General features: G+C 34.1%; 97 protein-coding genes, 2 tRNA genes and 6 pseudogenes (1 of these 105 only partly in view). 71 read left to right on the forward strand and 34 right to left on the reverse strand.

The window, feature by feature from the left end:
• On the reverse strand, window positions 1–160 hold the 5' end (the start) of the coding sequence (locus QO182_RS07990) for a DNA-3-methyladenine glycosylase I (RefSeq protein ID WP_371560884.1). The gene continues 401 nt to the left of window position 1, outside the view; only the first 160 of its 561 coding nucleotides appear in the window; it begins with the start codon at window positions 158–160; the stop codon falls past the left edge of the window.
• A 341-nt stretch (window positions 161–501) separates the two neighbouring features.
• On the opposite strand from QO182_RS07990, the gene QO182_RS07995 reads away from it, so the two are divergent.
• The 9 genes from QO182_RS07995 to QO182_RS08035 all read left to right on the forward strand — a co-directional run bounded on the left by QO182_RS07995 (window position 502) and on the right by QO182_RS08035 (window position 10,198).
• Window positions 502–834 carry a hypothetical protein gene (locus tag QO182_RS07995; RefSeq protein WP_371560886.1) on the forward strand — a complete coding sequence of 111 codons (333 nt, stop codon included), beginning with the start codon at window positions 502–504 and terminating at the stop codon, window positions 832–834.
• Window positions 835–851: 17 nt separating this feature from the next.
• Window positions 852–1,196 (forward strand): hypothetical protein, encoded by a 345-nt coding sequence (locus tag QO182_RS08000; RefSeq protein WP_371560888.1) that lies wholly within the window; start codon window positions 852–854, stop codon window positions 1,194–1,196.
• Between the two features lie 66 nt (window positions 1,197–1,262).
• Window positions 1,263–2,018 (forward strand): GLPGLI family protein, encoded by a 756-nt coding sequence (locus QO182_RS08005; RefSeq protein WP_371560890.1) that lies wholly within the window; start codon window positions 1,263–1,265, stop codon window positions 2,016–2,018.
• Window positions 2,019–2,153: 135 nt separating this feature from the next.
• Window positions 2,154–2,909 carry a GLPGLI family protein gene (locus QO182_RS08010; protein ID WP_371560891.1) on the forward strand — a complete coding sequence of 252 codons (756 nt, stop codon included), beginning with the start codon at window positions 2,154–2,156 and terminating at the stop codon, window positions 2,907–2,909.
• Window positions 2,902–5,559 carry a TonB-dependent receptor gene (locus QO182_RS08015; protein ID WP_371560893.1) on the forward strand — a complete coding sequence of 886 codons (2,658 nt, stop codon included), beginning with the start codon at window positions 2,902–2,904 and terminating at the stop codon, window positions 5,557–5,559. Before QO182_RS08010 ends, QO182_RS08015 begins: the two co-directional genes overlap by 8 nt.
• Window positions 5,560–5,835: 276 nt before the next feature.
• Window positions 5,836–6,120 carry a hypothetical protein gene (locus QO182_RS08020; protein ID WP_371560895.1) on the forward strand — a complete coding sequence of 95 codons (285 nt, stop codon included), beginning with the start codon at window positions 5,836–5,838 and terminating at the stop codon, window positions 6,118–6,120.
• Window positions 6,121–6,176: 56 nt separating this feature from the next.
• The gene (locus QO182_RS08025) at window positions 6,177–6,947 is read left to right on the forward strand and encodes a GLPGLI family protein (protein ID WP_371560897.1); all 771 of its coding nucleotides are present in this window, start codon (window positions 6,177–6,179) and stop codon (window positions 6,945–6,947) included.
• A gap of 1 nt (window position 6,948) precedes the next feature.
• The gene (locus tag QO182_RS08030) at window positions 6,949–7,608 is read left to right on the forward strand and encodes a GLPGLI family protein (RefSeq protein WP_371560899.1); all 660 of its coding nucleotides are present in this window, start codon (window positions 6,949–6,951) and stop codon (window positions 7,606–7,608) included.
• Between the two features lie 85 nt (window positions 7,609–7,693).
• A complete protein-coding gene (locus QO182_RS08035; protein ID WP_371560901.1) occupies window positions 7,694–10,198 on the forward strand; it encodes a carboxypeptidase-like regulatory domain-containing protein in 2,505 nt (834 codons plus the stop codon).
• A 121-nt stretch (window positions 10,199–10,319) separates the two neighbouring features.
• On the opposite strand, the pseudogene QO182_RS08040 reads toward QO182_RS08035, so the two are convergent.
• From QO182_RS08040 to QO182_RS08050, 3 pseudogenes are all read right to left on the reverse strand, one after another.
• A pseudogene (locus QO182_RS08040) lies at window positions 10,320–10,742 on the reverse strand (elongation factor Ts); the annotation flags it as partial.
• A gap of 519 nt (window positions 10,743–11,261) precedes the next feature.
• Window positions 11,262–11,354, reverse strand: a pseudogene (locus QO182_RS08045) (elongation factor Ts); the annotation flags it as partial.
• A pseudogene (locus QO182_RS08050) lies at window positions 11,354–11,635 on the reverse strand (DNA-3-methyladenine glycosylase I); the annotation flags it as partial. The pseudogenes QO182_RS08050 and QO182_RS08045, both read right to left, overlap by 1 nt.
• A gap of 124 nt (window positions 11,636–11,759) precedes the next feature.
• On the opposite strand from QO182_RS08050, the gene QO182_RS08055 reads away from it, so the two are divergent.
• Window positions 11,760–13,883 carry a M3 family metallopeptidase gene (locus tag QO182_RS08055; protein WP_371560903.1) on the forward strand — a complete coding sequence of 708 codons (2,124 nt, stop codon included), beginning with the start codon at window positions 11,760–11,762 and terminating at the stop codon, window positions 13,881–13,883.
• Window positions 13,884–13,961: 78 nt separating this feature from the next.
• Here the strand turns inward: QO182_RS08055 and tsf are convergent, their stop codons facing one another.
• The 4 genes from tsf to rplM form a co-directional block, all read right to left on the reverse strand.
• On the reverse strand, window positions 13,962–14,786 hold the full coding sequence (tsf, locus tag QO182_RS08060; RefSeq protein ID WP_371542649.1) for a translation elongation factor Ts: 825 nt from the start codon (window positions 14,784–14,786) through the stop codon (window positions 13,962–13,964).
• A gap of 138 nt (window positions 14,787–14,924) precedes the next feature.
• Window positions 14,925–15,758 (reverse strand): 30S ribosomal protein S2, encoded by an 834-nt coding sequence (gene rpsB, locus QO182_RS08065; protein ID WP_371542647.1) that lies wholly within the window; start codon window positions 15,756–15,758, stop codon window positions 14,925–14,927.
• Window positions 15,759–15,929: 171 nt separating this feature from the next.
• Window positions 15,930–16,316 (reverse strand): 30S ribosomal protein S9, encoded by a 387-nt coding sequence (gene rpsI, locus QO182_RS08070; RefSeq protein WP_091083100.1) that lies wholly within the window; start codon window positions 16,314–16,316, stop codon window positions 15,930–15,932.
• Window positions 16,316–16,771, reverse strand: a complete 456-nt coding sequence (gene rplM / locus QO182_RS08075; protein ID WP_007137451.1) for a 50S ribosomal protein L13 — start codon at window positions 16,769–16,771, stop codon at window positions 16,316–16,318. The genes rpsI and rplM overlap by 1 nt, the downstream gene beginning before the upstream one ends.
• A gap of 346 nt (window positions 16,772–17,117) precedes the next feature.
• On the opposite strand from rplM, the gene QO182_RS08080 reads away from it, so the two are divergent.
• Window positions 17,118–18,143 carry a LacI family DNA-binding transcriptional regulator gene (locus QO182_RS08080; RefSeq protein ID WP_371542644.1) on the forward strand — a complete coding sequence of 342 codons (1,026 nt, stop codon included), beginning with the start codon at window positions 17,118–17,120 and terminating at the stop codon, window positions 18,141–18,143.
• A gap of 81 nt (window positions 18,144–18,224) precedes the next feature.
• Here QO182_RS08080 and polA read toward each other — a convergent pair whose 3' ends face one another.
• Window positions 18,225–21,065: a DNA polymerase I gene (gene polA, locus QO182_RS08085; protein ID WP_371560905.1), complete on the reverse strand. Its 2,841-nt coding sequence runs from the start codon at window positions 21,063–21,065 to the stop codon at window positions 18,225–18,227.
• Window positions 21,066–21,450: 385 nt separating this feature from the next.
• Here polA and QO182_RS08090 point away from each other — a divergent pair, with 385 nt between their 5' ends.
• Both QO182_RS08090 and QO182_RS08095 read left to right on the forward strand, forming a co-directional pair.
• Window positions 21,451–22,686, forward strand: a complete 1,236-nt coding sequence (locus tag QO182_RS08090; RefSeq protein WP_371542638.1) for a metallophosphoesterase — start codon at window positions 21,451–21,453, stop codon at window positions 22,684–22,686.
• Window positions 22,687–22,763: 77 nt separating this feature from the next.
• Window positions 22,764–23,060: a thioredoxin family protein gene (locus tag QO182_RS08095; RefSeq protein WP_339918973.1), complete on the forward strand. Its 297-nt coding sequence runs from the start codon at window positions 22,764–22,766 to the stop codon at window positions 23,058–23,060.
• 22 nt (window positions 23,061–23,082) lie between these two features.
• Here QO182_RS08095 and QO182_RS08100 read toward each other — a convergent pair whose 3' ends face one another.
• Window positions 23,083–23,730 carry a polysaccharide deacetylase family protein gene (locus tag QO182_RS08100; RefSeq protein WP_371560907.1) on the reverse strand — a complete coding sequence of 216 codons (648 nt, stop codon included), beginning with the start codon at window positions 23,728–23,730 and terminating at the stop codon, window positions 23,083–23,085.
• Between the two features lie 89 nt (window positions 23,731–23,819).
• A complete protein-coding gene (locus QO182_RS08105; protein ID WP_371560909.1) occupies window positions 23,820–27,131 on the reverse strand; it encodes a DUF2723 domain-containing protein in 3,312 nt (1,103 codons plus the stop codon).
• Window positions 27,132–27,367: 236 nt separating this feature from the next.
• On the opposite strand from QO182_RS08105, the gene QO182_RS08110 reads away from it, so the two are divergent.
• Window positions 27,368–27,438 (forward strand) — tRNA-Gln (locus tag QO182_RS08110).
• A gap of 118 nt (window positions 27,439–27,556) precedes the next feature.
• Here QO182_RS08110 and QO182_RS08115 read toward each other — a convergent pair.
• Window positions 27,557–28,381 (reverse strand): universal stress protein, encoded by an 825-nt coding sequence (locus tag QO182_RS08115; RefSeq protein ID WP_371560911.1) that lies wholly within the window; start codon window positions 28,379–28,381, stop codon window positions 27,557–27,559.
• Between the two features lie 175 nt (window positions 28,382–28,556).
• Between QO182_RS08115 and rimP the strand changes: the two genes are divergently transcribed.
• From rimP to QO182_RS08135, 4 genes are all read left to right on the forward strand, one after another.
• Window positions 28,557–29,021: a ribosome assembly cofactor RimP gene (gene rimP / locus QO182_RS08120; RefSeq protein WP_371535528.1), complete on the forward strand. Its 465-nt coding sequence runs from the start codon at window positions 28,557–28,559 to the stop codon at window positions 29,019–29,021.
• A 13-nt stretch (window positions 29,022–29,034) separates the two neighbouring features.
• On the forward strand, window positions 29,035–30,288 hold the full coding sequence (gene nusA, locus QO182_RS08125; RefSeq protein WP_371535531.1) for a transcription termination factor NusA: 1,254 nt from the start codon (window positions 29,035–29,037) through the stop codon (window positions 30,286–30,288).
• Window positions 30,289–30,397: 109 nt separating this feature from the next.
• Window positions 30,398–33,298 (forward strand): translation initiation factor IF-2, encoded by a 2,901-nt coding sequence (infB, locus tag QO182_RS08130; protein WP_371560913.1) that lies wholly within the window; start codon window positions 30,398–30,400, stop codon window positions 33,296–33,298.
• A 570-nt stretch (window positions 33,299–33,868) separates the two neighbouring features.
• Window positions 33,869–34,201 carry a hypothetical protein gene (locus tag QO182_RS08135; protein ID WP_371560915.1) on the forward strand — a complete coding sequence of 111 codons (333 nt, stop codon included), beginning with the start codon at window positions 33,869–33,871 and terminating at the stop codon, window positions 34,199–34,201.
• A 942-nt stretch (window positions 34,202–35,143) separates the two neighbouring features.
• On the opposite strand, the pseudogene QO182_RS08140 reads toward QO182_RS08135, so the two are convergent.
• The 5 genes and pseudogenes from QO182_RS08140 to QO182_RS08160 all read right to left on the reverse strand — a co-directional run.
• Window positions 35,144–35,365 (reverse strand): annotated as a pseudogene (locus tag QO182_RS08140) (transposase); the annotation flags it as partial.
• 62 nt (window positions 35,366–35,427) lie between these two features.
• Window positions 35,428–35,622 (reverse strand): annotated as a pseudogene (locus QO182_RS08145) (transposase); the annotation flags it as partial.
• Between the two features lie 98 nt (window positions 35,623–35,720).
• Window positions 35,721–36,119 (reverse strand): transposase, encoded by a 399-nt coding sequence (locus QO182_RS08150; RefSeq protein ID WP_371561001.1) that lies wholly within the window; start codon window positions 36,117–36,119, stop codon window positions 35,721–35,723.
• Window positions 36,112–36,714: a transposase gene (locus tag QO182_RS08155; protein ID WP_371560917.1), complete on the reverse strand. Its 603-nt coding sequence runs from the start codon at window positions 36,712–36,714 to the stop codon at window positions 36,112–36,114. The genes QO182_RS08150 and QO182_RS08155 overlap by 8 nt, the downstream gene beginning before the upstream one ends.
• 191 nt (window positions 36,715–36,905) lie before the next feature.
• Window positions 36,906–37,295 carry an SPOR domain-containing protein gene (locus QO182_RS08160; RefSeq protein WP_371560918.1) on the reverse strand — a complete coding sequence of 130 codons (390 nt, stop codon included), beginning with the start codon at window positions 37,293–37,295 and terminating at the stop codon, window positions 36,906–36,908.
• 217 nt (window positions 37,296–37,512) lie between these two features.
• On the opposite strand from QO182_RS08160, the gene QO182_RS08165 reads away from it, so the two are divergent.
• From QO182_RS08165 to QO182_RS08290, 26 genes are all read left to right on the forward strand, one after another.
• Window positions 37,513–38,853: a cytochrome c3 family protein gene (locus tag QO182_RS08165; RefSeq protein ID WP_371535546.1), complete on the forward strand. Its 1,341-nt coding sequence runs from the start codon at window positions 37,513–37,515 to the stop codon at window positions 38,851–38,853.
• Between the two features lie 32 nt (window positions 38,854–38,885).
• Complete coding sequence (locus QO182_RS08170) at window positions 38,886–41,936, forward strand: TAT-variant-translocated molybdopterin oxidoreductase (protein ID WP_371560920.1); 3,051 nt, start codon at window positions 38,886–38,888, stop codon at window positions 41,934–41,936.
• A 38-nt stretch (window positions 41,937–41,974) separates the two neighbouring features.
• Window positions 41,975–43,381: an NrfD/PsrC family molybdoenzyme membrane anchor subunit gene (gene nrfD, locus QO182_RS08175; protein WP_371560922.1), complete on the forward strand. Its 1,407-nt coding sequence runs from the start codon at window positions 41,975–41,977 to the stop codon at window positions 43,379–43,381.
• Window positions 43,371–43,895, forward strand: a complete 525-nt coding sequence (locus QO182_RS08180; protein WP_371560924.1) for a DUF3341 domain-containing protein — start codon at window positions 43,371–43,373, stop codon at window positions 43,893–43,895. The genes nrfD and QO182_RS08180 overlap by 11 nt, the downstream gene beginning before the upstream one ends.
• 7 nt (window positions 43,896–43,902) lie before the next feature.
• Window positions 43,903–44,448, forward strand: a complete 546-nt coding sequence (locus QO182_RS08185; RefSeq protein ID WP_371535557.1) for a cytochrome c — start codon at window positions 43,903–43,905, stop codon at window positions 44,446–44,448.
• A gap of 27 nt (window positions 44,449–44,475) precedes the next feature.
• Complete coding sequence (locus tag QO182_RS08190) at window positions 44,476–45,933, forward strand: quinol:cytochrome C oxidoreductase (protein ID WP_371535558.1); 1,458 nt, start codon at window positions 44,476–44,478, stop codon at window positions 45,931–45,933.
• A gap of 19 nt (window positions 45,934–45,952) precedes the next feature.
• Window positions 45,953–47,107, forward strand: a complete 1,155-nt coding sequence (locus QO182_RS08195) for a cytochrome c oxidase subunit II (RefSeq protein ID WP_371535560.1) — start codon at window positions 45,953–45,955, stop codon at window positions 47,105–47,107.
• A 28-nt stretch (window positions 47,108–47,135) separates the two neighbouring features.
• Window positions 47,136–48,920: a cbb3-type cytochrome c oxidase subunit I gene (locus QO182_RS08200; RefSeq protein WP_371560926.1), complete on the forward strand. Its 1,785-nt coding sequence runs from the start codon at window positions 47,136–47,138 to the stop codon at window positions 48,918–48,920.
• A gap of 145 nt (window positions 48,921–49,065) precedes the next feature.
• The gene (ruvB, locus tag QO182_RS08205; protein ID WP_371535565.1) at window positions 49,066–50,088 is read left to right on the forward strand and encodes a Holliday junction branch migration DNA helicase RuvB; all 1,023 of its coding nucleotides are present in this window, start codon (window positions 49,066–49,068) and stop codon (window positions 50,086–50,088) included.
• A gap of 46 nt (window positions 50,089–50,134) precedes the next feature.
• Window positions 50,135–51,043, forward strand: a complete 909-nt coding sequence (queG, locus tag QO182_RS08210; protein WP_371560928.1) for a tRNA epoxyqueuosine(34) reductase QueG — start codon at window positions 50,135–50,137, stop codon at window positions 51,041–51,043.
• A 215-nt stretch (window positions 51,044–51,258) separates the two neighbouring features.
• Window positions 51,259–51,693, forward strand: coding sequence for a CBS domain-containing protein (locus tag QO182_RS08215; protein WP_371535569.1), 435 nt, complete (start codon window positions 51,259–51,261; stop codon window positions 51,691–51,693).
• A 155-nt stretch (window positions 51,694–51,848) separates the two neighbouring features.
• Window positions 51,849–54,131 carry an NADP-dependent malic enzyme gene (locus QO182_RS08220; RefSeq protein ID WP_371560930.1) on the forward strand — a complete coding sequence of 761 codons (2,283 nt, stop codon included), beginning with the start codon at window positions 51,849–51,851 and terminating at the stop codon, window positions 54,129–54,131.
• Window positions 54,132–54,227: 96 nt separating this feature from the next.
• Window positions 54,228–54,809 carry a Holliday junction branch migration protein RuvA gene (ruvA, locus tag QO182_RS08225; protein WP_371535575.1) on the forward strand — a complete coding sequence of 194 codons (582 nt, stop codon included), beginning with the start codon at window positions 54,228–54,230 and terminating at the stop codon, window positions 54,807–54,809.
• Window positions 54,810–54,834: 25 nt separating this feature from the next.
• The gene (gene sprA / locus QO182_RS08230; protein ID WP_371560932.1) at window positions 54,835–61,992 is read left to right on the forward strand and encodes a cell surface protein SprA; all 7,158 of its coding nucleotides are present in this window, start codon (window positions 54,835–54,837) and stop codon (window positions 61,990–61,992) included.
• Window positions 61,993–62,081: 89 nt separating this feature from the next.
• Window positions 62,082–62,462 (forward strand): glycine cleavage system protein GcvH, encoded by a 381-nt coding sequence (gene gcvH / locus QO182_RS08235; RefSeq protein WP_371535581.1) that lies wholly within the window; start codon window positions 62,082–62,084, stop codon window positions 62,460–62,462.
• Window positions 62,455–62,838: a VanZ family protein gene (locus QO182_RS08240; RefSeq protein ID WP_371535584.1), complete on the forward strand. Its 384-nt coding sequence runs from the start codon at window positions 62,455–62,457 to the stop codon at window positions 62,836–62,838. The genes gcvH and QO182_RS08240 overlap by 8 nt, the downstream gene beginning before the upstream one ends.
• A 249-nt stretch (window positions 62,839–63,087) precedes the next feature.
• On the forward strand, window positions 63,088–63,831 hold the full coding sequence (gene deoC, locus QO182_RS08245; RefSeq protein WP_371560934.1) for a deoxyribose-phosphate aldolase: 744 nt from the start codon (window positions 63,088–63,090) through the stop codon (window positions 63,829–63,831).
• Window positions 63,832–63,850: 19 nt separating this feature from the next.
• On the forward strand, window positions 63,851–65,968 hold the full coding sequence (locus QO182_RS08250; RefSeq protein WP_371560936.1) for a gliding motility protein RemB: 2,118 nt from the start codon (window positions 63,851–63,853) through the stop codon (window positions 65,966–65,968).
• A gap of 173 nt (window positions 65,969–66,141) precedes the next feature.
• On the forward strand, window positions 66,142–67,044 hold the full coding sequence (cyoE, locus tag QO182_RS08255; protein ID WP_371561003.1) for a heme o synthase: 903 nt from the start codon (window positions 66,142–66,144) through the stop codon (window positions 67,042–67,044).
• A gap of 2 nt (window positions 67,045–67,046) precedes the next feature.
• A complete protein-coding gene (locus tag QO182_RS08260; RefSeq protein ID WP_371535591.1) occupies window positions 67,047–67,634 on the forward strand; it encodes a heme-copper oxidase subunit III in 588 nt (195 codons plus the stop codon).
• A gap of 42 nt (window positions 67,635–67,676) precedes the next feature.
• Window positions 67,677–68,705, forward strand: a complete 1,029-nt coding sequence (locus QO182_RS08265) for a cytochrome c oxidase subunit 3 (RefSeq protein WP_371560938.1) — start codon at window positions 67,677–67,679, stop codon at window positions 68,703–68,705.
• 18 nt (window positions 68,706–68,723) lie between these two features.
• Window positions 68,724–69,080 (forward strand): cytochrome C oxidase subunit IV family protein, encoded by a 357-nt coding sequence (locus QO182_RS08270; protein ID WP_371535595.1) that lies wholly within the window; start codon window positions 68,724–68,726, stop codon window positions 69,078–69,080.
• Window positions 69,081–69,169: 89 nt separating this feature from the next.
• Window positions 69,170–69,811, forward strand: a complete 642-nt coding sequence (locus tag QO182_RS08275) for a hypothetical protein (RefSeq protein WP_371560940.1) — start codon at window positions 69,170–69,172, stop codon at window positions 69,809–69,811.
• A gap of 10 nt (window positions 69,812–69,821) precedes the next feature.
• Window positions 69,822–70,508 carry an SCO family protein gene (locus tag QO182_RS08280; RefSeq protein WP_371560941.1) on the forward strand — a complete coding sequence of 229 codons (687 nt, stop codon included), beginning with the start codon at window positions 69,822–69,824 and terminating at the stop codon, window positions 70,506–70,508.
• Window positions 70,509–70,513: 5 nt separating this feature from the next.
• The gene (locus QO182_RS08285) at window positions 70,514–71,056 is read left to right on the forward strand and encodes a DUF420 domain-containing protein (RefSeq protein ID WP_371535602.1); all 543 of its coding nucleotides are present in this window, start codon (window positions 70,514–70,516) and stop codon (window positions 71,054–71,056) included.
• 34 nt (window positions 71,057–71,090) lie between these two features.
• Complete coding sequence (locus tag QO182_RS08290) at window positions 71,091–71,318, forward strand: hypothetical protein (protein WP_371535604.1); 228 nt, start codon at window positions 71,091–71,093, stop codon at window positions 71,316–71,318.
• A 12-nt stretch (window positions 71,319–71,330) separates the two neighbouring features.
• On the opposite strand, the gene QO182_RS08295 is transcribed toward QO182_RS08290, so the two are convergent.
• The gene (locus QO182_RS08295; protein ID WP_371560942.1) at window positions 71,331–72,740 is read right to left on the reverse strand and encodes a DUF4403 family protein; all 1,410 of its coding nucleotides are present in this window, start codon (window positions 72,738–72,740) and stop codon (window positions 71,331–71,333) included.
• A gap of 176 nt (window positions 72,741–72,916) precedes the next feature.
• Between QO182_RS08295 and QO182_RS08300 the strand changes: the two are divergent.
• From QO182_RS08300 to tsaB, 4 genes and pseudogenes are all read left to right on the forward strand, one after another.
• Window positions 72,917–73,072 (forward strand): annotated as a pseudogene (locus QO182_RS08300) (ATP-binding cassette domain-containing protein); the annotation flags it as partial.
• 218 nt (window positions 73,073–73,290) lie between these two features.
• Complete coding sequence (locus QO182_RS08305; RefSeq protein WP_371560944.1) at window positions 73,291–74,661, forward strand: TolC family protein; 1,371 nt, start codon at window positions 73,291–73,293, stop codon at window positions 74,659–74,661.
• A gap of 6 nt (window positions 74,662–74,667) precedes the next feature.
• Entirely contained in the window at window positions 74,668–75,966 is a 1,299-nt protein-coding gene (locus QO182_RS08310; RefSeq protein ID WP_371560946.1) for an efflux RND transporter periplasmic adaptor subunit, read from the forward strand.
• 58 nt (window positions 75,967–76,024) lie between these two features.
• Window positions 76,025–76,699, forward strand: coding sequence for a tRNA (adenosine(37)-N6)-threonylcarbamoyltransferase complex dimerization subunit type 1 TsaB (gene tsaB, locus QO182_RS08315; RefSeq protein WP_371535612.1), 675 nt, complete (start codon window positions 76,025–76,027; stop codon window positions 76,697–76,699).
• Window positions 76,700–76,702: 3 nt separating this feature from the next.
• Here the strand turns inward: tsaB and QO182_RS08320 are convergent, their stop codons facing one another.
• From QO182_RS08320 to QO182_RS08330, 3 genes are all read right to left on the reverse strand, one after another.
• Window positions 76,703–77,530 carry a mechanosensitive ion channel family protein gene (locus tag QO182_RS08320; RefSeq protein ID WP_371560948.1) on the reverse strand — a complete coding sequence of 276 codons (828 nt, stop codon included), beginning with the start codon at window positions 77,528–77,530 and terminating at the stop codon, window positions 76,703–76,705.
• Window positions 77,531–77,974: 444 nt separating this feature from the next.
• Window positions 77,975–78,175, reverse strand: a complete 201-nt coding sequence (locus QO182_RS08325) for a dodecin family protein (protein WP_371535616.1) — start codon at window positions 78,173–78,175, stop codon at window positions 77,975–77,977.
• A gap of 128 nt (window positions 78,176–78,303) precedes the next feature.
• Window positions 78,304–79,203: a NifU family protein gene (locus QO182_RS08330; protein ID WP_371535618.1), complete on the reverse strand. Its 900-nt coding sequence runs from the start codon at window positions 79,201–79,203 to the stop codon at window positions 78,304–78,306.
• Between the two features lie 159 nt (window positions 79,204–79,362).
• On the opposite strand from QO182_RS08330, the gene QO182_RS08335 reads away from it, so the two are divergent.
• Window positions 79,363–80,361 carry a type IX secretion system membrane protein PorP/SprF gene (locus QO182_RS08335; protein ID WP_371535620.1) on the forward strand — a complete coding sequence of 333 codons (999 nt, stop codon included), beginning with the start codon at window positions 79,363–79,365 and terminating at the stop codon, window positions 80,359–80,361.
• Window positions 80,362–80,373: 12 nt separating this feature from the next.
• The gene (locus QO182_RS08340) at window positions 80,374–80,889 is read left to right on the forward strand and encodes a gamma carbonic anhydrase family protein (protein ID WP_371535623.1); all 516 of its coding nucleotides are present in this window, start codon (window positions 80,374–80,376) and stop codon (window positions 80,887–80,889) included.
• A gap of 11 nt (window positions 80,890–80,900) precedes the next feature.
• On the opposite strand, the gene QO182_RS08345 is transcribed toward QO182_RS08340, so the two are convergent.
• From QO182_RS08345 to QO182_RS08365, 5 genes are all read right to left on the reverse strand, one after another.
• Window positions 80,901–81,617: a LytR/AlgR family response regulator transcription factor gene (locus QO182_RS08345; RefSeq protein ID WP_371560950.1), complete on the reverse strand. Its 717-nt coding sequence runs from the start codon at window positions 81,615–81,617 to the stop codon at window positions 80,901–80,903.
• A gap of 47 nt (window positions 81,618–81,664) precedes the next feature.
• On the reverse strand, window positions 81,665–82,471 hold the full coding sequence (locus QO182_RS08350; protein ID WP_371560952.1) for a sensor histidine kinase: 807 nt from the start codon (window positions 82,469–82,471) through the stop codon (window positions 81,665–81,667).
• A 278-nt stretch (window positions 82,472–82,749) separates the two neighbouring features.
• A complete protein-coding gene (locus tag QO182_RS08355) occupies window positions 82,750–83,109 on the reverse strand; it encodes a DUF4907 domain-containing protein (RefSeq protein ID WP_371535980.1) in 360 nt (119 codons plus the stop codon).
• Window positions 83,096–84,100 (reverse strand): Kelch repeat-containing protein, encoded by a 1,005-nt coding sequence (locus tag QO182_RS08360; RefSeq protein WP_371560953.1) that lies wholly within the window; start codon window positions 84,098–84,100, stop codon window positions 83,096–83,098. Before QO182_RS08360 ends, QO182_RS08355 begins: the two co-directional genes overlap by 14 nt.
• A 14-nt stretch (window positions 84,101–84,114) precedes the next feature.
• Window positions 84,115–84,963 carry a hypothetical protein gene (locus QO182_RS08365; RefSeq protein WP_371560955.1) on the reverse strand — a complete coding sequence of 283 codons (849 nt, stop codon included), beginning with the start codon at window positions 84,961–84,963 and terminating at the stop codon, window positions 84,115–84,117.
• 230 nt (window positions 84,964–85,193) lie between these two features.
• Here QO182_RS08365 and QO182_RS08370 point away from each other — a divergent pair, with 230 nt between their 5' ends.
• Both QO182_RS08370 and QO182_RS08375 read left to right on the forward strand, forming a co-directional pair.
• Window positions 85,194–86,516, forward strand: coding sequence for a DUF4270 family protein (locus QO182_RS08370; protein ID WP_371535634.1), 1,323 nt, complete (start codon window positions 85,194–85,196; stop codon window positions 86,514–86,516).
• Window positions 86,517–87,761, forward strand: coding sequence for an aromatic hydrocarbon degradation protein (locus QO182_RS08375; protein WP_371560957.1), 1,245 nt, complete (start codon window positions 86,517–86,519; stop codon window positions 87,759–87,761).
• Here the strand turns inward: QO182_RS08375 and murI are convergent, their stop codons facing one another.
• The 8 genes from murI to QO182_RS08415 form a co-directional block, all read right to left on the reverse strand.
• Complete coding sequence (gene murI / locus QO182_RS08380) at window positions 87,762–88,538, reverse strand: glutamate racemase (RefSeq protein ID WP_371560959.1); 777 nt, start codon at window positions 88,536–88,538, stop codon at window positions 87,762–87,764.
• 114 nt (window positions 88,539–88,652) lie between these two features.
• A complete protein-coding gene (locus tag QO182_RS08385; protein ID WP_371535641.1) occupies window positions 88,653–89,153 on the reverse strand; it encodes an OmpH family outer membrane protein in 501 nt (166 codons plus the stop codon).
• Window positions 89,154–89,179: 26 nt separating this feature from the next.
• On the reverse strand, window positions 89,180–90,193 hold the full coding sequence (locus QO182_RS08390; RefSeq protein ID WP_371560961.1) for an OmpH family outer membrane protein: 1,014 nt from the start codon (window positions 90,191–90,193) through the stop codon (window positions 89,180–89,182).
• Between the two features lie 39 nt (window positions 90,194–90,232).
• The gene (bamA, locus tag QO182_RS08395) at window positions 90,233–92,962 is read right to left on the reverse strand and encodes an outer membrane protein assembly factor BamA (RefSeq protein WP_371560962.1); all 2,730 of its coding nucleotides are present in this window, start codon (window positions 92,960–92,962) and stop codon (window positions 90,233–90,235) included.
• Window positions 92,895–93,635: an isoprenyl transferase gene (locus QO182_RS08400; protein ID WP_371535982.1), complete on the reverse strand. Its 741-nt coding sequence runs from the start codon at window positions 93,633–93,635 to the stop codon at window positions 92,895–92,897. The genes bamA and QO182_RS08400 overlap by 68 nt, the downstream gene beginning before the upstream one ends.
• 4 nt (window positions 93,636–93,639) lie before the next feature.
• The gene (locus tag QO182_RS08405) at window positions 93,640–94,323 is read right to left on the reverse strand and encodes a DUF6089 family protein (protein WP_371560964.1); all 684 of its coding nucleotides are present in this window, start codon (window positions 94,321–94,323) and stop codon (window positions 93,640–93,642) included.
• 170 nt (window positions 94,324–94,493) lie between these two features.
• Window positions 94,494–95,378 carry an NAD kinase gene (locus tag QO182_RS08410; protein ID WP_371535651.1) on the reverse strand — a complete coding sequence of 295 codons (885 nt, stop codon included), beginning with the start codon at window positions 95,376–95,378 and terminating at the stop codon, window positions 94,494–94,496.
• Between the two features lie 73 nt (window positions 95,379–95,451).
• The gene (locus QO182_RS08415) at window positions 95,452–96,108 is read right to left on the reverse strand and encodes a CBS domain-containing protein (protein ID WP_371535654.1); all 657 of its coding nucleotides are present in this window, start codon (window positions 96,106–96,108) and stop codon (window positions 95,452–95,454) included.
• A gap of 116 nt (window positions 96,109–96,224) precedes the next feature.
• Between QO182_RS08415 and QO182_RS08420 the strand changes: the two genes are divergently transcribed.
• The 19 genes from QO182_RS08420 to QO182_RS08510 all read left to right on the forward strand — a co-directional run bounded on the left by QO182_RS08420 (window position 96,225) and on the right by QO182_RS08510 (window position 115,337).
• Complete coding sequence (locus QO182_RS08420) at window positions 96,225–96,938, forward strand: pyridoxine 5'-phosphate synthase (protein WP_371535656.1); 714 nt, start codon at window positions 96,225–96,227, stop codon at window positions 96,936–96,938.
• A 147-nt stretch (window positions 96,939–97,085) separates the two neighbouring features.
• Window positions 97,086–97,850, forward strand: a complete 765-nt coding sequence (locus QO182_RS08425) for an alpha/beta fold hydrolase (RefSeq protein ID WP_371560966.1) — start codon at window positions 97,086–97,088, stop codon at window positions 97,848–97,850.
• 24 nt (window positions 97,851–97,874) lie between these two features.
• A complete protein-coding gene (locus tag QO182_RS08430) occupies window positions 97,875–98,219 on the forward strand; it encodes a phage holin family protein (protein ID WP_371560968.1) in 345 nt (114 codons plus the stop codon).
• 96 nt (window positions 98,220–98,315) lie between these two features.
• Entirely contained in the window at window positions 98,316–98,681 is a 366-nt protein-coding gene (locus tag QO182_RS08435) for a hypothetical protein (protein ID WP_371535672.1), read from the forward strand.
• 430 nt (window positions 98,682–99,111) lie between these two features.
• On the forward strand, window positions 99,112–99,801 hold the full coding sequence (locus QO182_RS08440) for a DUF3347 domain-containing protein (protein ID WP_371535674.1): 690 nt from the start codon (window positions 99,112–99,114) through the stop codon (window positions 99,799–99,801).
• Between the two features lie 50 nt (window positions 99,802–99,851).
• Window positions 99,852–101,132 carry an efflux RND transporter permease subunit gene (locus QO182_RS08445; protein ID WP_371560970.1) on the forward strand — a complete coding sequence of 427 codons (1,281 nt, stop codon included), beginning with the start codon at window positions 99,852–99,854 and terminating at the stop codon, window positions 101,130–101,132.
• Window positions 101,133–101,139: 7 nt separating this feature from the next.
• The gene (locus tag QO182_RS08450; RefSeq protein WP_371560972.1) at window positions 101,140–103,077 is read left to right on the forward strand and encodes an efflux RND transporter permease subunit; all 1,938 of its coding nucleotides are present in this window, start codon (window positions 101,140–101,142) and stop codon (window positions 103,075–103,077) included.
• Complete coding sequence (locus QO182_RS08455; RefSeq protein ID WP_371560973.1) at window positions 103,064–104,293, forward strand: TolC family protein; 1,230 nt, start codon at window positions 103,064–103,066, stop codon at window positions 104,291–104,293. Before QO182_RS08450 ends, QO182_RS08455 begins: the two co-directional genes overlap by 14 nt.
• A gap of 2 nt (window positions 104,294–104,295) precedes the next feature.
• Entirely contained in the window at window positions 104,296–105,543 is a 1,248-nt protein-coding gene (locus QO182_RS08460; RefSeq protein ID WP_371560975.1) for an efflux RND transporter periplasmic adaptor subunit, read from the forward strand.
• A 2-nt stretch (window positions 105,544–105,545) separates the two neighbouring features.
• Window positions 105,546–106,760 (forward strand): efflux RND transporter periplasmic adaptor subunit, encoded by a 1,215-nt coding sequence (locus QO182_RS08465; protein WP_371560977.1) that lies wholly within the window; start codon window positions 105,546–105,548, stop codon window positions 106,758–106,760.
• A 174-nt stretch (window positions 106,761–106,934) separates the two neighbouring features.
• Window positions 106,935–107,414 carry a DUF305 domain-containing protein gene (locus tag QO182_RS08470; RefSeq protein WP_371535688.1) on the forward strand — a complete coding sequence of 160 codons (480 nt, stop codon included), beginning with the start codon at window positions 106,935–106,937 and terminating at the stop codon, window positions 107,412–107,414.
• A 25-nt stretch (window positions 107,415–107,439) separates the two neighbouring features.
• Window positions 107,440–107,979, forward strand: a complete 540-nt coding sequence (locus tag QO182_RS08475; RefSeq protein ID WP_371561005.1) for a helix-turn-helix domain-containing protein — start codon at window positions 107,440–107,442, stop codon at window positions 107,977–107,979.
• An 86-nt stretch (window positions 107,980–108,065) separates the two neighbouring features.
• A complete protein-coding gene (locus tag QO182_RS08480; RefSeq protein WP_371560979.1) occupies window positions 108,066–110,600 on the forward strand; it encodes a heavy metal translocating P-type ATPase in 2,535 nt (844 codons plus the stop codon).
• A 53-nt stretch (window positions 110,601–110,653) separates the two neighbouring features.
• Window positions 110,654–111,127: a membrane or secreted protein gene (locus QO182_RS08485; protein ID WP_371560981.1), complete on the forward strand. Its 474-nt coding sequence runs from the start codon at window positions 110,654–110,656 to the stop codon at window positions 111,125–111,127.
• A 55-nt stretch (window positions 111,128–111,182) separates the two neighbouring features.
• Window positions 111,183–111,320 (forward strand): hypothetical protein, encoded by a 138-nt coding sequence (locus QO182_RS08490; protein WP_371560983.1) that lies wholly within the window; start codon window positions 111,183–111,185, stop codon window positions 111,318–111,320.
• A 23-nt stretch (window positions 111,321–111,343) separates the two neighbouring features.
• Window positions 111,344–111,730, forward strand: coding sequence for a DUF302 domain-containing protein (locus tag QO182_RS08495; protein WP_371535694.1), 387 nt, complete (start codon window positions 111,344–111,346; stop codon window positions 111,728–111,730).
• A gap of 71 nt (window positions 111,731–111,801) precedes the next feature.
• Entirely contained in the window at window positions 111,802–114,168 is a 2,367-nt protein-coding gene (locus tag QO182_RS08500) for a multicopper oxidase domain-containing protein (protein ID WP_371560985.1), read from the forward strand.
• Between the two features lie 285 nt (window positions 114,169–114,453).
• Window positions 114,454–114,933: a hypothetical protein gene (locus tag QO182_RS08505; protein ID WP_371535697.1), complete on the forward strand. Its 480-nt coding sequence runs from the start codon at window positions 114,454–114,456 to the stop codon at window positions 114,931–114,933.
• 332 nt (window positions 114,934–115,265) lie between these two features.
• Window positions 115,266–115,337: transfer RNA gene (locus QO182_RS08510), tRNA-Glu, on the forward strand.
• Window positions 115,338–115,343 lie beyond the last annotated feature (6 nt).

Here is a 115,343-nt window from a genome sequence, read left to right on the forward strand (position 1 = left end):
TCAAGATGGTAATCCAGCTGAGTCCAGCTTGAAAAGTCTCTAAAATAAGGAACTCAAACAAAGTGGCATCATCATAAACGGGGGTTCCCCATTCCTGGTCGTGGTATTCTTTATATAAGTCACTGGATAAACACCAGTTGCATCTAATTGGATCGTCCATTGTAAATTGTTTTGTATTTTCAAAGATAGTAGAACTCAAATTTATTCTTTTGTTTTTTTAAAATAACGAAGCTGACATTGATTTAGTGATGGTTTTTTTAGTGTAATTAACCTTTTGGGTGTGATCTTGTCATTTTTAAGTCGTAGAATTATAAGTCGTTATTTTTAAATGAGTTGTAGTCCCAGTGTTTTCGGTACTGTACGATTAATCTTGTCTTTTTTTTATAATTTGTACGATAAATATTAGGTTATATTGTTTTTTTTTTTTTTGATTTGTTCTCGGACGTCCAAAACCACTTACTGAAAAAATCAGTGAGTATTTAACCAAATTATTTTAATATTATGAAAAAATTATTTTTAAGTGCGGCTTTAGTAGTCGCTTTTTCTTTAACTTCGTTTGCAGGGGAGAATCTAGACTCAAAGAGAGAAGATGTTAAAATCAGTTGTAATTCTGAAGAATTTCAACAATTAACATCTAGTATTGCAACAAATTTCAAAAATGGTAGTTCGGTCACTTCTATTTTTTTTAAAAATGATTTTAAAGAATGTCATGTTACAATAAAAGGTACTATAAATGGAAAGCCTATAAATGTTGATATTACTTTTACAAGTGATTCGGGTAGTTGCATCAAAGATACGGTTAAGATTCTTGAAGAAGTAGCTGCTAGTAGATAATCTATAAAATTATGAAAATGAAAAAAATACTATTAGTTTTTATCCTGCTCTTTTCTACGTATTACTCATTTGGGGCAAATAAGATTAGAGAGACTGTTGTTGGTCAAAACGAATTTATTTCCAAAAACGATTTATGTAGTAATTTGGTTAGCGACGATTTAGCAACGTTTCTTTTAGACGTTAAGCTCTTAAAAATTTTAAATTTCACAGAGAATAGTAAATGTCTTTATGATTGTGAAGTTAAAGTTAAAGGTAATTTTGAAGGTACTAAAGTTGATGTTGTTGTTACCATTCACGATGTGTCTTGGGGTGGTTGTCAAACTTTAAAATTGGCTGTTAAAGTTGGTCTTGCTACTATGTAAATAAAGTGTATTTATTAGGGCCTCAACTGAAATGTTGAGGTCTTTTATCAATCAAATGAACAATCAATGAAAAGTAAAAATATTTTTACAGTTTTAACTTTTGTCTTTTTTTCTAGTTTTTGTTCCAGTCAAGAACAGGTTCAAGTGTTTGCAACCTATGATTTTAAGAATACAAATACAGGAAAAACGCAATTAGTTGAATTACGAGTTAATGAAAAAGCAGCATATTCGGAGTTTTTTGAGAGTAAAAAACTTGCGGATACCTTGTATGCCGATGAATTTGAAAATGTATTTTTCGAAAAAGAAAGCAAAGATAGTATAGGGCAACAATATTATTTGTCAAACAATGAAATAGTTTTTAGAGACCATATTTATACAAATAATGAATTTGTAGCAGTAGTGGTGACAGAGGATCTTCCAAAGATGGATTGGATATTAAAAAAAGGCACGATCCTAATGAATGGATTTACTTGCAATGTTGCAAGTTTAGATTTTAGAGGTAGAGTGTATAATGTTTGGTACACTAACGAAGTGCCAACAAAATTTGGACCTTGGAAATTTCACGGATTATCTGGTTTGATTGTTAAAATAGAGACGGAGGACAAAAGCGTTAAATTCCAACTCACAAGTATTATATTTGAACAAAATCAAAAACTTGGAATGCCTACGTTGGGAAAAAAAATTACATTTCAAGAATTTGTACAATATGAAGAAAAAATAACCTCTGATTTTGTAGAAAAATTAAAAACAAAATTGCCTAGAGGTACCACAATTAAGGTTAATGATACTGAATCGACGAATATTGAAAAAAATTATAAATAGATTTTAAAATTCTCAAGGGGTATTGATTATTATTAAGCAGTTTAGCTTTTTTTAAAACAATATTTAGATGAGTCATGACATGGAGAAATGGAATGGAACAGAGCAGTAATAATTAGTTTTTAAATATCCGAAATAATGAGAAATTCTATATCTCTTCTTTTTTTATTAGTGGTTACTATAGCTTCCTGTCAATCCACAAACAATTCTTTTGCGAGAATTGAATACAGTGTTTTTTACAACACCGAATTGCTTAATACCAAGAAAGGCATTTTAGAAATTAATCTAAAGGAGAACAATGCGGTTTTCTTTTTGACGGCAAGCACTTTAGAGTCAGGAAGTAGCGTGAAAGGTGATGTGATGACTATGATAGGTAAGAATGCGGAACGGTATATGAAAACAACTGTTGATAAAAAGCTTATTCAGTATACAGAGTTCATAAAAAATGAAACCTATTTAATTAACGATACCATTCCAGAACTGAAGTGGGAAATCAATTATGAGGAAACAAAGAATGTGGGAGATATTGTATGCAATAAAGCGGCACTGAAATTTAGAGGTCGAAATTTTATTGCTTGGTATGACATGAATACTCCATTGAATTTTGGTCCATGGAAATTCAATAATTTACCGGGACTAATTTTAGAAATATACGATGAGACAAAACGCTATAATTGGGCAGCAAGATCTGTTGTTTTTTCGAATAACCCGACTGTAGTAGTGCCAATTGATACTGCGGTTAAGCAAATTTCATATAAAAATTATATAGACTTAAAATACGATCAAAGTAGTTCGACCTTGTCAGCGCAAATGCCCAGAGGGGTAGAAACACAAGCTATTAATGTGGGGCGTACGGGAATAGAAACACAATTTGAATGGGAACAGCATGAGTAAAGTATTCATGCTTGTTTTACTTGTGCTTGTGTACAACATTGGCTTCTCGCAAAAGACTATTCAAGGGAAAGTTTCGTTTGGAGTCGTAGCAGAACATGGTCCTGCAACGATTGTTTTAAAACTAAATGGTGCTGTGGTGGCGTATGCTACAACAGATAGTAATGACAATTATCTACTCAAAACTGTTAGGACGGGTAGCTTTCAGCTGATTGTCAATTCTTTAAATTATAAAGTTCAAATTGTTGCCGTTGAGATTTTGCCTGAAACGAGCAAAGTCGAAAAAGATATACAGCTGGTTTATAGTGAAATTGAACTCAAAGAAGTAGTGATTGAAACAGTACGTCCTATTATTGTAGATGGCGACAAAATTATTTATGATGCAAAATCATTTGCCCAAGGTAACGAACAAGTGGTTGAAGATTTACTCAAGAAAATCCCAGGTTTGAATATCAGTACTGATGGTACAATTAAAGTAGGTAATCAAGAAGTTGAAAAAGTGATGATCGATGGCGACGACATGTTTGAAAAAGGGTATAAAATTCTAACTAAAAACATGCCGGTAAATCCTATTGATAAAATAGAACTACTGCAAAGGTATTCGAACAATAAACATTTGAAAGGGATTGAAAATAGCAATAAAGTAGCACTCAATCTAACGTTAAAAGAGGATTTTAAACGACAATGGTTTGGTAATATGAATCTAGGCTATGGTTTAGTTTCAGCAAATAGATATGAAGTTAGAACCAATCTGATGAACTTTGGGAAGAAGAATAAATATTATTTTTTGGCAAATCTCAATACTATTGGAGTTGATGCAACGGGTGATATTAATGAGCTTGTTAGACCATATCGATTTAATGAGCCCGGAAGTATAGGAGATGATCAATCAGCTATTGCTTTACTAGAATGGGGGTTGGACACACCTAATCTAAAACAAAAGAGGGTAAGTTTTAATAATGCCGAAATGGGGTCGCTGAATAGTATTTTTACCCTTTCAAACAAAGTAAAGCTAAAGGTTATAGGATTTTTAAACACAGATGAAAATGATTTTTTTCGAAATAGTTTTCAATCATTTGCTGTTGGGACTACTAGTTTTGAAAATAGTGAAGATTTTGTAGGTAGAAAAAAGCATAGTACGGGATTTGGAAAAGCGGATTTGATCTACGATATATCCGCAACTAAAACCTTAGAATATACCAGTAAAATTAATTCGACTACTGTTCAAAACACAAGTGATTTACTGTTTAATAATGATTTTATAAAGGAAAATTTAAACACCACCAATACGCTTTTTGATCAAAAAATGCTTTATACTAATAAGTTCAAAAAGAACAAAGTTTTGTTGTTTTCAGGACGTTATATTAGCGATGAAGCACCGCAAAACTACGCTGTAAATCAGTTTTTGTTTCAGGATTTATTTGCGGTAAACGCTGATAATACAAAACAATACAGCAAAAATAAAATGCAGTTTGTAGGTCTTGAAGCGCATTTATTGGACAAAAAAGAAAAAGGGAGTTTACTAGAGTTAAAAATTAAAGATCAATTGCGTATTGATGATTTGGAATCTAGATTTGAATTGTTAGACGGCTCAAACAGTATTAGTGCTCCACAAGGATACCAGAACAACATAGTTTATACTAGCAATGACCTGAGTTTTTCGGGCAAGTATAGTCTTAAATTAAATAAATTCACGCTGTTGCTGCAGTCAGATTTTCATCAATTGTTCAATCAGTTAAAAAATGATGCGGTAGTATCGAGTCAGCGTCCTTTTTATCTTGTTCCAAAGCTGGGCTTAGAATTGAAAATAAATAGTAAGAATAAAATAGTAAGTTCTTATTCGTACACCACGACAAATGCGGGTGTTTTAGATGTGTACTCAGGGTATTTGCAAACTGGTTTCCGCTCGTTTTCAAAGGGTTTAGAGGTCTTTAATCAATTGAATGCATCTAATGCTGTTTTGAATTATTCTTACGGAAATTGGGGCGACAAGTTTTTTTCGAATACTTTTCTACTGTATGCTAAGAACAATGACTTTTATAGTACTAATTCGTTCGTATCTCAAAATTTTTCCCAGTCTGAAAAAATAATTATTAAGGATAGAGCGTTTTTATCAATTTCGTCTAGTGTAGACCGATATTTTAAACCTATAAAATCCAACTTAAAAGTCAACTTAGGGGCAACCAAGACCAATTTTAAAAACAGCGTAAATAACTCTAATCTTCGCGAGGTTAATAACTTTAGTGCTGATTATGGTTTTGAATTACGCTCAGGATTCAAAGGTTTTTTTAATTACCATATTGGTTCAAAATGGAATTACAACCAAGTAAAAACTAGCACGGCTATTGCATTTACAGATAATATGAGCTTTTTTGATTTGTCGTTTATGTTTAGTGATACATTTAATGTACAACTACAATCAGAACGTTATTTTTTTGGAAACCTAAATAAAGACAGTAACAAATATTATTTTTTAGATCTAGAGGCGCGGTATGTCGTAAAAGAGAATAAGCTCACTTTCTTCCTTTCAGGGAATAATTTATTTAATACCCAAACGTTCAAAAACTATAGTGTTTCGGATATCAGTATTTCAAAGACGGAGTATCGATTAGTTCCTAGGTATGTATTGCTTAAAATGGAATATCGCTTTTAGAATTTGATCTTTATTGGTACTGTATGGAAGTCATTAGTAATGCTATCCTGATGCTATGTTTTACTCTTTTTTTTAAACTCGCATTTTGTAACTAATAGAAATTCATTGCTTTGTGAGTCCTTGTGCTTGTTGACTTGTACGATTAATAGTAACAATAAATTCATTTTTGTAGTAAAATAATTAGGTTTTATTGTTTTTTTTTTTTGCTTTGTTCTCGGACGTCCAAAACCACTTGTTAAATAGTTTAACAAGACAATAACCAAAATATTATTTATTATGAAAAAATTTTTATTGAGTGCGGCTTTAGTATTCGCTTTTTCTTTAACTTCGTTTGCAACGGAAAAAAACATATCTGAAACAGCTATAGATTTTGAGACATCTTCAAGTCTTTCCACATTAGCTGATTCAAATATAGTAGAAGGTCAAATTGTAGAAGGTTGTGAAACTAGTACTATTAGATGGGCAAGTGGAGAAAGTGATGGTCACGGAGGAATGGTTCTGAAATTTCATCATGCAACTTTAGTTACATGCGATGATGGTTTTGCAGCTATTGTAGATTAATATTGAAATTCATATATTAGGGAGTGGTTTACCACTCCTTATTAAAATATCTTACCATGAAACCATATTTATTATTTCTTTCTTTAATCATTCCTATTCTGTCTGTAGCCCAAAAGACAATCAAAGTCTCTTATGAGCAGAAGTTTATCTACAATGATAGTTTTTTTAATCAATTACCAGAGGACAGTAGGGAAGAGTTAAAAAGCTTTATGACCGCACCCACCTATTTTGAATTGACTAACAACGGAGATCTTTCTTTATACGAAAGTGTCAATACTAAAGAAAAAGTTATTGCCTCAAAAGAGAAAAGTACACCAACGGATCAAAATTTAGGTATGATATTGAAACCCTTTAAAGTCTGGTATTTAAAAGATTTTAAAAGGGAAATTAGTACTAATAGTACATCGGTTAGTGACAAAGAGTACTTTGTAGAAGCACCATTTGAAAAAGAGGAGTTACATTACGATAGTAAAACCAAAATTATCGATGGATATAATTGTTTATCGGCATATGCATTAAAATCAAATAAGGATACCATTCAGTACTGGTATACGCAGGATATAGCTGTAATAGACGGTCCAATAACACCAATTGATATACCTGGATTAGTGCTGAGCATAGAATCTAATAAAAAAGTGGTTTACGCAACTAAAATAGAATTTTTTGATTATCAACTGCCCATTGCCACTGTACCTAATGATGCCATTTTTATCAGTAAGAAGGAATTGGATATTTTACAAGCAAAAGATTTGGAGCCAAAATCGTATGTTGATGAAGCAGGAGCTAAAATTGAAAGCTATTCAGTACATATAAGAAATGATAATTAAGATGAAAGATACATATAAAAGAGTAGGGTTAGCTATTGTATGTAGTTTGTTTTTTCTACAAAGTAATGCCCAATCGGGTATTAAAGTTGTATTCGAAAAGCAAACGATTTTGAAAGAAGATGCAGTGAAAGGTTTGCCAGAATATATTAGAGAACGTGCTTTAAAATTGGTCCAGAATAACAAGCAAGAATCGACTATGACTATTCAGGGGAACGAAGTTTATTATGAAATTATAGCACAAGAGAAAGAAGAAGTTAGTAAAGGAATTACTAAAGTAGATGATCCAAAAAGCAAGGTGCAATTTGTCAGTAATATGTCTATTTCAACTAGCCATAGTCCGTTAAAAATAATAAAAGATTATAAAACAAATAGCTATAAAGAAATCGTTAATGATAAAGTGACCACTGAGAAACTGCCTAAAACTTCTTGGAAGTATACCAATAATAAAAAAATAATTTTGGGGTATTCTTGTCTAGAAGCCATTGGTGTTTATAAAGACCAGCCATTGACAGTATATTTTACAAAGGCTTTGCCAGGAGTGGCTAGTCCCGATAAACTTCCATTTGTAAATGGCGTTATTTTAGAGTATCAGTACGGACATGCCTTTGGTAAAGCAACTAAAGTGGAGAGGAATCAGCCATTGATTACTAAATTTTTATAAACCTATTAATTTGAATTTAAAACAACTCCTCTTTCTACTATTCCCAGTGCTCTTATTTTCGCAAAATAAATTGGGTATTACAATTTTGAATCAAAAAAAAGAGCCTGTTTCTAGAGTTATTGTACTTGTATCACAAGAAGAACAACAAGTTGCTTTTGGTTCTACCAATACTGATGGTGTATTTATTAAAAGCCTGCCTTCCGGTACCTATACAATAACGCTTAAAAAATTAGGTTTCAGCGCTGTTGTGGAGCAAATTATAATAGAGAAAGATGCCTTATTAACTTTTGAGATGCTTCCCGAACTAAACCAGCTCGAAGATGTTATTATTAAGGCAAGACCTAAAATAATGCGGATTAAAGGAGATAGTATTTCGTACAACCTAAAAGCTGTTGTTGATGGAACCGAAAATAAAATCGAAGATGTGATAAATAAGCTTCCTGGTCTAGAGGTCGATGCTGATGGTAAAGTTTTCTATAAAGGAGAGAAGATTAATAATGTATTGATTGATGGTAATGAGTTTTTTGGAAACAAACATCAAATGGCCACTCAAAATATCAATGCTGATATGATCGAAGGGATTGATTTGTATACCAATTATTCAGGCTTTGCTATCGCATCTGGAGGTGATAAAGGGGTGGCGCTAAATTTAAAGACTAAAGATTTTTATAAAAGTAAATGGGTATCTGATGTCGAGCTAGGTTATGGCGGTAAAGAGGCAGTGCGGTTTCATTCTAATTCATTTAAGTTTTTTAAAAAAGGTAATTTAGCAATTATCTCTGATTACAATACCATTGGTAACGTGCCTATTTCAAGGGAGGATTACAGCCAAATGAAAGCTGCTGGTGACGACAGTCCTGAGTCAAATCGATTAAATGATATAGAATTACCCTCGTTCTTAAATCCTACACCTTTTTATAAAGAAAAAAACAATAAGTTCATTGGGCTTACTTATACAAATCTTATCTCGCCCCGTTCAAAAATCACGCTTTCTAACACTTTTAATGCAGCAAATTTATTAGAAGAGAATTATAAAACGCAAACAAATTTGGGAGAGGAAAACAATAATCTCTCTTATTTTGATCGAAAGAAAGCGTCTTACTTATTAAATAACACTGCTGTAAAATGGGAATTTAATAAATCAGCAACGACCTTTATATCTTATTCTGCTACTGTTACACCAACAGATGATGCCATGAAGCAAAATTTAGATAACGAATTAGATCGCACTACATATAAAGATGAAAGTAATGGCTTGAGCTTTTCACAAGTTTTTAAGGTTCAAACTTCGTTTTTAAAGGGTATCAAGTATACAGGGGTTGTTAGGCATGCTTTAAATTCAAATAGCGATAAATTAGGTCTAAATGCGAATCAAGAATTATTTGATTTGGGTGTACTGTCGCTTCAGCAAAAAAGCAAAAACAGGAACAGTAATTTGGATTTTTATAACTCTTTCACTCTATCTAAGAAGTCGAACATCTTCAGCGTTAAGTTGGATTTACTGACGCAAAGGGATCGATTCAAAAATGACATTGATAAAGAACCATTGTCAGAAACAGAATTAGAGCTAAAGAACGATATGCTACGGACTAATATTAGTTGGACACGACAATGGAATTCAAAAATTCAGTCTGTTGTAGGATTTAGTAATAGCAATGTTAGAAGCACTTATAACAGCGAGCAAACTACCTATTCTAGAATAGAGCCAAATTTGAATGTATCCTATAATCTTGGTTTTCTTAGCAAAGTTAGCTTGGGATACGCTTTGAGTCATCGACTGCCACTGCTTTCGCAACTATTAAATAATGATGTCATTGAAGATTTTCAAACAATTAATAAAGAGAGTTTAGTAGAGTATAATAAAATTTTACCTCAAGACAGTTTCTCTTTGAATTACTATAATGTCAACGCTAAGACTAATTCTGTGTTGTTTTCATCTCTAAACTATAGTAAAGATCATCAAGCGGTTTCAAATAATGTAATTTATCAAGATGATTACGTCGAGAATCAAGCAACTTTAGTATCTGGTTCCAGTACGCTAAGAGGGATTTTTAGTTACGATTTAAAAATTAAGAAATTGCCATTCTCGATTAAAAGTACCCTTGTGTATTTAGCGACCAAAGGGTTTTCTGAGTATAGTGGAGTAGGCAATGAATTTAAGTCGAATAATTTCAGTGGTAAAATTAATGTAAATTCTAATTTTAAAAACTCGAATGTGCAAGTTGCCGTCGATTATAAGTTTAGTAGGCGTCGCTTAGAACAAAACTTATTTGCTTTTAATAATGTAACGGTCAACCATCAAATTGGTTTAAAATTACGTGGTAAAAGCACCAATAAATTAAAATGGGATTTGGGATTTGTTATCGATAATCAAGATTCAAGTTTTAATACCAATCAGCTTTATTTCTTGAATGGAAACGTACAGTATTTAGTCGCTAAAAATTTGAAGTTGTTATTTAATGGTAATAATATGCTAAACTTAAAAAATAGTCAGCTAATAACTACAGCGTACAATCAAAGTTTTTTTACAGAATCGGTCATTTCGATTATGCCAGGATATATGATGATAGGTGCTAATTATTCTTTTTAACAGTATTTCGTTTTTCATTTCCGTTTGTAGAAAACGGTCTGCTGGCCATTCTTATTTTATAAAAAAACTCCATTTCAAATTGCTTTGAAATGGAGTTTAGTATTTTAAAACTTGCTTAAGATTAACCTAAAGCAGCTCTTTTGAAACCTGTAACGATAAGATCTTTATCTAAAGATTTTACATAGTTGGCAACACTTAATTTGTTGTCTTTAATATAATCTTGGTTTACTAAAGTGTTATCTTTAAAGAAACGAGCCAATTTACCTTTAGCGATATTGTCTAACATTGCTTCTGGTTTACCTTCTTGACGCAAAAGATCTTTTGCGATTTCGATTTCTTTTTCGATAACTGCAGCATCTACACCTTCTTCGTTTAACGCGATAGGAGACATAGCAGCAGCTTGCATAGCAACGTTTCTTGAAACTTCTTCAGCACCAGCAGGAGCAGCAGATAAAGCTACCAAAGTAGCGATCTTGTTTCCAGAGTGGATGTAAGAACCTACAAATACATCTTCTAATTTCTCGAAAGTTCTGATTTCTAATTTTAAAAATTCGGATATTCAGTTTGGTTTTGATTATAATTATATTCAGAGAAGGATAGAACAGGAGCGTAATAATTTTAGTAATAGTACAATAAATCATCAACTTGCTTTTTCATTGCGCGGTAAAAACAAGAACAAATTAAAATGGGATCTAGGTTTTATTATTGATAATCAAGATTCTAGTTTTAATACTAACAGCGTATTTTTTCTTAATGCGAATGTTCAGTACGTAGTTGTCAAAGATTTAAAATTAATATTCAATGGTAGCAAAATGTTGAATCTAAATAATAATAGGCTTATATCAACTTCATATAATCAAAGTTTTTTTACTGAATCTATGGTGTCAATTATGCCGGGATATCTTATGCTTGGAGTTAATTATTCATTATAGTTTTGTTCTAAAAAAAATCTTTTTTTAGAACAAAACGAGGTTTTTAAATAAGATTGAAGATATACATTATATTAACCCAGCTGCGCTCTTTTGCAGCCATTAACAATAAGGTTTTTATCTAAGGATTTCATTTAATTGGCAATGCTTAATTTGCTATCTTTAATATAATCTTGGTTTACCAAAGTGTTATCTTTAAAGAAATCAGCTAATTTACCTTTAGCGATTTCAATTTGTCACGAATGATTCCCGCGTCCAATAAAAGGGTTTGGATCTCGTCTTCTGAATATCGGGCTATTTTTTTATAATCGAAATTGTCGAACGCTTTCCTGAAATTCTCCCTTTTATTCCAGATGGTAATCCAGCTGAGCTCGGCTTGGAATGTTTCCAGAATAAGGAATTCAAACAAAGTGGCATCATTATAAACGGGAGTTCTTCATTCCTGGTCGTGGTATTCTTTGTATAAGTCGCTGGACAAGCAGTAGCGGCATCTAATTGGGTTGTCCATCGTAAATTGTTTTGTGTTTTTAAGGATAGTAGAACCAATCAGTATTTTGTCAAATTCTGTTGTTGCTTAAGATTTTTAAGTAAATTTAGCAGCGGAAAAAAAACAAGCGTAATACCACGTTAATATGAAAAAAATAATAACTGCTCTAATGATCGGATCAACAATGTTAAGTGTTAATGCGCAGGGGAATCCGGACAACCCATTGCTCAAAAAATGGATAGGCCCATACGGTGGAGTGCCCGCTTTTAATGAATACAATATTTCCCAAATCAAACCTGCTTTTGATGTTGCCATCAAGGAACGTTTAAAAGAGATTGAAGCAATCGCCAACAATTCGAAGGCGCCCACTTTTGAAAATACCATTGCTCAAATGGAACGCGCCGGCAAGGACTTTAAGCGCGTCATGACAGTGTATGGAATTTATTCTTCAAATCTGAACAGTACTGAATTTGAACCTATTGTGACTGAAATGGCGCCTATATTGGCATCGCTTTCAAATAAGATTTACCAAAACAAGAAATTGTTTGAAAGAATTGAGAAGCTATATAATTCTCAGGAAAAATCTAAATTAACAAAAGAGCAACAAAGACTTATTTGGTTAAATTATACAAATTTTGTTAAGGAAGGAGCTAATTTAGATGTAGCTAGCAAGGAAAAAGTAAGTGAAATAAACACCAAATTAGCGAGTCTTTTTTCGCGTTTTAGTCAGAATTTATTAGCCGAAGAAAACAATCAGTATGTGATATTGCGCACAGAAGCAGATTTTGATGGCCTGCCAGAAGGATTGAAAAAAGCAGCTATGGCTCAGGCCAAAGAAAGAAAATTAGATGTACTGGGATGCATTGGTAATACACGTTCGTTTGTAGATCCTTTTTTAACTTTTTCGACCCAAAGAGAGCTGAGAGAAAAAGTGTGGAAAATGTTTATCAACAGAGGAGATAATAACGATGAGTTTGATAATAAAGCAACGCTTGTTGAAATATTGCAATTGCGTGCCAAAAAAGCCAAGTTAATGGGATTCCCAACTTTTGCGCATTGGAACCTGACAAACAGAATGGCTAAGAAACCAGAACGCACTCTTGAATTAATGGAAGCGGTGTGGGAGCCTGCAGTTGCACAAGTTAAAAAGGATGTTGCTGCTATGCAAAATATTGTGATTGAAGGAGGAGCTAGTTTTAAAATTGCGCCTTGGGATTACCGTTATTATTCGGAAAAAGTGCGAAAAGAAAAATATGATCTAGATCAAAATGAGGTGAAACAGTACCTTCAGTTAGAGAAACTAAGAGAAGGAATGTTTTGGGTTGCTGGGCAATTATTTGATATGAAGTTTACTCCAGTTAATAATGTTCCAGTTTATCATCCAGATGTACGTGTGTGGGAAGTGAGTAATATGACGTCTGGTAAGCAAATTGGCTTGTGGTATTTTGATCCCTATGCTCGTAAAGGGAAACGTTCTGGAGCGTGGATGAATGCCTATAGAAATCAACAGAAGTTAGACGGTGAGGTATTGACAATAGTATCTAATAATAGTAATTTTATCAAAGGAGCAGAGGGCGAACCAGTATTGATTTCATGGACGGATGCAACAACTTTATTCCATGAATTCGGACATGCATTACATGGTTTAAGTTCTAATGTAACGTATCCAACATTAGCAGGTACTGCTGTAGCGAGAGATTATGTTGAGTTTCCTTCTCAGATATTAGAACGTTGGCTGGAAACTCCAGAAGTGTTAAGTAAATTTGCATTGCATTATAAGACAAACGAACCAATACCTATGGCTCTTGTTGATCGAATAGAAAAGGCGTCTACATTTAATTCAGGTTTTTCTACCGTAGAAACTATTTCAAGTAGTCTGATCGATATGAAATTACATTTGGCTGGAGATACAATCATTGATCCAGTTGCATTTGAGCGAGAGACTTTGGCAAAATTACATATGCCAGAGGAAATCGTAATGCGCCATCGTATTCCACAATTTGGTCATATTTTTGCAAGTGATGGCTATGCCGCGGGGTATTATAGTTATTTATGGTCTGATGTTATTAGTGCTGATGCGTATGAAGCTTTTATGGAAGGAGATGGCCCTTATGATAAAAAGGTAGCTAAAAGACTTTTTGATAACGTATTTAGTGTTGGGAACACCACTGATCAGGAAGAAGCGTACAAGGCGTTTAGAGGGCGAGATCCTCAAACCGATGCATTGATGAAGTCGCGAGGTTTTGTAGTTTCAAAGAAAACAGAATAAAGTAAAAAAAAAGGCATAAAAAAAGAGCGGTTTGAATTTCAAATCGCTCTTTTTATATATTTAAAGTTGAAATAGGGATTAACCTAAAGCAGCTCTTTTGAAACCTGTAACGATAAGATCTTTATCTAAAGATTTTACATAGTTGGCAACACTTAATTTGTTGTCTTTAATATAATCTTGGTTTACTAAAGTGTTATCTTTAAAGAAACGAGCCAATTTACCTTTAGCGATATTGTCTAACATTGCTTCTGGTTTACCTTCTTGACGCAAAAGATCTTTTGCGATTTCGATTTCTTTTTCGATAACTGCAGCATCTACACCTTCTTCGTTTAACGCAATAGGAGACATAGCAGCAGCTTGCATAGCAACGTTTCTTGAAACTTCTTCAGCACCAGCAGGAGCAGCAGATAAAGCTACCAAAGTAGCGATCTTGTTTCCAGAGTGGATGTAAGAACCTACAAATGCACCTTCTAATTTCTCGAAAGTTCTGATTTCTAATTTTTCACCGATAACTCCAGTTTGCTCGATCAATTTATCAGCAATAGTAATTCCATTGAAATCTGAAGCTAAAAATGCTTCTTTAGTATCAAAGTTTAATGCTTGGTTAGCCATTTCAGTAGCCATTTTCACAAAACTTTCATTCATTCCTACGAAGTCAGTCTCACAGTTTAATGTGATAACAACACCAGCAGTTTTGTCAGTATTTACAACAGCAATTGCAGCACCTTCAGTAGATTCTCTGTCTGAACGGTTTGCAGCTACTTTTTGTCCTTTTTTACGTAGGTTTTCAATTGCTAATTCAAAATCACCATCAGCTTCTACTAATGCTTTTTTACAATCCATCATTCCAGCACCTGTAGCTGTTCTTAATTTATTTACGTCTGCAGCAGTTATTGTTGCCATGTTGTATTTTTTTATAAGGTTAAAAGTAAAAATTCCAATTCCTAAATCCCAAATTCCAATTTTATCAAATTATCAACTTATTGTTTCTAATCTTTTTTTGGGAATTTGGAATTTAAAATTTGGAATTTAAATATTGTTTTATTCTTCAGTTGCTGGAGCCGCTGTGTCAGCAGCCGGAGCTGCAGTCTCAGTTACTGCTGGAGCTGCTGTTTCAGTTGCTACTGGAGCTACTTTTTCAGCTGCTGGAGCCGCTTTTTCAGTTGCGTCAGTTTCTTTGTCAGAACCTCTATCAGAAAGTCCTTCAACAATTGCAGCTGTTACTAAAGATAAAATTTTATCGATTGATTTAGAAGCATCATCATTTGATGGAATAACGAACTCTACTTCACGAGGATCAGAGTTAGTATCAACCATTGCAAAAACTGGAATGTTTAATTTTTGAGCTTCTTTTATTGCGATGTGTTCAGCTTTGATATCTACTACAAATAATGCAGCTGGTAATCTTGACATATCAGAAATTGAACCTAAATTTTTCTCTAATTTAGCACGAAGACGATCAACTTGTAAACGCTCTTTTTTAGAAAGGGTCATGAAAGTACCATCTTTCTTCATTTTATCAATAGTAGCCATTTTTTTAACAGCTTTACGGATAGTTACGAAGTTAGTTAGCATTCCACCAGGCCATCTTTCAGTGATGTAAGGCATGTTTGCAGCTTTTGCTTTTTCAGCAACGATGTCTTTTGCTTGCTTTTTGGTAGCAACAAATAATATTTTTCTACCTGATGCAGCGATTTTTTTCAAAGCTTCATTAGCTTCTTCAATTTTTGCTGCAGTTTTATATAGATTGATAATGTGAATACCATTACGCTCCATATAAATGTAAGGAGCCATGTTTGGATCCCATTTTCTAGTCATGTGTCCGAAGTGAACACCTGCTTCTAGTAATTCTTTTACTTCTACTTTGTTTGACATTTTTTGTACTAGTTTACGTTCTGTTGATTAGCAATGCATGAATGGCGATTTCTCGGCTAAATGCATTTAGATGCTAAACTAATTCCTACCTCGGTAGGCAACAACAACATTGTTTTAAATTCAATAATAAATTCAATAAGTCTTGAATAAATGTATTCAAGACAGGCAATATTAACGTTTCGAGAATTGAAATTTCTTACGAGCTTTCTTCTGACCGAATTTCTTACGTTCAACCATTCTTGGATCTCTTGTCAATAAACCTTCTGGTTTCAAGATTAGTCTGTTTTCAGCATTTACTTCACACATAACACGTGCTAATGCCATTCTTACAGCTTCTGCTTGTCCAGTTGAACCACCTCCGTAAACATTTACTTTTACATCAAAGTTAGTTGCATTTTCTGTCATAGACATAGGTTGCATTACTTTGTACTGTAAAGTAGCAGTAGGGAAATAAGTTGCGAATTCTTTTTTGTTTACAGTGATTACTCCTGTTCCTTCCGAAACATAAACACGTGCAACAGCGGTTTTTCTTCTACCGATTTTGTGAATAACTCCCATTACTTAAGATCGTTAAGGTTAACTGTTCTCGGTTTTTGTGCACCTTGTTTGTGCTCTGAACCTACAACAACATTTAAATTTCTAAAAAGTTCAGCACCAATTTTGTTTTTTGGTAACATTCCTTTTACAGCTTTTTCTACTAGTAATGCAGGGTTTTTAGATTGCAATACTTTAGCAGTTAAAGTTCTTTGACCTCCTGGGTAACCTGTGTGACGCATGTAAATTTTCTCGTCCATTTTGTTACCTGTAAGGTTGATTTTTTCTGAGTTGATAACAATTACGTTATCTCCACAGTCAACGTGCGGTGTGTAACTTGGTTTGTACTTACCTCTAAGGATCATTGCGACCTTTGATGCAAGACGACCTAAGTTATGCCCATCTGCATCTACAACAATCCACTCCTTTGTAACGGTGGCTTTGCTTGCTGATTGAGTCTTGTAGCTTAATGCGTCCATAATATTTTTTTAATTAAACATTCCATCCCCATTAAAGGGGATGCAAAAGTACAATTTATTATTTTAAATACAAATACCTTAAAAGAATAATTTTTAGTCGTTTTACCCCTGATTATCAATTGTATATTTGTTGCGCCGTGGATTAGTTCGCTTTTACAATTGTACATTGTGGCGTCGTTCTATTTTTATATTACTTTTGTTATCGAAATAAAAGTTTTATCTTGCGAGTTAGCAATAAAGGATCATTAGCTAAAAAAAGAGCTATTTGCGTTAAAAGAAAACTAATACTTAGCAGATTAAGATGGATTTCTCTTAAATTGCTGATAAAGCCAACACCTACTTAATTATGAAAGTCAAAGCAACTCTAAAACAAATAGCAAAAGAACTTAACGTTTCTGTTTCTACAGTTTCTAAAGCACTTAACGATAGTCCTGAAATTAGTGATCAAACAAAAATTAAAATTAAGGAATACGCGAAGCTTAAAAATTATAAGCCTAACGTAATCGGTTTAAATCTTAAAAATCGAAAAACGAAGACCATTGGGGTTATTATACCTAATATTCTTAATTCTTTTTTTGCCAAAGTATTTAGTGGTATCGAAAAAGTAGCAGATGAAAAAGGATATAATGTTATTATGTGTATTTCTAATGAATCGATGGACAAGGAAGCCCATACTTTAGAAATGTTGAGTAATGGTACTATTGACGGATTTATTTTGTCAGTTTCAGAAGAAGCTCAAAAACTTCAGGATTATTCTCATTTTAAGGAAATAATTAATGATGGTACACCTATAGTTATGTTTGATAGAATTGCAGCTGGTGTTGAGTGTGACAAAGTGGTTGTAGATGACTTTGACTCTGCCTTAAATTCAACGCAGCGATTAATTGATCTGGGGTGTAAAAATATTGCTTTGTTGTCTTCTGTCGATAATTTGAGTGTGGGAAAATTAAGAGCTGATGGATATTTGAAAGCTTTAAAGGATAATAATATTGCAATAAATGAAAATATAATTCTTCGTACGGACTCAGAAGAAGATCTAAAAAGTAAAATTGAAGGCGTATTTGATAATAATACTATTGATGGTGTTTTTGCTCTGGATGAAAATGATTCTGTTGCGGCTTTAAAAATTGGATTAAAAAAAGGATATAAAATTCCTGAGGAACTTTCGATTATAGGTTTTGCTGATGGTATTCTAGCATCCCGAAGATTGACCCCAAGTCTAACCACCATAAGTCAACACGGAGTCGAAATTGGAGAAGTGGCGGCTAAATTACTAATTGACAGATTAGAATCTAAAGAAGAAAATATTCCTTATGAAACAGTGGTTATTAAAACAAAATTAAAAGAAAGAGAGTCTTCTAGAAAGTTGTAATTATAATTAGAATCAGGATATAAAAAAAATCCACTCCTTTATTTAATTGGAGTGGATTTTTTTTTTTTGGGGCTCTATATATTAATGCGCTTCCAGCCAATCTTTACCAGCTCCTAATTCTACATCTAAAGGAACGTCAAGTTTGAATGCATTTTCCATTTCGTATTTGATCATCTCCTTCATTTTTTCCAGTTCTGAATTGTGAATGTCAAACACAAGTTCATCATGAACCTGAAGTAGCATTTTACTTTTATAGTTTTCTGCAATCAGTTTTTTATGAATGTTAATCATCGCGATTTTGATAATGTCGGCTGCACTTCCCTGGATTGGTGCGTTAACCGCATTACGTTCTGCTCCACCACGAACTATTGCGTTTTGTGAGTTGATGTCCTTTAAATAACGACGACGACCTAAAACTGTTTGTACATATCCATTTTCTCTTGCAAAATCAATTTGCTCTGAAATGTATGATTTCAATCTTGGATATGTTTTGTAATAGGCTTCAATTAAAGCAGCACTTTCAGAACGGGATAAATCCGTTTGATTTGAAAGTCCAAATGCAGAAACCCCATATATTATTCCAAAGTTTACTGTTTTTGCATGGCTACGTTGTTCTCTGTTGACTTCTTCCAGTGGAACATCAAACACCTTTGAAGCAGTAGATTTATGAATGTCTTCGTGATTTAAAAACGCTTTTATCATGTTTTCCTCACCACTCAGTGCTGCAATGATTCGCAATTCTATTTGGGAGTAATCGGCAGAAACTAAGGTGTAATTCTCGTCTCTTGCTACAAATGCTTTTCTTATTTGTCGTCCTCGTTCCGTACGAATAGGGATGTTCTGTAAGTTAGGATTATTGGAGCTCAATCGACCTGTTGCAGCCACAGTTTGCATATAATCTGTATGCACTCTAAGGGTTACCGGGTCTACTTGATTTGGCAAAGCGTCAACATAAGTGTTTTTTAGTTTCACTAATTGGCGCCAGTCAAGAATGTCTTTTACGATTGGATTTTCATTAGCTAAGTAACTTAAAACTTCTTCGCCCGTGGCATATTGTCCCGTTTTAGTCTTCTTTTGTTTGGCTCCGCCAATTTTCAATTTGTCAAATAAAACATCGCCGAGTTGCTTTGGTGATGCTAAATTAAAATCTTCTCCTGCAATCTCATAAATAGCGGTTTCCAGTTTTTTAATGTCGGTGTCTAAATCATGTGATAATGACTTCAAAAAATCAGTGTCTAGTCTGATTCCTTCTTTTTCCATGTCTGCCAAGACTTTTACCAAAGGAATTTCAATCTCTTCAAAGAGTTTTTTGGTCTCGGTTTTTTCTAATTCGACAGAAAATAATTGCTTTAACTGAAAAGTGACATCAGCATCTTCTGCTGCATATTCTTTGATTTCCTCTAAATCAACATCACGCATCGATTTTTGGTTTTTTCCTTTTTTTCCAATTAAGGCCTCAATCGACTTTGGAGAGTATTTCAAATAGGTTTCAGAAAGTATGTCCATGTTATGACGCATATCTGGATTGATCAGATAATGAGCAATCATAGTATCAAACAATTTACCTTCTACATTAATGTTATAATTAGAGAGGATTTTTAAGTCGTATTTTAAGTTTTGGCCAATTTTTTCAATGGATTCATTTTCGAAAAAAGGAATGAACTTATCAATCAAAACTTGCGCTTCTTCTTGATTTTCTGGAAAAGGAACGTAAAATCCTTTTCCTTTTTCGAATGAAAATGAAATACCAACAAGTTCTGCATGCAGAGCGTCTAAACCTGTAGTTTCAGTATCAAAACAAACGGAATCTTGTTTAAGTAAATTTTGCAAAAGCAATTTTATACCCAAGTCACCTTGAATAATTTGATATGAATGTTCTGTGTTTTCTAAGGTGTTGTAATATTGGTGGTGCGTAGCATCTGAAGCTTCGTTAGGAATTGCACTTGCAAAAAGGTCAAATTGCTCTTCGCTTTTTGGTTGTGGACTTTTATATAATTTAGCTTCTTCTGTAGCGGTGTTAGTTGTTGCTGTTCCGCCTTTTTTGAATATGGCATCAAACTGTTCTGCCATTCTACGGAACTCTAACTCATTAAAAAGAGCGTCTGTTTTCTCAACATCAGGAGTTGATAATTCATAATCATTTTCGTCAAAAACTACGGGGCAATCAAGAAGTATGGTGGCTAATGTTTTCGACAAAAGTCCTTTCTCTTTGTTTGCTTCAACATTCTCCTTCATTTTTCCTTTTAGCTTGTCTGTATTAGCTAATAGGTTTTCCATTGTCCCAAATTCTTTTAGGAATTTCTTAGCTGTAACTGCACCTACTCCGGGAAGGCCAGGAATGTTATCAGCGGCGTCCCCCATCATTCCTAGAAAATCAATAACTTGATCGGGTCTTTCTATTTCAAATTTTTCCAATACTTCTGGAACACCCCAAATTTCGATTCCATTTCCCATTCGGGCTGGTTTGTACATGAAAATGTTTTCAGATACCAATTGCGCAAAATCCTTATCAGGAGTAACCATGAAGACTTTGTAATTTTCTTTTTCGGCCTGTTTTGCAATGGTTCCTATTAAGTCATCCGCTTCATAACCTTTTACTTCTATAATAGGTATGTGCATCGCCTTCAGTAAATCCTGAATATAAGGGATAGCAATTTTAATAGCTTCGGGAGTGGCATCGCGATGCGCTTTGTATTCTGGGTAAATTTCGTTTCTTAATTGGCTTCCACCATTGTCAAAAGCAACTGCTAAATGATCTGGTTTTTCTCTTTTTATAACATCCATTAAGGAATTCATGAATCCCATAATTGCCGAAGTGTCCATTCCTTTAGAATTTATTCTTGGGTTTTTAATAAAGGCATAATATCCTCGAAAAATTAAAGCGTAAGCATCGAGTAAAAAGAGACGTTTCTGTTCTGGCATGATTGTGATTTTGTAAAGATTTCAAAAGTACAAAACTTAAAAGATAAAGTCGGAACGGATTTCAATATTTCTAAAGATTGCTATTCTAAAGATTGTTTTAAATTAGACCACTATATTAGGTCAGCAGTATTGTTTGTTTTTATTAAAGAAATGTCGAAACTACCTATGTCATAATTTAAAAATTTTGATTTGCCATCGAAGGTTGTATGGTTATTTTGAATATGTAATTATTAGATTAGATAAAGCGAAATAATTAATTTGCCAGCCTTTTCTTGTTTTAAAAAATATGAAAGCAAAATATTTGATACGGTTTTAGTTAAATATTGATTAATAACTACACATAGTGTTTTCTTAATTTGTTATTTTGTCAATAAAAATAATTATAATGATTTTCCGTATCGTATTTTTAAGCCTTTTTCTTATCATAATTGAGCTTTATGCATTTCAAGCATTAAAAACATTAATAAAGTTAAAATGGGTTTTGGTTTCTTATCAAATCCTTAGTGTACTGCTTTTTATATTTATTGTTTATTCTTTTATGCAGTTTGACCGTTCTGTTGGACAAACTAAACAAACTATGTTTACAATGGGTCTAGTGCTTCTGGTGTATGTTCCTAAAATGGTATTAACTCTTATTTTACTTGGGGAAGATCTATTTAGATTAGGTGCTGGGTCAATCAGTTATTTTATAGAAAACAATGATAATACAGCCTTTTTTGCCTCGAGAAGAAAATTTGTAAGTCAGGTAGGACTAGGTTTAGCGGCAATTCCATTTATGTCTTTGATCTATGGAATAACCATAGGGAGGTACAACTACAAAGTAATTAAACAGCGTATCTTTTTTCCAGATTTACCAGATGCTTTTGATGGTTTTACAATTACACAAATATCAGATGTACATAGTGGGAGCTTTGATAACCCAGAGAAGATTGATTATGCAATCGATTTGGTAAACGAGCAAAATTCAGATATGATTCTGTTTACCGGAGATATCGTGAATACAGATGCTAAAGAAATGCATCCTTGGATAGAAACTTTCAATAGGATAAAGAAACACGAGTATGGCAAATATTCTGTTCTTGGGAACCACGATTATGGAGAGTATGTTACTTGGCCTACAGAAAAAGATAAAGAAGATAACTTTCAGGCTATAAAGAATCTTTACGGAGAAATTGACTTTAAGCTATTGTTGAATGAGCACACTTATATAGAAAAAGGGGGCGACAAAATTGCATTAATTGGTGTAGAAAACTGGGGGCAAAATTTCAAAAAAGCAGGTGATATTAACAAAGCTTCACTAGGGGTTAATCAAGACGATTTTAAAATCTTGATGAGTCATGATCCTAGTCATTGGGATTATGAAATCAAAAATCATGAAAAGAATTTTCACTTAACCTTGTCTGGACATACGCATGGTATGCAATTTGGTATAGAAATTCCGGGTTATTTTAAGTGGAGTTTAGCTCAATACGTTTATGCACAATGGGCTGGTTTATACGAAAACCTAGGAAGATATGTCTATGTAAATAGAGGATTTGGCTATCACGCATACCCTGGTAGAGTTGGAATAATGCCTGAAATTACGGTCATTGAACTAAAAAAAGGTAAGAATGTCGCATAATTAGTTAAAAATGCTACATTTGTAGATTAATGTCTGTTTTTTTTAAGTAGATTTAAAAAATTAAATTCGTAGATTTTATGTCAAAATTTGGAGAACTTATAAGCGCACGAGTGCCTGTGTTGATAGATTTTTACACAGATTGGAATGAGTCATCTGTTTCTATGCATCCTGTAATTAGGGATGTGGCAGCAGCACTTGGCGATAAAGCAAAGGTCATTAAGATTGATGTGGATAAAAACCAAGAATTGGCCGATGCTTTAAGAATTAAAGGGCTTCCTACCTTAATGATTTATAAAGAGGGGCAAATGATCTGGAGACAATCTGGCGAGTTAGACGCTAACACTCTTATTGGTATTGTACAAGAGCAGTTGTAATAATTTAAGTCAACTTCGTTAGTTAAATGGCTTCGCATTGGAAGTTGTTTTTATCTAAATATTCCAAGACTTTTGGCAGTGTGTATTCTAGATTCTTGAATGCTTTTACGCTGTCATGAAACACAACTATACTTCCCGGTTTTATATTTGAAATTACATTTTTCAAACACTTTTCTTCTGTAATTGTCTGATCAAAATCAGCACTTAGAACATCCCACATAATAATTTTGTATCCTTCATTCTTTAATTTTTTTGCTTGTACGGATTTGATTTTTCCGTAGGGAGGGCGGAAGAGTTTAGGTTCTGAATGATTAATTTCAATTTTGTGATTTTTAATAGAATTCTCACAAAGTAAAATGTTTTTAGTATAGTCTTCATCGCTGGTTTTCCAGCCGTTTAAGTGGTTGAAAGTGTGATTTCCTATTGTATGTTTCTTCTGTATTAATTTTCCGAAAATAGAGGGGTGGGCTTCAATGTTTTTCCCAAGGCAAAAAAAAGTAGCTTTGGCATTGTGCAGTTCCAATTGTTTTAAAACCCATTCTGTAATTTCTGGAGTAGGACCATCATCGAATGTTAGATAAACTTTCTTTTCATTATTTGGCAAGTCCCATATATATTGAGAAAATAGCTTCTTGATAAGCAAATGTGTTTTAATCCAATAAAAGCTCATTGTGGTATTTGTTTATATCAAAATTAAAAAAAAATGCAGCAAAAGTTATAAATTTCGCTGCATTTTTTAAAGATATTTATCGTATTCGTTTATTCTTTTTCTCGCCCAAAACGTTCAAACATTTCGATATAGGTGTTAAAGACAGTTCTATTTTTATTATAGAAATTCATATCTCCATTTTCTTCCATAACTTGTAGTAAACTTCTGTAACGTTCAAGATCTGTGATGATATCAATAGCTAAACTCGATTGTTCTGATGACTTTAATTTACTGTAGTAATTAAGATTGTCTTTGTATTTTGCAATCAATTTCTCTAATAGATCTTGTGCTTTGGCTTTTTCACCTACTTGGTAGTATCCTTTTGTAAAAGGCTCCACTAAAGAATAATACCCAAATTTATCCAAAGGCATTTTTGTCAAAGCTAAATTGATAATGTTTTTTGCCTTATCTAATTTTTTTTCAGTAATCAATTGATCCATCAATCGTGCAAGATTTGTTCTGTAAGTGATGCTTTCTCTTCTAGTTTCAGGATCGTGGTATATTTTGTTGCTGTCGCTATTACCCCAATCCCATTTCATTACATTGGCATACATCTTTTCAGAATCAATTTGTCCCATGTCTAATGGACTGCCATCTTTCGATATTGCAGTTTTTACGGGGACTAATTTATAGACCATTCCATCAAGTTGAAGGAAGTCTTTCATCCAAAGATAGTCTTCATCATCAAAAGCACCAGGGCTGAAGAAAATAGGTCTTTTCCAATTATTATTGGCTACAATGTCAAGCATCATTAGTCGGTTTTTATACAAGGCGTTCCCTTTGATGTCAATATCAATGTAAGGAACAATAGAATCATAGTATTTAGGTGAAACAACCTTGTTTTCTATGATAGCATTTTTGTCGACAGGGATTCTAATTTTATTCGTTGGGTAAAAATGAATTGTTTGTCCGTTTTGCAAACCAACGGTGGATTTTGGATTTTTAATAAAAGTCATTAAGTCTTTTATCTCCCATCTGCTTTCTGTTTTTGGAATGTATGCTACATAATCCAATTTGTCTCCTACATACTGATCGTGTGTAAAAGAGATTGGCAATGGTTCAGCTTCGTATGTTTTTGTTTTCATTTGGTCGATATACCAATCGGTCATGAAAAGACTAGTATTTACAATCTTAATATCAGTCCTTACATGCTCTATTTCTTGTGCGTACCACAACGGGAAAGTGTCGTTGTCACCTATGGTAAATAGAATAGCGTTAGGATCACATGAGTTAAGATAGGCTTTTGCCATTGCAGTTGCAGTGTACTTGCCGGAGCGGTCATGGTCATCCCAGTTTTGAGATGCCATAAGAACTGGAGCTGCTAATATGCTGGCTGCAATAATTATTGGACCTGCTATTTTTGGAGCTAGGTATTTTTGGGCGCTTTCGTACAATGCGTAAACTCCAAACCCGATCCAAATTGCAAAAACATAAAAAGATCCCACTAAGGCATAATCACGCTCTCTTGGTTCAAACGGTCTTTCATTCAGGTAAATTTTTAAGGCAATACCTGTGAATAAGAATAAAGTCAATAATACATAGAAACTTTTTCGATCCTTAGTAGCATGATACATAAGTCCTATAAGTCCTAGAAGAAATGGAAGGAAATAATAGGTGTTACGTCCTTTATTGTTAAGGACATCCTCTGGTAAATTATCTTGTGAACCCAAGTGTAATTCATCCATGAATTTTATTCCACTAATCCAGTTTCCATCTTGACTGTCGTATCTTCCCTGGATATCATTTTGACGTCCTACAAAGTTCCACATCAAGTATCTTACGTACATGTATCCAAACTGATATTCAAACATAAAACTTAAATTGTCTACCGTGGATGGTTTCTCTATGATTAAGTAATCACCGTAGCTTTTCAGGAATTTCACATAACCATCATTGTCAATCTGTTTTTGTGCGTAAGCAGTTCTAAATTCGGAAACTGTTTTTCGAATTTCATTTTTTAACTGTCCAATAGCTCTATTGTAATCTTCTTCGGATAATTGGCTTGCGTCAACTCCGTATTTAGCTAAATCATCTTCATAAGGATAATTAGGGTTTAATTCGAATTTGGGAGCGTCTGTAAAGTTCATATAATTAGCTATATGATCTGTGCTCCACATTCGAGGTAAAATAGTTTTGTGCTCGTCGTTAAGATTTTGCACGGCATTTTTGAAATTATTTACAATCTCATATTTTCCAGTTTTATAGTTTCTCTCATAGTTAGGAGCCTTATCAAGATACGGGTTGTTCTTATCTAAACCAGCAAAAGCTTCAGTGTACTGAGGGCCGTAGAACAAGGGGTTAGAGCCATATTGCTCTCTATTGTAATAAGCGAGTACCTCGCGCGCATCAGAAGGTTTGTTTTCATTGATGTTTACGTTGGCATTAGCACGAACAGGTAACATTGTCCAGGTTGAAAACCCAATTAAAACAAATAATATACAAAGGATCAAAGTGTTGTAAGTAACAAGGCCTTTGTTTTTAGTGTATTTTAAACCAAAATAAAATGCCGCTGTAAGAATGACAGTAACTAGAATGGTTCCAGAGTCAAAAGGCATTCCAAGTGAATTAACTGTGAAAACTTCTGTTCCTGCAAAGAAAGACATGGTTAGCGGTAGTAGTAATTTGAAAATAAATAGCAGTATTGAGATAACGACAACATTAGCAACGATGAAGTTTTTAACGGTTACTGTTTTGTAATGCTTAAAGAAGTACAGTAGTCCAATTGAAGGGATCGTTAACAGAGCCATAAAGTGAACTCCAAATGACAACCCAATTACTAGTGAAATAATCAATAACCATCGATTTCCTCTAGGTGAATCCATGTCTTGTTCCCAGCGTAAACCTAACCAAAAAAGAAGGGAAATAAACAAGGAAGCCATAGCGTAAACTTCGGCTTCTACCGCATTGAACCAAAAGCTATCAGAAAAGGTATAGGCTAGAGCTCCAACAAAAGAGCCGCCTAAAATTACAATAGCATTACTTGTGTTTAATTGCGTTGTTTCGTTCTCTTTTTGATTTGGCTCTTCTATTCTTGAAATTAATTTTTTCAAAATCATCGATGAAGACCAAAACAAAAATAATATAGTGAAGGCGCTAGAGACAACAGAAGTCATATTAACCATTAAGGCGATATGTTCGTTATCTGACGCAAACATGGCAAAGAACGCACCAATCATTTGAAACAAAGGTGCTCCGGGCGGGTGGCCAACTTGAAGTTTTGCTGCAGTAGCAATATATTCTCCGCAATCCCAAAAACTCATGGTGGGTTCAACTGTAAGGGTATAAGTTATTAATGCGATTACAAATGTAAACCAACCTATAATCGTATTCCATTTATTGAAATTGAATGGCGCCTTATTCATGTATTGAAATTTAGTTATATTTAAGTTACAAAGAAAATGTTTTTTTATTTAAGGTAGGAAAGATTATCGAAAATTTCTGTCAAACTATTTTTTTTGGTAACATGTTGGTTTTTAGTAATTTTGAAGATGACAAAGATGCTGGTCAATTTTTTTTGCATTTTTTTTTAATAAAAAGTTCAAAAAAGTTTGCGCAAGCTGAATTTTATTATAAATTTGCACTCGCTTAGCAGCAATGATGGTCTATGGTGTAATGGTAACACAACTGTTTTTGGTGCAGTCGTTCAAGGTTCGAGTCCTTGTAGACCAACAAAATCCTCTCAATTTTGAGAGGCTTTTTTTTTGGAGTAAATTTAAAAGCAGGGAAATGTAATTAGGTTCTGTTTTAAATAGCTTATTTTAAAACAGTGAGATTACGGAGTAGTGATTTATATCTTAAATGTTATTACTGGTTTGACGGCGTGGTTTACTAAATCTTCGCCTGTGCTTCCTGTGAAAAAATGAGCTAACCCGGTTCTTCCATGGGTGCATAATCCTATCAAATCAGCATCTATGGTTTTTGAGAAATTAATTATTCCTTTTTCGATATTGATGTCGTTGTAAATATGGGTTGAGTAGTTGGTGATATTGAAATCAGCGACGAAATCATTCATTATCTTTTCTGAAAGTTGAGTTGGTTTGAAGCTATTAGGCGTGCAAATCATCACTAAATTTAATTTAGCGTCAAATATTTTACTAAACTCAATCATTTTTTTGAAAGGTTTTTTTATTTCTTTAGAAAAATCAGATGCGAAAACAAAACTCATTCCTTTTAATTCAGTGGTGCCTTTTTTAATTACCAAAACTGGAATTTCTGATAATCGAACTATTTTTTCAGTATTAGAGCCAATTAGTATTTCTTCAATTCCGGATACGCCGTGAGATCCCATCACTATTAAATCAATTTGGTTTTCCTTACTAAAGGATAAGATTCCGTCAAAAGCTCTCTCAAATTTCACGTTTTCAGTTACTTGTATTCCTTCTACGTACTCTTTTTCTTTTAATTTATGAAGAGTTTCGTTTGCTTTCTTGATATATAACATCACGTCAGGAATACTTGTGGCTGTAGTTATGGCGTCATTCATTTGGCTTGGAATTTCCAACATATGAAGCAGAAGTATTTCGGAATTGCTCTTTTTTGCAATTTGTGCCGCGACTTTTAATGCATTTTCTGCATGTGCCGAAAAATCGGTTGGGACTAAAATTCGTTTCATAATTAGAGGGTTTAAATTATGGGAAAATTCGTTATTTTAATACATATATAAAGATAAGAAATATTTTTACGGCACGCAATCAATTTGATTTATAAAAAAAACACTATATTTGCACCGTTATTTATTAAAATCTAGATAATGAGGGGACTAAGTGTCCCCTCTTTTTATAAAAAATATGACATTTAAAGAAAAGATAAATTTATTGTTGACTGAAGCTCTTTTAGAAAAGCCATCGCTTTTCTTGATAGACCTTACCATCACTGATGCCTTTAAAGTTATTATAACTTTAGACGATGACAATGGTGTGGTGTTGCAGGACTGTATCGATATCAGTCGCGCAATAGACGCAAGTTTAGACAGAGAAGAGCAGGATTATTCAATGGAGGTTGCCTCAGCAGGGGTTTCTTCGCCGTTGAAGAAGATCAGGCAATACAAGAAAAATATAGGTAGAACGTTGATTGTGAAAACTAATACAGAAAATATTGAAGCGGAATTAGTGGAAGCTAATGATGATTTTGTAATTTTGTCGTGGAAAGCAAGAGAGCCTAAAAAGATAGGTAAGGGTAAAGAGACGGTTGAAAAGACACTACAGGTCCCTTACGCAGATATAAAAGAAGCAATTGTTACAGTAACATTTTAATTAAAGAATTCGCATGGAAAATTTAGCATTAATCGATTCATTCTCAGAGTTTAAAGATGATAAACTTATTGATCGTGTAACGCTTATGGCAATTTTGGAAGATGTATTTAGAAATGCATTGAAGAAAAAATATGGTTCAGACGATAATTTCGATATCATTATAAATCCTGATAAAGGAGATATGGAAATTTGGAGACGAAGAGTTATTGTTGCGGACGAAGATTTAGATTTTGAAAACGAAGAAATTACTTTAACAGAGGCTAGAAGAATTGAAGCTGACTTTGAAATTGGTGAAGAGGTTTCTGAAGAGGTGAAATTAATAGATTTAGGAAGAAGAGCTATTTTGGCTTTACGCCAAAATCTTATTTCTAAAATACATGAGCACGACAATACGAATCTTTATAAACAATTTAAAGATTTAATTGGAGAAATTTATACCGCTGAAGTACACCATGTAAGACCTAGAGTTGTTATCTTAGTAGATGATGAGGGGAATGAAATTGTTTTGCCAAAAGAAAAACAAATTCCATCTGATTTTTTCCGCAAAGGAGATAATGTTCGTGGAATTATTGAAAGCGTTGAATTAAAAGGGAACAAACCTCAAATTATTATGTCTAGAACTTCTGAGAAGTTTTTAGAAAAATTGTTTGAACAAGAAATTCCTGAAGTTTTTGATGGTTTGATTATGGTTAAAAATGTGGTGAGAATTCCAGGTGAAAAAGCAAAAGTAGCTGTGGAAACTTACGACGATAGAATTGATCCTGTAGGTGCCTGTGTAGGTATGAAAGGATCTCGTATTCATGGTATTGTTCGTGAATTAGGAAATGAAAATATAGATGTTATTAATTATACAAGTAACATTCAATTGTATATAACAAGAGCGCTAAGTCCTGCAAAAGTATCTTCAATTAAGATAAATGAAGAAACTAAAAGAGCAGAGGTTTTCTTGAAATTAGAAGAAGTTTCAAAAGCGATTGGTAGAGGTGGACACAACATTAGATTAGCGGGTCTTTTGACTGGTTATGAGTTAGATGTTATACGAGAAGGAGATGTTGCTGGCGCAACTGCTGATGAAGATGATGTTGAATTAACAGAATTTTCAGATGAAATCGAAAGCTGGGTTATTGAAGAATTTGCAAAAATTGGTTTAGATACGGCAAAAAGTATCTTGAAACAGGATGTGGAGGATTTAGTAAGAAGAACTGATCTAGAAGAGGAAACAATTCTAGATGTAATGAAAATATTGAAAGAAGAATTTGATAGTTAGTCAATGTGTCTTCAACGATAAACATGCCACTTTATAATTTTCTTGGTCGATAAGATGGAGTTAGAAGTAAAGTGAGGAATAACAAAAAAGGTAATAATAAAAAGGTTTTATGTCTGAAGAGAGAATTATTAGAATAAACAAAGTTTTAAGGGAGTTGAATATTTCTTTGGAAAGAGCTGTGGATTATCTAAAAGATAAAGGGATTGCTATTGAAGCGAATCCAAACACAAAAATTTCTGATGATGTATACAATGTCTTGTGCGGTCAATTTGCGGGTGACAGAGGTAAAAAAGAAGCTTCAAAAGAAGTAGGAGAAGAGAAAAGGAAAGAAAAAGAGGCTTTACGTGTTGAGAGAGAGAAAGAAATCGAAGATAAGCGTAAGCATGATGAAGAGATTCTTAAACAACAACAAGAAGTTATAAAAGCGAGAGCTGTTATAGCGGGACCTGTTCAAGTAGGGAAAATTGATCTTAATCCTAAAAAAGCGGCTGCTGCTGTTCCAGCTCCAGTGACGCCAGCTCCTCCGGCGCCTCCTGTTGTTGCAGAAAAAATTGAAGCGCCTAAAGCTAAAACTTCGACAGAAAAGCCAGTTGAAAAGCCAGTTGAAAAAGAAGCGGTTCAGGAAAAAGTAGCTGTAGACAAAAAAGAGGTAAAACCTGTTGTCGAAACTAAGGAACCAGTTAAGGGACCAGTAAAAGAAGAGAAAAAAGTTGTTGTTTCGGAAGAAAAAGCGACTCCGAAAACGGACGAAGCTCCAGTTGAGGAAGCTATTACAACTCAATATCAGAAATTGTCGGGGACTAAATTAACAGGGCAAACAATTGATTTGTCTCAGTTTAATAAACCGAAGAAGAAAAAAGAAGAGCCTAAAATCACTCCAAATAAGCCAGGCGCTGCCGGTGCTGCTGGAGCGGCTAATAAAAATAAACGTAAAAGAATTGCTCCTAAACCGGGCACGCCTAGACCTCCTGGAGTTCCTGGTGCACCAAATCCTAATAAGATTACGCCAAATGTTGGTGGTGGTGGTTTTAATGCGAATAGAAGTTCAAGACCTGGATTCGTAAGAGGAAACAGACCTGCTATTGTAGCAAAAGTTGAGCCTACAGAAGAGGAAGTGAAAAACCAAATCCGTGAGACTTTAGAGAAACTTCAAGGTAAAAAAGGTGGTAAATCTAAAGCGGCTAAATACAGAAGAGACAAAAGAGATACGCACCGTCAGAAATCTGATGAAGAGCAAAGAGCAATAGACGAAGGAAGTAAAACTATCAAGGTTACTGAATTTGTTACTGTTGGTGAGATTGCAATAATGATGGATGTGCCAATTACTAAGGTTATTGGAACATGTATGTCTCTTGGGATCATGGTTACCATGAATCAACGTCTTGATGCAGAAACATTGACAATCGTAGCTGATGAATTTGGTTATGAAGTTGAATTTATTACTGTTGATATTGAAGAGAATGTAGCAGTTATAGAAGATAGGGAAGAAGATTTAGTTTTCAGAGCACCTATAGTAACTGTAATGGGTCACGTCGATCACGGTAAAACATCTTTATTGGATTATGTTCGTAAAGAAAATGTTATTGCAGGTGAATCTGGAGGAATTACACAACATATTGGTGCCTACGGAGTAACTTTGGATAACGGTCAAAAAATAGCTTTCCTTGATACACCAGGTCACGAGGCGTTTACCGCGATGCGTGCACGTGGAGCTCAAGTTACGGATATCGCTATTATTGTGATTGCTGCGGATGATGACATTATGCCACAAACAAAAGAAGCAATAAGCCATGCTCAAGCAGCAGGTGTTCCAATTATATTTGCAATTAATAAAGTGGATAAGCCAAATGCTAATCCTGAGAAAATTAAAGAGAAATTAGCAGGTATGAATTTACTTGTTGAAGACTGGGGTGGAAAATACCAATCTCAAGATATCTCTGCAAAAGTAGGAACTGGCGTAAAAGAATTATTAGAAAAAGTTTTATTAGAAGCTGAAGTTTTAGATTTAAAAGCTAATCCAAACAAAGCGGCTCAAGGAACTGTAGTTGAAGCCTTCCTAGATAAAGGGAAAGGATATGTTTCTACAATATTAGTACAACACGGTACACTTAAAGTTGGGGATTATATGTTGGCTGGAAAACATCATGGTAAGATCAAAGCGATGCATGATGAAAGAGGAAATGTTGTTATGATAGCAGGGCCTTCTACTCCAGTATCTGTGTTAGGTCTTGACGGAGCAGCTACTGCAGGTGATAAGTTCAATATTTTCGAAGACGAAAAAGAAGCAAAACAAATTGCATCAAAACGTTCTCAATTAATGCGTGAACAATCTGTTCGTACTCAACGTCATATTACATTAGATGAAATTGGACGTAGAATTGCATTAGGTCAGTTTAAAGAGTTGAACGTGATCCTTAAGGGAGATGTTGATGGTTCTGTTGAAGCATTATCTGATTCGTTCTCTAAATTATCTACTGAAGAGATTCAAATTAATATCATTCATAAAGGTGTTGGAGCGATTACTGAAACTGACGTTATGTTGGCTTCTGCTTCAGATGCAATCATTATCGGATTTAATGTTCGTCCTGCAGGAAATGCAAGACAATTAGCAGACAAAGAAGAAATTGATATTCGTTACTATTCTATTATCTATGCAGCTATTGATGACTTAAAAGATGCAATGGAAGGAATGTTAGCTCCTGAGATGAAAGAAGAAATTCTTGGTACTGCTGAAATTAGAGAGATATTCAAAATCTCTAAAGTAGGATCAATTGCAGGTTGTATGGTTATGGACGGTAAAATCGCAAGAAATTCTAAAATTAGAGTTATCCGTGATGGTGTTGTTGTTCATGCAGGTGAGCTTAGTGCTTTGAAACGTTTCAAGGATGATGTTAAAGAAGTATCTAAAGGTTATGATTGTGGTATTCAAATTAAAGGTTATAATGACATTGAAGAAAGAGATGTTATTGAAGCTTATCATGAAGTTGCAATTAAGAAAAAATTGAAATAGTATTTTAATTTATATAAGAAATTTAAAAAATCCCGATTCGTCGGGATTTTTTTTGTTTTGACTTTTAAAGAATTATTATGCTAAAGAGGAAAATAGTTAGCTTGTTGCAAAAGGTGCTAATTTATTGATATGTTTGAATCTGGAAAAGGTGTACTAAGTGGTATTAATATAGTTAGTTTTGGGTTTGATGTTTGTATATAAAGTGGTGATATTGTTTTGGAACGACACAGAAGATTGTCTTCCAGTGACGTAAAGCAAGAACTTGTGGAATAAGGCGAAAAATAGATTGATGGATTGGGTGTGTATTTTATTTGTGCAATTATGACGTAGGTTTGTAATTCGTAGACAAGGTGTACATTGATATCGTAAACTTGTACATTGGAGAAATTATCAAAATATTTTGTAATTGTTCTTTGGGATTTATAGCTTTAAAAATTAGGTTGAACCAAAAACAATTGTACATTAAAGTTTGTCTTTTATTTTTAATTAGGTTTTTATTAATAGTGATATTATTAACTTCTTGTTCAATAGGAAATAAATTTGATTATTATAAATCATATTCAGTAGAAAATGAAAAAATTGAAAACTTACAAAGAAAAAACTATATGTTGTTTTTTTAACGATATTTTAAGTCAGAAAGTTTCTATGAAAGTATATGCCACGAATCAAGTTTGTTTAGAAATAGACAATAGCATTGAGAATGATTTCAATAAATTAGATAGAACTGATTTTCTTCTTAAATATGCTTATAAAAGTGCGTATAGTAAGAGGTTTCTTATCAATACTAAGTTAGTAGGAGTTAATAATTTGTGTGTAGCCTATTTTCTTTTCAAAGACGGTTTCGGAATAACCTACGATGACTACTTAGGTTCTTATTATGTTAATGATCTAAAAGTTGATTAATTCAATCGCTTGGTTATGCCGTAAAATTCGTTGTACAGATTTACAATCTTTATACACGAATGAGAATAAATTAAAATAGCAAACTTGATACGGAAATATTAAAATTTTGCCTGTAAATAAAGTTTATATATAGGGTTGTGGAAGTAATAGTTTTTTAGAAAGAGATTACGTATCTGTCAAGATGTTATTGTGATTTACTTATTGGAATCGCGGTGGAAAAGCAGTATTTAGTTAAATAGAGTCAGTAGGTTTAGGGTAGGTTAAATGCTATCCCTTTTTCTTGATGTGTTAGTGAGTTTTTTAACTCTAATAATGAGTAGTGGCAAGACGGTTATGGTAAGCTGAAATTGATGTTAAACCTGCTAATATTTGAAAGGGAAACCCCAAAAAAAATTAACGGTAGTTTTTAAAATTATAGCGAAAGGGTTAATTAGTTTATCGCAAAGAACAACTTACGTGCACTTACCGTTTAATCTTTTTGGATTTTTATTTGATTATAATAGTTTCTTCTTGTTGAAAGGAAAATGAAATCGATGACTATGAGAAGTCAGATAAAACCAGTTTTTTTTTAAGTATGTTTTTCAAAGGATGGATAAAAAATGTGTTGAATAAAGAGTAAACCAGTAGGGCGTAATGTTTTCTTTTAAAAATAGATTTTGGAATAGACTTTATTGGTGGTTTAGGGGCTTTTTAAGGGATGGATTTGCTTCGCATATAGAGCTATTGATAGTTAGTACTAATGTAGTTGATTACTGGAGTGTATCCTGAGAAATATAGTTTAAATATGAATTCCGCGTCTGTTAGCGATGAGTTCATATTAAGTTTGCAAGAGATGCAGTGTTTGTCGACTTTAAGTCTTTAGCAACATGTGAACAAAATATGGGATAAACAACAAGAGGCTGTCTGAGAAGATAGCCTCTTTGTTTTTTATCTCATATTGATTCATTGATATTTTATTGAACATTTGAAATTCATCATCAAAAACTGTTCTAAAGGGTTATTCGGTTGGTTTCTGAAGCCCAAATCAGGTCTAAAATTATGCAAACGTACTTTTGCTATCCATTTAGAAAAGTTGTGAGCAGTAGCAATTAAACCAAATTCAATATTTACTTTGGTTAATGTGATTAATGTAAAACGTTTAAATCCTTTGTTTTGCTTAATATTTCCAAAAACAGGTTATGGTTCTATGCATCTTTTAGAGTAAATTCCTTTTCCTAATTCACTTTCTAAATTTGTCTTGCTTGAGTTTTGAGCTTTTGAAGATGATGATTAATTTCTATTTTTCTATTTCCCTTGCCTTTATAGCATTGTCCCCACATTGAGCATCCTTCACAATTAACAGCTTGATATACATAATGGTGTTGTAAAAAACCTGTTGTTGTTTTTGATTGTTTAGTATAAATATTGGTCATTTTTTGTCCTAGCGGGCAAACTAAAAAGTCCGTTCAGTATTATAAAAAAGGTTTGTGCGGGGAATAAATTTTTCTTGTGCTTTCGTTTTTGTTCAATTCGATACATATTATACGGAAAAAAAATCAACTTGTTTGTTTTTAAGTAGTTGATAATTCTCTTCGCTTCCATAACCAGCATCGGCTACGATTTGCTTAGATTGTTTTTTGTAAGCATCTTCAAAACCAATTAAATGTGGCTCTAAGGTTGTAAAATCAGTAGATTTTTGATGAGTAGAATAGTGTGTAATAATCTGATTTTCTGTAGAAATCTGAATGTTATAGGCTGGTTTCAATTGCCCGTTCATCATGTGATCTTCCTTCATGCGCATAAAAGTAGCGTCGTTATCAGTTTTGGCATAACTGTTTCGATTTCCAAGAATTGTAAGGTGTTGCTCGTACTCTTTAAGCTTTGGTAGTTGTTCTTTTCTAATTTTTGGACTGCCTTTTTTTGTTGTTTGGTTAAAAATTCAGCTTTTGTTTTTTTTTTATAGTTTGAATTTTCTCTTCTAATTTCTGACTATCAATTTTTGTTTCGTTTTGATTATCAGTATGCATGATGTCTGACTCGATAGCTTGGCCAATTTCGGCCAAAACAGCATCTATCTTACCTTGAAGTCTCTCTTTATTTTTTTCAACTGCTTTTTTCCAAACAAAACTATATTTATGTGCATTGGCTTCAATTTTGGTTCCATCGATAAATTGTTTCTCAAGACTAATAAGTTCCAAATCAACCATCATCTCAACGAGTTGACTGAAAAGCTTTTCGACGTTCCCTTTTAATTTTTGTCCTCTAAAATCATTTATGGTTCTAAAATCAAGCTGTAAGCCACCTGAAAGCCACATAAAGTAAATGTTTTCCTTAACTGCTTTAGCTATTTTTCGACAAGAATAAGTATTGTTTAAATATCCGTAAAAAAGCACTTTAAGAAGCATTTTAGGATGATAGTTAGAAGAACCACCACCTTTATACTGTGAAATAATATCAGGTATTTCTAATCTTTCAACAACAGAGTCTATTAATCTAGCGGAGTGATTTTCTGAAATTAAAGCATTTAAATTCAATGGAAAAAGTTCTTGCTGATGCACTGAATGGTGCTTAAAAATGGGCTGCATAAATGTTATTTTGAGTTCTTAAATATGACTAAAAGTCAGCATTATAACATAAAAAATGCCCGAAAATTACTTTTCGGACAGTCTCTTCTTGTTTCATACAATTGCTAAAATCTTTTTAAAGAAATTGATCTTCCGTATTTTTATTTCTGAGGTTTTATTAAATAGGCATTTTCGTACTTTCTACGAATCTTAATTAAATTGCGTTCTGCTTCGATCTTTGTTCTGAAATTACCTACCCAAACTTTATAGTTAGGAGTGTTAAAGACTATAGTACCGTCAAGATCTAAAAAATCTTGTTTGCAATCGTTTAGTGTCTTTTTAGCTTTGTCACTGTCACCACTAAAAATTTGAATTTTATAACGTTCATTTACAGTTATTGAGACGTTTGTTTTTCTTTTTTCATTTAATAGTTGCTCAAATTTTGGGTCTTGAGTAATAGTAAGATTTCGGTCTTGTGCTTTTAAATTACTGGATAGTATACTCAGTATAAGGGAGTAATAAAAGATATTTTTTATTGTTATTATTTTCATAACGTTTTGGTTTTTAGGTAAAAGTAGTATTTAATGAATAAATGTAAAGCATAATTATTATTTAGAATAGTTATAAATTGAAATTAAGATTATTTTAAGGTTTTGAGAATAGTTCATAAGTCGTATTTTTGTCGAAGTTTAAAATAAAGGAGCAGTTTTTATATAAGTTTTTATAGAAAAAACTGTGCCAATTTTTAGTAGATAATCATTATATTTTATGAAAAAGGTGGGTAACCATAATTCGAACTCAAGGAAACTATTTTTAAGCTTAGCTTTAATGCTAACGTTTTCCTTAACTTCATTTGCGCAAGATGCTACTCCAGCAGCCGCAAGTGAAGCTCCAGCAGCCGCAACTGAGGCTCCAGTAGCTACTCAAGGTGGTGACCCGGTTAAGGGTAAAGAACTTTTTAATGCAAATTGTGCTGCATGTCATAAGCTTGATGCTAAAGCGACTGGTCCAATGCTTAGAGGTATTGCTGGTAAGCATGATATGCCATGGCTTTACAAGTGGATTCATAACAGCGCTGAACTGATAAAATCAGGAGATGCAGCAGCTGTTAAGGTCTATGAAGAGAATAATAAGGTCGCTATGACAGCGTTTCCTGCGCTTTCTGAGGGTGACATTGATAATATAATTGCTTATACTTCTGAAGTTAAGGCTGAGGCTCCTGCTCCAGTTCCTGGTACTGCGGTAGCTGGTGGTTCTGATCAAGGTGGTGTATCTAATGGTGTTGTATTAGGTGCTCTTGCTCTTGTAATGGCTATGTTAGTTGTTATGTTGTTCTTAGTGAATAATGTTTTAAGAAAAGTGGCTAAAGCAAATGGTATAGAGGTAGCTCCGAAAACGGCTACTACACCTATTTGGAAAGCATTTGCTAAAAATCAATTTTTAGTATTAGTTACTGCGATATTTTTATTGTTAGCTAGTGCGTATTTCGTTTACGGTTTCTTGATGCAAGTTGGTGTAGATCAAAATTACGAGCCAATTCAGCCGATTCATTATTCTCATAGAATTCACGCTGGAGATAATGAAATCAATTGTAAATACTGTCACTCTGCTGCTAGGGTAAGTAAAAATGCTGGTATTCCATCTTTAAATGTTTGTATGAACTGTCATAAAAACATTGCTGAAGTTGCTGAAAGTACTGCTACTCCAGAATACAGCAAAGCGTTCTACGATGAGCAAATCCAAAAATTATATACAGCGGTAGGTTGGGATAAATCAACTCAGTCTTACACTGGAAAATCACAGCCTGTGAAATGGGTTCGTATTCATAACTTACCTGATTTTGTGTATTTCAATCACTCGCAACACGTAACTGTTGCTGGTATCGAGTGTCAAACATGTCACGGTCCGGTTGAAACATATGAGATTCAAAAACAATTTGCTCCACTAACAATGGGCTGGTGTATCAACTGTCATAGAAAAACTGATGTTAAAATGGAAGGGAATGAATATTATACAAAAATTCATGAAGAACTTTCTAAGAAATACGGTGTTGACAAATTGACTGCAGCGCAAATGGGTGGATTAGAATGTGGTAAATGTCACTATTAATCAAATTATTAAGATTTTAATATTTATATACAATGTCATCAAACAAAAAATACTGGAAAAGTGTTGAGGAACTAGAAAACGGTTCTATTGTTGAGGCGCTTAGAAATAACGAATTTGTTGAAGCAATTCCTACTGATGAATTTTTAGGAAATAAAGAGGCTATGTCTTCTTCAACATCACGTCGTGACTTTTTAAAGTACGTTGGATTTAGTACTGCAGCGGCTACGCTTGCTGCATGTGAAGGTCCGGTTAACAAGTCGATTCCTTATGTATTGCAGCCAGAACAAATCATTCCTGGAGTAGCAGATTATTATGCTACTTCTGTTTTTGATGGTTTTGATTTTGCAAATCTACTTGTTAAAACTCGTGAAGGGCGTCCTATTAAAATAGACAATAATACTATTTCAGGAGCTAAATTTACTGCTAATGCAAGAATTCATGCGTCGATATTGTCGTTGTATGATAACATGCGTTTGAAAGAGCCAAAGATTGGTGGTAAAGATTCAACTTGGTCTGCTGTAGATTCAAAAATTAAGTCAAGTATAGTTGAGGCTAAAGCAAAAGGTGGACAGGTAGTATTGTTGACTAATACTTTAGCTAGTCCATCTACTGAAAAATTAATTGGTCAATTTATCGCTTCAAATCCAAATGCGAAACATATCATTTATGATGCTGTTTCTTCATCTGAAACTTTAGATGCTTTTGAAGCTGTTTATGGTGAAAGAGCTTTGGTTGATTATGATTTTTCAAAAGCTTCACTTATAGTTTCTGTAGGTGCGGATTTCCTTGGTGATTGGCAAGGTGGAGGGTATGATTCAGGTTATGCTCAAGGTAGAGTTCCTAAGAACGGAAAGATGTCACGTCATTTTCAATTAGAAGCAAATATGACTTTGTCTGGTGCTGCTGCTGATAAGCGTTTGCCGATGTCAACTGCAAATCAAAAACAAGCATTAGTACAGATATATAATATAGTAACTGGTTCTGCTGTTGCTGTTAGTTTAGAAGATAAGTTTAAATCTGAAGTAACAAAGGCAGCGCAGCAATTAAAATCAGCTGGTTCAAAAGGTGTTTTGGTTTCTGGTATTCAGGATAAAAATGCTCAATTATTAGTTTTGGCTATTAATCAAGTTTTGGCTAGTGAAGCTTTTAGTACTTCTGGAACAAGACAGATAAGAAAAGGGTCTAACGAAAAAGTAGCTCAATTAGTTAAGGATATGAAAGCGGGAAGCGTTCATACTTTGATAATGAGTGGTGTTAATCCTGTTTATACATTGGCAGATTCTTCCTCTTTTACTGAAGGTCTTAAGAAAGTAACTACTTCTGTTGCTTTTACTTTAAAAGAAGATGAAACAGCTTTAGTTAGTACTATAGCTGCTCCAGTGCCTCATTATTTAGAAGCTTGGGGTGATTTAAGTCTTACTAAAGGGACTTATAGTTTAACTCAGCCTACAATTCGTCCATTGTTTGATACAAAACAATTTCAAGATGTTTTAATGTCTTTAAATGGAATCTCTGGAACATATTACGATTATATAAAAGCAAATTCATCTTCAATTGTTTCGGGTGCTACTTGGAATAAAATTTTGCATGATGGTGTTTATGTTGGTGCTGCTCAATCAGTATCTGGTGGTGCTGCTGATTTTAGCGCTGCTGCAAGTGCATTAGCAAATTCAAAAGCTGTCGCTGATTATGAATTAGTATTGTATACCAAAACAGGAATGGGTGACGGACAACAAGCTAATAACCCTTGGTTACAAGAGTTTCCAGATCCTATCACAAGAGTGTCTTGGGATAATTATGTTACTGTTTCGAATGCAGATGCTAAAGCATTATCTATGTCTAATGAAATCGTTGCTAATGGTGGTCTTAACGGAAGTTATGCTACGATTACTACAGCTGATGGTTTAAAACTAGAAAATGTTCCGGTAATTGTTCAACCAGGTCAAGCTGTCGGTACTATTGGATTAGCTTTAGGTTATGGTCGCAAAGCAGCTTTAAAAGAAGAAATGCAAGTAGGTATAAATGCTTACTCTTTATATAAAGGTTTTAATGATGTACAATCTGTTACATTAGAAAAAGCGGATGGTGATCACGAGTTTGCTTGCGTTCAAGGTCAAAAAACATTAATGGGTAGGGGAGATATAATCAAAGAAACCACTTTGGAGATATTCAATACTAAGGACGCTAAGTTTTGGAATGAAGTTCCTATGGTGTCTTTAAACCATGAAGAAGTAGAGGCTACTACAGTAGATTTATGGGATTCATTTGATCGTTCTGTTGGGCATCACTTTAATCTTTCTATTGACTTGAATGCTTGTACTGGTTGTGGAGCTTGTGTAATTGCTTGTCATGCTGAAAATAATGTTCCTGTAGTAGGGAAATCTGAAATTAGAAGAAGTCGTGATATGCACTGGTTGCGTATTGATAGATATTATTCTTCTGAAAGTACTTTTGAGGGAGATAATGAAAGAAAAGATAATATTTCTGGTTTGTCAAGTTCATTGTCTACATTTAATGAAATGGAAAAAGCTGGAGATAATCCTCAGGTAGCATTCCAGCCTGTAATGTGTCAGCATTGTAATCATGCACCATGTGAAACAGTTTGTCCAGTAGCGGCAACATCACATAGCCGTCAAGGTCAAAATCACATGGCATACAACAGATGTGTTGGTACGCGTTATTGTGCGAACAACTGTCCTTATAAAGTACGTCGTTTTAACTGGTTCTTGTATAACAAAAACAGTGAATTTGATTATCATATGAATGATGATTTAGGACGTATGGTTTTAAATCCTGATGTGAATGTTCGTTCTCGTGGAGTTATGGAAAAATGTTCTATGTGTATTCAAATGACACAAGCAACTATTTTAAATGCTAAAAGAGAAGGTAGAGAAGTAGTTGATGGAGAATTTCAAACTGCATGTTCGAATGCGTGTTCTACTGGAGCAATGGCTTTTGGAGATGTTAACGATAAAGGAAGCAATATCACTAAATTAGCAGAAGATGAAAGAATGTATCATTTGCTAGAGCATGTCGGAACAAAGCCAAATGTGATTTATCACGTGAAAGTTAGAAATACTTAGTACAAAAAATTATTAATTAAGAAACAAGATAAAGGATTATGTCGTCTCACTACGAAGCAACCATTAGAAAACCTTTAGTTATAGGTGATAAATCTTATCACGACGTAACAGTTGATGTAGCTGCGCCTGTTGAAGGTAAAGCAAACAAACAATGGTGGATTGTATTTTCAATCGCATTAACAGCTTTCCTTTGGGGAATAGGCTGTATAATTTACACCGTATCAACAGGAATTGGAACATGGGGATTAAATAAAACAGTTGGTTGGGCATGGGATATCACGAACTTCGTTTGGTGGGTTGGTATCGGTCATGCAGGAACATTGATTTCCGCGGTATTATTATTATTCCGTCAACGTTGGAGAATGGCTATTAACCGTTCTGCAGAAGCAATGACAATTTTCTCCGTTGTACAGGCGGGTCTATTTCCAATTATACACATGGGTCGTCCATGGTTAGCGTATTGGGTATTGCCTATACCGAATCAATTTGGATCTTTATGGGTGAATTTTAACTCACCATTACTTTGGGATGTTTTTGCAATTTCTACTTATTTATCAGTTTCATTGGTTTTCTGGTGGACTGGATTGTTACCTGATTTTGCAATGCTTAGAGATAGAGCTATAACTCCTTTTAATAAAAGAGTTTATTCCATACTAAGTTTTGGATGGAGTGGTAGAGCTAAAGATTGGCAACGTTTTGAAGAAGTATCTTTAGTTCTTGCTGGACTAGCAACTCCTCTTGTACTTTCAGTGCACACTATTGTATCAATGGATTTTGCTACTTCTGTAATACCTGGATGGCATACTACAATTTTCCCTCCTTATTTTGTGGCGGGTGCAGTATTCTCAGGATTTGCAATGGTAAATACTTTGCTTATTATCATGAGAAAAGTATCTAACCTTGAGGCTTATATTACGCTACAACACATTGAATTGATGAACATAGTAATTATGATTACTGGTTCTATTGTTGGGGTTGCCTATATAACTGAACTTTTCATCGCATGGTACTCTGGAGTTGAATATGAGCAATATGCTTTCTTGAACAGAGCTACCGGACCATACTGGTGGGCATATTTGTTGATGATGTCTTGTAATGTGCTTTCTCCACAATTTATGTGGTTTAAAAAATTAAGAACAAGTATTATGTTTTCTTTTGTTTTGTCCATTGTAGTAAACATAGGGATGTGGTTTGAAAGATTCGTAATTATTGTTACTTCGTTACATAGAGATTACTTACCGTCATCATGGACAATGTTTTCACCAACGTTTGTCGATATAGGAATTTTTATAGGAACAATTGGTTTCTTCTTTGTATTGTTTTTATTATACTCTAGAACTTTTCCTGTAATTGCACAAGCAGAGATTAAGACGATATTAAAAGGAACAGGAGATAACTACATAAGAGAAAGAGCAGCTAATAAAGATTTACATCATGAGAAATAAAGTAATATACGCCATTTATAATGACGATGATCTATTGATGGATGCGGTTAAACAAACTAGAGCAGCTCATCATCATATTGAAGAAGTTTTTACTCCATTTCCGGTCCACGGTTTGGATAAAGCAATGGGACTTGCACCTACCAGACTAGCTATTTGTTCATTCATATACGGTTGTATTGGTATTGCATTTGCCACTTGGATGATGAATTTTATTATGATTCAAGATTGGCCACAGGACATTGGTGGTAAACCAAGTTTCAGTTATATTGAAAATATGCCAGCATTTGTGCCTATTATGTTTGAGATGACTGTGTTTTTTGCAGCGCATTTAATGGTAATTACTTTTTATATGAGAAGTAGGTTATGGCCTTTTAAAGAAGCTGAAAATCCTGATGTAAGAACAACAGATGATCACTTCCTAATGGAAGTAGCCGTTAATAACAATGAGGAAGAATTAGTTTCTTTTTTCACTAAAACGGGAGCTGTAGAAGTTAAAGTAATAGAAAAGCATTAATTTAGATATGAAAAGGGTATACAAAATAACACTATTATTCGGCATTACTATTTTAGTAGCATCTTGCCATAATAATTCAGCACCGAACTATCAGTACTTTCCTAATATGTATGAATCAATTGGCTATGAAACGTATTCAGAGTCTAATGCATTCAAAAACGGTAAAGAAGGTCAACTTCCTGTTGATGGAACCATAAACAGAGGTTTTGAACCGTATGAATATGATAACACACCTGAAGGATATGATTTAGCAAAAGCTAATAGCAAATCTCCGCTAGACTCTTTGGACAGAAATTCTGACAAAGGGAAGGCACTATTTGAAATTTATTGTATAAGTTGTCATGGGGCTTCTGGTAACGGTAAAGGAAAATTAGTAGAAAGAGAAAAATTTCTTGGGGTTCCAAGTTATAAAGACAGGGTCATCACGGAAGGAAGTATTTTTTATGTTGTGACTTATGGTTTAAATTCAATGGGGTCTCATGCTAATCAAGTAAGTGCCCATGAACGTTGGTTAATTGCTGACTATGTTCTAAAACTGAGAAGCCAATTATAATTGTTGAACAAACTGATCGTAATAGATATGTATACATTTTCAAGTAAATTAAAAACTTTTTCTTTCATCTTAATGGCTGTCGGTCTATTGGGAATTGGATATGGTTTTTATACTGCACCAAAAGATATTCAAGAAGTTGAAAAAATTCTTGCTGCTGAAAGCCATGGAGGACATGGTGAAGCTAAGCATGAGGTTGCTGCTGAGTCTGAAGAAGCTCATGCTGTAATAGAGGATCATAAAGAAGTTGATGCTGCTGTAGAAGCTGGTGATACTTCTACAATGGTAGATAGTAATAGTGAAGTTGCTACAAATGTAGCGCCTGTTGAAGCTCATGCGGTAGCGGAGAGTCACAGTGAAGTTGGAGCTGCTGCTGAACATGAAGAGCATTTAACTCATGTTTTGCACGAATTGCAAAACAAACCATGGGCGGCTTTGTATGTAGCTTGTATCTTCTTTTTGTTGATTTCTATGGGAGTATTGGCATTTTATGCTATTCAACAAGTTGCATCTGCTGGTTGGTCTCCTGTATTGTTTAGAGTAATGCAAGGGATTACTGCTTATTTGCCATGGGGTTCTGTAATTTTCTTCGTGATTTTAATTCTGTGTGGTCTTCATTTTAATCATTTGTTTATTTGGTTAGACCCTGAAGTTGTTGCTCATGATAAGCTTATAGCTACTAAATCAGGTTACTTAAATTTTCCATTCTGGATTGCTAGAGCTGCAGTATTCTTAATTGGTTGGAATTTATATAGATATTATTCTGCTAAAAATTGTTTAGCGCAAGATGAATCTAAAGATGATAGTTTCTATAAAAAGAATTTCAATATTTCTGCTGGATTTTTAGTGTTCTTTATAGTTACTGAATCTATTATGTCATGGGATTGGATTATGTCTGTAGATCCTCACTGGTTTAGTACATTGTTTGGATGGTATGTATTTGCAAGTTTCTTTGTAAGTGGAATTACTATGATAGCGTTGGTTAGTTTATACTTGAAATCAAGAGGGTTTTTGGAATATGTAAATACGAGTCATATTCATGATTTAGCTAAATTTATGTTTGGTTTTAGTATTTTCTGGACCTACCTTTGGTTTTCACAATTTATGTTAATTTGGTACGCTAATATACCTGAAGAGATTACTTATTTCATAACAAGAATAGAATTGTATAATTTACCATTTTTTGGAGCGGTTGTTATGAATTTTGTTTTTCCTATATTGATTTTAGTAAATACTGATTTTAAAAGAATCACTTGGGTACTTGTTATGGCAGGTGTTGTAATATTAGCTGGACATTATATTGATTTCTTCAATATGATTATGCCAGGTACGGTTGGAGGTAGATGGTTTATTGGAGTATCAGAAATTGCTTCTGTTCTATTCTTTCTAGGGTTGTTTATATTTGTTGTTTTTACAGCATTGACAAAAGCTCCTTTGTTACCAAAAAGAAATCCTTTCATCGAAGAGAGTAAACATTTTCATTATTAATATTTAAAGAAAGAAACAGATGACAAGTTTGTTGGTAATTATAGTTTTAGTTTTATTAGCTGTTGCTTTATGGCAATTGACTAAAATATTTGACCTTACTCAAGTAGGTTCTGATTTAGACAGCTCTCAAGTGGCTTCTGATAATGACAATAATGTACAGGGTTATTTAATGTTTGGCTTTTTAGCTTTTATTTACATATTTTCAATATATGGTTTGTTTGTTTGGGGGCCTCTTGTTCTTCATACTCCAGCTTCGGCACACGGAGGTCAGGTAGATAATCTAATGAATATTACTTGGGTATTGATTTTTATTGTTCAGGCAATAACACAAGTTTTATTACATTACTTTGCTTTTAAGTATAGAGGTAAAAAAGATCAAAAAGCGTTGTATTTTGCAGACAACAATAAGTTAGAAGCAATATGGAGTGTAATTCCTGCGGTTGTATTGGCAGGTTTAATTCTTTATGGTTTATATGCTTGGACAAACATTATGTTTGTTGACGAGGATGAAGATACTATCGTAGTAGAATTATATGCTCAACAATTTAAATGGACTGCTAGAATTTCTGGTGAGGACAATGTTTTAGGAAAAGCAAATGTTAGATATATTGAAGGTGTTAATACTTTGGGTGTTGATATGGCAGATCCTTATTCGCAAGATGATATTGTAGTTTCAGAATTACATATTCCAAAGGGAAAGAAAATTCACTTTAAGATGAGATCTCAGGATGTTCTGCACTCAGCTTACATGCCATATTTTAGAGCACAAATGAATTGTGTTCCTGGTATGGTTACTCAATTTGCTTTTGAGCCGATTTATACAACTGCTGAATATAGAGAATTGCCTTATATGATTGATAAGGTAGCAAATATTAACTCTATCCGAGCTAAGAAAAGTACTGATTTAGTTGCTAAAGGGCAATCTGCTTTAGATCCTTATAGCTTTGATTATTTACTTCTTTGTAATAAAATCTGTGGTGCATCCCATTATAATATGCAAATGAAAATTATTGTTGACACGCCAGAAGATTATAAAGCCTGGTTGAAAGAACAAACTCTTTTGGTCGAACAAGTGAAAGCTTCAATGGCTCCAGCTCCTGTTGAAGGTGCAATGAGTACTGATAGTTTGAAAGCAAAAGATACAGAGGCTGTTGCTAAAATAGCTATGAAATAATTATTAAGAATATTTAAAGTACACAAATATGTCAGCAGAAGTTCACGAACACGAACACGAACACCATCATAAAGATACTTTCATTACTAAATATATTTTTAGTCTTGATCATAAAATGATTGCTAAACAATACCTAATTTCTGGTATTATAATGGGTATCATTGGTGTGAGTATGTCTTTGCTATTCAGAATGCAGTTAGCATGGCCGGAAGAATCTTTTAAGATTTTTAATGTATTACTAGGAGATAAATGGGCTCCAAATGGGATTATGACGAATGATATTTATTTATCTTTAGTCACGATACACGGTACTATAATGGTATTCTTTGTTTTAACAGCGGCTTTAAGTGGTACGTTTAGTAATTTATTAATACCACTTCAAATTGGAGCTAGAGATATGGCTTCAGGGTTTATGAATATGATTTCTTATTGGTTATTCTTTTTATCAAGCGTAATTATGATTTCATCTTTGTTTGTTGAGTCAGGTCCGGCAAATAGTGGTTGGACAATTTATCCTCCTTTAAGTGCTTTACCGCAAGCTATTGGTGGTTCAGGTATGGGTATGACACTGTGGTTAGTATCAATGACTATTTTTATTGCATCTTCTTTAATGGGGTCTTTAAATTACATAGTAACTGTGATAAACTTAAGAACAAAAGGTATGTCAATGACAAGATTGCCTCTTACAATCTGGGCTTTCTTTGTAACTGCAATTATTGGAGTTGTTTCATTTCCAGTTTTATTATCTGCTTGTTTATTATTGATTTTTGACAGAAGTTTTGGAACTTCTTTCTTTCTATCGGACATATATATAGCTGGTGAAGTTTTACATTATCAAGGTGGTTCTCCAGTTCTTTTTGAGCACTTGTTTTGGTTCTTAGGACACCCAGAAGTTTATATTGTTATTTTACCTGCTTTAGGTATAACTTCAGAAATTATTGCAACTAATTCTCGTAAACCAATTTTTGGTTATAGAGCGATGATTATGTCAATTATAGCTATTGCTTTCTTATCTACAATTGTTTGGGGACATCATATGTTTATCTCAGGAATGAATCCATTTCTAGGTTCGGTGTTTACTTTTACGACTTTGTTGATTGCAATACCGTCAGCGGTAAAAGCTTTTAATTACATAACGACACTTTGGAAAGGTAACTTACAGTTAAATCCAGCAATGTTGTTTTCTATTGGATTAGTTTCTACTTTCATAACAGGAGGTTTAACAGGAATTATTCTTGGAGATAGTACACTCGATATTAATGTGCATGATACTTATTTTGTAGTCGCTCACTTTCACTTAGTGATGGGTATATCTGCGCTTTATGGTATGTTTGCAGGAATCTATCACTGGTTTCCTAGAATGTTTGGTAGAATGCTTAATAAAAATCTAGGTTATGTTCACTTTTGGGTTACTGCGATATGTGCTTATGGTGTGTTTTTTCCAATGCACTTTATCGGATTAGCAGGTTTGCCTAGACGTTATTACACGAACACAAACTTTCCATTATTTGATGATTTACAAAATGTAAACGTTCTTATAACTACTTTCGCATTAATTGGAGGAGCATTTCAACTGATATTTTTATACAACTTCTTTAGTAGTATATTTTACGGAAAGAAATCTGTTCAAAATCCTTGGAAATCGAATACACTTGAATGGACAGCACCTGTTGAAGGTATTCACGGTAACTGGCCAGGGGAAATTCCTGAAGTGCACCGTTGGCCGTATGACTATAGTAACCCTAATCATGATGAAGATTTTGTACCTCAAAATGTTCCAATGAAGCCTGGTGAAGAAGTTTTACACCACTAAAATATATTTAAAAGCCTTTACTTTCGTAAAGGCTTTTTTTATGTTTGGATTATAGTGATGTTAAAGTTTTTGTTTAAATATAGTATTTTTTTAAACTCTTTTATCAGTGCCGTATTATACTGATACTTTATTTTATCTTTGTTACATGAATGAAAATCTAGATCCAACAACTAACGGGTATAATTCTGAAGAATTTGACCTCGAAAAAAAACTAAGACCATTATCGTTTGATGATTTTGCTGGTCAAGATCAAATATTGGAAAACCTTAAAGTTTTTGTTGAAGCAGCTAATCAAAGAAATGAAGCGCTTGATCATACGCTCTTTCATGGACCTCCGGGATTAGGAAAAACAACTTTGGCCAATATTTTGGCTAATGAGTTACAAGTAGGAATTAAGATTACTTCTGGTCCAGTTTTGGATAAGCCGGGTGATTTAGCTGGTTTGTTAACTAATTTAGAGGAAAGAGATGTTTTGTTTATTGATGAAATTCATCGCTTAAGCCCTATTGTAGAAGAATATTTGTACTCTGCAATGGAAGACTTTAAGATTGATATCATGATTGAGTCAGGTCCAAATGCGAGAACTGTCCAAATTAACCTAAACCCGTTTACTTTAATCGGCGCAACAACACGTTCTGGACTTCTTACAGCGCCTATGCGTGCTCGTTTTGGGATAGCTTCTAGACTTCAGTATTACACGACGGAACTGTTAACGTCTATTGTAGAAAGAAGTGCTTCGATACTTAAAATGCCCATTTCGTTAGAAGCGGCAATTGAAATTGCAGGAAGAAGTAGGGGAACACCTCGTATAGCGAACGCTTTGTTACGTCGCGTACGTGATTTTGCTCAGATAAAAGGGAATGGGACCATTGATATTGAAATATCGAGATATGCGCTAAAGGCATTGAATGTTGATGCTCATGGTTTAGATGAAATGGATAATAAAATTTTGACTACCATTATAGATAAATTCAAAGGTGGACCTGTTGGTTTGTCTACTTTGGCAACAGCCGTATCAGAAAGTAGCGAAACTATTGAAGAGGTATATGAGCCATTCCTGATTCAGGAGGGATTTATAATGAGAACCCCAAGAGGTAGAGAAGTAACAGATAAGGCCTATAAGCATTTAGGGAAACTGAACACTAATATTCAAGGAGGTTTGTTTTAGTTATTAAGGCATTCTCTTTTTTAAATAATGAACTATTAATTCAAAATTGAAATATACCCAATTTATTAAATCCGAAGCCAAGCGCCTCGGATTTTTGTCTTGTGGTATATCTAAAGCTGGTTTTCTTGAACTGGAGGCTCCTCGACTAGAGAATTGGTTAAATAAGAATCAGAATGGGCAGATGTCTTATATGGAAAATCATTTTGATAAACGTTTAGACACAACACTGCTTGTTGATGGTGCTAAAAGTGTCATTTCATTGCTGCTGAATTATTACCCTGAAACCAGTCAAGTCTCAGATTCTTATAAGATTTCTAAATATGCTTACGGTCAAGATTATCATTTTGTAATTAAAGAGAAACTAAAAGAACTGTTGTTTTTAATTCATGAAAATATTGGAGAAGTTTCGGGTCGGGCTTTTGTTGATTCTGCTCCGGTTCTGGATAAAGCTTGGGCAGCCAAAAGCGGTTTGGGATGGATCGGAAAAAACAGCAATCTATTAACTCAAAAGGTGGGTTCATTCTATTTTATAGCAGAACTCATTGTTGATTTGGATTTAGAATATGATAGTGCTACAACAGATCATTGCGGAACCTGCACGGCGTGTATTGATTCCTGTCCTACAGAAGCTATAGTTGCGCCTTATATAGTTGATGGGAGTAAATGCATATCCTACTTCACGATAGAGCTTAAAGACAATATTCCGCAAGAGATGAAAGGAAAGTTTGATGATTGGGCTTTTGGCTGTGATATATGCCAAGATGTTTGTCCCTGGAACAAATTCTCTAAGCCACATGATGAGCCTTTGTTCAATCCGAATCCAGAATTGCTATCTATGTCTAAGAAAGATTGGGAAGAAATCACGGAAGATACTTTTAAGAAAGTTTTCAAGGACTCTCCGATAAAGAGAACAAAATTTGCAGGGTTAAAAAGAAATATAGAATTTTTAAAGTAATTTTTTTTTGAACTTAAATTAGATCTTTTTATGTAGTATTTTACATTTTATTTTATTGAGGTGTTGTAGTAGACTTTTTTATTAGGTGCGTTTTTAATGTAAACAAAGTATCGAAGGCAGGTGTACTAATTTGTTTAGTACATAGCTTTAAAAAAAAAATCTGTTCTTTGTGTGTTATTTTTTTTTAACTTTATAGTCAACTAAAAATTTTCAATATGACTGTAGATCAAATATTAAGCATTAAAGGAAATGAAGTTCACTCCATTGTTTCAACCATTACGGTTTATGAAGCCTTAAAAGTGATGGGAGAAAAAAATGTAGGAGCTGTTTTAGTAATTGAAGATAATTTGCTGAAAGGAGTTTTATCTGAAAGAGACTATGCCAGAAAAATTGTATTGAAAAACAAAGCCTCTAAGGATACTTTTGTATCTGAAATCATGGAACGAAATGTAATTACAGTTAAACCGACAGATAATCTAGATTATTGTATGGAAATGATGAGTACAAAAAGAATCAGGCATTTACCGGTTGTTGATAATAATGCGGTCTTAGGTATCATTTCAATCGGAGATGTTGTGAAGTCAATTATAGAAATACAAAAGGAAACGATTCAGCATTTAGATTCTTATATCAGTGGGACAAAGTCATAATTATAAATGGAAATATCAATGTAAATAGCTGCAAATTAATGCAGCTATTTTTTTTGCTACAAAATGATAGTTGTTTTTTTTCAAAAGAATAGGAGAATAGTGTACTTTTTAGAGCAACTCTTATATCTTTGTACGCTAGAATAAAATCTAAATAAATGAACAAGAATAGCAAGAGAAGAGAAGCATTATTATATCATGCGAAGCCGACTCCCGGTAAAATACAAGTAGTTCCAACAAAGAAATATGCAACACAAAGAGATTTGTCTTTGGCTTATACTCCTGGTGTAGCAGAGCCTTGTTTGGAAATTGCAAAAGATGTTAATAATGTATATAAATATACAGCTAAAGGGAATTTAGTTGCAGTTATTACAAATGGAACAGCAGTTTTAGGGCTTGGGGATATAGGGCCCGAAGCTTCAAAGCCAGTGATGGAAGGGAAAGCCTTGTTGTTTAAAATATTTGCTGATATAGATGTTTTTGATATTGAAGTAGATGTTAAGGATATCGATAAATTCATTGAGACCGTAAAAGCTATAGCGCCTACGTTCGGTGGAATAAATTTAGAAGATATCAAAGCCCCTGAATCATTCGAAATTGAAAGACGATTAGTTGAAGAGCTTGACATTCCTGTTATGCATGATGATCAACATGGAACTGCAATTATTTCATCTGCAGCATTGTTGAATGCACTTGAATTAGCAGAAAAGAAAATTGAAAATGCTAAAGTAGTAGTGTCAGGTGCAGGTTCTGCAGCTTTGGCTTGTGCTAATTTGTATGTATTGTTAGGAGTTAATCCTGCTAATATTACCATGTTTGATAAAGATGGAGTTTTGTCTAAAGACAGAACTGACTTGTCGCAATTACAACAACGATACGCAACTGATAAAAATGGATTAAAACTAGGAGAAGCTATAAAGGGAGCAGATGTTTTCTTAGGTCTTTCTGCCGGAAATGTTCTTTCAGCGGAAATGTTACTAGCTATGGCAGACAATCCTGTTGTTTTTGCAATGGCAAATCCAGTTCCTGAAATTGATTATCATTTAGCGATAGCTACTCGTACAGATATTATTATGGCTACGGGAAGATCAGATTATCCTAACCAAGTCAATAACGTACTAGGTTTTCCTTATATTTTCCGTGGTGCATTAGATGTTCGTGCTACAAAAATTAACGAAGCAATGAAAATGGCGGCTGTTAGAGCGCTTGCGGCTTTGGCAAAAGAACATGTTCCTGAACAAGTAAATATTGCTTACGGTGCGACTAAATTAATTTTTGGACGTGATTATATTATTCCTTCTCCATTTGATCCAAGATTGATCAGTGTTGTTGCTCCTGCAGTAGCAAAAGCTGCAATGGACTCTGGAGTTGCCTTAAATCCTATTACGGATTGGAATAAATATGAGGAAGAGCTTTTAGACCGCTTGGGTAATGATAATAAAATGGTTCGATTGATTACCAATAGGGCTAAAATGGATCCAAAGAGAATCATATTTGCGGAAGCTGATCATTTAGATGTGTTGAAAGCTGCCCAAATTGTTTTAGAAGAGGGAATTGGTCAGCCGATTCTATTGGGTAATATGGAAATAATATTAGAGCTAAAAAAAGAATTAGGTTTTGAAACCGAAGTTGAAATTATAGACACTAAAGTTATTGAAGAAAACGAGAGAAGAAATAGATTTGCAAATACATATTGGGAAGCAAGAAAAAGAAGAGGAATTTCTTTGCTTGATGCTCAAAAACTAATGCGTGAAAGAAACTATTTTGCAGCAATGATGGTAAATGAAGGACAGGCTGATGGTTTAGTAACCGGATATTCTAGAAGCTATTCATCTGTAGTTAAACCTATGTTACAGCTAATCGATAAAGCACATGGCGCATCAATTGTTGCGACTACAAATATGATGATGACCAAGCGTGGTCCAATGTTTTTGTCAGATACTGCCATAAATATCGATCCGTCTGCTGATGATCTAGCGAAAATCGCTATAATGACTGCTAAAACGGCCAGAATGTTTGGTGTTGAGCCGGTTATAGCGATGGTTTCATTTTCAAATTTTGGATCTTCTACAGATTCAAGTGCTGCAAAAGTAAGAGAGGCTGTAGCTTATTTGCATCAGCATCACCCCGACATGGTAATTGACGGAGAGGTTCAGGCTGATTTTGCTTTGAATCCTGAGATGTTAAAAGAAAAGTTTCCTTTCTCTAAACTAGCGGGTAAAAAAGTGAATACTTTAATTTTTCCAAACCTTGATTCTGCAAATATTACTTATAAATTATTAAAAGAATTAAATCAGGTAGATTCTATTGGACCAATAATGTTAGGTATGAGCAAACCAGTTCATATTTTTCAATTAGGAGCAAGTGTAGAAGAAATGGTTAATATGGCTACTATTGCCGTTATTGATGCTCAGGAAAAACAGAAGAAAAAAAACAAATAGATTAAGTAGATATTAAAAAGCACTCCATATTCGTTATGGAGTGCTTTTTTAAATTCTAAAAAATCTATATTTATCATTAAAATATAAAACAATTAAATGATAGCACATTTACAAGGTAAATTAGTCGAAAAAACACCAACAGAAGTAGTTATTGATTGTGGCGGTGTAGGTTATCACGTGAACATCTCGTTACATACTTATTCATTGCTTCCTAATGCTGATTTTATAAAATTGTTTACTCATCTTCAAATAAAAGAAGATGCACATACTTTATTCGGATTTGTTGAAAAATCAGAAAGAGAAATTTTTAAACTGTTGCTTTCTGTTTCAGGTATAGGAGCTAATATTGCCAGGACAATGTTGTCTTCATTAGATCCAAAACAAATTACAAATGCAATTGCATCTGGTGATGTAGTTACGATACAATCGATTAAAGGAATTGGAAGTAAAACTGCTCAAAGAGTGATTCTTGATTTGAAAGACAAAGTGTTGAAACTTTATGATTTAGATGAAGTTTCAATGTCGCAAAGCAATACAAACCGAGATGAGGCGTTATCAGCATTGGAGGTTTTAGGTTTTGTTAGAAAAAATTCAGAAAAAATTATCGAAAAAATAGTCAAAGAGGATCCAGAAGCTTCTGTGGAATCAATTATTAAGAAAGCTTTAAAAAGCTTATAAAATCAAAGTTAAAAACACGAATTGCATGCGTAAAATTTGTACTTTTTTGATTCTTTTATTTTGTGGTTCCGTATCGATTGCTCAGGTAAATGGTCAAACTCAAGATACCACAAAAACAGGTTTTTCCATAGGGAAAGTCCAAATAAAAAATCCTCAAAGTGTGCTGTCGGCCTATACGTACGACCCGGTTACCGATAGATATATTTATACCAATTCAGTTGATGGTTTTTCCATTAATTACCCTATCATATTAACACCAAAAGAATATGAAAGTTTGGTATTGAAAGAGTCTATGAGAGATTATTTCAAGCAAAAAAGTGACGCTATCGATGGTAAAAAAGAAGGTAGTGAAGCTGCCAAAAAAGACTTATTACCGAAATATTATGTGAATTCAAATCTTTTTGAATCGATTTTTGGTAGTAATACAATCGATGTTAAGCCTACCGGTTCCGTAGAAATGGACTTAGGTATGCGCTTCACAAAACAGGATAACCCGTCCTTTTCTCCAAGAAACAGATCTAATCTATCTTTTGATTTTAACCAAAGGATAAGCATGAGTTTAATGGGGAAAGTAGGTACAAGATTAAATGTAAATGCTAATTATGATACGCAGTCCACTTTTGCGTTTCAAAATTTAATTAAATTAGAATACACTCCATCTGAAGATGATATTATTCAAAAAATCGAAGTAGGTAATGTGAGTATGCCTTTAAATAGTTCGTTAATTAGAGGGGCACAAAGTTTATTTGGGGTGAAAACCCAATTGCAATTTGGAAAAACAACAGTTACCGGTGTGTTTTCTGAACAAAAATCACAGACAAAAAGTGTGGTAGCCCAAGGTGGCGGTACTATAGAGGATTTTGATATTTATGCCTTGGATTATGACAATGATAGGCATTTTTTCTTATCCCAGTACTTTAGAAATAAATACGATACAGCCTTAAAAAATTACCCGTTTATTGACAGTAGAGTTCAAATATCAAGGCTAGAAATATGGGTTACCAATAAACAAACCCGAGTAAACACTACTTCTAATAATCTAAGAAATATTATTGCTCTTCAAGATTTAGGGGAAGGACAGTTATCAGGCATTCCTGATAATGAAGTTGTAGTTTTAGATCCTTCAACAGGGATATTTAATAATCCTTTTGACACTCCTTCTGACAACTCAAATAATGATTATGATCCTGCGCAAATTTTAGCAGGAACAGGTTTGTTGAACAGTAATATCCGCGAAATCGTAACTTCTAGATCAGGATTTAATGTTACGGTAAGCGAAGGGCAGGATTACTCAAAATTAGAAAACGCAAGAAAACTGAATGCAAATGAATATACTTACAATGCTCAATTGGGTTATATCTCCTTACAACAGAAACTTGCTAATGACGAGGTTTTAGCGGTAGCCTATCAATATACTATTGGGGATAAAGTATACCAGGTTGGAGAGTTTGGGAGTGATGGTGTAGACGCTACAGTTGTAACGGGTAATACTCCTTCAAATCAGGCTATTATAACGCAAAGTTTGATCTTGAAAATGCTAAAAAGTAATTTAACCAATGTTAAAAATCCGGTTTGGAATTTGATGATGAAAAATGTTTATCAGATTCCGGGAGCTTATCAGGTGAAACAAGAAGATTTCAGGTTCAATATTCTTTACACAGATCCATCTCCATTGAATTACATTACGGAAGCGAAAGATGCAGCTGGAAATCCAGTGCCATTTCCTTTTAGTCCTACTGCTGACAATCGAGTTGCAGAAACGCCGCTATTGAAAGTATTCAATTTAGATAAATTGAATTACAACAATGACCCGCAAACTGGTGGTGATGGTTTTTTTGACTTTATACAAGGTATTACGATTGATTCTCAAAATGGAAGATTGATATTCACAACAAAAGAGCCATTTGGAGAATTATTGTTTTCTAAATTATCCACTACGGGTTCAGCAGAAAATTATGATGATGCCAGCACTTATAATGCAAATCAAAGTAAGTATGTTTTTAGAAGCATGTATCGCAATACACAATCAGGAGCGTTGCAGGACAGTGATAAAAATAAATTCCTTTTAAGAGGGAAGTACAAATCCTCAGGAGGCGATGGAATACCTATTGGAGCATTCAACGTTCCTCAAGGGTCTGTCGTTGTTACTGCGGGCGGAAGAGTTTTAGTGGAAGGGATTGATTACAGTGTGAATTACCAATTAGGGAGAGTTCAAATTTTGGACGCCTCGCTTCAAGCGTCAAATACGCCAATTAATGTTTCCTTAGAAAATAATTCTATTTTTGGTCAGCAGACCAGAAGGTTCATGGGGGTGAATGTGGAGCATAAAATTTCAGATAATTTTTTGGTAGGTGGTACTTTCTTAAAAATGTCTGAAAAACCGTTTACTCAAAAATCAAGTTTTGGTCAGGAATCGGTGAATAACACTATTTTTGGATTCAATACTAATTTCTCTAGTGAGGTTCCTTTTTTAACTAGATTAGTCAATAAGTTGCCAAACGTTGATACTGATGTTCCGTCAAATCTATCTGTAAGGGCAGAAATAGCATTTTTAAAACCCGATTCGCCAAAAGCAGATCAGTTTGAAGGGGAGTCTACAATTTATGTAGATGATTTTGAAGGGTCTCAAACTACTATCGACATGCGTTCGGCATATTCATGGAGTTTAGCATCCACTCCAGATAGAAATACTCGAAGTGCCTATGACTTTAATGCAAATTCCAATGATTTGAGTTATGGTTTTAAAAGATCTAAATTGGCTTGGTATTCAATTGATCCCTTGTTTTATACGCAAAAACCATCTGGAATTTCAAATGACGACTTGTCATTTAATACTACGAGGAGAATATATAGTGAAGAACTTTATCCTTTAACAGACATTGCACAAGGACAATCACAAGTGATAAATACCTTGGATTTAAGTTACTATCCGTCTGAAAGAGGGCCTTACAATAATAACGCAAATTTTGCTGCAGATCCCGCCTCTAATTTTGGAGGAATGATGCGATCTTTAAATTCTACTAATTTTGAGCAAGGAAATGTAGAGTATATCCAATTTTGGGTAATGGATCCTTATATTGGAAAAGGGGCGATTCCTCAAAACAATTCAGGTAAATTATATTTCAATTTAGGTGAAATATCTGAAGACGTTTTAAAAGACGGAAGAAAACAGTATGAGAACGGACTTGGAGCAGATCAAATATTAGTGAATCCAAGACCGATTTGGGGTGATGTTCCTGCTTCGCAATCTTTAATCTACGCATTCGATACTAACGCAAATAATCGATCTAGTCAGGATGTAGGTTTGGATGGATTGGCTAACGCCGATGAAGGTGCTGTGTATAACAATTTTGCTTCTGAACCGGATCCGGCGGCAGATGATTATACTTATTACTTGAATACTTCTGGCGGTGTACTGAACCGATATAAATATTACAATGGAGTCGAAGGAAATTCTGCAGTAGATATTAACGATGCAAATAGAGGGTCGTCTACGGTTCCTGATGTTGAGGATATCAACAGAGATAATACGATGAATACTATAAATGCTTATTATGAATACAGCATTGATGTGAAGCCAAATCCTGTTGTTGGTCAAAACTATATAACGGATATTAGAGATACGCAGGTAACGTTACCTAATGGAGAAGTAACTGATTCAAGATGGATTCAGTTTAAAATACCGGTTACGCAACCACAAAACACAATAGGAAACATTTCAGATTTCAGATCTATTCGTTTTATGAGGATGTTTATGACTGGCTTTAATCAAGAAATAACAGTTCGTTTTGGAGCATTAGATTTAGTAAGAGGGGAATGGAGAAGGTATACAAATACACTTGATTTCAACGATACAAATGTAGATGATGACAATACAGAGTTTGACGTAGCCGCCGTAAATGTTCAGGAAAATAATGAAAGATGTCCTATTAATTACATAACGCCGCCGGGAGTACAGCGAGAACAATTGTATAATAATAATACGCTAATCAATCAAAATGAACAATCACTATCGCTAAAAGTCGCAGGTGATGGACTGGAAATTGAAGATTCTAGAGCAGTTTTCAAGAATGTAAGTATTGACATGCGTCAGTTCAAAAAATTGAAAATGTTTTTACATGCTGAATCGTTGCCAAATGAAACAGCCCTTAGGGATGATCAAATGATAGGGTTTATCCGTTTTGGAAATGATTTTACACAAAATTTTTATCAAATTGAAATTCCTTTGAAAGTGACTGTGCCTTCGTCATCAGGGACAATAAATTGTTCTCCATTGAGCGCTGAGCAAGTATGGCCGGAAGAAAACGAAATCGATTTGTCGTTAGAATTATTGACTCAATTGAAAATAATGGCGATGAGTGTTGATTTAAGTACCTTGCCTTTAGACGGGATTTATTATTCGGATGATGATGCTAGTCGAACTGGAGGTGACGGTGATAGTAAATTGAGATTAGGGATCAAAGGAAATCCTAATTTTGGATTAGTTAGAACTTTGATGGTAGGTGTAAAAAGTAATGAAACACATCAAGATATTAAAGGGGAAGTTTGGTTCAATGAGCTTCGTTTAGCAGACATGGATAATCAGGGAGGAATGGCAGCCGTATTAAATGTAGATTCTAATCTTGCTGATTTTGCCACAATTTCTGCTACAGGAAAGAAAAGTACTATTGGCTTTGGGGCACTGGAACAAGGACCAAATGAAAGAAGTCGTGAAGATATTCAACAATATAACATTGTGACAAATCTTAATTTAGGGAAATTACTACCTCAAAAATGGGGCGTGAACTTACCATTTAATTATTCTATTGGTGAAGAAGTGATTACTCCAGAATACGATCCTTTTAACCAGGATATAAAGCTAAAGCAGTTATTAGATAATACTACAGATTCTGCTGAAAGAAACAATATTTCAAGTAGAGCGATCGATTATACAAAACGAATGAGTATTAACTTTATTGGAGTTAGAAAACAAAGAAGTGCTGAACAAAAACAACATGTCTATGATGTGGAAAATTTCACTTTTTCTCAATCGTATAATAAAGTGGAGCGACATGATTATGAGATTGAAGATTACATAGACCAGCAAGCTAACTCAGCAGTTGATTATGCTTACAGTTTTCAATCAAAACCAGTTGAGCCATTTAAAAATACAGAGTTCTTGAAAAAGAGCAACTATTGGAAATTGCTAAGTGATTTTAATTTTAATTATTTACCTTCTAATATCTCCTTTAATACCAATATTAATCGTCAATACAACCGTCAGCAATTTAGACAGGTAGATGTTGAGGGAATAGGTCTCGATCCTTTGTATAGAAGAAATTTTGGATTCAACTACCGATATGGATTTAATTTTAATCTAACGAATTCCTTAAAATTAGGCTACACGGCTTCATCGAGTAATATTGTAAAAAACTATTTGAATGAGAACAATGAGCCTATTGATAGTTTTACGATTTGGGATAGTTACTGGGATATTGGAGATCCAAACCAACACATGCAACAGTTAGTTTTAAATTATGAGATTCCAATCAATAAAATTCCATTATTCAGCTTTGTTAAAGCTAATTATTCTTATACGGGTGACTATAGTTGGCAAAAATCATCAAATGCATTTTCTGAGTTACAGGATGCTGGTATTCCAAATTTAGGGAATACCGTTCAAAACGCACGTTCCAATAATTTGAACACTAGTTTCAATATGGAGATGCTTTATAAGTATTTGGGATTGACGAAAAATTCGGATAAGTCAACAAATAAGCGGAGTGCTCCAACTCCAAAACCAGGAGAGAAAGTAGTTAATACAAATGCAAAACCACAAGCCCAAAACAATGAATTTATTAATGGTTTAATGGGAGTTTTGACAAGTGTAAAAAATATTCAGATTAATTATACTGAGAATAGTGGTACCGTTTTACCAGGATATACGCCAAGTGTTGGGTTTTTAGGATCTTCAAGGCCGTCTCTAGGTTTTACCTTTGGAAGTCAAGACGACGTGCGATTTGAAGCTGCAAAAAACGGTTGGCTTACAAGTTACCAAGAGTTTAATCAAAACTTTACTCAGGTAACTAATAAAATGTTTAAGGCAACGGCAAATGTAGATTTGTTCCCAGATTTAAAAATTGATTTAGCAGCGGATAGGTCTTATTCGAATAATTTTTCGGAACAATATAATGTGTTAGACGGTGAGTATTATTCGCTTTCGCCTTACACATACGGACTTTTTTCTATATCTACGGTGCTGATAAAAACATCATTTTCAACAAGCGATGAGAATTCTTCAGCAGCATTTGATGATTTTAGAGCTAACAGACTTATAGTTGCAAACCGATTGGCTTCGGGTCGAGGCATAGATATTGCAAACCCGGATAATTTAGATTCTGATGGATATCCATTAGGGTATGGTAAAAACAATCAAGCAGTATTGTTGCCAGCTTTTATGGCAGCCTATTCAGGAAGCGATGCGTCAGGGGTTTCTTTGGGGATTTTTAGAAGTATACCTATTCCTAACTGGGCTGTAAAATATAATGGATTGATGCGTTATGATTTATTCAAAAGGAATTTTAAACGTTTTTCTTTACAGCACAATTATAGGGCGTCCTATACTATTAATCAGTATCGTTCTAATTTTGATTATGATAAAACACCAGACGGAGTAGATGCGAGCGGTAACTTTTTTAACAAAACGATAATGTCTAATGTGAATTTAGTGGAGCAGTTCAGTCCGTTAATTCGAATGGATTTCGAACTAAAAAGTTCATTGAAAATACTTACTGAAATTAAGAAAGATAGAGCGTTATCTATGAGTTTTGACAATAATTTATTGACAGAAGTGAAAGGGATAGAATATGTTGTTGGTTTAGGTTATCGATTTAAGGATGTGATTTTTTCTTCTAGACTGGCAGATAATCCATCAGGGATAATAAAAGGAGATATCAATATGAAAGCAGACTTCTCTTATCGCAATAATCAAACGATAGTGAGGTATTTAGATTATGATAACAATCAATTAGCAGGAGGACAAAACATTTGGTCTTTAAAATTAACAGCCGATTATACTTTTAGTAAAAACCTGACGGCTATTTTTTATTATGACCATTCTTTTTCAAAAGCAGTAATATCTACTTCGTTCCCTCTTACGAACATTCGGTCCGGATTTACGCTTCGATATAATTTTGGGAATTAAATTTATCAAAATCTAAACTATATTTGAATAGAAGATTGTTACATTTGCGGAACAATAATTCAATTATCAATTATCAACACGTATTTATTATGAATATACCAGCAGAATTAAAGTATACTAAAGATCACGAATGGGTTAGTTTAGAAGGTGATGTTGCAACTGTAGGAATCACACATTTCGCTCAAAAAGAGTTAGGAGATATCGTTTATGTTGAAGTGGAAACTCTAGACCAGACTTTAGAAAAAGACGAGGTTTTTGGTACTGTAGAGGCTGTTAAAACAGTATCTGATTTATTCTTACCGTTAGCGGGAGAAATTATTGAATTCAATGATACTTTAGAAAGTACTCCGGAAGCTGTAAATGCAGATCCTTATGGAGCTGGATGGATGATAAAAATTAAAGTTTCAAATGTTGCGGATTACGATTCTTTGCTTTCAAATGAAGCTTACAAAGAACTAATAGGTGCTTAAAAGAATAGTATTTTGGTTTGCTTTATTATGGACAGGCGTTGTTCTTTTTCTTTGTCTAGTTCAATCAGACAAGCTCCCTACGGTAAATATTGAAAATCTGGATAAGGTAGTTCACGCTTTCTTTCATTTTGTATTCACATCGCTTTGGATTTTGTTTTTTAAAACACAAATAAAAAACTCTAATAGTTATAAGCCTTATGTTATTTCATTTTTGTTCTCTGTCCTTTTTGGAGTTACAATTGAAATTTTACAAGGGCAATATACTACAACGAGAAAAGAGGATGCGTTAGATGTTCTTGCAAATATGGCAGGAGCAGCATTAGCAGTCTTTTTACTAGTTATATATTTTAAAAATAGGCGGTTAAGTAAAATCTGACTCTAATAGTATAATCCCACTTCGGTGGGATTTTTTTGTTTTAAAGCCGTAATTCTTTTTGCTTTATAAATTAATTTCCATCAGATTTGGATAGTTTTAGGCAATCATTATTTTGGATGTCCAAAAATTCAGTTAGAGTTGGTAGTGTGCTTTGCTATTAAAAGTAAGTATATCTATCAGACTAATGCCAATTTAATATGTATTTTTGCAATCTTTAAAGCAATTACTTATCGTTAATCCAGTAGAAGAATGAACATCAAAAAATATTTAGATTCGACTTATTTGAAAACTGCAGAACAGGCAGGACTTGATGAAGTGAATAATGTAAAAGTAGTTAAAGGTTTTATTCAAGAAGCTATAGATGAACAATTCAAATTGATCATGATTCGGCCGAATATGGTTTCGCTGGCTAAACAAATGGTTTCTGATGCTGATTCGAATTTACAAATAGGTACTGTTATTGATTTTCCGGAAGGGAGATCCGCTGTTGCTGATAAGTTATTGGAGGCAGAAAACGCAATTCAAGATGGAGCAGATGATCTAGATTTTGTCTGTAATTATGAGGCGTTTAAGAATGACGAAATAGATTTGGTTAAAGAAGAGATTTTGAAAGGAACTCAATTGGGTTTAGAAAATAGTAAAGTGGTAAAATGGATTATCGAAGTCGCTGCTTTGAATGATAAACAAATTATTCAATTGACAGCTTTGATAAAGATTGTTGTAATGTCTAATTTTAAGGAAGATGATTTTGCTTCTGTATTTGTAAAATCTTCAACTGGATTTTATAAAACTGAAAATAATCTACCCAATGGAGCTACTATTGCGTCGATTATTTTAATGTTAGAAAATGCGACTCCACTTCCTGTTAAAGCGGCAGGAGGGGTTAGGACGTATGAGGATGCAGTCGAAATGATCAAATTAGGAGTGAAGCGAATAGGGACGTCTGGAGCAAAAGCAATTGCAAACGGCGAGAATACAAACATTGGATACTAATTTTACAATCAAAATCAATATGAAAAAAAGTTTGCTAACTTTATTTTTATCATTTCTTTCATTTTTTACCTATTCGCAAGATCGAGATTTATTAGAGTCAAATTTTTCGCCTGAGCGTTTTCCTGTTTTTTCAAGTTGTGAAAATTTAGAGCGTAAAGAGTTGGAAAGTTGTTTTTATAATGAAGTTCAAGATTTTGTTTTTCAAAACTTTGTTGTTCCTGAACACTTGGTGAAAAATAATTTTGAAGGAACTGTAAAAGTTCTTTTTGAGGTAAATGCAACAGGTATTTTTAAGGTCATTTATGTAAACGCGATTGATGAGGAATTAATAAAGGAAGCAAAGAGAGTTTTTGCAAAATTCCCTGCAATTACTCCTTCAACATACAATGGTAAGTCCGTTTATTCAAAATATAATATTACTATTTCAATTCCTTTGAAAAGTAATGAAACAAGAAATTCTGAAGCGTTGGCTCGTGCCGGAGTAATTCAAAGTAGTAAAAAGCAGTTAACTGAATTAGATAGTATTGTTTACAAGAAATACAATAATCCGGAGTATGATAGTCATTTAAACATTTCTTTCTCACATAGTTATTATGCACAATTTGACGGCGCTTTAAACCGTGTAGGGAGTAATAATCATACAGCTTCAAAACCTTTTACTTATGCTGAGGTATCAAAGTATTATGATATTAAAGCGGTAAATGAAAAGCTTAAGAAAAATGTTTCTAGTTGGTGGGCTAAAAAGTTGTGGAATGAAAATGCAGTTGAAATTCAAGGAGACGGCTATTGGTTATCATTAAATCCAATATTAGATTTACAAGTGGGTAAAGCTTCTAATAGCGACGTTTCTTATACGTACGTCAATACCCGAGCAATCAATTTTAGAGGAGGTCTTGGTGATAAACTTAATTTTTCGACAACTGTGTTTGAAAGCCAAGGACGTTTTGCTGATTATTTCAATAGGTACGCTGAATCGATAAAACCAGCAGGGGGTAATCCGGCAATTATTCCAGGGATAGGAATTGCCAAGGATTTTAAAACTGATTCTTATGATTTTCCTTTGGCGGAAGCTAACTTAACCTTTTCGGCAAATAAATATATTGATTTGCAATTGGGGTACGGAAGGAATTTTATCGGAGATGGATACCGCTCGTTGATGGAAGGTGATGGAGCAAGTCCGTATCCTTATTTTAAAATTAATACTAATTTCTGGAAGATAAAATATACTAATACGTACATGTGGCTAAAAGACGTTCGTCCTGATGTTACTCTAGAAAGAACCTATGCGACTAAGTTCATGGCAAATCATTATTTGAGTTGGAATATTTCGAATAGATTAAATCTTGGTTTCTTCGAATCTGTTATTTGGACTAATACAAATGATAGAGGGTTTGATGCGAGCTTTGTTAATCCGATTATATTTTACAGATCAGTTGAGTTTACGTCTTCGTCCAGAACGGGGAATGCGCTTTTAGGATTGACATATAAGTATAAGTGGAGCGATAAGATTAATGTCTACGGTCAATTTTTATTAGATGAATTTTCTCTGGGAGATATTAGAAGTGGTGATAATAGTTGGAAAAATAAATACGGGTATCAATTGGGAGTTAAATACTATGATGCATTTCAGGTCGATAATTTACTATTGCAGCTTGAATACAATCACGTTCGTCCTTATATGTATTCTCATAGCGATCCTATTACAAATTATGGACACAATAATCAAAGTATGGGACATCAATGGGGTGGGAATTTTAAAGAATTTATAGCCATTGCGCGCTATCATAAAGACAGGTACTTTGCTGATGCAAAAATTACTGTGGGTACCCGCGGCTTGGATTTTGATACTAATGATGATGGTTTTAATTATGGGGCGAATATCTATAAAGATTATGATGAAAAACGACCATTTGATAGCGGAGTAAAAGTAGGGCAGGGAAATAAAACCTCTCTTTTTATCGCCGATATTCAGGGAGGGTATTTAGTAAACCCAACTACTAATCTAAAAATTTTTGGTAGTTATATTTATAGAAGCTTTAACCCTACACAGAATACAGCGACTACATTCAGCGAGAGTACGAATTGGTTTACATTTGGATTGCGTGCTGACGTTTTTAATTGGTATTTTGATTATTAGAAAAAGGTTGTTCTAAGCGTGTTAACTCAAAAAAAAGATCTTTTGTTTGGGAATTAATTAGCAGTGTCTTTTGATGTTAAGATTACTTTAAAAAAAATCTAAATTCTTCATTCTAATTTCTATCTGTAAGTTGTACCTTTGCAGCAGTTTTAAAAAACCTAATGAATACCGCCTTGAATAGTACGTCAAATACATTTTCCCTTAAAAGAGTTTTTCTGGATTTTAAAGAAATCACGAAAGCGGGATTGGCTATAAGTGTTTTGTTTTCCTCAATTGCAGGATATTTTTTGGGTTTTGATAGTGAACACCCTTTTCAGTGGTCTGTATTGCTAATGCTAGCAGTTGGAGGCTATTGTATGGTGGGAGCTTCAAATGCTTTTAATCAGGTGATTGAGAAGGATTTAGACGCTTTGATGGACAGAACTAAAAACCGTCCGGTTCCTTCGGGAAGAATGTCGTCTTTCTCCGCTTTAGTTGTAGCGAGCTTGCTTACCATAATTGGAATTTCATTATTATATATGATCAATCCTAAAACAGCAATGTTTGGTGCGATTTCTATATTTCTATATACAAGTATTTACACTCCTTTAAAAACGATGACGTCATTGTCTGTTTTTGTTGGTGCTTTTCCTGGGGCTATTCCATTTATGTTAGGATGGGTTGCGGCTACAGGTGATTTCGGCATCGAAGCGGGGACTTTATTCTTGATTCAGTTTTTTTGGCAATTCCCTCATTTTTGGGCAATTGGTTGGTTTTTGTATGAAGACTATGAAAAAGCAGGATTTTTTATGTTGCCAACAGGGAAGAAAGATAAGGGTACTGCTTTGCAGGTTATTCTATATACGATATGGCTTGTTATAGCCTCATTGTTGCCTTCGTTAGGGTATACTGGTAAGTTGTTTATATCTCCCGTGGCAGCAGCAGCCGTTTTTCTATTGGGAGTATGGATGTTGTTTTATGCAGTAAAACTTTATAAGTTAAGAACCGCAAAAGCAGCTAAAACGTTAATGCTGGTTAGTGTTGCGTATATTACTTTATTACAATTAGTGTATATAATTGATAAATTTTTGAGATAATTATGGAAGTTACAATGACGAGAGACGAGTATAAATCGAGAACGGCGAGATCATACAAATTGATTTTGTTGTTTGCTATGGTCAGCATGACCATGATGTTTGCAGGGCTTACTAGTGCGTTTGTAGTAAGTAAGTCAAGAGTGGATTGGTTGAAAGATTTTGAATTACCAACGGCCTTTTATTTCAGTACTATTGTGATAATAGGATGTAGTATTACATTTCATTTGGCTAAAAAATCGATTCAAAAAGACAATAAAAGTGCGACTACTACATTTCTTTTTGCTACTTTAGCGTTAGGAATATTGTTTGTGGTTTTGCAGTTTGTAGGCTTCGATCAGATAGTGCGACAAGGGTATTATTTTACGGGAAGCGAGAGTTCGATTACGACTACATTTCTTTATGTTGTTACCGTTGTGCATTTAATTCATCTTGCAGGTGGGTTGATTTCGCTGCTAATTATAATTTATAATCATTTTAAACAAAAATACAATTCGAGTCAAACTCTTGGAATAGAACTAGGTGCAATGTACTGGCACTTTCTTGATTTCTTGTGGATTTATTTATTTGTATTTTTATATTTCTTTAAATAAGAAAAAAACGTAAATTTGGGAACTTTTTAACGAATAACTTTTATGGGATCGACAGTTACTACTGGGAATAAGGAAGAAAAAACTTGGGGAGGCGGCAATGAGCCAATGGGAGCAAGTTATGGTAAATTAATGATGTGGTTTTTTATCGTGTCAGATGCCTTAACGTTCTCGGCGTTTTTAGCAGCTTATGGTTTTTCTAGATTTAAATTTATTGAGACGTGGCCATTGGCCGATGAAGTGTTTACTCACTTTCCATTTATGCACGGTGTATCTGCGCCGATGTATTATGTCGCATTAATGACTTTTATTTTGATTTTTTCATCTGTAACAATGGTTTTGGCTGTTGACGCAGGTCATCAAATGAAAAAAGACAAGGTTGTTCTTTATATGTTCTTAACCATCGTAGGTGGTGGAATCTTTGTGGGATCGCAAGCTTGGGAATGGAATAACTTTATCAAAGGAGAATATGGTGCTATTGAAACAAAAGGAGGTAGTTTGCTTCAGTTTGTTGACAAAGAGGGGCATCGTGTTGCGCTTGCTGATTTTGCTGCAACTTTGCCAGTAGAAAGAGAACAATTGACAAGAAATAAAGGAAAGTGGTTCATGAGTGAGCCTGCTTTGCCGACTTACTCTATTGCAGAAGTACAAGCAGGATTTAAAGCGCATCCAGATCTTTTAATTAGAACTGAGGTTATTTATGAAGCAACTCCAGAAACTAAAGTTGATACGAAGATCAATCATGATTTAAGTAAATTTAAACATAAGACGGTTTTAACAAGAGAAGAATCTGAGTTAAGATTAGTTCAAGCTGCTCATGTTGTTGAAGGTGCAAACTTGGTTAGAAATGAATATGGTAGTAAGTTATTTGCTGATTTCTTTTTCTTTATAACAGGATTTCACGGATTCCACGTTTTATCAGGTGTGATTATCAATATCATTATATTTTTTAATGTACTTCTTGGAACTTACGAGAAAAGAGGTAGTTATGAAATGGTCGAAAAAGTTGGTTTATACTGGCACTTTGTCGATTTAGTTTGGGTATTTGTATTTACAGTTTTCTATCTAGTTTAATTTTCAAAAATTATTATTATGTCACACGAACACGAATATGTTTCAAATACCAGTAGAATCTGGAAAGTTTTCGGAATATTGTCTATGGTTACTATCATTGAAGTAATTTTGGGTATATTTAAACCAGATGCGTTGCACTTAAGTTACTTCTTAGGGTTGAGTTTGTTAAACTGGATTTTTTATGCTCTTACACTATACAAAGCTTACTATATCGTTTATGCGTTCATGCACATGGAAGGTGAAAAAAGCTCTTTAAGAAATGCAGTTGTGCTACCGGTAGTATTTTTAATTTTATATTTACTTTTCATTCTTTTGACAGAAGGTAATTATATATATGGGGTTTTTAAAGATTCGACCATTAAATGGAATTTTTAACAATATATTAATTCAAAAAAAAGGGTATCCGTCGCGGCGGATGCCCTTTTTTATTTTATTTTTGTACCCTAAATGACACCTTCATTATAATGAAAAAAAATATCGTTCTTTTTGTTCTTTTTATATTGCCTATAGTGGCTTACCTTTTTTTTGCTTCCGGGGTAAATGGTTTTACTAAATTGCCTATAATTACACCTACAGTTAGGGATTTCGGAGATTGGCAGTCTTTGGACGGAAAAAAAGTTTCGTTAGACAATAAAATTACTATTTTAGGTTTTGGCGGTTCTAATCTCTTAGAGAACCGTGGTAATCTTTTCAATCTGAATGAAAAAATATACCAACGTTACCATACTTTTAAAGATCTGCAATTTGTAATGCTATGCCCTTTGGGTACAGAAGACGATGTCAGGAGTATTATGGATGCTTTAGACGAGTTTACAGATGTGTCTCAATGGCATTTTTTGTTTGCCACTCCACAAGAGATTAATACCTATTATGATCAATTGAAATTAGTGGGGAAATTAGATAGCCGTTCTGGAACGCCAGATGTTTATATTCTTGACAAAGCGAGAAACCTTAGAGGAAGAAAGAAGGTTAAAGAGTATAAAGAAGGTTATAATACTTTTCACCCTTCTGAATTGAGTAATGAAATGTTAGATGACTTTAAAGTGATTCTTTATGAATATCGTGCAGCACTTAAGAAAAATCACAACGCTACAAAGCAACTTTAAATTAAGTTATATGTTCAAAAATAAATCTTATATCGGAATTTCATTTATTATTCTTGTTTTTGGAATATATGCGATTCCTAAAATAATATCCCGAATTCAGAATAATGAAATTGTAAAGGGAGACCGTTTAGACAAAGTTGAAACTACAGATGTAGTTGATGGTAAATTAATCAAAATAGGTCCTGCTCCAAAATTTGAATTAGTGAATCAAGATAACGTGAAGATTACAAATGAAACTTATAAAGGGAAAGTATACGTCTTAGAGTTTTTCTTTACCACTTGTCCTTCTATTTGTCCCAAAATGAATCAAAGTATGTTGTTGATTGAGAAGAAATTTTTTGGTAACCCTAACTTCGGAATTGTGTCTATTACGATAGATCCTAAACATGACACTCCTGAAGTCTTGAAAGAGCACGCTAAGTTATTAGGGGTTAAATCATCAAACTGGAACTTTTTGACCGGTGAGAGGGGTTATATATTTGATTTAGCTAATAAAGGTTTTAATCTTTATGCAGGCGAAAATAGTAAGGTAGACGGAGGCTTTGAGCATTCTGGTTTATTTGCTTTAATTGATAAAAATGGAAATATCCGTTGTAGAAAGGATGATTTTGGAAACCCTATCTTATATTATGATGGACTGGATAAAAAAGGTGTTAGAGATATTCAACAGGATATTAGTATTTTATTAGAAGAATAAATAAGATGAAAGAACAAAAATTAGAGCAGAAATATAATAAATGGATTATAGCAGTATCCATCATAATACCGGTTGCAGTTGCGTTTCTTTTTGGAGTGAAACTAAAAGATTTTGGTTACAATGTGGAACCTCTTTCTTTTTTACCTCGTATTTATGCCACTACAAATGGTATTACGGCTATTTTATTAATTGCTGCTGTTGTTGCAATTAAGAACGGTAATAGAAAGCTCCACGAATCATTGATGACAAGCGCTATCGCTTTGTCTGTGGCTTTTCTTGTAATGTATGTTGCTTATCATATGACTTCTGATTCTACCAAATTTGGTGGAGAAGGTATTATTAAGTATGTTTATTATTTTATACTAGTGACACACATCATATTGTCAATTATAATTATTCCTTTAGTTTTGATTACGTATGTTAGAGCTTGGGCTCAAGTGTTTGACAAGCATAAAAAAATAGCTCGCATTACTTTTCCTATCTGGCTGTATGTTGCTGTTACTGGTGTTGTCGTTTATTTAATGATTTCGCCTTACTATGTCAGATAGAATAGTAGGAAATAAAAAACAGGAAAAAAGGGTTATGAAAAAGAGAATTACAATACTATTTTTTATCGTTTCTTTCTTTTTTTCTCTAAATGTTGGCGCGCAATGTGCGATGTGTAGGGCAGCGTTAGGAGGTAAAGAGAATAATGTTCAGGCACAGGCAGTTAATGACGGTATCGTCTACCTAATGGCAATTCCATACGTTCTAGTAGCGGGAATTGGTTATGCCGTATATCGCATGAGAAAAAATAAAAATACGGACTAAGGCAAATCGCTGCTATTTTAGTCCGTCAATGGAAATGTTAATTTCACCATGCACTTTGATGAAAGCAATTATCGCATTGTTTGTCAATTGCACTTTTTGGAATTGTATGTCTTCCATCTTTCCGTTTATAAAAACACCTGGTAAAGGGGAATAGTTTTTCAGATAAGACATCATAGTCTTTTTACCGTCATTTAAATTAGTTTGGATTGAGTAGCGACAATTCTCTTTTATTTTTCGAAGAACTAATCCTTGTGCAAGCCAATTAGCAGTTCGCATTAGTTTGTTTTTTGTGTCTAGAACATAATCTAGTTCATCAAAATATATTTCTTTAGACTTGTCGTCATATTGAGGAAAGCCAGATAAATATATTTTTCCGTTTAAAGATCCTGTTAACTCTAAAGCAATAACCATTTTGCCGTTTTTGTGCCATATCTCGACTTCCTGTACTTTTACTTTTTTACCTCCAGACTCAAACTCTTGTCCTGCGAAATTTTTCTTCATTATTTTAGAAGCATCATTGTATGTGGAGACGGCAACAATATTAGCAGAAACTTGATTTGGAATTTTTGTTACAGGTTTCAGAATGATTTTGTTCGCGTCAAACTTTGATTCGGGTTTTTGCCCTATCAGCGTTTCCATATTGCACTTCATTCCCATTTGCAGTGAAAACTGATCCTTCTTTAGTTTTGAGGCAGTAGTGTAGATTTCTAAAGGAACAATTCTTAACCAGCTTTCATAGTCCTCATTCATTTGAAATGGCATGCATATTTTTTCTAAGGCTGTTAATACATTTGGCTTAAAGTCCATTGATTTTTCTACTGCTTCATCAATTTTCTGTTCTATTTTAGATTTGAATAATTTTATTGCTGGGTTGATTAAATAAGTAACTGGCATGTTTTTTCCAAAAACAGTCATGGTTGGGCTTTCGTTCCAGTCTAAAGAGCTCAGTTCTGTTTTAGTATTTAGTTTCCAATTATTCAAGCGTACTTCACTTGTTAATGTAACTACTCCATTTAGATTAAATTCCTGAGTTTTGTAAAATTCAGTTCCCAGTGTTTTTGTTCCGATTCTGTATTTAACTAAAACTTTTAGAGGCAAGGTGGTTTTGATTCTGTCTCCTGATTTCTCGTTGGTACTTTCGATAGAGATTGGGGCTAGTTTCCATACTTGCATTTCGATATCGTCATCTTCAATATTATTGTCTTCGTAGATTAATCCGTTTAAAAGTGAGTTTGTCTGGTTCTCAATGTCTTTCAGTTTGATTGTAATAGGTAAAGAAATAAATGAGGGTGTGTTGTCGTAAACCAAAGGGCTGGCATCATCTGGTTCTGGTTTTAAAGACGATATTTTCTGAGATGGAGAGCAGCTTGAGAATAAAGCTAAAGATAATGATATAATTAGCAGCAATAAAGGTTTGTTCATTTTGGTTCATTTTAGATTACAAAAATAGGAAAAGAAATATATTTTTGATTTAAACTGTAACGTTTCTGTTTAATTACTGTCTTACCTATGAATGGAAAGAAAGTCATCTATTAACTTTTTATGATTAGAATTTCTTTTGCTAAATAATTAAAATTGTATTTAAATTAAGTGTAAGAATGATTGAAATTAGGGAGGTACATAAGTCATAATAAGATGGTAGTTCTGAGCTACATGTGTTAAAAGGAATTACCTTTAACATGCAAGAAGGAGAACATGTCGCTATTATGGGCTCGTTTGGTTCAGGAAAATCAACACTTTTAATTATTCTAGGCAATCAGGTTTTTGAAAGGCAAAGCATTGAGTTAGGTGTTAGCGATGGAATTTACGTTCAGGTGAAAAGTGGTCTTAAGACTTCTGATAAAATTAAAGTTTGGAATCAAGGCTTGAAAAACGTAGATTCAGAAGAGTAAAGTGACAACAAAAAGATTTTTTGTTTATAGATAAATGTTAAATTAGTGTAGTATATTTGTTACACGTCGATTCTAAATATATGAAAAAAAATAGCTGGATACCTTTCGTTTTAATGCTTGTCTTTGGGATGTCTTCCCAGGCACAATCTAAAAAGTGGACATTAACGGAGTGTGTAAATTATGCGTTAGAGCATAATATTTCAATCAAACAAACGGAATTAGATATTAAAACGTCTACGATTGATAAAAGAGGTGCGATAGGGAGTTTTCTTCCGTCACTAAATGCTAATGCCTCTCATTCATGGAATATTGGTTTAAATCAAGATATTACAACAGGACTATTGCAAAACCAAACAACGCAGTTTACTTCCGCTGGAGCAAATGTTGGAATTGATATCTACAAAGGTTTGCAGAACCAAAACGCACTCCGAAGAGCAAATCTCTATATAGTGGGTGCTAAATACCAATTGTTAAAAATGCAGGAGGATGTAGCGCTTAATGTTGCCAATGCTTTTTTGCAGATACTTTTTAACAAGGAAAATTTAAAGGTACAAGCAGAGCAGCTGAGTATTAATGAAAAACAGTTAGTTCGTTCTAAAGAATTAGTAAATGCTGGGACAATACCTAAAGGGGACTTGCTAGACGTAAAAGCTACTTTGGCATCTGACAATCAAAAAGTAATCACAGCTGAGAATTCTTTGTTGATTTCTAAGCTAAGTTTAGCACAATTATTACAACTGGATAATTTCCTGGATTTTGATATTGCGGATGATACGGAGGCGAAAGATGAAAATAGCATACTGTTACAATCTCCAAGCGCTATTTATGATAAAGCGAAGGAACAAAGAACGGAGTTGAAAATAGCCCAAACTAATTTGGAAATAGCTGAGAAAAATGTAGCTATTGCAAAAGGAGCATTACTACCAACTTTAAAAGGATTCTATAACTACAGTACTCGAATTTCGTATGCTGATATAGCATTGAGGAATGATACTGGGAATGTGATAGGAACGCAGTCACCTCCGCCATTCTTTACGCAGTTCGGAGATAATAAAGGACAGTCGTTTGGGGCGCAATTATCGATTCCTGTGTTTAATGGATTTTCAGCTAGGAATAATGTAGAGCGTTCACAGGTGAGCTTGGAGAAATCTAAAATTGCAGTAGAACAACAAGATTTAGATTTAGAAAGAAATGTTTATACTGCATTTACAGATGCTAAAGGGGCTTTAAATGCTCACCAATCAGCTATAGTAGCATTAGAGTCTAGACAGGAAGCGTATCATTATGCTAAAGAAAAATTTGATGTTGGCTTGATGAATTCTTTTGATTTAAATCAATCTCAAACCTTACTTTCCACTGCGCAATCTGATGTGCTTAGGACTAAATACGATTATATATTCAAAATCAAAATACTAGAATTCTATTTTGGAATTCCAATCATTAAAAATTAATAAATTATGTCAAAGAAAACAATTTATCTCTTAATAGGCGGTGCCATTGGTATTATTGCCTTATTAATTATACTTTCAAAAACTGGAGTTATTGGAAATGAAGATAAAGGTAAGGAGGTTGAATCAGCCATCGTAAATGCCACAACGATTATTGAAACTGTTTCTGCAACTGGTAAAATACAACCCGAAATTGAGGTTAAGATTTCCTCTATGGTTTCTGGGGAGATTATTTCACTGCCTGTTATAGAAGGGCAAGTTGTGAAAAAAGGCGATTTATTGGTTAAGATAAATCCAGATTTATATACGTCTAGTCTAAATAGAACAATTGCTGGTTTATCTGGATCAAAAGCGGGGCTGACACAGGCTGAAGCTCAGTTTAAAGAAGCTAAATCAAGCTATGAAAGAAATAAAGTGTTATTCCAAAAAGGGATTATTTCTAAATCAGATTGGGATAAGTCAATTGCTTCTTTTGAAGTAGCTAAAGCCACAAAAGAATCTGCTTATTTTAGTGTAAAAAGTGCTTCGGCTTCTGTAAATGAAGCTCAGGATAACTTAGGAAGAACCATAATTTATGCTCCTGCAGATGGAACTATTTCGATGCTTAATGTAGAATTGGGTGAAAGAGTTTTAGGGACGCAACAAATGACAGGGACAGAGATTTTGAGAGTAGCGAACTTGAACAACATGGAAGTTGAAGTAGATGTAAACGAAAATGATATCGTAAAAATAAAAGTAGGTGATGCCGCTAAGGTAGAAGTAGATGCTTATTTGAAAAAACAATTTAAAGGTATTGTTACTAGTATTTCTAATTCAGCTAGTTCGGCATTAACGGCAGATCAAGTAACTAATTTTAAAGTAAAAGTTAGAATAGTGAAAGAGTCTTATCTGGATTTATTAGAAGGGAAACCAGCGGCTTATTCTCCTTTTAGACCTGGAATGACCGCAACTGTCGATATTATTACTAAAACAAAGAAGAATATATTGGCAGTGCCAATAAGTGCTGTAGTTGTAAAATCAGATACGGCAGCAGTTAGTGATGTAAAAACATTGGAACCTTCGGACGCTAAAGATGTAGCGCCTAAGAGTGACAAAAAATTCGAATGTGTTTTTGTGAAGGTGGGAGGTAAAGCTAAAATACGCGTTATTAAAACTGGAATTCAAGATGATACGAATATTGAAGTGAAGAGTGGTATTAAAAAAGGAGATGTTGTGATTATAGGACCATATACCACTGTTTCTAAAGAGTTAAATTCCGGTGATAAGGTATATGTGAAATCAGAAAACGATAAAGAAAAAAGCAAATAGTTTTAGTTTAGATTTGTACTTTTGCCAATAAATAATTTGGATCCTAAAAAAAAAAGTATTGACCTATATTCTTAACATCGAAACGTCAACTAAAAATTGTTCGGTAACAATTGCTAAAAATGGAGAGACCCTTATCTGTAATGAAATTGCAGAAGAGGGTTACTCGCATGCTGAACGATTGCATGTGTTTATTGAAGCGAGTCTAAAAGAAGCAGGAATTGTATATAAAGACTTATCTGCCATTGCGGTGAGTCAAGGTCCGGGATCTTATACCGGACTTCGTATCGGTGTGTCTGCTGCTAAAGGCTTTTGTTATGCATTAGGTATTCCCTTGATAGCAATAGATACTTTGCAAACATTGGCGGCTCAGGCGACCGTTTCTGATGGATTGATTATTCCGATGATTGATGCGAGAAGAATGGAAGTGTATAGCGCAATATTTACTTCAGAATTAGAAAGAAAAAGAGAAACTCAAGCTGAAATTTTAACTGAAAATTCATTTGAAGATTTAGAAGGGCCTGTTTATTTTGTTGGAGATTGTGCAGAGAAAGCGCAAACTGTCTTGGCAAAAGGAAATTTTACTTTCCTAGAAGAAATTAAATATCCATCCTCAAATGAAATGAGTGTTCTTAGTTTCGAAAAGTATGGGATAAGCGACACGGTAGATGTCGCTTATTTTGAACCTTTTTATCTTAAAGATTTTATGGTAACTACTCCAAAAAAACAAGTGTAGTAATTAGTTTGAAGCTTTAGACATTTCTTTAATGTAAGGCTGTATTACTATTCCTGCTGCATCAAAAGCTGTTTTGCAGTTTTCTAAAGTTTCAGTGAAAACAGCACCAAAATCTGCACTGTTTGCCCAAGGGCGTACTGCTAACTCAATAGCGCTATCTGTTAGATTTTTTACAAAGACTTCTGGTTTTGGGGTCTGAAGTACTTTTGGGTTATCTTCTAAAATAAACATAATCAAATCTTTAGCTTTTTTAATGTCTGAATCATAAGAAATGGCAAAGGTTAAATCAGCTCTTCTGAATTTTTCAAGAGAATAATTGGTAATAGTTCCGTTAGATAGAATGCCATTTGGAATAAATACGGTTTGGTTGTTTGGAGTAGATAGCTTGGTTACAAAAATTTGAATCTCCATAACGGTACCTAAAACTCCTTGACCTTCTATTGTATGCCCTACTTTAAATGGTTTAAAAAGTATAATTAGCATTCCTCCTGCAAAATTTGAAAGCGAACCTTGAAGCGACAATCCTACCGCTAGTCCCATTGCACCAAGAATGGCCACAAAAGAAGAGGTTTCTATTCCTAATTTTGATATAAATGTCACAAACAATAATACTCTTAAGACCCAGAGTAGAATGTCAGCTAGAAATTTTGTCAAAGTAGGGTCTAGTTCCCTCTTGATCATTATTCTTCTGATGAGTCTATTTATGATTCGTATAGTATAAAGCCCCACAAATAAAATAAGAGATGCTGAAATTAGATTTGGCGAGTATTCAATAAAAACTTTTATGAAGTTACTGACGTAATCAGTAAGGTGTTTTGGGTCTATATACATTTCTAAGCTAATAAAAAACCCTCTCTAGAGAGAAGGTTTGTGTTTGTGTTGCAAAAATACGAATTATTATTAAATGACTAATCAGCATCTTCTTCAATTCTGTTTCAAAATTATTTTGAAAGACTGTTGTTTTTTAGGGCGCTTTTAGTCTTTGGTATATCAGAATCAGATTTTGTATTTTCGTTGATGAAATCTCCTGTTTTCTTTGTGGATTTAGCGTTGTTTTCCTTTACTGTGTTAACATAGATTCCTAACATATCGCTAGCTTCCTTAGCATAGTCACTAACGACTTCTTTTGCTTGATATGCAGTAGTTAAAGTTGATTTATAATGTGAGTGAGAAGCAGGAAGGGAGTTGCTTGCCTTTGATATACTTTGTCAAAAGTATTATTTATAAAAAAAAAGCGTCTCTTACGAAACGCTTTTTTTACTTTTTTAGTTTGAACTATTCAAGCTCAAAGGTAACTTTAAGAGTAACCCTATATTCGGAGATTTTACCTTCAACTACAGCGGCACTTTGATTTTTAATATAAATCGACTTTATATTTTTCAACGATTTTGAAGCTTTACTAATCGCTTTTTGTGACGCATCCTCCCAACTAACCGTAGAGCTGGCAAGTAATTCAATAACTTTTAATACTGACATAATTTCTAATTTTTAAGGTGAACTTAAATTTAGTAATTATTTTCGAAAAAACGCTTTAAAAAAAGGATTACTTTTGTTTAAATGATACGTTGTCAGTAAGTTGCGATATTTTGTAAAGGCTGAGCCATTTATGCGTTTACTGCTTCCACTTGAATTTTTTCGTCATTTAGCATGCTTTTCAGCATGTTTTCAATACCAGATTTTAGCGTAAATGTTGAAGATGGACAACCGCTACAAGCACCTTGAAGTATTACTTTTACAATTTTATCTTTTTCATTATAAGAATCAAATACAATGTTTCCTCCATCAGCTGCTACGGCTGGTTTCACGTATTCTTCAAGTATATTGATGATCTGTTGTGAAGTGACATCCAGATTATCAAATTCCTCTGTATTGTTTTTTTCTTTTTTGTCAGTAGCAACAAGCAGTGTTTCATCAAGGACAATTCCTCCATTTTCAATAAATTGTTTAATGAAACTTCTTATTTCTAAAGTTATTTCTTCCCAGTTATTGACTTCGTATTTAGTCACAGAAATATAATTTTCATCGATAAATACTTCTTTCACATAAGGAAATTTAAACAATTCTTTTGCTAGGGGAGAGGCAGCAGTGTCATCGATATTTTTAAATTCGATTGCGTTTTTTGTCAACATGCGACTTACAACAAATTTTAATGCAGCCGGGTTAGGAGTTGTTTCTCCATAAACTGTTATAGGCTGTTTTTTTGTTTTGTTTTCTTCGATTGTTATGATTGTTCCTCCATTGTTAACAAAAGTGTTTATTTGCTCTGCTACGGCATCTTTAACGTCGTCCCATTCTACAATGTTGTACTTTTCTATGGCGATGAAATTACCAGAGATATATACCGTTTTTACAAAGGGTAAGTAAAACAATTGCTGTGCAAGAGGTGATGATTTTGCTTCGTCTATGTTTTTGAATTCAAAACTTTCATTTTGAGTAATGAAATCTTCAAATTCAAATTTAAATATAGTTGGATTTTGTGTTTCTTTTATGGTAACGTTTGTCATGATATTTATAAATTTTTACAAATTTAGTAAAGTTATTTTCTACGATTAACTATATTTGATTTATTAATGAATAAATTAACTTTATTTTAATTTTTAAGGTTTATTTCATTTCGTTTTTTCAAACGCATTACTATTCATTTTTTATTTAACAGTCTTTCAATGTATATCAGAATAAAATTTTTAGTCTTTCTTTTCTTTATATCATCGTATTCTTTCTCGCAAGAAGGTATAGCGGTCTATTCTGATTATTTGTCAGATAATTATTATTTGATTCATCCTTCTATGGCGGGAGCTGCAAATTGTGCAAAAATAAGGCTAACTGCGCGAAAACAGTGGTTTGGTCAAGAGGATGCGCCAGAACTTCAAACGGTTAGTTTTAACGGAAGAGTAAGCGAAAAAGCGGGAGCAGGAATTATTCTTTTCAATGATAAAAATGGGTACCATTCTCAAAAAGGGATGAAGCTTACGTATGCTTATCACCTTATGTTTTCCAGGGACGATATTGATTTAAATCAATTGTCATTTGGTATTAGTGCAGGTTTGATTCAGAGTCAATTAGATGAAACCAGTTTTTTGCAATCGGGAGACTTTGATCCTATTATTGACGGTACTATAGTGCAAAAAGACTCTTATTTTAATGTAGATATTGGAGCATCTTATAATTATTTGGATTTTTATGCTCATGGGACCGTGAAAAACGCAATTGAAACCAGAAGAGATATTTATACGGAATACGAGAGTGATAATTTACGAAAATATTTATTGAGTGCGGGTTACATTTTTGGAGATAAGAATAGAATATTATTTGAACCTTCAATTCTATTTCAACTAGTTGAAAAAACACAAGAGAAGTCAATCGATTTAAACATGAAGGCTTATAAAAATATGGATTTCGGAACGCTTTGGGGAGGTTTATCTTACCGAAGAAGTTTTGATGGCGCTGAATACACTCGAGGAAGTAGTGTGAATTCACAAAAACTACAATACATCACTCCTATAGTTGGAGTGAACTTTAACAACTTTATGTTTGCTTATACCTATTCACATGTATCTGGAGCTGTCAAATTTGATGACGGAGGCTATCACCAGATAACACTGGGTATCAATTTATTTTGCAAACCTGTGAAATACGAATGCAACTGTCCTGCTATTAATTAAATTAGATACTTTATGTTAATAAAATCTGTAAACGGAAAGTCACCTCTTATACCTGAGGATTGTTATGTGGCTGAAAATGCTACTATTGTTGGAGATGTAAGTTTTGGAGAATCTTGTAGCGTTTGGTTTAATGCCGTTATTAGAGGAGACGTAAATTTTATTAAAATAGGGAATAAGGTAAATATTCAAGACGGAGCAGTCATTCATTGTACCTATAAAAAGCATCCTACAATTATAGGTAACAATGTGTCTATTGGTCACAATGCAATCGTTCACGGTTGTGTCATTAAAGACAATGTATTAATAGGGATGGGAGCAATAGTAATGGACAATTGTACCATTGAGAGTAATTCCATTATAGCCGCCGGTGCTGTTGTAACTCAAAACACAACGGTTGAATCTGGGACAATTTGGGCTGGAGTTCCTGCCAGAAAAGTAAAAGACATCGATCAATCAGATTTTGCAGGTGAGATCGAACGTATTTCGAATAATTATGTAATGTATTCTGGTTGGTTCAAAGACGAGTAGTAGTTATTTAATTATAAGTTAATCTTTTCGAAAAAGGAGCTTTTATAACTTTCACTAATAGGAATCCTTTTTTCGCCAATTATGGTTTTATTTTTTTGAATTGACTTAATGTGTTTTATATTAATGATATAAGACCTGTGGACTCTTGAAAACCCTTTAGAAGAAAGTAAGTTTTCGAGTTTTATAAGACTAATAAGGGTCAGTGTATATTTATTATCTGTAGTGTGAATTTTAACATAATCTTTAAGTCCTTCAATATATAAAATATCGGCAAAATTAAGCTTGACATTTTCATATTCAGCTCTTACAAACATAAAGTCTTGCTCGATCTCAGGAGTGGTGGAAATTAAGGTTGTAGGGATAGTTGAAGTTTGTGGACTAAAAATTTGTTGTGCACGTAAAACAGATTTTAGGAATCTATGAAAAGGGATTGGTTTTACCAAGTAATCAACTGCACCTAAGTTAAATCCTTCTACGGCATAATTAGAATAAGCAGTCGTAAATATTATAAGCGGTTTTTTATCTAATGCATTTATAAAATCAATACCAGAAAAAAGAGGCATTTCAATATCTAAAAAAATTAAATCTACATTAATATTATTGATTACCGCTAGTGCGTCAATAGCATTATTAAAAGTATTGATTAGTTCAAGTGTTTCCACTTTACTAACAAATTCTTTTATTAAATCAACAGCTAATGGTTCGTCATCTATAATAACACATTTCATTTTTTTTTAATTTTAACGGTGAATACTTCTTGTAATAAGCATTGCTTTTATTCTTTTATTTGATCTAATTTTAAGTTTAAATGGAGACTGTATTTATCATTTGTTTCGATAATTGTCAGCTTGTGTGCATTTGGGTATAGGAGATTAAGACGGTTTTCCATATTGGTCATGCCAATACCTGAATTTTCAGGATCCTTAATATGGTTTTCAATCCGATTTTCAATCCAAAAGTCCAATGTGTTTCCTTCTATAATTATTTTGATTTTAACGTAAGTTACACCTTTATAGTCGGTTCCGTATTTAAAGGCGTTTTCTACAAATGTAATTAATAATAAAGGTTCAATATGCTTGTTTTTTGTGTCTCCGTGAATGTTTATGAAAATATTTTCAATATTACTCAGCCGAAGTTTTTGCAGTTCAATATAATTTTGAATGTAGTTTAATTCTTTTTCAAGAAAAACCGATTTGTTATCCGTTTCATAAAGCATGTATCGCATCATTTCTGATAGGGTAACAATGGCGTCAGGAACGAGATCTGATTTTTTATAAGCTAAGGAGTAAATACTATTTAGTGCATTAAACAAAAAATGAGGGTTTGTCTGTTTCCTTAAATAATTTAATTCTGCCGAAGTTCTATGGCTCTCTGCTACTAGTTTGTTTTGTTGACTTGTATAAATCTCAGATAATGTTTTTATTACGATACTGCAGGCTAGTATGAATATATAGAAAACAGCTGGTAACAGTCTAAAAATAATTGGTCTTTTACCTCCAAAATGTGGGGCTAAGCGCATTGGTTTATTTCCTGTATTTATTGGACGTGGCATTTCTCGAAATTCAGAAATTGTATAGGTCATTCGAAAAGCCATAAATACAGTAATAATCAAAAGTACTATCAATAAATAGTAACCGTATTTTTTTTGCAAAAGCAATCTAGGAACAAAATAAAAATAATTAAGGTAAAATAGTACGATTCCTGTTCCCCATTGAATAAAAAAATCAGAGGTTATGTAGAAAGGACTTTCGTAAAATTGAAGTAATGAAGAAAAAATAAAAAAAAAATAAAAAAGCACCATACTAAAGAATGAATTAGTATGCTGTTCTTTTCGGTGCTTTTAATTTCGTTTAAGGTCATTTATGTTTTTATAGATAATAAAAGGAGGTCTTTTTTTGTTACTGTAGGTGATAAATTTGAATTCAATTTATCTAAAACTAATTGACCTACTTTAAGCGCATCTTCCTCGGTTTTGAAACTTTTATTTTCAGAAATAACAGGAATTACAGTTTGTTTTATGATTATCTTTTCTTTTAATGTGATCACATAACCCCAACCATTTTGTGTTTTTATAGAAGCTAGATTTAGTGCTTCATTTTTTTTGCAAGATATAAATAAAAAGAAACAAACTAAAAGTAGCTTTGTTATTATTGATTTATAGGATAAATTCTTCTGGATGGTAGTCCAGAAGAATTTTTTAGTTGAATTAATTATCGTCATCACTTTGTTCGTCAAATGGTTTAAATTGCCATGAATCATCAAAATAGGAAGAACCAGTTCTTCCTAATAAAATAAACCCACGCTCGTTAATTGCAAATCCTGTAGCATCTGTTCTTGCAGAACCTTCAAGTGAAGTTTTTTCTTCCCAGACATCATCAGAAGGATTGTATTCCCAAATCGATCTTGTACTTTCTCCACATCCTATGTAACCGTATCCATTCATTGAAAAACCTGTTGCGTTAGATCTTACAATTACGTAATCGTCGTTGTATGAGTAGTCATCATCATCGTCTTGATCGATGTCTCTTTTTCTTGTCCAGGTATCTGTTGCTGGATCAAACATCCAAAAATCAACTTGGTAAGTACCGCTGTTTACTCCTAATCCTAGATAAACTTTGTCATCGATTACAAATGTAGTAGCTCCTCGTCTTTTGTTTCCGCTGAAACCATTTACTAAGGTCCAGGTATTCGACGTTGGGCTGTATTGATAAAAGTCTTTTAAATAATTTCCATCATATCCAGTTCCAAAATATGCTTTTCCACCCGCTTGAAACCCTACAGCAGAGTAACGTGCTGTTCCTGCGAAGTCAGCTTTTCGGGTCCAAGTATTAGCTATTGGATCGTATTCGTAGAAATCGTTTAATTTATTAGTTCCATCGTAACCTAGCCCGATGTATCCTTTTGAATCTAATTCAAACCCTGAAGCAGCACTTCGTCCTACACCGTTGAAATCTGCTTTTTGTTCCCAATAATCACCATCAGAATTGTAAGCCCAAAGGTCTTTTAAATATTCGTCACCTGTGTATCCTGTAGTTACATAAGCATAACTTCCAATCACAAAACTCGTAGCACTTGATCTTGCTGGACCATCAAAAGATGATTTTTTTACCCAGTTTCCAACTAAGTCAGTATCTTCATCGTTACTGCAGCTAACCAAGACTAATCCCATGATGAGAGTAGACATTATCATTCCTTTTCTTAAAATATTCATATGTTTATTGTTTATTAATGTTTGAATTTTATACCAATGTTGAAAATGTATCCGTTGTTATTGTTAAAATCATAAGTTAGGTTTCCGGCATTATCTGTAAGATAAAATTTGTTGTTAAAGCCATATCCTCCTTTAAAATTAATGGACCAGTACGTGTCTACGCTTCGCACATATTCAAATGTTGTAGCCATTTGTGAGTAGGTCATTTTTGTCGCGTTATTATAATTGTCACTTAAGGCTTCACCGTCTAAATTGGAAATAGCCCCTTGAAAGTCATTTTTAATTGAGAATGAATTTTTATTATTATTCGAATAAGAAACTTGTGAGATGGGGAATCCAATTGCTACAGCTGTATTTTTATTTATCTGCTGCATATAGGAGAAGCTTGGTAACACACTTATTTTTCCAAAAAGCATACTACGTTGCGCCCCTGCGGATATTGAATTTGATTCATTGAATTTGTAATTCATTTTTAAACCTCCTAATAATTGTACATCCGAGAATCCAATGTTTTTTTCAAAATTAATGGTTGGTTTTACATTAACTGTAAAGCTCATTTTTTGATCAATATCATGGTTAATCGTTAGATCATTTGCTATACTAGAGAAATCAGTAGAATTATCTTGAAAAGCATATTTTTCTAATTCATAATCCACTCCTATTTTAGTATATCGTATCGTATTTGATAATGTGTTTTTTGAATCAATTTTCTTTGTAACGGTAAAACCAACTTCAGTTTCATTTGTTGTTATTTTTTCGGTTGGCCCTGTTTTTATATTTAAATCTAAAGAGTAGCTGTTTTGAGCGCTTATTTTTAGAATAGAAAACAAAAACAACAGGATTGTAAAAATCTGTATTCTCATATTTTTTTTTATTGTTTCAAAAGTAGTTGCATTATCCAATTTAAAAAAAGAAGATATATGTATTCGCTAATTCCATAGACAAATGAGCCATTTGCATGGCTGAATCAATATTGCTGTTTGCTAATTGAAGTTGTAGATGTTTTAAGGCTCTTTATAGATATAAAACTTTGAATGGTATATGTTATAATGCGGTATAAAAAGTGCTCTGCTATATTTGTTAAAAAACTTTTATGTATAAGTTATTGTTAGTGCTTTTTCTTGGAGCTTTGATAACCTCTTGTGATTCGGATGTAGATACAGGAGAGTTTGTTGTTGGGTCAGATTATTTATCTGTAAGTAATAAAGTAATATTAGTTGATACTCTAACGGTCGACGTTTCTACTATAAATTTAGATTCTTTAGTTACTTCTAGTCAAGGGAGAATTTTAGTTGGTAATTATAATGATCCGTATTTTGGAAAAGTGAAGTCTGAAAGTTATTTTCAGTTATCTGGTTCGAGCTATGCGTTGAATAGTGATAATTCAGATATAGATGCACCAAATTATGTTTTTGATTCAATACGAATGATCTTAAGACCTGATAAGTATTATTATGGGGATACAACTAAGGTACAAACAATAAGTATTCATCGCTTACTTGAGAAAGTGAAGGTAAATGATGATGATAGTTATTTCTATAATGATTCTAGCCTTTCTTATGATTCAGAAAGTTTGGGTTCCTATTCTTTCAAACCAAAACCATTATCTCAGGATACGGTAGTGGTGAGTATTAAAGATGTTTTTGGAGAAGCTATTTTTCAAAAAATTAAAAAACGTGAAATAACAAACTTTGATGAATTTACGCAATATTTTAAAGGATTAGTTATTAAATCAACGACGGGAACTTCTTCCAGTGTTGTAGGCTTTAGTACGACAAGTGTTCTGCGTTTGTATTATTCAAAGTATTTAGGTAATACGGAAGAGTCTCTAAATTTAGATTTCAATATTTTAGATCAAACGAAACAGTTTAACAATATAAGCTTAGATAGAAGTGGAACTGAAATTAAAGATCTGACGGGTTTTACTGGTAGTTTGTCAAGTCTCAAAACTGGTAATAAAGCCTATGTGCAATCTGGAACGGGTATTGCCTGTAGGGTAGATTTTCCTAATATAAAACAACTGAAATACATTTCGGAGAAAGGTACTATTGTTGACGCGGAACTTATTATTAAGCCTATAAACAACACCTATTCTGCGGATACTTATCCGTTGCCGGATTCTTTAAGGGTTTTTGTGGCTGATAAACTGAATAGAATAACAGGAACTTTAAACAATACGGGTACTGCGACCTATGCAGTATTAAATACAGAAACGGATGAGTTCAACGAGTATATTGGTTATAAAGTTTCCATTGGAGCTTTTTTACAGAATGAAATGATTAAAAATTCTGATTCTAAGTTATCATTAATATTAACGATACCTAATATTTTGAAATCGGTAAATCGAGTGATGTTGGGAGATCAAAAAAACAGTAACAATAAAATTCAATTGAAAATTTATTATATTTCTTATTAAATGAAAAACAAAATAGTATTTGCTAGTTTCTTTATCCTTGTGGTAACAACTGCATTTTCACAAAGCATATCGAGTTCACCGTATTCAATTTATGGCCTAGGAAGTTTGTATGATTCTGATTTTGGTTCTAATGCTTCCATTGGATCTTCAGGTATTGCATTGCCTTCGACAAGTTCGATTAATAATCTTAACCCGGCTTCTTTGGGTTTTATGGCTCAAAATCATTTTCTGTTTGATGTGGGTGGTAAATCAATTTTTACCAGTTATGAAAATGGTTCTACTAAAGAAAGCCGTAATAATATTCAATTTTCACACATTGCATTGGCTTTTCCGCTTACATCTAAATCGGCGGTTAGCTTAGCTTTAAAACCATATTCTAGCGCTACTTATAAAATTTCTAATTTGCTTTTGCCTATTGATAATAGTACAGAGAGTTATACGCTAAACGCTACAGGTTCTGGTGGTTTAAATGATGTTAGTCTTTCTTATGGTTATAAGATTGGGAAAAAAATATCTTTAGGACTTTCTACAAATTTCCTTTTTGGTACTATAACAGATGAAAGAGGTTATACTGTCGGGAACTCAATAACAAATATTGACAAAACATCTTATTACAATGGAGCAAGAGTATCGCTGGGAGGTCAAGTTCAAATTGACTCTACATTGTCAGTTGGTTTGAATTTTAAGTCTCCTAGTCAAGTTAAAGCTTCAAAAGTGCAATCTGTAGTTTCTTACAACGGTTCTACAAGTACTAGTACAACAGTAGAATCGGATGCAGATTATGATGTTGAAGATTACTATTTGCCGTTAGAAGTGGGAGTAGGATTAAGTAAAGTTTTTAAAAACAACTTAAATCTAACTATGGATTATTCAAAGAGTTTGTGGGACAGTACAAACCAGTCTGATTTGTATGGCACTTATATCAATCAAGATAAATTTGCATTGGGTTTTTCTTATAGTAAAATGAATAGTATTCGTACTTATTTTGATCGAATAAAATATTCAACGGGATTTAATTATGACACAGGATTGCTAGAAATTGACAACAAACGAATTAGCAATGTGGCTTTTTCAGTAGGGGTTTCTTTGCCAGTAGAGAATAGAACTTTCTCTGCATTAAACGTGACTTATTCTTACGGTCAAAAGGGGAGTATAAGTAATGGTCTAATCAAAGAAAATTACCATAAAATATCTGTCAATTTAAGCTTAGATGCAATTTGGTTTGTTAAAAGAAAATTCGAGTAATTAAAATTCTTTTTCTATCACATCATATTTATTTTCTAAAATCTCTCTCAATACTTTGGGATCCGAATTAGTATAGAAAATAGGTTTGCTATTTTTTTCGGTTGTAAAACCCACTTTTTCTTTCAAAAGATTTTGTGTTTGTTTGGCAACCGCTTCTCCTGAATCAATGATTTGAATATTATTAGGAAGGATCTTTTTTATTTGGGGAATAAGGTAGGGATAATGACTACAGCCTAATACCAAGTAATCGATATTTGCATCAATCATAGGTGTTAAATAGGAGCGAAGTAATTCTGTCATTTCAGGAGAATTCATTTTTCCGCTTTCTATAAGCGGCACTAATCCATGACCGACCTGGTTGATAATTTTAGTATTTTTAAACTGTTGTGCGGTTTTATTGAAAAGTTCGCTTATAAGGGTTCCCTGTGTAGCAAGAATGCCTATTGTTCGTGTTTTTGAATTTGTGGCAGCAGGCTTTATAGCTGGTTCTATACCTATAAAAGGAATATCATATTTTTCCCTTAGTTCTTTAATTGCATTTGTGGTAGCGGTATTGCAGGCTACTACAATGAGTTTGCAATTCATCTTAAGCAATAAATCAGTGTTTTTCATGCTAAGGGCTATAATCTCATCTTTTGTTTTTTGGCCATAAGGAGCGTTCTTGCTGTCTGCAAGATATATGGTGTTTTCATTGGGAAGTAGATGATGAATCTCTTTCCAAATTGAAGTGCCGCCAATGCCTGAGTCGAAAATTCCTATTGGTTGGTTGTTGTCCATCAAAACAAAGTTAATAGGAAAGGAGTAATAATCCTAAGGATTTATAATATGACAAAAAAATACCGCTCGATCCTAAAAAGGATGAGCGGTATTTTTTAATGTGTTTTTGATTTCCTAGAAACCTAAATCTTTTTTCACGTCAGCAGTCAAGTTAGGACCGTCAGCAAGTAAAAGAGTAGAACCGTCTAATACATATTGAAATCCTTTAGCTTTTCCAACTTTTTGGATTGAAGCTCTTACTTTTTCCATTAATGGTTTTACGATATCAGATTCTTTTTGTTGTAATTCTTTTTGAGCATTGTCTCTAAAGTCAACAATTCTTTTTTGCATGTCCTGAACTTCTTTAGAACGATCTCCGTTTATTGCGTCAGTAACAGTAGCAGATTCCGCTTCGTATTTTTTTAATTTTGCTTGGTACTCTTCAACCATTTTTTTATAATCGGCATCATAAGTTCCGCTTAATTTTTCTAATTGCTTTTGAGCATCTAACATAGCTGGCATTTTAGCCATGATTTCACTTACGTCAACATGAGCAGTTTTTGCTTGTGCGCTAATAGTTTGGTTTGCTCCTAAAATGAATATTGCAGCAATTAATAAAGTTTTAATCTGTTTCATCGTTTTTAAAATATTAAGTAGTTAATTTATTGTTTTAGTTTTAATTGTTCTTCTCTGGCCTTTTTTATTGAGTCTCTTTCTTGGAGTACTTGTATTCTTTTTTCTTCTGCAGCTTTCTTGCGATCTTCAATTACTTTTTTGCGGTCTTCCAATAGTTGGGCTCTTGCATCAAGTTGTTTTTGTCTTGCCTCTTCTGCTGTTGTTTTTGCTGCTTCTTTTTCAGCTTCAGCATTAGTTGTGCTTTCTTTTACATCTTCTGTTTTAGATGAGGCAGAAACCGTGCCATTTTTTTTAGCTTCTCTATCAGAAAGCATTTTTTGTCTTCTTTCCTCAAAGTCTGCTTTCTTTTTTTCTTGAGCTAATTTTCGATCTGCTAAAATTGAATCTCTTACTGCTTTTCTATCGTCCAGTATTTTTTGTCTTTCAGATAAGAAAGGATTGTCTTGAATAGCGTCTTCCTTATTTTGTTTTGCTTCTTGAGACTCAAGTTGCTTTTTTGTTAACTGTTCTCTTTTTTCTGCTCTGTTCAATACTCGCAAGACCTGGTCGCTTATGTCAAATCTTTTTGCAGCAAACAGCATTGTTAAGTCAGAAGATTTATCGAAAACAAAATCATATTTAAGTGACTCTGCTATGTCTTGAACGGCGGTGAATACTTGATCTTGTATTGGTTTAACCAAAATAGATTTTTGCATCATTAAATCACCATTGGCACCAAATCTCTTTTGCTGAAAATCTAACAACTCATTTTCAAGGAACTTAATTTCTATCTCTCTTTCCTCAATTAAACCTTTTGTCAACAAAGGTTTTTCGGCGGTTAGCGCTTCTTTTATTTTATTGATCTCAATTTTCTTCGCTTCAATTTCTTGTTTCCATTTTTGTGCTTTTTGCTCCAGTTGAACTGTTGCTTCGGCATAATTGGGTACATTTTGTAAAATATACTCCATATCTATATAGCCTACTTTAGTTCCTCTGGTTTGCGAATGAATTGCATTGACTACAATCAGGGCTAAAAATAGTATTAAAAAATGTTTTCTCATAACTTTATAGTATTAGAAAATCGTGATTCAATTTTTTTTTTAAAATTGTTGTCCAATAATGAAATGGGTTTCCCATCCATTAGGTGTACTTTGTCCTGGTAGAGCATCAAAACCATGTCCGAAATCAATACCTAATAAACCAAATGCTGGCATGAATACACGTAGACCAACTCCAGCAGAGCGGTTTAAATCAAATGGATTGTAGCTTTTGAAATCTGCATAAGACGAACCTGCTTCTAAAAATCCTAATGCATATATAGATGCAGATGATTTTAAGGTTATAGGATAACGCAATTCCATAGAGAACTTATTGTAAACAGTAGCTCCAATTTGCTCTCCTGCACTATTTATTGGTGTCAGGGAGTTGTTAGGATATCCTCTTAATTGGATCGTTTCTCTACCATCCATAGAGTAATTAGCTAATCCATCTCCACCTACATAAAACCTTTCAAATGGTACAACACCTCTGTCTTGATTGTATGCACCCAAGAAACCGAATTCTGTCAATGTACGAAGTACTAATTTTCCGTAAACTTTAGTGTACCAATCTGCTTTGAATTTAATTTTATAGTATTCTAACCAGTTAAATTTCTTTTGATCTACTAGTGCTGGATCTGCAGCTGCATCTTGGTAATTGAAAACTTTGTTTCCAGATGCATCAATATAATCACCAATATTTACTGTGTTTCCGTTTGCATCGACTTGATTCGATTGATCAACAGTGTTTTTTAATTTATACTGTTCTTTATCACCCAATGTTGCATAATCTACACCATTAAACAGGGAATAAGGAAGTGAAAATTTACCAGTTAAACTAAACTCTGAACCGTAAGTAGGGAATATAGGATTCACCCCTTTGTTACTTCTCGATAGTCCAATTGTATAGGCTAAATTTCTTGAAGCACCATTTCCAAATGTAAATAATCCAGTATTGTAATTATTTAAATCATAGTGTTGGTAACTTATAGATTGTGATAAAACAAAGAAGTCATCTGGCACAGTTAATCTCTTAGCTAACCCAACAGACAGTGTTAGGATATTGAAACTTTTATCTTTGTCTACACTTCCAGTAATGTAATTATTTAAAAATTGTTTACTGTAAGATATCGAAGTGCTAAATGAAACTGGTTTTTTTTGTCCAAACCAAGGCTCAGAAAACGAAACGCTATAGGTTTGAAAATAAGTGCTTGCCTGAAGTCTTAAAGCTACCTTTTGTCCATCACCCATAGGTAAAGGTTTGTACGCTTCCTTATTAAGTAAGTTTCGTGCTGAGAAGTTATTAAAAGACAATCCTAATGTACCAATGAAACCACCACCACCGTAACCTCCTTGAAGTTCTATTTGGCTTGATCCTTTTTCTACAAGATTGTATTCTATATCCACTGTTCCTGCAGCAGCATCTACATTTTTAAATTTAGGGTCAATTGCTTCAGGATCAAAAAATCCTAGTTGACCAATTTCACGTATGGTTCTAACTAATAATTCTTTGCTGTATTTTTCTCCTGGCTTAGTTCTTAATTCTCTATAGATAACTCGGTCATTTGTTTTGTCGTTTCCTACTACCGTAATTTTATTGAAGTAAGCTAGAGGACCTTCATTAATTCTTATTTCGAAGTCAATCGTGTCGTTAACTGTTTTTACTTCAACAGCATTGATGTTTGAGAATAAATAACCGTTATTTTGATAGAGATTAGTAATGTCTTCTCCGTCTGGTTTTGTCTTATCTGCTATTCTTTTTTCAAGAAGTACTCCATTATAAGTCTCTCCTTTTTTAACACCAATGTATCTGCTTAAAAGTTGGTCTGAATAAACAGTGTTTCCTAAAAACTTGATGTTTCCAAAATAATATTTGTTTCCTTCTTCAACATTAATCTTTATTGATAATGCGTTTTTGTCTTTAAGATAAGTTATTGAGTCAGAGGTTATTCTAGCGTCTCTATATCCTTTTTCTTTATAAGAAGCAATTACTTTTTCTAAATCTGTTTTGTATTTCGCTTTTATAAATTTAGATGATTTTAATATGCGAAAGAAGTTTTTTTGTTTGGTATCTTTCATCGCTTTACGTAAAGCTTTGTCTGATATTTTTTCGTTACCAATAAAATCAATTTCAGCAATTTTTATTTTTTCGCCTTTGTCAATGTTTACAACCATATTAACCTGGTTTACAGTCGCTGTGTCTTGGACAACGTTTATGTTTACCTTAGTGTTGTAATATCCGTCTTTTTTGTATTTGTTTTCTATGTAATTTTTTGTCGTGGTGATTAAGTTTTCATTGACTACTTTGCTTTTTGTCAATCCGTTGTCTTTAATTAAAGCATCGGTTTTGTTTTTCTTAATTCCAACAAACTTAACGTTGTTTAGTTTTGGCAGTTCTTTGATGTCTAAATCAAGATAGATACTGTCGTTTTCAATTCTGTTGATGTAAAATGAAATTTCGTCAAAAAGACCTAGTTTACCTAGTTTTTTAATAGCGCTACTGATCTCTTCTCCGGGAACAGTGATTTCTTGTCCTTTCTCAAGCCCAGCAAAAGTCACAACTGTTTGGTCGTTGAAACTTATTTTGTTAGTAAGAACAACATCGGCGAGTATGTATTTATGGCCTTGGTCAAAAGGAACTCTTTCTTGGGCTTTAATTTGTGAAAAACTACCTAATAAAACTAGGGTAAGGACTGCTTTTATACTTTTATTCAACACTAAAAATTTATTTAATTTGTTCACTTGTTTTTCCAAATCTACGTTCTCTTTTTTGATAACTAATAATAGCCTCATATAAATTTTGTTCTTTAAAGTCTGGCCACAATACATCAGTAAAATATAATTCTGCATAGGCAATTTGCCAGAGCAAAAAATTACTTATTCTATGTTCTCCACTTGTTCTTATTAATAAATCTACATCCGGTAAATTTTGCGTGTAAAGATGCTCATTTATAATTGAATCGTCAATAGAGTCTATTGAAATTATATTATTTTTAACTTTATTACTGATGTTTTTTACGGCATTTACGATTTCTTCTCTCGAACCATAACTCAATGCTAATGTTAATGTCATGTGAGTATTATCCTTGGTTTTGTTTATGACATCAAGAAGCTCCTTTTGAGCAGATTGAGGTAATTTTTCTAAATTACCTATAGTGTTCAATTTGATATTGTTTTCTAGGAGTGTAGGAAGTTCTTTTTTTAATGACTTTATCAGGATCCGCATTAAAGTGTCCACTTCCAGCTTAGGTCGGTTCCAGTTCTCTGTCGAAAATGCGTAAAGTGTTAAGTTTTCGATACCTAGTTTGGCACAAGTTTTTATGATGGTTTTTACTGATTTTGTTCCGCTCTCATGACCGAAAGCTCGCAATAAACCTTGTTGTTTTGCCCATCGCCCATTTCCATCCATTATAATGGCTAAATGTTGGGGCAAATTATTCTTGTCTATATTTTCTAGTAGATCCATTTTCTTATTCTGCACAGTAGCATGGTTTTTCTCCAAAGGTATAGGTTAATGTTAACCCAGAAAAAACATACCAATCATTATTATTTATATTTCCAAATTTCAGTTGCTCTAGGTTTTTATTAGTGGGGTTACTCCCGTCAATGTCATCAGCAAACGTGTATCTTGCTCCAACCTCTAATCCTAGTATAAAGCGATTGTTTAAATTTGTCTTAATCCCCACAGTCATTGGAATCGCGATTGTTCCATGATTTGCATCAGATCTTGTTTTGCCGTCTACAAAAAACAAACCGTTATATTGTGTGTAACTAATTCCGCTATAAATATAAGGAGTGAATTGCCTGTCTAATTCATGAAGATTAAAATCGAAAAAATTAAATTCAAGGCCTAAAGATACTTCTTTTATGTTATTTTCAAAACGATAGCCTCTCTGACTGCGGCTCGGTTCTTTTGAATCAAGATCATTTGAAGTGATTTTTGATTGGGTGTAAGAAAAACGATAGGCATGTCTTGGGCTTTTGTTGTATTTATAAAGTATTCCAAAAGCAGGTTCATTTGGGGATATGTAGGTTGTAGGCCCAATGTCGCCAATGTAGTTGCTTCCACCTAGAAAAACTCCCACTTCATGTATTTGTGAATACATCGTCATACTTAGGAATAAGCATATAAATAAGGCGAAAGGTTTGTTCATTTTGATTGAAATTGCGTGCAAATATAATAATTATCGTTTCGAATCAATACCGATTACGTTAAATGTGCCATTATTTAAAGAATTGGCGTTATAATCGATATCGGATAGGGATTTGTTAAAAGCGAAACGAAAAAATGGGATACAATCGTATATTTAGGAAGTAAAAAGATTTAATTTCTTTTGTCTTCACCCCACAATAGTTTTGTGCGCAGTGTTTTTAGAAAGGTTTCTTCCGGGATTTCGACCATGTTTATTTCAAACGGTGTTTTGCTAATGGTCAATATGGATTCGTTTTTTACAGAAGTAATTCTGGAGTCTAATGAAACTAGATAATGCTCTTCTCGTCCTGATACTTTTAATCTGATTTCAGTTTCATCAGGGATAACAAGAGGTCTTGCATTCAAGTTGTGCGGTGCAATAGGAGTTATTACTAGACTTTTTACGTCAGGAGTTAAGATAGGACCGCCACAACTTAAAGAATATCCGGTTGATCCTGTAGGGGTGGATACAATTAAACCATCGGCCCAATAGGAGTTTAAAAACTCACCATTAAGGTAGGTGTCAATTGTTATCATGGATGTGGTGTCTTTTCTGCTTACTGAGATCTCGTTCATTGCAAAGTTAATGTCTTGCAACGCCTCGTTTGGAGGAGTGCAGGACAGGCTCAACAGTGTTCTTTTAGAAAGTGTGTATTTTTCATCAATGACAATTTGTAGGAATTCATCAATGTTTTCTTTTTGAACTGTAGCTAGAAAACCAAGTCTTCCTGCGTTGATACCTAAAATAGGGATTCCTGAATCTCTTACCAGCGTTGCTGCTCTTAAGATGGTTCCGTCACCGCCAATGCTGACTAGCATGTCAAAACTTTCGTCTAACTGCGTATGCGAAGAAAAAGTATTATATTCTTTTTTTACAATTCCCTTTTCATAAAGCAACTCTAAAAAAGCAGCTTCAATGACTAATTCTACATTGTTTCTATTAAAAAAAATGAAGATGTCTTTTATGATAGGTTCTGTACTATTTTGATAATATTGACCGTATATGGCTACTTTCATTATTTTGTTGAATCGTTTGTTTGTAAAATAGTTGAGTTATTAAAAAGCTTAGATTAGTATTTAGAATAAACAATTACATATTAAGGTACTTGTCTAAGTAGTCTGAGCGTTCTTTTAAACTGCTGATATAATTGTCTTCTTGGTGTTCTGATACTATTTCGTAACTGTACCTTCTAAATGTCTGGACTATTTCATTAATAGCGCCCAGGCTAATTTTCATCGTTACTTCAATGCTGTCCACATCAGATTCAGAAATGAATAAGCCTAAAAGTTTTCCGTTATTGCTTTCCACTATTTGAGTGATTTGGCTCATAGAATAATCTAATACTCCTTTTTTCACCTTTATAATTCGTCCTTGTTCTTTCAAAAAGGGAGTTTGGTGGAAAAAGCTCATAATATCATCTATTTCATAATAGCCAATATAACTGTTCTTTTCATCCAAAACAGGAATCAAGTTCGTGTGATTTTTTGCAAAAACTTCTAATACTTCGAGCCAAATTGAATCTGTTCTCGTGAAAAAACTCGCAAGAGTATATCTGTAATCAATTACTTTTTTGTCATTATCAAAAGTTTCAATATCTTCAGATGAGATACTACCAATGTAAATGCCTTCTTCAACAACAGGAAAGTGTGAAAAAGTCAATTCGTCAAAAAAGTCTTTAACAGAGGCAATAGTCTCTTGGCTGTCAATCGCTTTAAAGTCAGTGGTTATGTAGTTTGTAATTTCCATCTTAATTAAATCCTGAATTTTTATGCAAAATAATCAAAAAAAGGCAAAATCTCCTACCTTTTACTTTGTATTTTTGTGTCAATTATACAGTTATTTCATAATCAAAAAGTATTCCAATGACAAAGTTAAGTGTAAATATCAACAAAATAGCGACTTTACGTAATGCGCGCGGAGGAAATGTGCCTGATTTATTAAAAGTGGCCACTGACATTCAAAAATTTGGTGCCCAAGGAATCACCATACATCCTCGTCCAGATGAGCGTCACATTCGCTATCAGGATGCTCGTGATTTAAAAGCAATCGTTTATACCGAATTTAATATAGAAGGAAATCCACAACATAATTTTATCGATTTGGTTTTAGAATGTAAGCCCGAGCAAGTGACTCTTGTACCAGATGCTATTGGTGCAATTACCTCTTCTGCTGGTTGGGACACAGTAAAAAATCAAGCCTATCTTACTGAGATGATTCAAGAGTTTCAGCGCAATGGTATTCGTACCTCTATTTTTGTAGATCCAAGATTAGATATGATCGAAGGTGCTAAAAAAACAGGGACAGACCGAATAGAATTGTATACCGAAGCTTTTGCACATGAGTATGGTTTAGGAAACAAAAATGGAATTGATCCTTACGTAAAAGCGGCTGTTTTGGCTAATGAAATAGGTTTGGGAATCAATGCAGGTCACGATTTAAGCTTGGATAACATTCAGTTTTTTAAACAAAATATTCCAGGGTTATTAGAGGTTTCTATTGGTCATGCCTTAATTGCAGAGGCCTTATATCTTGGCCTAGAGAATGTGGTCAATATGTATTTGCAAAAATTAAAATAAAATAATTTGGGCGTGACCCGCATAATCCCGATAGCTATCGGGACGGGTCGGGCTATGCGCTACAATCTTTAATAGTATTTCGCTATCGCTCCATACTACTAAAGGATTTTCGCTGCTACTCCTCACGCGCTCGTTAAACTATACAATATGCTTTATTCAAAAATAGAAGGTGAAGGAAAACCATTATTGATACTTCACGGGTTCCTAGGAATGTCAGACAATTGGAAAACGCTTGGCGTGCAGTTTGCAACTGAGGGATTTGAAGTTCATATGTTAGATCTGCGCAATCACGGGCGAAGTTTTCATTCAGAGGAGTTCAGTTATGAATTGATGGCTCAGGATATTCTGGAGTATTGCAACGATCATAATTTAAGCAATGTCGATATGATAGGACACTCCATGGGCGGTAAAACAGCGATGCTTTTTGCAACCTTGTATCCGCAAATGGTGGAGAAGTTGATTGTAGCTGATATTGGACCAAAATTCTATCCGCAGCATCATCAAACGATTCTAGCGGGATTAAACGCAGTAAATTTTGCTAAAAAACCCAGTCGATCTGAAGTAGAAGATACACTTTCGGAATACATAACCGACTTCGGTACGAGACAGTTTTTAATGAAAAGTTTGTATTGGCAAGAGCCAGGACAATTGGCTTTCCGATTTAATTTAGCTGTTTTTAATAAAAAAATGGATGAAATAGGAGTAGCGCTTCCAGAGGACGCTGTTTTCAATAAACCAACACTTTTTATTCGTGGCGGAAACTCTAATTATATTTTAGATGGTGATTTTGACACGATAAAGAAACATTTTCCTCAAGCAATTTTTGAAACAATTCCAAACGCAGGACATTGGCTTCATGCCGAAAATCCTAAATTGTTCCATCAGTTTGCAAAGGAATTTTTTGATAAATAATATTAACCAATAAAACATATACCTATGAAACTTCTTTTAAGAATATTAATTACCTCCGCTTTAGTGTTACTGATCTCTAATTTAATGACAGGTGTGCACGTCGCAAGTTTTACTACTGCTATAATTGTAGCTGTTGTTCTTGGACTACTGAATGTCTTTATTAAACCAATATTAGTAATCTTGACTTTGCCAATTACTTTTATAACCTTAGGGCTGTTCTTGTTAGTAATCAATGCGCTAATTATTATATTGTGTGATAATATTGTAGAAGGATTTCGTGTAGATACTTTTTTTACTGCCTTATTATTTAGTATTATTTTATCAGTATCTCAGTCGATTATGTATTCAATACTAGGAGAAACAAAATAGATTATTTTTAAAGTATACATTAGTAAAACTATATTAACATTATATTTTGATTCGAACTAGTATAGTTTTACTAATTTTGTACGCAATTACAAGAAAATGAAAAAAATCCACTTTATATTAATCGTTTTGATTGGCGCACTTTTGATGCCAAGCGCTACGTTTGCCTGTGGAAATAATTCAGAAAAATCTTGTACTAAACAAATGACTGCTAAGACAGGCATGAAAGACTGTTGCGGTAAGGGCAGTAGTTCTAAAAGCAAAGATAACCATGGTTGTACTGGAAAATGTGGAAATGCTTTATGTAGTGCTTCTTCCATAAACTTAGTAATCGTTACTGCTACACCATTAGAAAATCAAGACAACGTCTTTAATTTTGCTACAAAAAAGCAAAAATTTTACCCGTCAGTATCGTTCACTTCTGAAGGATACTCTTCTATCTGGCTTATTCCTAAAATAGGCTAAATTCTTTTTTGACAGCCATTAGTGTGTCAAATTCAAAGCAAACTACTTGCTTCAATCTATGATTTATCAATTTAATTAAGGAACAAATTCGAGTAAAATCACTGTTTTTGTTTCAGGAATTCTGCTTGTTTTTTTTTAAACGGTTTGCCAAGTTAAGTAAAACGCAATAATTTCACTCCATTTTAAGGGTTGTTGATTTATTTTTGAACTCTTAAATTTGGACAACCAAAAAAGAAAAACCCAAGATTTAAACAATGATATTTGATAGTAATCGAAAAAGCAATAAATACTAAGAAAACAACGTAATTTTCCATTTGGATCAAGACTAAATAGCTATTTAGTCTGTTTATTTGGGGTTTAGAAGTTTTCTAAAACAGATCAGAATTAAATAAATAACGCAATATAATTATAACTTTTAAAAATTAGTAAAATGAAAAACATTGTAAAAATCAGTCTTTTATCAGCAGTATTTGCTCTAGCATCTTGTAAAGACAACAAATCAGAAACAGCCGATAAAGCGAACACCGAGACATCCGACAGTCAGCAATATTCTTGTGAAATGCATCCTGAAGTACACGGTAAAAAAGGAGAAGAATGTTCTAAATGCGGAATGTCCTTAACGGTTCCTGTAGCCCATGAAGAAGTGATTGAAGAAGTGAAAGAAATGGACGTTACAAAAAGCAAATCGGCATTTTCAATCGATATGATTTTAAATGATTACCTAAAATTGAAAAATGCCCTAGCTAGCGATGACGCTACATTAGCGACTGCATCAAGTAAAGCTTTAGAAACAACTTTACAAAAAACGACCACTGACAAAATTGAAGCTGATTTACTTTCTCAATACAACACCATCGCTGACGCTGCTAAACAACACACCGCAACCATTACTGAGAATGCAGGTAAAATTGCTGCACAAAGAAATGCGTTTGCTTTATTGAGTGCTGACATGCATAACTTTATTAAAATGTTTAATACAGATAAAAAACTGTACCAAGACTATTGCCCCATGTACAATCAAGGAAAAAATGGATATTGGATTAGTGAAATTAAAGATATTAAAAATCCATATTACGGAGCTGAAATGTTGACTTGTGGAGGAATTACAAAAGAATTGTAATTCTCAGTTCCAACCTTTAGATGAAAAATATTTTCATTAATTAAGCTATTATGGTAGAAAAATTAATATCGTTTTCCTTAAAAAATCGAGCGATTGTTTTGCTCGTTTCCGCCTGCTTGTTTGGTTGGGGAATCTACAGTGTGCAAGAAAATCCCATTGATGCGATTCCTGATTTATCAGAAAATCAGGTTATTGTTTTTACGGAGTGGATGGGTAGAAGCCCACAGGTGATAGAAGATCAGGTAACCTACCCTCTAGTTTCTAACTTACAAGGAGTTCCTAAAGTCAAAAATATCCGGGCTTCTTCCATGTTTGGGATGAGTTTTATCTACATCATTTTTGAAGATAATATAGATCCTTATTGGGCAAGAACTCGAGTACTGGAACGTTTAAATTATGCTCAGCGACTGTTGCCACAAAATGTAGTTCCCACTTTAGGACCTGATGGTACAGGAGTAGGGCATATATTTTGGTACCATTTGGAAACGAATGGGATGGATCTTGGGGAACAAAGAGCGCTGCAGGATTGGTATGTGAAATTTGCTTTACAGACAGTTCCAGGTGTTGCTGAGGTAGCTTCCTTTGGAGGTTTTGAAAAACAATATCAATTGGTTTTAGATCCTTTGAAAATGCAGTACTATAATGTTAGTATGATGGAAGTGATGAAAGCCGTAAAGACGAGTAATAATGATGTTGGTGGGCGCAAATTTGAAATGAGCAACATGGCCTATATCGTGCGAGGGCTCGGCTATATAAAAAATATCAAAGATGTGGAAGAAATTGCCATCAAAAATTATAATTCGGTTCCCGTAAGAGTTAAGGATATCGGTTCTGTTCAAATGGGTGGTGATTTACGTCTGGGGATTTTTGATGCAAATGGAGAAGGCGAAGTAGTCGGCGGAATTGTCGTGATGCGTTACGGTGAAAATGCTGATAAGGTCATAGATGCGGTGAAGGTAAAAATGAAAGAAGTCGAAAAAGGATTGCCTGAAGGGGTGACCTTCAAAACCTCTTATGATAGAAGCGAGCTAATTAAAAAAGCAATTGAATCTGTTAAAGGGACTTTAATCGAGGAAATGATTGCGGTCTCCATAGTGATTCTTCTTTTTCTTTTCCATTGGAGAAGTGCCTTAATTATTCTAATACAGTTGCCAATATCTGTTGCTATAGGTTTTATTTTGCTCCAGGCTTTTGGGATTTCATCCAATATTATGTCGCTTACCGGAATTGCTTTAGCAATTGGTGTTGTAGTTGATGATGGGATAGTTATGGTCGAAAATGCCTATAGAACCATCTCTGAGAAACAAGAAGAAATGGATAACAATCAATAATCAACCGATGAAAAAGTTATTTAAAAAGATATTTAAAAAAGAACACGATCCATTGTCGGCGGATGAAAGAATGAAGTTAATAGAATCTTCCTCTAAGCTCGTTGGCCCAGGAGTTTTTTATTCGACACTTATTGTAATTGCTTCTTTTTTACCCGTTTTTCTACTAACGGGGATGGAAGGAAAATTATTCAGTCCGTTAGCGTGGACAAAATCATTTATACTGATAGTAGATGCGTTTTTAGCGATTACATTGACTCCAGTTCTAATCAGTTACTTGCTGAAAGGAAAATTGCGTCCGGAGAACAAGAACCCAATCAATAGAAAAATGGAAAGTTGGTATACGCCAATTCTAATTTTTTGCTTAAAATGGAGAAAAAGCGTTCTATTGGTAAACTGCATTGCTTTACTGATAGGAGGGTTGATGTATACGCGTCTCGGTTCAGAGTTTATGCCTCCTTTAGATGAGGGATCTATTTTGTTTATGCCTGTAACTTTACCTGATGTCTCTAATTCTGAAGTAAAAAGAATATTGCAGGTTCAGGACAAGATAATAAAATCAATTCCTGAGGTAACCCATGTTTTAGGAAAAGCGGGGAGAGCCAATACGGCAACGGACAATAGCCCTATAAGTATGATTGAAACAATCATTTTGCTTAAACCTCATAACGAATGGAGAGCCGGTAAAACCAAAAGTGATATCATAGATGAAATAAATAATAAACTGCAAATACCGGGTGTTACTAATGGTTTTACGCAGCCTATTATTAATCGAATAAATATGCTTTCGACGGGAATTAGAACAGACGTGGGCGTAAAAATTTATGGGGCAAGTTTGGATACCATCGAAGCTTTGGCACAAAAAATTAAAAAGACGCTGGAAGGGACCGAAGGAGTGAAAGATTTGTATGCCGAACCAATAACTGGTGGGAAGTATATCGATATTGAAGCAAATCGTGAGGCAATTGGAAGATATGGTCTCAGCATTGACGATGTTAATAATGTGGTTGAAGCAGCAATTGGTGGAATGACATTGACGACTACTATTGAAGGGAGACAGCGTTTTTCTGTAAATGCCAGATATGCACAAGAGTATAGAAATAGTATTGAAGACTTAAAAAAACTGCAGGTACAAACCATGGAATTCGGGCCAATACCATTAGACGCCGTCGCCGATATAAAAATAAGCGATGGACCTCCGATGATAAACAGCGAAAATGCCATGCTGCGTGGGAGCGTTTTGTTTAATGTTAGGGATCGTGATTTAGGAAGTACGGTAGAGGAAGCGCAGGATAAGCTCAACACCATGATGACTAAACTGCCAAAAGGGTATTATGTGGAATGGAGCGGACAATGGGAGAATCAAATCCGTGCTAACAAAACATTGGGCATGATATTGCCTATCGTTGTACTTATCATATTCCTGATTTTGTATTTTACGTACAACTCAATGAAGGAAGCTTTAATAACGATGATAACAGTTCCTTTTGCTTTAATAGGAGGTATTTTTATGGTCTATTTTTATGGAATTAATTTATCTGTAGCGGTTGCTGTGGGATTCATCGCGTTGTTTGGGATGGCCATAGAAACAGCCATGATAATGACTATTTACCTAAACGAGGCCATGAATAAAATGGTTGAAAAACACGGCAACAGCAAAGAAACAATTACCACGGACATCCTCCGACAGTACATTATTGATGGTTCGGCAAAAAGGCTGAGACCAAAATTAATGACGGTTTCGGTTTCTCTTTTTGGTTTAGTACCCATTCTTTGGTCGACAGGGACGGGCGCTGATGTGATGATTCCCATTACGGTTCCGCTCATTGGAGGAACAATCACCTCTGTTATATATGTATTATTAGTAACCCCTATTGTTTTTGAAATGACAAAGCAACATGAATTAAGAACAAAAGGCAAAATAGATCTTATCGATGCGACACATTAAATATTATATCATTATCAGTTGTTTGCTGTTAAACGCTACTGCTGCAGTAGCGCAAACACTTTCGTTGGATGCTATTTTGACTAACGTCAGAACGAATAATCCGCAGTTAAAAATGTACGATGCCGACATACAGAGCATGGATGCAGCAGCCAAAGGAGCACGCAGTTGGATGGCACCTCAAGTGAGTACAGGCTTGTTTATGACTCCGTACAACATAAATCCAGATATGGGGTCTTACATGATAGGCGTTACACAAATGATTCCCAATGCTTCAAGGCTAAAAGCCGATTCTAATTACATGAATGCCATGTCTTCGGTAGAAGCAGAAAGCAAGAACTATACCGCGAATCAGTTGAACGCGTTGGCAAAAACGAATTATTACCAATGGATCGTACTGGATAAAAAAATAAAAATAACCAAGGATAATTTATTGCTTTTAGAGTACATGATTAAAAGTATGGAGATACGCTATCAGTATAATATGGACAAACTGCCCACCTATTACAAGGCAAAGTCACAATACAGCGCATTGGAAAGCATGGTGGTAATGTTGCAAAACGAGATTTCGCAAAAGAAAATCATGCTTAATACTTTGATGGCAAGAGATAAAAACACTGTTTTTGAAATAGAATCTAATTTTACTTTAAAGGAGTATGATTTTATGAAATCAGACACGGTATCGCTTTCTGAAAACCGAAGCGATGTAAGAGCTATCGAGAAAACAATTGCTTTAAATGAGTTGAAAATAGACATTGAGAAAGCAAAATTATTGCCCGAGTTTGGGGTGAAGTACGATCATATGTTTGCCTTCGGGAATGGTCCGCAACAATTTTCATTGATGGGAATGATTACAATACCCATGCCTTGGTCATCAAAAATGAATAAAGCTAACATCAGTAGTTTTAAAATAAAAAATGAAAGTCTGGATTGGCAAAAACAAATGATTCTAAACGAAGCAACAGGAATGATTTCAGGCATGCAAGCGGAGCTTAGCAACTTAAAGAAGCAATATGAAATTGCCGATAAAAGCATCATTCCGGCATTGCGAAGAAATTATGACACTTCCATAATCGCCTGGCAAAATAACACAGGAGATCTATTTTTGGTACTGGATGCGTGGGAAGCATTGAATATGGCTCAAATAGAAAAACTGGACAAGTTGCAGGCCATATTGAGTACTCAGGTAGCCATTGAAAAACAACTGGAAACGAAATAATTATGAACAAATATATAAAATATAGTTTGGCGGCTATTGCCATTTTAGTTGTAGGATTTGCAATCTATTATGGTGTGAACAATTCTACTGCCCAAACGGATCAAGAGCAACCGGCTGCCGTATATACCTGTTCGATGCATCCTGAAATTATTCGGGACGAACCAGGGAATTGCCCGGTATGCGGAATGAATTTAGTGAAAAAAGTGACTGAGGGACAATCGATGGAAAGCCATTCTATTGACCATTTATTACGGTCAACTGACAGCTTCGTAGTAGGGGATTTTCAAACCACAACGGCAAAAGACACGGCCATCAGTAGTGAAATAGAGCTACCTGGAATTGTCGCTTATGATCCTAATTCATCGGTTAACATTGCCGCAAGGATAAGTGGCCGAATCGAAAAAATGTATGTGAATTATAAATACCAAAAAGTAAATAAAGGACAAAGACTTTTTGATTTGTATAGTCCGGAATTATTGACAGCACAGCAAAATTTCATTTATTTAATTACCAATGATTCTGAAAACGCATCCATCATAAAAGCTTCGAAACAAAAATTAGCACTTTATGGAATGACTACAAGTCAGATTAATTCATTGGCTACAGCCAAAAGAACAAATCCTATAATTACTATTTATAGTCCCGCTAACGGAATTGTTCAAGGAACTGAAAGTAGTAGGACTGGTACTGAAGGATCGATGCAAAATAACGCCGCCACAACGACCTCCTTAACATTGAAAGAAGGAGATTACATTAAGAAAAATGAAGTGGTTTTTAAGTTAGTGAATACGGATAAAGTATGGGGTATTTTCAATGTGATGCAAGGACAAAGCAGTTTGATAAAGATCAACCAAGCGATTCGGTTTTCTTCAGAATTAGATGAAAGTGATTTTATAAATGCCAAAGTGAGTTTTATAGAAACACAACTCAGCGAAACGGATAAGACGAACAGGGTTCGAGTGTATTTAAATAATAGCAATCTGAAATTCCCGATTGGATTGCGATTGCAAGGTTTTGTCGAAACAAATCCCATCCAAGGCATTTGGGTTCATAGGCAAGCATTAGTGAGCATCGGCAGTAAAAAAGTAGTTTTTACTAAAAAAGAAAATGGTTTTAAAGCAAAAGAAATAAAAACAGGAATTGAACTCAATGATTTTATTCAGGTCCTCGAAGGGCTGGATGTAAAAGAGGTAATTGCTGACAATGCACAATATTTAATGGATAGCGAAAGCTTTATTAAAACAGAATAATTATGCAAAAGATAAAGAAATTCAGTTTCCTATTCCTGGCATTAGTTGTCGTAATGGGATGTAATACTAAAAGCAAGGAAGATCATAGCGCGCATCAGGATGGAGAAAGTATTTTTTACACCTGTTCCATGGATCCCCAAATAAAGGAAGATAAGCCTGGTAAATGTCCTATTTGTCATATGGAATTGACCCCAATGAAAAAAGACAATTCGGCCTCTAATGAAATAACCCTAAGCGACCAGCAAATAAAATTGGGAAATATAACTACCCAAAATATAGAGGATACAAATAGTAGTCTGAAAGAAAACTATACGGGCGTTTTGACAATTAATCAGGAACAAATCAAAACCATTTCAGCAAGAGCGATGGGGCGAATTGAGAAATTATATTTTAAAACTACGGGTGATTATGTTAAAAAAAATCAAGCTGTATATCAATTATACAGCGAAGATATAGCCATTGCTAAACAGTATTATTTTGCAGCGTACACGCAATTGGCCATGCCTGGTGATTTTGGAAAAAATGCCAAAAGTATGCTTCAAGCTGCAAAACAAAAGCTGTTGTTTTATGGTTTGTCTAATGCGCAAATTGAAAGTATTAAAGGCAATGCTCAAATTTCACCATACACCACTTTTTATAGTACTTACAGCGGATATATTTCGGAGATAACGGCTACAGAAGGTAGTTATGTAATGGAAGGTGCTGCAATAATTAAGTTGGTCGCTCTAAATACACTTTGGCTTGAAACGCAAGTAAACGTGAGCTATGCAAAATCATTAAAAATTGGACAAAGTGCTACGGTTTCTTTTACAGATTATCCCGCTAAAGAAATGCAGGCAAAAATCTCATTTATTAATCCTGAGATTAATCCAGACTCCAGATTGCTATTGATTCGAATGGAAATCGCTAACCCGGACTTGTTTTTAAAACCGGGAATGCAGGCAGTGGCAAAATTAACTCAATCCAATAGGAAAGGATTATTTATTCCAATAGATGCTGTCATTAGAGAAGAAAACCACAAGTATATATGGGTCGAAAAAAGTCATGGTCTATTTGAGAACGTGATGGTTGAAACCGGGGTAGAAGCCAATGGAATGGTCGAAATCACATCGGAAGTGGACATTACAAAAAAAATAGTTATTACCGGTGCCTATGCCATTAACAGTGAATATATATTCCGCAAAGGAAGTGATCCCATAGCAGGGATGAAGATGTAATAAGAGGTAATGCATAATAGTGTGATTATTAGTAGCTTATTAGGTTAAAAAAAGCTAACTTAGTTCTGTTATAATGGAATTTTAAAGCATTTTTGATAATAAAATAATTATAAAAAGGACGTTATCTGAAAGTTCAATCGAGTAGCGATCAAAAACTCTAATTAAAATGGGATTATGGAAGAAAACAACACACAGTTAAAAACTAATCCTTATGTGAAATTTGCCTCAATAATGGCGGTTTCATTTGTCATTATGTATTTAGTAATGTTTTTAAATGTTGCTGAATTTAGCCATGTACACAATAGCTTAACCCGCTTTTACATGACCACTTTAATGATTGCTACAATGGCAATCAATATGCTGTTATTTATGTGGAAAATGTATCCCAATCGTAAAACCAATTTAGCAATAATAGTCTTTGCCGCTACTACATTTCTTGGAACACTTTTTCTATTAAGGACACAAACTTTTATTGGAGATGTACAATATATGAAAGCTATGATTCCTCATCATTCATCAGCCATTATGACTAGTAGTAATGTAGATTTTAAAGATCCAGAAGCTAAAAAATTAGCCGGAGATATAATAGATGCTCAAGAAAGAGAAATTAAGCAAATGAATGAAATGATTATTCGTCTGGAAAGCAAAAAATAATAAAGTGAAAATTTATATCAAAAACATGGTTTGTGGTCGTTGTGAAATGGCTGTAAAGACAACCTTAGAAAAAATGTCGCTTCCTGTAGTTTCTGTAGACTTGGGTGAAGTACTCTTTTCTCGGGAATTAAAAAGCGAGGAAAAACAACCATTAGCACTAGCTCTTAAGGAGCTTGGTTTTGAATTGTTAGAAGATAAAACTAGTAAAGTTATTGAGAAAATTAAAAACCTCATCATTGACTTAGTACACAATCAAAACGAAAAACTAAAAGTCAACTTCTCAGCTTTCTTATCGGATGAGTTGCACCAAGATTACAGTGCTTTGAGTAAGCTTTTTTCAGAAGAAGAAGGTGCTACCATTGAGCATTATTTTATAGCTCAAAAGATCGAAAAAGCCAAAGAGTTATTGGTCTATGACGAAATGAGTCTAAGCGAAATTGCATTGTATTTAAATTATAGTAGTGTCGCTCATTTGAGTAATCAATTTAAGAAAGTGGCGGGTATGACTCCAACTTATTTTAAAAAAACAGAAGACAAAAACCGCAAACAAATTGATTCTTTGTAAATGATACAAATCTCTTCCTGAATTGTGTAACAACGAAACAGAGTTTCAGTCGGATATTTGTAGTATAATTTTTTATAGAGAGAAAGATGAAACATACATATATAATTACGGGAATGTCTTGTGACGGCTGTCGTAAAAAAGTAGAAAAAACACTGAATGCTATTGACGGTGCTGATGCTGTTGTTTCGCTAGAATCAAAGCAAGCATTTATTACGATGGATACCCATATCCCATTGGCTATTTTTCAAGATGCTTTAGCTGTTGCAGGAAACTACAGTATAGAAATGAGTACTCCAAAAGGGAAAATCTCTGAGCCTACGCCTGCAAAATCTTGCTGTAGTATGAAGGATTCTGATACTAAAAAAGAACATTCTCATACACACAATCATACTGCAGCACCCGGAAAATATTATTGTCCAATGCATTGCGAAGGCGACAAAGTCTATGACAAAGCGGGTGATTGCCCGGTATGCGGAATGGATTTAGTTCAAGAAGCGGTTGTTAATCAAAAAGTAGAATACACTTGTCCGATGCATCCTGAAATCATCAAAGATGGTCCTGGTGATTGTCCTATTTGCGGAATGGATTTAGTACCGATGGAGCCAAAAGAAAGCGATGACAATAAAACCTATAATGAGTTATGGCGTAAAATGAAAATAGCAATATTTTTTACTTTGCCTATTTTTATCATTGCCATGTCAGATATGATTCCGAACAATCCTTTGATGAAAATCATGAGTATCGAAAGTTGGAACTGGGTGCAATTTGCCTTATCGCTTCCCGTAGTGTTTTATGCGTGTAGTATGTTTTTTGTACGCGCCTATAAATCGGTTTTAACTTGGAATTTAAATATGTTTACCCTTATCGGCATCGGTTCTGGTGTAGCATTTTTATTTAGTGTTTTCGGATTGTTTTTTCCATCGCTATTTCCAGCAGAATTTAAAACGGAAACGGGGAGTGTTCATTTGTATTTTGAAGCAGCCACAGTTATTTTGACTTTAGTCTTATTAGGGCAATTGCTTGAAGCAAAAGCGCACAGTAAAACTAGTGGAGCAATAAAAGAATTATTAAAATTAGCGCCTACCCAAGCTACATTGGTGGTTGATGGAGTAGACAAAGTGATTTCGATCCATGATATTAAAAAAGGGGATTTATTGCGCGTTAAGCCAGGAGATAAAATTCCGGTAGATGGAAAAATAACGCAAGGCGAAAGTACGATTGATGAATCGATGATTTCGGGAGAGCCTATTCCGGTTGATAAAGCTGTGGATGATGACGTTATCTCAGGAACAATCAACGGAACTAAATCGTTTGTAATGATTGCTGAAAAAGTAGGGTCAGAAACCTTACTCGCTCAAATTGTACAAATGGTTACAGAAGCGAGTCGTTCTAGAGCGCCTATTCAAAAACTAGCGGACAGTATTGCCAAGTATTTTGTACCTATAGTTGTAGGTGTTTCGATTATTACCTTTTTCGTATGGACAGTCTACGGACCTGAGCCTGCATTAGTGTACGGTTTTATTAATGCCATTGCGGTATTGATTATTGCTTGTCCTTGTGCTTTGGGATTAGCTACTCCCATGTCTGTTATGGTAGGAGTGGGTAAAGGGGCGCAATCGGGAGTTTTGATAAAAAATGCCGAAGCTTTAGAAATGATGAACAAAGTAAATGTACTGATTACAGATAAAACAGGAACGATTACCGAAGGAAAACCTTCTGTAGAAAAAGTAGTGGCTGTACATAATAACGAGGAGGATTTGATTCAATTGATTGCTTCGGTAAATCAATATAGTGAGCATCCTTTGGCGCAAGCCGTAGTAAATTTCGCGAAAGCGAAAAATATAGGGCTAACTGAAGTTAACGATTTTGATTCCGTAACAGGAAAAGGAGTGGTAGGAAATGTAGCTGGTAAAAAAGTAGCATTAGGAAATAAAAAACTAATAGAACACGTAAATGCGACTATTTCTAAAGATTTAGAAAATACTGTTATTGCGGAACAAAAGCTAGGAAAAACCATCTCTTATATTGCAGTTGATACTATAGCAGTGGGTTATGTCGCAATTACAGACGCTATAAAAACAACTAGCACAAACGCCATTAAAGAGTTAATGTCTCAAGGTGTTGAGGTGATCATGTTGACAGGAGATAATGAAAATACAGCTAAGGCCGTAGCCGATGAATTGCATTTGACTTCGTTTATTGCAGGTTGTTTGCCGCAAGATAAACTCAATGAAATTAAACGTTTACAAGCCGAAGGTAAAATTGTAGCGATGGCAGGTGACGGAATCAACGATGCGCCGGCTTTGGCTCAAGCCAATGTAGGAATAGCAATGGGAACTGGAACAGATGCGGCAATTGAAAGTGCCAAAATAACCTTGGTAAAAGGTGATTTACAAGGAATTGTAAAAGCTAAAAAGCTAAGTCATGCGGTTATGGGGAACATTAATCAAAACTTATTCTTTGCGTTCTTCTACAATGTAATTGGAATTCCAATTGCAGCAGGAGTGTTATATCCTTTCTTCGGATTGTTGCTTTCGCCAATGATTGCTGCTTTGGCAATGAGTTTTAGTTCGGTTTCCGTTATTGCAAATGCACTGCGACTGCGAAATTTGAAGTTGTAATGCACTGAAGTTGATTTTTAATATAAATATTTTAATCTATAAAATAAAACACCATGAAAACACTACAGAAATTTGCCTTTGCAACCGGACTAATTGGACTATTGTATTCCTGTCAGTCAACGAATCAGGTACTCTCAAAATCAGATAAGAGAACCGAAATTATGAACACTATCGCCAATGACGAAATGATGTCAAAAGAGATGATGGGCGTGTTGATGAACAGCAAAAGCGGTCAAATGATGATGATGAAGGAGCATCACGCTAAAATGATGGGGATGATGAAAGAGGATCCAGAAATGATGAAAGGCATGATGCCGGAAATGATGAAAATGATGGAGGATAATCCAGAAATGATGAAAGGCATGATGAAAGGCATGATGGAAAAAGTTAAAAATGATGATGCTATGATGTCCGATATGTGTAAATCTATGATGGATAATCCAGATATGATGAAAATGATGGAGAAAATGAAGGCAGAAAAAATGGACATGAGTAAGATGAAAGGAATGGATAAAAAATCCAAATAACATTATAAAAAAAAACAGGAGGAGTACTATTTAACGCTATTAATACGATACAATTATGAATAATCATGGACATCAAGGAATGCATATGGATAGCTACTCATTTATGGGAATGCATTGGTTCTGGTGGGGGTCAATATTGATTTTTGCACTAGTATTATTAGTGGCAGCCCACCAGTACAGAAAAAGAAAATAATTTAATTTAAAAAATAAAAAGTTATGGAATATTATTTCAGTAAAACGATTAACGACAGTTTCGAAAATGCAATAGAGAAAGTTACGGAAGCCCTTAAAACGGAAGGATTTGGAGTATTAACAGAAATCGACATAAAAGCAACATTAAAGAAGAAATTAGATGTGGACTTTTACAATTACACCATTCTGGGTGCCTGCAATCCGCCTTCGGCATATAAAGCATTATTGGCAGAAGATAAAATAGGAATGATGTTGCCTTGTAATGTGATCGTTCAAGAGAAAGTAAAAGGTCAGGTAGAGGTTTCGGCGGTTGATCCGGCAGCATCTATGCAAGCGGTAGATAACGCAGCACTTGGGGAAATCGCAACAGAAATCAGAGATAGGCTGCAAAAAGTAATTAATACTTTGTAGTCCCGTTTTTAACAGTAACCCTTATTAGGCAAGTCAAATTGCATTTAAGATTAGTAATTAAAAACAAGAAAATGAAGACTTTAAAATATACAGCATTGTTAATTTTGATTGTGTCCCAATCTATTTTTAGTCAGGTTGTAGAAGGCAACGTTGACAATCTTCCGGTGAAGGAATATACACTCACCATCAGGGAGGAGGTTGTTAATAAAGCAGGGGTAGCTGTAAAAGGAATGACTGTAAATGGAAGCATACCAGGTCCGGTATTGGAATTTACTGAAGGAGAGTATGCTATTATTCATGTTAAAAATGAAATGAAGGAAGAAACGTCCGTTCATTGGCACGGGATAATACTGCCTAATTTTTATGACGGAGTTCCTTACTTGAGTACTCCGCCTATTAAGCCGGGACAAACGCTCAAGTACGAATTTGCCATAAAACAAGCGGGTACTTATTGGTATCATTCGCATACCATGTTGCAAGAGCAAAGTGGCGTTTTTGGGTCCATAGTTATTCACCCCAAAAAAGAAACATTGGTATACGACAAAGAATTGGTTTTAATGCTATCGGATTGGACCAATGAAAAACCAATGAATGTGCTGCGGACTCTAAAACGGGGTTCCGAATGGTATCAAATAAAAAAAGGTACCGCTACTCCGCTCAATAGGGTTATTGCAAGAGGTGCCGTCGGAGCGCAATTAAACTTTTGGAGACAACGTATGGTAGGTGCTGATATTGCCGACATCTACTATCCTGCATTTTTGATTAATGGAAAACAGTCTGTTGAATATCCCGATTTTAAACCGGGAGAAAAGGTAAGAGTACGAGTTATCGATGGAGCTGCTTCTACTTCTTTTTGGATGACTTTTGGCGGAGAAGATCCAGTACTTGTTTCAGCAGACGGTCATGACGTAGTACCGGTTGTAAAAAACAAAACATTTATTGGTATAGCAGAAGCCTATGATTTTATTGTGACCATTCCACAAGACGGTAAAATTGAATATAGAATTACGGCACAGGATGGTTCAGGTACGGCTTCGGCCTTTCTGGGAAGCGGTAAAATCTTAGCGGCTCCAGTTGTTCCAAGACCAGATAAAATTGGCATGATGCAAAAGATGGCGAAGATGGACATGAAAATGGGAGCTCATGCACTAAAATACCGTCCGAAAAAAGACGAACGTTTTAAAATAAAGAACGAATATGGCATGCAAATGGATATGTCGAAGGATTCTAAAATGAAAGAGATGAAAATGGACGACATGAAGCACAAGCAAATGGATATGCCCAAAGATTCTGCAAAGGAAGGAATGGAAATGGATCATTCTAAGATGGAAGGGATGAAAATGGAAGGTATGCAAGAAGAAGCTGTAAAGGCTGATTCTGCAAAAAAGGATAGTGTGGAAGGTGAAATGAAAATGGAAGGAATGGATCTGTTTTCAGAATATAACTATGATTACCTAAGGTCACCGGTAAAGACAAACTATTCTGCCGATGCACCAGTAAAAGAAATCCTGTTGAACCTGACGGGAAATATGCAGCGCTATATCTGGAGTATGAATGGTGTTCCCCTGGCTGAAACTGATAAAATAAAAATTGAAGGAGGTCAGGTCACAAGAATAACATTGAATAACCTGACCATGATGCATCACCCCATGCACCTGCACGGTCATTTCTTCAGGGTGATCAATAAAAACGGAGAATACTCACCCTTAAAACATACCGTAAATGTTCCTCCAATGGGGAATGTCACAATAGAATTTTACGGAAGTGAATATGGAGATTGGTTTTTCCATTGTCACATATTATATCATATGATGAGTGGTATGGCAAGAGTAATTAGTTATGATACACCAAGGGATACACGTATGAAAGGGTTTCCCGTTTCTGAGTTAGTAGCTGAAACTAACAGATATTATTCTTGGGGAATGGTGGATGCAGCATCTCATTTTACGGCTTTACAATTAACGGCTTCCAACTTGAGAAATCAATTTAACGTGTCCATGGAATATGGCTGGAACAAAAATCTCGAAGGTGAAGTTACCTACGAAAGATATTTACATGATTATTTGAGGGTTTTTGGTGGCGTAAACATAGAAAATGAGAAGGAAGATAGCTTTGATACGTTTAAGACTACGGCAGTGGTTGGTATCCGATATTTGACTCCGTATTTATTTAATCTAGATGCGCGAATTGATAATGAGCTTAGACCGCGAATTGCATTAGGAAGAAGTGTTATGGTGTTTCCTAAATTTTCAGTGTTTGGATATTATGAATATAAATTGGACTTAGGCTTGGTGAATGATCTTCCAGTAGCTAAAGACTACACCTCAGATACCGTTTGGAGTGCCGGTGTTGAGTATATGTTTTCAAAAAACGTTTCAGTAATGGGAAGCTACGATAACCGATTTGGTGCAGGAGGCGGGTTGTCTGTCAGATTTTAAAATTTATTGGCATAAATTTATTTAAGAGCCGGATATACAGAACAGAAATAATTATTTCAAATTACGGTGACTGCTTGTGAAATGGATTTAGAAATGGAAGTATTTGGGGCACAACTATCGCAGAGGCTTGGAATAGAGATTGTTTAACATCTTCAGCAGCTGATTTAACCATACAAAACCGAGAAACCATCAGACTGCACATAAGAGTAAGAATAAATCTAGCAGCCGGATAAAAAAACAGAAGTGTTTCTTAAACCGGCTAAATAGTAATTAAAATCAAATAATATGAAAACAGTATTAATTATTTTTTCGGCAATTGGTTTATTAACATTAAACAGTTGCAACCAAAAAACGGACCCTAAAGCAATGCTTGAAAACTCGAAATCAAGGACTGAAGTTTTTGATGCCATTGCCAGTAATCCTGATTTTATGAAAGAATTCATGGGAAACATGCAATCTAATCCAGATGCCATGCACATGATGCAAGGGGATAAAATGATGATGGGCAATATGATGGGTGGTAACGGAATGCAAATGATGATGAAAGACAGCATGATGACAAAGAATTTCACGAGCGGAATGATGGCTAATCCAGAAATGATGCAATCCCTGATGGGTGAAATGATGAAGGACGGCAAAACCATGGCTGCTATGATGCAAATGATGCAGCAAGGAGGCATGATGAGTAAAGAGTGCATGCAATCAAGCATGAAAATGATGGATAGTAAAGGAATGCCAATGATGAATAGTGCTAATATAAAATAAGGCAGTTTTTTGACAATTCAAAGGCAGGAAACTTTGCACAGCTGGGGGTTATACCAATTATAACTGTTAGCAAACTTCAAATAAATAGAATAGACTCTCAACAAATTTAAAAAACAAGAAAAGCTATGATGTGATGTTATGGCTTTTTTTGTAGTTTGTCTCGCTGTTGTGAGCACTGAAAATTTCTCGTCTTTTTTTTTCTTACTAAGAGCTAATTATGAATTAATTACAATTTTCTGATGAGAAAAGGGCGATTTATTATTATCAGTTTTAGGATTTGGTTTTGTGTATCTCAAAAATAGTTCTATTTTTGCACCAGAATAGAAAATTAAGGCCCGTTCGTCTATCGGTTAGGACGCATGGTTTTCATCCATGTAAGAGCGGTTCGATTCCGCTACGGGCTACAATAT

The sequence above is a fragment of the Flavobacterium sp. Arc2 genome (assembly GCF_041431385.1).
GTDB lineage: Bacteria > Bacteroidota > Bacteroidia > Flavobacteriales > Flavobacteriaceae > Flavobacterium.

What these genes read in the sequence shown, in the direction of transcription:
- QO182_RS07995 (WP_371560886.1), top strand. Translation starts at nt 502, where the DNA reads ATGAAAAAATTATTTTTAAGTGCGGCTTTAGTAGTCGCTTTTTCTTTA.
- QO182_RS08000 (WP_371560888.1), top strand. Translation starts at nt 852, where the DNA reads ATGAAAAAAATACTATTAGTTTTTATCCTGCTCTTTTCTACGTATTAC.
- QO182_RS08005 (WP_371560890.1), top strand. Translation starts at nt 1,263, where the DNA reads ATGAAAAGTAAAAATATTTTTACAGTTTTAACTTTTGTCTTTTTTTCT.
- QO182_RS08010 (WP_371560891.1), top strand. Translation starts at nt 2,154, where the DNA reads ATGAGAAATTCTATATCTCTTCTTTTTTTATTAGTGGTTACTATAGCT.
- QO182_RS08015 (WP_371560893.1), top strand. Translation starts at nt 2,902, where the DNA reads ATGAGTAAAGTATTCATGCTTGTTTTACTTGTGCTTGTGTACAACATT.
- QO182_RS08020 (WP_371560895.1), top strand. Translation starts at nt 5,836, where the DNA reads ATGAAAAAATTTTTATTGAGTGCGGCTTTAGTATTCGCTTTTTCTTTA.
- QO182_RS08025 (WP_371560897.1), top strand. Translation starts at nt 6,177, where the DNA reads ATGAAACCATATTTATTATTTCTTTCTTTAATCATTCCTATTCTGTCT.
- QO182_RS08030 (WP_371560899.1), top strand. Translation starts at nt 6,949, where the DNA reads ATGAAAGATACATATAAAAGAGTAGGGTTAGCTATTGTATGTAGTTTG.
- QO182_RS08055 (WP_371560903.1), top strand. Translation starts at nt 11,760, where the DNA reads ATGAAAAAAATAATAACTGCTCTAATGATCGGATCAACAATGTTAAGT.
- tsf (WP_371542649.1), bottom strand. Translation starts at nt 14,786, where the DNA reads ATGGCAACAATAACTGCTGCAGACGTAAATAAATTAAGAACAGCTACA.
- rpsB (WP_371542647.1), bottom strand. Translation starts at nt 15,758, where the DNA reads ATGTCAAACAAAGTAGAAGTAAAAGAATTACTAGAAGCAGGTGTTCAC.
- rpsI (WP_091083100.1), bottom strand. Translation starts at nt 16,316, where the DNA reads ATGGGAGTTATTCACAAAATCGGTAGAAGAAAAACCGCTGTTGCACGT.
- rplM (WP_007137451.1), bottom strand. Translation starts at nt 16,771, where the DNA reads ATGGACGCATTAAGCTACAAGACTCAATCAGCAAGCAAAGCCACCGTT.
- QO182_RS08080 (WP_371542644.1), top strand. Translation starts at nt 17,118, where the DNA reads ATGAAAGTCAAAGCAACTCTAAAACAAATAGCAAAAGAACTTAACGTT.
- polA (WP_371560905.1), bottom strand. Translation starts at nt 21,065, where the DNA reads ATGCCAGAACAGAAACGTCTCTTTTTACTCGATGCTTACGCTTTAATT.
- QO182_RS08090 (WP_371542638.1), top strand. Translation starts at nt 21,451, where the DNA reads ATGATTTTCCGTATCGTATTTTTAAGCCTTTTTCTTATCATAATTGAG.
- QO182_RS08095 (WP_339918973.1), top strand. Translation starts at nt 22,764, where the DNA reads ATGTCAAAATTTGGAGAACTTATAAGCGCACGAGTGCCTGTGTTGATA.
- QO182_RS08100 (WP_371560907.1), bottom strand. Translation starts at nt 23,730, where the DNA reads ATGAGCTTTTATTGGATTAAAACACATTTGCTTATCAAGAAGCTATTT.
- QO182_RS08105 (WP_371560909.1), bottom strand. Translation starts at nt 27,131, where the DNA reads ATGAATAAGGCGCCATTCAATTTCAATAAATGGAATACGATTATAGGT.
- QO182_RS08115 (WP_371560911.1), bottom strand. Translation starts at nt 28,381, where the DNA reads ATGAAACGAATTTTAGTCCCAACCGATTTTTCGGCACATGCAGAAAAT.
- rimP (WP_371535528.1), top strand. Translation starts at nt 28,557, where the DNA reads ATGACATTTAAAGAAAAGATAAATTTATTGTTGACTGAAGCTCTTTTA.
- nusA (WP_371535531.1), top strand. Translation starts at nt 29,035, where the DNA reads ATGGAAAATTTAGCATTAATCGATTCATTCTCAGAGTTTAAAGATGAT.
- infB (WP_371560913.1), top strand. Translation starts at nt 30,398, where the DNA reads ATGTCTGAAGAGAGAATTATTAGAATAAACAAAGTTTTAAGGGAGTTG.
- QO182_RS08135 (WP_371560915.1), top strand. Translation starts at nt 33,869, where the DNA reads ATGAAAAAATTGAAAACTTACAAAGAAAAAACTATATGTTGTTTTTTT.
- QO182_RS08160 (WP_371560918.1), bottom strand. Translation starts at nt 37,295, where the DNA reads ATGAAAATAATAACAATAAAAAATATCTTTTATTACTCCCTTATACTG.
- QO182_RS08165 (WP_371535546.1), top strand. Translation starts at nt 37,513, where the DNA reads ATGAAAAAGGTGGGTAACCATAATTCGAACTCAAGGAAACTATTTTTA.
- QO182_RS08170 (WP_371560920.1), top strand. Translation starts at nt 38,886, where the DNA reads ATGTCATCAAACAAAAAATACTGGAAAAGTGTTGAGGAACTAGAAAAC.
- nrfD (WP_371560922.1), top strand. Translation starts at nt 41,975, where the DNA reads ATGTCGTCTCACTACGAAGCAACCATTAGAAAACCTTTAGTTATAGGT.
- QO182_RS08180 (WP_371560924.1), top strand. Translation starts at nt 43,371, where the DNA reads ATGAGAAATAAAGTAATATACGCCATTTATAATGACGATGATCTATTG.
- QO182_RS08185 (WP_371535557.1), top strand. Translation starts at nt 43,903, where the DNA reads ATGAAAAGGGTATACAAAATAACACTATTATTCGGCATTACTATTTTA.
- QO182_RS08190 (WP_371535558.1), top strand. Translation starts at nt 44,476, where the DNA reads ATGTATACATTTTCAAGTAAATTAAAAACTTTTTCTTTCATCTTAATG.
- QO182_RS08195 (WP_371535560.1), top strand. Translation starts at nt 45,953, where the DNA reads ATGACAAGTTTGTTGGTAATTATAGTTTTAGTTTTATTAGCTGTTGCT.
- QO182_RS08200 (WP_371560926.1), top strand. Translation starts at nt 47,136, where the DNA reads ATGTCAGCAGAAGTTCACGAACACGAACACGAACACCATCATAAAGAT.
- ruvB (WP_371535565.1), top strand. Translation starts at nt 49,066, where the DNA reads ATGAATGAAAATCTAGATCCAACAACTAACGGGTATAATTCTGAAGAA.
- QO182_RS08215 (WP_371535569.1), top strand. Translation starts at nt 51,259, where the DNA reads ATGACTGTAGATCAAATATTAAGCATTAAAGGAAATGAAGTTCACTCC.
- QO182_RS08220 (WP_371560930.1), top strand. Translation starts at nt 51,849, where the DNA reads ATGAACAAGAATAGCAAGAGAAGAGAAGCATTATTATATCATGCGAAG.
- ruvA (WP_371535575.1), top strand. Translation starts at nt 54,228, where the DNA reads ATGATAGCACATTTACAAGGTAAATTAGTCGAAAAAACACCAACAGAA.
- sprA (WP_371560932.1), top strand. Translation starts at nt 54,835, where the DNA reads ATGCGTAAAATTTGTACTTTTTTGATTCTTTTATTTTGTGGTTCCGTA.
- gcvH (WP_371535581.1), top strand. Translation starts at nt 62,082, where the DNA reads ATGAATATACCAGCAGAATTAAAGTATACTAAAGATCACGAATGGGTT.
- deoC (WP_371560934.1), top strand. Translation starts at nt 63,088, where the DNA reads ATGAACATCAAAAAATATTTAGATTCGACTTATTTGAAAACTGCAGAA.
- QO182_RS08250 (WP_371560936.1), top strand. Translation starts at nt 63,851, where the DNA reads ATGAAAAAAAGTTTGCTAACTTTATTTTTATCATTTCTTTCATTTTTT.
- QO182_RS08260 (WP_371535591.1), top strand. Translation starts at nt 67,047, where the DNA reads ATGGAAGTTACAATGACGAGAGACGAGTATAAATCGAGAACGGCGAGA.
- QO182_RS08265 (WP_371560938.1), top strand. Translation starts at nt 67,677, where the DNA reads ATGGGATCGACAGTTACTACTGGGAATAAGGAAGAAAAAACTTGGGGA.
- QO182_RS08270 (WP_371535595.1), top strand. Translation starts at nt 68,724, where the DNA reads ATGTCACACGAACACGAATATGTTTCAAATACCAGTAGAATCTGGAAA.
- QO182_RS08275 (WP_371560940.1), top strand. Translation starts at nt 69,170, where the DNA reads ATGAAAAAAAATATCGTTCTTTTTGTTCTTTTTATATTGCCTATAGTG.
- QO182_RS08280 (WP_371560941.1), top strand. Translation starts at nt 69,822, where the DNA reads ATGTTCAAAAATAAATCTTATATCGGAATTTCATTTATTATTCTTGTT.
- QO182_RS08285 (WP_371535602.1), top strand. Translation starts at nt 70,514, where the DNA reads ATGAAAGAACAAAAATTAGAGCAGAAATATAATAAATGGATTATAGCA.
- QO182_RS08290 (WP_371535604.1), top strand. Translation starts at nt 71,091, where the DNA reads ATGAAAAAGAGAATTACAATACTATTTTTTATCGTTTCTTTCTTTTTT.
- QO182_RS08295 (WP_371560942.1), bottom strand. Translation starts at nt 72,740, where the DNA reads ATGAACAAACCTTTATTGCTGCTAATTATATCATTATCTTTAGCTTTA.
- QO182_RS08305 (WP_371560944.1), top strand. Translation starts at nt 73,291, where the DNA reads ATGAAAAAAAATAGCTGGATACCTTTCGTTTTAATGCTTGTCTTTGGG.
- QO182_RS08310 (WP_371560946.1), top strand. Translation starts at nt 74,668, where the DNA reads ATGTCAAAGAAAACAATTTATCTCTTAATAGGCGGTGCCATTGGTATT.
- QO182_RS08320 (WP_371560948.1), bottom strand. Translation starts at nt 77,530, where the DNA reads ATGTATATAGACCCAAAACACCTTACTGATTACGTCAGTAACTTCATA.
- QO182_RS08325 (WP_371535616.1), bottom strand. Translation starts at nt 78,175, where the DNA reads ATGTCAGTATTAAAAGTTATTGAATTACTTGCCAGCTCTACGGTTAGT.
- QO182_RS08330 (WP_371535618.1), bottom strand. Translation starts at nt 79,203, where the DNA reads ATGACAAACGTTACCATAAAAGAAACACAAAATCCAACTATATTTAAA.
- QO182_RS08335 (WP_371535620.1), top strand. Translation starts at nt 79,363, where the DNA reads ATGTATATCAGAATAAAATTTTTAGTCTTTCTTTTCTTTATATCATCG.
- QO182_RS08340 (WP_371535623.1), top strand. Translation starts at nt 80,374, where the DNA reads ATGTTAATAAAATCTGTAAACGGAAAGTCACCTCTTATACCTGAGGAT.
- QO182_RS08345 (WP_371560950.1), bottom strand. Translation starts at nt 81,617, where the DNA reads ATGAAATGTGTTATTATAGATGACGAACCATTAGCTGTTGATTTAATA.
- QO182_RS08350 (WP_371560952.1), bottom strand. Translation starts at nt 82,471, where the DNA reads ATGACCTATACAATTTCTGAATTTCGAGAAATGCCACGTCCAATAAAT.
- QO182_RS08355 (WP_371535980.1), bottom strand. Translation starts at nt 83,109, where the DNA reads ATGACGATAATTAATTCAACTAAAAAATTCTTCTGGACTACCATCCAG.
- QO182_RS08360 (WP_371560953.1), bottom strand. Translation starts at nt 84,100, where the DNA reads ATGAATATTTTAAGAAAAGGAATGATAATGTCTACTCTCATCATGGGA.
- QO182_RS08365 (WP_371560955.1), bottom strand. Translation starts at nt 84,963, where the DNA reads ATGAGAATACAGATTTTTACAATCCTGTTGTTTTTGTTTTCTATTCTA.
- QO182_RS08370 (WP_371535634.1), top strand. Translation starts at nt 85,194, where the DNA reads ATGTATAAGTTATTGTTAGTGCTTTTTCTTGGAGCTTTGATAACCTCT.
- QO182_RS08375 (WP_371560957.1), top strand. Translation starts at nt 86,517, where the DNA reads ATGAAAAACAAAATAGTATTTGCTAGTTTCTTTATCCTTGTGGTAACA.
- murI (WP_371560959.1), bottom strand. Translation starts at nt 88,538, where the DNA reads ATGGACAACAACCAACCAATAGGAATTTTCGACTCAGGCATTGGCGGC.
- QO182_RS08385 (WP_371535641.1), bottom strand. Translation starts at nt 89,153, where the DNA reads ATGAAACAGATTAAAACTTTATTAATTGCTGCAATATTCATTTTAGGA.
- QO182_RS08390 (WP_371560961.1), bottom strand. Translation starts at nt 90,193, where the DNA reads ATGAGAAAACATTTTTTAATACTATTTTTAGCCCTGATTGTAGTCAAT.
- bamA (WP_371560962.1), bottom strand. Translation starts at nt 92,962, where the DNA reads ATGAGGCTATTATTAGTTATCAAAAAAGAGAACGTAGATTTGGAAAAA.
- QO182_RS08400 (WP_371535982.1), bottom strand. Translation starts at nt 93,635, where the DNA reads ATGGATCTACTAGAAAATATAGACAAGAATAATTTGCCCCAACATTTA.
- QO182_RS08405 (WP_371560964.1), bottom strand. Translation starts at nt 94,323, where the DNA reads ATGAACAAACCTTTCGCCTTATTTATATGCTTATTCCTAAGTATGACG.
- QO182_RS08410 (WP_371535651.1), bottom strand. Translation starts at nt 95,378, where the DNA reads ATGAAAGTAGCCATATACGGTCAATATTATCAAAATAGTACAGAACCT.
- QO182_RS08415 (WP_371535654.1), bottom strand. Translation starts at nt 96,108, where the DNA reads ATGGAAATTACAAACTACATAACCACTGACTTTAAAGCGATTGACAGC.
- QO182_RS08420 (WP_371535656.1), top strand. Translation starts at nt 96,225, where the DNA reads ATGACAAAGTTAAGTGTAAATATCAACAAAATAGCGACTTTACGTAAT.
- QO182_RS08425 (WP_371560966.1), top strand. Translation starts at nt 97,086, where the DNA reads ATGCTTTATTCAAAAATAGAAGGTGAAGGAAAACCATTATTGATACTT.
- QO182_RS08430 (WP_371560968.1), top strand. Translation starts at nt 97,875, where the DNA reads ATGAAACTTCTTTTAAGAATATTAATTACCTCCGCTTTAGTGTTACTG.
- QO182_RS08435 (WP_371535672.1), top strand. Translation starts at nt 98,316, where the DNA reads ATGAAAAAAATCCACTTTATATTAATCGTTTTGATTGGCGCACTTTTG.
- QO182_RS08440 (WP_371535674.1), top strand. Translation starts at nt 99,112, where the DNA reads ATGAAAAACATTGTAAAAATCAGTCTTTTATCAGCAGTATTTGCTCTA.
- QO182_RS08445 (WP_371560970.1), top strand. Translation starts at nt 99,852, where the DNA reads ATGGTAGAAAAATTAATATCGTTTTCCTTAAAAAATCGAGCGATTGTT.
- QO182_RS08450 (WP_371560972.1), top strand. Translation starts at nt 101,140, where the DNA reads ATGAAAAAGTTATTTAAAAAGATATTTAAAAAAGAACACGATCCATTG.
- QO182_RS08455 (WP_371560973.1), top strand. Translation starts at nt 103,064, where the DNA reads ATGCGACACATTAAATATTATATCATTATCAGTTGTTTGCTGTTAAAC.
- QO182_RS08460 (WP_371560975.1), top strand. Translation starts at nt 104,296, where the DNA reads ATGAACAAATATATAAAATATAGTTTGGCGGCTATTGCCATTTTAGTT.
- QO182_RS08465 (WP_371560977.1), top strand. Translation starts at nt 105,546, where the DNA reads ATGCAAAAGATAAAGAAATTCAGTTTCCTATTCCTGGCATTAGTTGTC.
- QO182_RS08470 (WP_371535688.1), top strand. Translation starts at nt 106,935, where the DNA reads ATGGAAGAAAACAACACACAGTTAAAAACTAATCCTTATGTGAAATTT.
- QO182_RS08475 (WP_371561005.1), top strand. Translation starts at nt 107,440, where the DNA reads ATGGTTTGTGGTCGTTGTGAAATGGCTGTAAAGACAACCTTAGAAAAA.
- QO182_RS08480 (WP_371560979.1), top strand. Translation starts at nt 108,066, where the DNA reads ATGAAACATACATATATAATTACGGGAATGTCTTGTGACGGCTGTCGT.
- QO182_RS08485 (WP_371560981.1), top strand. Translation starts at nt 110,654, where the DNA reads ATGAAAACACTACAGAAATTTGCCTTTGCAACCGGACTAATTGGACTA.
- QO182_RS08490 (WP_371560983.1), top strand. Translation starts at nt 111,183, where the DNA reads ATGAATAATCATGGACATCAAGGAATGCATATGGATAGCTACTCATTT.
- QO182_RS08495 (WP_371535694.1), top strand. Translation starts at nt 111,344, where the DNA reads ATGGAATATTATTTCAGTAAAACGATTAACGACAGTTTCGAAAATGCA.
- QO182_RS08500 (WP_371560985.1), top strand. Translation starts at nt 111,802, where the DNA reads ATGAAGACTTTAAAATATACAGCATTGTTAATTTTGATTGTGTCCCAA.
- QO182_RS08505 (WP_371535697.1), top strand. Translation starts at nt 114,454, where the DNA reads ATGAAAACAGTATTAATTATTTTTTCGGCAATTGGTTTATTAACATTA.